111 protein-coding genes and 1 tRNA gene (2 of these 112 only partly in view) are annotated in these 113,767 nt (G+C 58.2%); 60 read left to right on the top strand and 52 right to left on the bottom strand.

Annotated features, from left to right (window positions below; translation table 11 throughout):
• Positions 1-305: the 3' portion of a hypothetical protein gene (locus ACP15F_RS14230; protein ID WP_424941481.1), read on the top strand. 2,191 nt of this gene lie to the left of the window's left edge; only the last 305 of its 2,496 coding nucleotides appear in the window; the start codon falls outside the window, past its left edge; the stop codon is at positions 303-305.
• A 173-nt stretch (positions 306-478) separates the two neighbouring features.
• Here ACP15F_RS14230 and ACP15F_RS14235 read toward each other — a convergent pair whose 3' ends face one another.
• Positions 479-772 (bottom strand): hypothetical protein, encoded by a 294-nt coding sequence (locus tag ACP15F_RS14235; RefSeq protein ID WP_424941482.1) that lies wholly within the window; start codon positions 770-772, stop codon positions 479-481.
• A 483-nt stretch (positions 773-1,255) separates the two neighbouring features.
• On the opposite strand from ACP15F_RS14235, the gene ACP15F_RS14240 reads away from it, so the two are divergent.
• Positions 1,256-1,654, top strand: coding sequence for a TadE/TadG family type IV pilus assembly protein (locus tag ACP15F_RS14240; protein ID WP_424941483.1), 399 nt, complete (start codon positions 1,256-1,258; stop codon positions 1,652-1,654).
• 1 nt (position 1,655) lies between these two features.
• Positions 1,656-2,990, top strand: coding sequence for a TadE/TadG family type IV pilus assembly protein (locus ACP15F_RS14245; protein ID WP_424941484.1), 1,335 nt, complete (start codon positions 1,656-1,658; stop codon positions 2,988-2,990).
• 49 nt (positions 2,991-3,039) lie between these two features.
• Here ACP15F_RS14245 and ACP15F_RS14250 read toward each other — a convergent pair whose 3' ends face one another.
• Together ACP15F_RS14250 and ACP15F_RS14255 are read right to left on the bottom strand one after the other, a co-directional pair.
• Entirely contained in the window at positions 3,040-4,680 is a 1,641-nt protein-coding gene (locus tag ACP15F_RS14250; protein WP_424941485.1) for a sulfatase-like hydrolase/transferase, read from the bottom strand.
• Between the two features lie 63 nt (positions 4,681-4,743).
• A complete protein-coding gene (locus ACP15F_RS14255; RefSeq protein WP_424941486.1) occupies positions 4,744-6,006 on the bottom strand; it encodes an FAD-dependent monooxygenase in 1,263 nt (420 codons plus the stop codon).
• A 49-nt stretch (positions 6,007-6,055) separates the two neighbouring features.
• On the opposite strand from ACP15F_RS14255, the gene ACP15F_RS14260 reads away from it, so the two are divergent.
• From ACP15F_RS14260 to ACP15F_RS14280, 5 genes are all read left to right on the top strand, one after another.
• Positions 6,056-7,384 (top strand): amidase, encoded by a 1,329-nt coding sequence (locus tag ACP15F_RS14260; protein ID WP_424941487.1) that lies wholly within the window; start codon positions 6,056-6,058, stop codon positions 7,382-7,384.
• Between the two features lie 131 nt (positions 7,385-7,515).
• Positions 7,516-8,697 carry an aminotransferase class I/II-fold pyridoxal phosphate-dependent enzyme gene (locus ACP15F_RS14265; protein WP_424941488.1) on the top strand — a complete coding sequence of 394 codons (1,182 nt, stop codon included), beginning with the start codon at positions 7,516-7,518 and terminating at the stop codon, positions 8,695-8,697.
• Positions 8,698-8,709: 12 nt separating this feature from the next.
• Positions 8,710-11,676: a DNA translocase FtsK gene (locus tag ACP15F_RS14270; protein WP_424941489.1), complete on the top strand. Its 2,967-nt coding sequence runs from the start codon at positions 8,710-8,712 to the stop codon at positions 11,674-11,676.
• Positions 11,677-11,759: 83 nt separating this feature from the next.
• Positions 11,760-12,107 (top strand): RidA family protein, encoded by a 348-nt coding sequence (locus tag ACP15F_RS14275; RefSeq protein ID WP_424941490.1) that lies wholly within the window; start codon positions 11,760-11,762, stop codon positions 12,105-12,107.
• Between the two features lie 104 nt (positions 12,108-12,211).
• Positions 12,212-12,817, top strand: a complete 606-nt coding sequence (locus ACP15F_RS14280) for a LolA family protein (RefSeq protein ID WP_424941491.1) — start codon at positions 12,212-12,214, stop codon at positions 12,815-12,817.
• 49 nt (positions 12,818-12,866) lie between these two features.
• Here ACP15F_RS14280 and ACP15F_RS14285 read toward each other — a convergent pair whose 3' ends face one another.
• Entirely contained in the window at positions 12,867-13,442 is a 576-nt protein-coding gene (locus ACP15F_RS14285; RefSeq protein WP_424941492.1) for a transglycosylase SLT domain-containing protein, read from the bottom strand.
• A 218-nt stretch (positions 13,443-13,660) separates the two neighbouring features.
• Here ACP15F_RS14285 and hspQ point away from each other — a divergent pair, with 218 nt between their 5' ends.
• A complete protein-coding gene (gene hspQ / locus ACP15F_RS14290) occupies positions 13,661-13,987 on the top strand; it encodes a heat shock protein HspQ (protein ID WP_108858147.1) in 327 nt (108 codons plus the stop codon).
• Between the two features lie 85 nt (positions 13,988-14,072).
• Here the strand turns inward: hspQ and ACP15F_RS14295 are convergent, their stop codons facing one another.
• Both ACP15F_RS14295 and ACP15F_RS14300 read right to left on the bottom strand, forming a co-directional pair.
• Positions 14,073-14,456, bottom strand: coding sequence for an ATP-binding protein (locus ACP15F_RS14295; RefSeq protein WP_424941644.1), 384 nt, complete (start codon positions 14,454-14,456; stop codon positions 14,073-14,075).
• A 99-nt stretch (positions 14,457-14,555) separates the two neighbouring features.
• Positions 14,556-14,903, bottom strand: a complete 348-nt coding sequence (locus tag ACP15F_RS14300) for an STAS domain-containing protein (protein ID WP_424941493.1) — start codon at positions 14,901-14,903, stop codon at positions 14,556-14,558.
• Positions 14,904-15,002: 99 nt separating this feature from the next.
• Between ACP15F_RS14300 and ACP15F_RS14305 the strand changes: the two genes are divergently transcribed.
• From ACP15F_RS14305 to ACP15F_RS14360, 12 genes are all read left to right on the top strand, one after another.
• Positions 15,003-16,181 (top strand): thiolase family protein, encoded by a 1,179-nt coding sequence (locus tag ACP15F_RS14305; RefSeq protein WP_424941494.1) that lies wholly within the window; start codon positions 15,003-15,005, stop codon positions 16,179-16,181.
• Between the two features lie 63 nt (positions 16,182-16,244).
• Entirely contained in the window at positions 16,245-16,697 is a 453-nt protein-coding gene (locus ACP15F_RS14310) for a GAF domain-containing protein (RefSeq protein ID WP_424941495.1), read from the top strand.
• A gap of 153 nt (positions 16,698-16,850) precedes the next feature.
• Positions 16,851-17,429 carry a helix-turn-helix domain-containing protein gene (locus tag ACP15F_RS14315; RefSeq protein WP_424941496.1) on the top strand — a complete coding sequence of 193 codons (579 nt, stop codon included), beginning with the start codon at positions 16,851-16,853 and terminating at the stop codon, positions 17,427-17,429.
• Between the two features lie 10 nt (positions 17,430-17,439).
• Positions 17,440-17,811 carry a GFA family protein gene (locus ACP15F_RS14320; RefSeq protein ID WP_424941497.1) on the top strand — a complete coding sequence of 124 codons (372 nt, stop codon included), beginning with the start codon at positions 17,440-17,442 and terminating at the stop codon, positions 17,809-17,811.
• A 3-nt stretch (positions 17,812-17,814) separates the two neighbouring features.
• Positions 17,815-18,438: a LysE family translocator gene (locus tag ACP15F_RS14325; RefSeq protein WP_424941498.1), complete on the top strand. Its 624-nt coding sequence runs from the start codon at positions 17,815-17,817 to the stop codon at positions 18,436-18,438.
• Between the two features lie 16 nt (positions 18,439-18,454).
• Complete coding sequence (locus ACP15F_RS14330) at positions 18,455-20,902, top strand: GcvT family protein (protein WP_424941499.1); 2,448 nt, start codon at positions 18,455-18,457, stop codon at positions 20,900-20,902.
• Between the two features lie 65 nt (positions 20,903-20,967).
• Complete coding sequence (locus tag ACP15F_RS14335; RefSeq protein WP_424941500.1) at positions 20,968-21,936, top strand: GlxA family transcriptional regulator; 969 nt, start codon at positions 20,968-20,970, stop codon at positions 21,934-21,936.
• 84 nt (positions 21,937-22,020) lie between these two features.
• The gene (locus ACP15F_RS14340) at positions 22,021-24,468 is read left to right on the top strand and encodes a GcvT family protein (RefSeq protein WP_424941501.1); all 2,448 of its coding nucleotides are present in this window, start codon (positions 22,021-22,023) and stop codon (positions 24,466-24,468) included.
• Between the two features lie 122 nt (positions 24,469-24,590).
• Positions 24,591-25,661 carry a GGDEF domain-containing protein gene (locus ACP15F_RS14345; protein ID WP_424941502.1) on the top strand — a complete coding sequence of 357 codons (1,071 nt, stop codon included), beginning with the start codon at positions 24,591-24,593 and terminating at the stop codon, positions 25,659-25,661.
• A gap of 73 nt (positions 25,662-25,734) precedes the next feature.
• Positions 25,735-26,637: an EamA family transporter RarD gene (gene rarD, locus ACP15F_RS14350; protein WP_424941503.1), complete on the top strand. Its 903-nt coding sequence runs from the start codon at positions 25,735-25,737 to the stop codon at positions 26,635-26,637.
• A gap of 36 nt (positions 26,638-26,673) precedes the next feature.
• A complete protein-coding gene (locus ACP15F_RS14355) occupies positions 26,674-27,321 on the top strand; it encodes an RluA family pseudouridine synthase (RefSeq protein ID WP_424941504.1) in 648 nt (215 codons plus the stop codon).
• Between the two features lie 78 nt (positions 27,322-27,399).
• On the top strand, positions 27,400-28,527 hold the full coding sequence (locus tag ACP15F_RS14360) for a beta-ketoacyl-ACP synthase III (protein WP_424941505.1): 1,128 nt from the start codon (positions 27,400-27,402) through the stop codon (positions 28,525-28,527).
• Positions 28,528-28,554: 27 nt separating this feature from the next.
• On the opposite strand, the gene ACP15F_RS14365 is transcribed toward ACP15F_RS14360, so the two are convergent.
• From ACP15F_RS14365 to ACP15F_RS14385, 5 genes are all read right to left on the bottom strand, one after another.
• Positions 28,555-29,658, bottom strand: coding sequence for a flagellar basal body P-ring protein FlgI (locus ACP15F_RS14365; RefSeq protein ID WP_424941506.1), 1,104 nt, complete (start codon positions 29,656-29,658; stop codon positions 28,555-28,557).
• Positions 29,655-30,665: a flagellin gene (locus ACP15F_RS14370; RefSeq protein WP_424941507.1), complete on the bottom strand. Its 1,011-nt coding sequence runs from the start codon at positions 30,663-30,665 to the stop codon at positions 29,655-29,657. Before ACP15F_RS14370 ends, ACP15F_RS14365 begins: the two co-directional genes overlap by 4 nt.
• Positions 30,666-30,674: 9 nt before the next feature.
• Positions 30,675-32,132, bottom strand: coding sequence for a flagellar hook-associated protein FlgK (flgK, locus tag ACP15F_RS14375; protein ID WP_424941508.1), 1,458 nt, complete (start codon positions 32,130-32,132; stop codon positions 30,675-30,677).
• 24 nt (positions 32,133-32,156) lie between these two features.
• Positions 32,157-33,464, bottom strand: a complete 1,308-nt coding sequence (locus tag ACP15F_RS14380) for a flagellar hook protein FlgE (RefSeq protein ID WP_424941509.1) — start codon at positions 33,462-33,464, stop codon at positions 32,157-32,159.
• 115 nt (positions 33,465-33,579) lie between these two features.
• A complete protein-coding gene (locus tag ACP15F_RS14385; protein WP_424941510.1) occupies positions 33,580-34,413 on the bottom strand; it encodes a flagellar motor protein MotB in 834 nt (277 codons plus the stop codon).
• Between the two features lie 190 nt (positions 34,414-34,603).
• Here ACP15F_RS14385 and hmgA point away from each other — a divergent pair, with 190 nt between their 5' ends.
• The 3 genes from hmgA to fahA are packed head-to-tail and all read left to right on the top strand — an operon-like array spanning position 34,604 to position 37,861.
• The gene (hmgA, locus tag ACP15F_RS14390) at positions 34,604-35,956 is read left to right on the top strand and encodes a homogentisate 1,2-dioxygenase (protein ID WP_424941511.1); all 1,353 of its coding nucleotides are present in this window, start codon (positions 34,604-34,606) and stop codon (positions 35,954-35,956) included.
• Positions 35,956-36,594, top strand: coding sequence for a maleylacetoacetate isomerase (gene maiA / locus ACP15F_RS14395; RefSeq protein ID WP_424941512.1), 639 nt, complete (start codon positions 35,956-35,958; stop codon positions 36,592-36,594). Before hmgA ends, maiA begins: the two co-directional genes overlap by 1 nt.
• Positions 36,595-36,601: 7 nt before the next feature.
• The gene (gene fahA / locus ACP15F_RS14400; protein ID WP_424941513.1) at positions 36,602-37,861 is read left to right on the top strand and encodes a fumarylacetoacetase; all 1,260 of its coding nucleotides are present in this window, start codon (positions 36,602-36,604) and stop codon (positions 37,859-37,861) included.
• 15 nt (positions 37,862-37,876) lie between these two features.
• Here the strand turns inward: fahA and ACP15F_RS14405 are convergent, their stop codons facing one another.
• A complete protein-coding gene (locus tag ACP15F_RS14405) occupies positions 37,877-38,443 on the bottom strand; it encodes a DUF2585 family protein (protein WP_424941514.1) in 567 nt (188 codons plus the stop codon).
• Between the two features lie 46 nt (positions 38,444-38,489).
• Between ACP15F_RS14405 and ACP15F_RS14410 the strand changes: the two genes are divergently transcribed.
• The 4 genes from ACP15F_RS14410 to ACP15F_RS14425 all read left to right on the top strand — a co-directional run bounded on the left by ACP15F_RS14410 (position 38,490) and on the right by ACP15F_RS14425 (position 41,855).
• Entirely contained in the window at positions 38,490-39,017 is a 528-nt protein-coding gene (locus ACP15F_RS14410) for a dihydrofolate reductase family protein (RefSeq protein WP_424941515.1), read from the top strand.
• A 4-nt stretch (positions 39,018-39,021) separates the two neighbouring features.
• Positions 39,022-39,972, top strand: a complete 951-nt coding sequence (locus ACP15F_RS14415; protein ID WP_424941516.1) for an MBL fold metallo-hydrolase — start codon at positions 39,022-39,024, stop codon at positions 39,970-39,972.
• A gap of 66 nt (positions 39,973-40,038) precedes the next feature.
• Complete coding sequence (locus ACP15F_RS14420; RefSeq protein ID WP_424941517.1) at positions 40,039-41,661, top strand: FAD-dependent oxidoreductase; 1,623 nt, start codon at positions 40,039-40,041, stop codon at positions 41,659-41,661.
• Positions 41,662-41,666: 5 nt separating this feature from the next.
• Positions 41,667-41,855 carry a DUF2783 domain-containing protein gene (locus ACP15F_RS14425; RefSeq protein WP_424941518.1) on the top strand — a complete coding sequence of 63 codons (189 nt, stop codon included), beginning with the start codon at positions 41,667-41,669 and terminating at the stop codon, positions 41,853-41,855.
• A 79-nt stretch (positions 41,856-41,934) separates the two neighbouring features.
• Here ACP15F_RS14425 and ACP15F_RS14430 read toward each other — a convergent pair whose 3' ends face one another.
• A complete protein-coding gene (locus tag ACP15F_RS14430) occupies positions 41,935-42,588 on the bottom strand; it encodes a peroxiredoxin (RefSeq protein WP_424941519.1) in 654 nt (217 codons plus the stop codon).
• Between the two features lie 193 nt (positions 42,589-42,781).
• On the opposite strand from ACP15F_RS14430, the gene ACP15F_RS14435 reads away from it, so the two are divergent.
• From ACP15F_RS14435 to ACP15F_RS14455, 5 genes are all read left to right on the top strand, one after another.
• Complete coding sequence (locus ACP15F_RS14435) at positions 42,782-44,221, top strand: aldehyde dehydrogenase family protein (RefSeq protein ID WP_424941520.1); 1,440 nt, start codon at positions 42,782-42,784, stop codon at positions 44,219-44,221.
• Positions 44,222-44,377: 156 nt separating this feature from the next.
• Positions 44,378-45,118, top strand: a complete 741-nt coding sequence (locus ACP15F_RS14440; protein WP_424941521.1) for a DUF1538 family protein — start codon at positions 44,378-44,380, stop codon at positions 45,116-45,118.
• Positions 45,115-45,912 (top strand): DUF1538 domain-containing protein, encoded by a 798-nt coding sequence (locus ACP15F_RS14445; RefSeq protein WP_424941522.1) that lies wholly within the window; start codon positions 45,115-45,117, stop codon positions 45,910-45,912. Before ACP15F_RS14440 ends, ACP15F_RS14445 begins: the two co-directional genes overlap by 4 nt.
• Positions 45,902-46,255: a P-II family nitrogen regulator gene (locus tag ACP15F_RS14450; RefSeq protein WP_424941523.1), complete on the top strand. Its 354-nt coding sequence runs from the start codon at positions 45,902-45,904 to the stop codon at positions 46,253-46,255. Before ACP15F_RS14445 ends, ACP15F_RS14450 begins: the two co-directional genes overlap by 11 nt.
• Positions 46,255-46,659 carry a CBS domain-containing protein gene (locus ACP15F_RS14455; RefSeq protein WP_424941524.1) on the top strand — a complete coding sequence of 135 codons (405 nt, stop codon included), beginning with the start codon at positions 46,255-46,257 and terminating at the stop codon, positions 46,657-46,659. The genes ACP15F_RS14450 and ACP15F_RS14455 overlap by 1 nt, the downstream gene beginning before the upstream one ends.
• Positions 46,660-46,762: 103 nt before the next feature.
• On the opposite strand, the gene ACP15F_RS14460 is transcribed toward ACP15F_RS14455, so the two are convergent.
• From ACP15F_RS14460 to ACP15F_RS14515, 12 genes are all read right to left on the bottom strand, one after another.
• On the bottom strand, positions 46,763-47,863 hold the full coding sequence (locus tag ACP15F_RS14460) for a peptidoglycan-binding protein LysM (RefSeq protein ID WP_424941525.1): 1,101 nt from the start codon (positions 47,861-47,863) through the stop codon (positions 46,763-46,765).
• 38 nt (positions 47,864-47,901) lie between these two features.
• Positions 47,902-49,131 carry a peptidoglycan-binding protein LysM gene (locus tag ACP15F_RS14465; RefSeq protein ID WP_424941526.1) on the bottom strand — a complete coding sequence of 410 codons (1,230 nt, stop codon included), beginning with the start codon at positions 49,129-49,131 and terminating at the stop codon, positions 47,902-47,904.
• Positions 49,132-49,164: 33 nt separating this feature from the next.
• On the bottom strand, positions 49,165-49,950 hold the full coding sequence (locus tag ACP15F_RS14470; RefSeq protein ID WP_424941527.1) for a PP2C family protein-serine/threonine phosphatase: 786 nt from the start codon (positions 49,948-49,950) through the stop codon (positions 49,165-49,167).
• A gap of 2 nt (positions 49,951-49,952) precedes the next feature.
• Positions 49,953-50,846, bottom strand: a complete 894-nt coding sequence (locus ACP15F_RS14475) for an FHA domain-containing protein (RefSeq protein WP_424941528.1) — start codon at positions 50,844-50,846, stop codon at positions 49,953-49,955.
• Positions 50,847-51,041: 195 nt separating this feature from the next.
• Positions 51,042-53,114, bottom strand: a complete 2,073-nt coding sequence (locus tag ACP15F_RS14480; RefSeq protein ID WP_424941529.1) for a protein kinase domain-containing protein — start codon at positions 53,112-53,114, stop codon at positions 51,042-51,044.
• A 336-nt stretch (positions 53,115-53,450) separates the two neighbouring features.
• Positions 53,451-54,734, bottom strand: coding sequence for a dynamin family protein (locus tag ACP15F_RS14485; protein ID WP_424941530.1), 1,284 nt, complete (start codon positions 54,732-54,734; stop codon positions 53,451-53,453).
• Complete coding sequence (locus ACP15F_RS14490; protein WP_424941531.1) at positions 54,731-56,770, bottom strand: dynamin family protein; 2,040 nt, start codon at positions 56,768-56,770, stop codon at positions 54,731-54,733. Before ACP15F_RS14490 ends, ACP15F_RS14485 begins: the two co-directional genes overlap by 4 nt.
• 76 nt (positions 56,771-56,846) lie before the next feature.
• Positions 56,847-57,701 (bottom strand): hypothetical protein, encoded by an 855-nt coding sequence (locus ACP15F_RS14495; protein WP_424941532.1) that lies wholly within the window; start codon positions 57,699-57,701, stop codon positions 56,847-56,849.
• 14 nt (positions 57,702-57,715) lie between these two features.
• Positions 57,716-58,144 (bottom strand): hypothetical protein, encoded by a 429-nt coding sequence (locus tag ACP15F_RS14500; RefSeq protein WP_424941533.1) that lies wholly within the window; start codon positions 58,142-58,144, stop codon positions 57,716-57,718.
• Between the two features lie 5 nt (positions 58,145-58,149).
• On the bottom strand, positions 58,150-59,763 hold the full coding sequence (locus tag ACP15F_RS14505) for a dynamin family protein (protein WP_424941534.1): 1,614 nt from the start codon (positions 59,761-59,763) through the stop codon (positions 58,150-58,152).
• Positions 59,764-59,768: 5 nt separating this feature from the next.
• Positions 59,769-61,781, bottom strand: a complete 2,013-nt coding sequence (locus ACP15F_RS14510) for a dynamin family protein (RefSeq protein WP_424941535.1) — start codon at positions 61,779-61,781, stop codon at positions 59,769-59,771.
• 3 nt (positions 61,782-61,784) lie between these two features.
• Positions 61,785-62,213 carry a hypothetical protein gene (locus ACP15F_RS14515; RefSeq protein ID WP_424941536.1) on the bottom strand — a complete coding sequence of 143 codons (429 nt, stop codon included), beginning with the start codon at positions 62,211-62,213 and terminating at the stop codon, positions 61,785-61,787.
• A gap of 595 nt (positions 62,214-62,808) precedes the next feature.
• Here ACP15F_RS14515 and ACP15F_RS14520 point away from each other — a divergent pair.
• Positions 62,809-63,252: a c-type cytochrome gene (locus tag ACP15F_RS14520; RefSeq protein ID WP_424941537.1), complete on the top strand. Its 444-nt coding sequence runs from the start codon at positions 62,809-62,811 to the stop codon at positions 63,250-63,252.
• Positions 63,253-63,316: 64 nt separating this feature from the next.
• Here the strand turns inward: ACP15F_RS14520 and ACP15F_RS14525 are convergent.
• Positions 63,317-63,393, bottom strand: a tRNA-Pro gene (locus ACP15F_RS14525).
• Positions 63,394-63,526: 133 nt separating this feature from the next.
• Between ACP15F_RS14525 and ACP15F_RS14530 the strand changes: the two genes are divergently transcribed.
• Positions 63,527-65,122: a Na/Pi cotransporter family protein gene (locus ACP15F_RS14530; protein WP_424941538.1), complete on the top strand. Its 1,596-nt coding sequence runs from the start codon at positions 63,527-63,529 to the stop codon at positions 65,120-65,122.
• On the opposite strand, the gene leuB is transcribed toward ACP15F_RS14530, so the two are convergent.
• From leuB to leuC, 6 genes are all read right to left on the bottom strand, one after another.
• Positions 65,119-66,222, bottom strand: a complete 1,104-nt coding sequence (gene leuB, locus ACP15F_RS14535) for a 3-isopropylmalate dehydrogenase (RefSeq protein WP_424941539.1) — start codon at positions 66,220-66,222, stop codon at positions 65,119-65,121. The genes ACP15F_RS14530 and leuB overlap by 4 nt on opposite strands.
• Before the next feature lie 75 nt (positions 66,223-66,297).
• On the bottom strand, positions 66,298-67,374 hold the full coding sequence (locus tag ACP15F_RS14540) for an endonuclease/exonuclease/phosphatase family protein (protein WP_424941540.1): 1,077 nt from the start codon (positions 67,372-67,374) through the stop codon (positions 66,298-66,300).
• Positions 67,371-68,105: a hypothetical protein gene (locus tag ACP15F_RS14545; RefSeq protein WP_424941541.1), complete on the bottom strand. Its 735-nt coding sequence runs from the start codon at positions 68,103-68,105 to the stop codon at positions 67,371-67,373. Before ACP15F_RS14545 ends, ACP15F_RS14540 begins: the two co-directional genes overlap by 4 nt.
• Positions 68,106-68,465: 360 nt before the next feature.
• Positions 68,466-69,071, bottom strand: a complete 606-nt coding sequence (gene leuD / locus ACP15F_RS14550; protein WP_424941542.1) for a 3-isopropylmalate dehydratase small subunit — start codon at positions 69,069-69,071, stop codon at positions 68,466-68,468.
• The gene (locus tag ACP15F_RS14555) at positions 69,058-69,522 is read right to left on the bottom strand and encodes a hypothetical protein (RefSeq protein WP_424941543.1); all 465 of its coding nucleotides are present in this window, start codon (positions 69,520-69,522) and stop codon (positions 69,058-69,060) included. The genes leuD and ACP15F_RS14555 overlap by 14 nt, the downstream gene beginning before the upstream one ends.
• Positions 69,523-69,543: 21 nt before the next feature.
• Positions 69,544-70,953, bottom strand: coding sequence for a 3-isopropylmalate dehydratase large subunit (gene leuC, locus ACP15F_RS14560; protein WP_424941544.1), 1,410 nt, complete (start codon positions 70,951-70,953; stop codon positions 69,544-69,546).
• Positions 70,954-71,217: 264 nt separating this feature from the next.
• Between leuC and ACP15F_RS14565 the strand changes: the two genes are divergently transcribed.
• The 10 genes from ACP15F_RS14565 (at position 71,218) to ACP15F_RS14610 (ending at position 80,637) form a co-directional block, all read left to right on the top strand.
• On the top strand, positions 71,218-72,576 hold the full coding sequence (locus tag ACP15F_RS14565) for a mechanosensitive ion channel family protein (protein WP_424941545.1): 1,359 nt from the start codon (positions 71,218-71,220) through the stop codon (positions 72,574-72,576).
• A 125-nt stretch (positions 72,577-72,701) separates the two neighbouring features.
• A complete protein-coding gene (gene rsfS, locus ACP15F_RS14570) occupies positions 72,702-73,118 on the top strand; it encodes a ribosome silencing factor (RefSeq protein ID WP_424941645.1) in 417 nt (138 codons plus the stop codon).
• 16 nt (positions 73,119-73,134) lie between these two features.
• The gene (gene rlmH, locus ACP15F_RS14575) at positions 73,135-73,605 is read left to right on the top strand and encodes a 23S rRNA (pseudouridine(1915)-N(3))-methyltransferase RlmH (protein WP_424941546.1); all 471 of its coding nucleotides are present in this window, start codon (positions 73,135-73,137) and stop codon (positions 73,603-73,605) included.
• Positions 73,606-73,677: 72 nt separating this feature from the next.
• The gene (gene gpmI / locus ACP15F_RS14580; RefSeq protein WP_424941547.1) at positions 73,678-75,198 is read left to right on the top strand and encodes a 2,3-bisphosphoglycerate-independent phosphoglycerate mutase; all 1,521 of its coding nucleotides are present in this window, start codon (positions 73,678-73,680) and stop codon (positions 75,196-75,198) included.
• Positions 75,195-76,361, top strand: coding sequence for a murein hydrolase activator EnvC family protein (locus tag ACP15F_RS14585; protein WP_424941548.1), 1,167 nt, complete (start codon positions 75,195-75,197; stop codon positions 76,359-76,361). The genes gpmI and ACP15F_RS14585 overlap by 4 nt, the downstream gene beginning before the upstream one ends.
• Positions 76,362-76,365: 4 nt before the next feature.
• A complete protein-coding gene (locus tag ACP15F_RS14590) occupies positions 76,366-77,700 on the top strand; it encodes a S41 family peptidase (protein ID WP_424941549.1) in 1,335 nt (444 codons plus the stop codon).
• Between the two features lie 91 nt (positions 77,701-77,791).
• Positions 77,792-78,286, top strand: a complete 495-nt coding sequence (locus ACP15F_RS14595; protein ID WP_424941550.1) for an RNA pyrophosphohydrolase — start codon at positions 77,792-77,794, stop codon at positions 78,284-78,286.
• Positions 78,286-78,777 carry a hypothetical protein gene (locus ACP15F_RS14600; RefSeq protein WP_424941551.1) on the top strand — a complete coding sequence of 164 codons (492 nt, stop codon included), beginning with the start codon at positions 78,286-78,288 and terminating at the stop codon, positions 78,775-78,777. The genes ACP15F_RS14595 and ACP15F_RS14600 overlap by 1 nt, the downstream gene beginning before the upstream one ends.
• Positions 78,778-78,855: 78 nt before the next feature.
• Positions 78,856-79,548, top strand: a complete 693-nt coding sequence (gene rpe, locus ACP15F_RS14605; protein WP_424941552.1) for a ribulose-phosphate 3-epimerase — start codon at positions 78,856-78,858, stop codon at positions 79,546-79,548.
• Positions 79,549-79,689: 141 nt separating this feature from the next.
• On the top strand, positions 79,690-80,637 hold the full coding sequence (locus tag ACP15F_RS14610; RefSeq protein WP_424941553.1) for an MBL fold metallo-hydrolase: 948 nt from the start codon (positions 79,690-79,692) through the stop codon (positions 80,635-80,637).
• 19 nt (positions 80,638-80,656) lie between these two features.
• Here the strand turns inward: ACP15F_RS14610 and ACP15F_RS14615 are convergent, their stop codons facing one another.
• From ACP15F_RS14615 to dapE, 3 genes are read right to left on the bottom strand one after another with little or no spacing between them, the layout of a single operon-like run.
• Positions 80,657-81,808 carry a lytic murein transglycosylase gene (locus tag ACP15F_RS14615; protein WP_424941554.1) on the bottom strand — a complete coding sequence of 384 codons (1,152 nt, stop codon included), beginning with the start codon at positions 81,806-81,808 and terminating at the stop codon, positions 80,657-80,659.
• Positions 81,809-81,834: 26 nt separating this feature from the next.
• Positions 81,835-84,090 (bottom strand): ribonuclease R, encoded by a 2,256-nt coding sequence (gene rnr, locus ACP15F_RS14620; protein WP_424941555.1) that lies wholly within the window; start codon positions 84,088-84,090, stop codon positions 81,835-81,837.
• Entirely contained in the window at positions 84,087-85,244 is a 1,158-nt protein-coding gene (gene dapE, locus ACP15F_RS14625; RefSeq protein ID WP_424941556.1) for a succinyl-diaminopimelate desuccinylase, read from the bottom strand. Before dapE ends, rnr begins: the two co-directional genes overlap by 4 nt.
• A gap of 163 nt (positions 85,245-85,407) precedes the next feature.
• Here dapE and ACP15F_RS14630 point away from each other — a divergent pair, with 163 nt between their 5' ends.
• Entirely contained in the window at positions 85,408-85,989 is a 582-nt protein-coding gene (locus tag ACP15F_RS14630; RefSeq protein ID WP_424941557.1) for a hypothetical protein, read from the top strand.
• Between the two features lie 4 nt (positions 85,990-85,993).
• On the opposite strand, the gene ACP15F_RS14635 is transcribed toward ACP15F_RS14630, so the two are convergent.
• Both ACP15F_RS14635 and ACP15F_RS14640 read right to left on the bottom strand, forming a co-directional pair.
• Complete coding sequence (locus ACP15F_RS14635) at positions 85,994-86,620, bottom strand: HAD hydrolase-like protein (RefSeq protein ID WP_424941558.1); 627 nt, start codon at positions 86,618-86,620, stop codon at positions 85,994-85,996.
• Positions 86,617-86,970 (bottom strand): hypothetical protein, encoded by a 354-nt coding sequence (locus ACP15F_RS14640; protein WP_108858316.1) that lies wholly within the window; start codon positions 86,968-86,970, stop codon positions 86,617-86,619. Before ACP15F_RS14640 ends, ACP15F_RS14635 begins: the two co-directional genes overlap by 4 nt.
• Positions 86,971-87,132: 162 nt before the next feature.
• On the opposite strand from ACP15F_RS14640, the gene ACP15F_RS14645 reads away from it, so the two are divergent.
• Positions 87,133-88,149, top strand: a complete 1,017-nt coding sequence (locus ACP15F_RS14645; protein ID WP_424941559.1) for a transporter substrate-binding domain-containing protein — start codon at positions 87,133-87,135, stop codon at positions 88,147-88,149.
• Between the two features lie 65 nt (positions 88,150-88,214).
• Here the strand turns inward: ACP15F_RS14645 and dapD are convergent, their stop codons facing one another.
• On the bottom strand, positions 88,215-89,042 hold the full coding sequence (gene dapD / locus ACP15F_RS14650) for a 2,3,4,5-tetrahydropyridine-2,6-dicarboxylate N-succinyltransferase (protein WP_424941560.1): 828 nt from the start codon (positions 89,040-89,042) through the stop codon (positions 88,215-88,217).
• A gap of 216 nt (positions 89,043-89,258) precedes the next feature.
• Here dapD and ACP15F_RS14655 point away from each other — a divergent pair, with 216 nt between their 5' ends.
• Together ACP15F_RS14655 and ACP15F_RS14660 are read left to right on the top strand one after the other, a co-directional pair.
• A complete protein-coding gene (locus ACP15F_RS14655) occupies positions 89,259-90,101 on the top strand; it encodes a TIGR00730 family Rossman fold protein (RefSeq protein WP_424941561.1) in 843 nt (280 codons plus the stop codon).
• Between the two features lie 65 nt (positions 90,102-90,166).
• Positions 90,167-90,841, top strand: coding sequence for a class I SAM-dependent methyltransferase (locus tag ACP15F_RS14660; RefSeq protein WP_424941562.1), 675 nt, complete (start codon positions 90,167-90,169; stop codon positions 90,839-90,841).
• 57 nt (positions 90,842-90,898) lie between these two features.
• Here the strand turns inward: ACP15F_RS14660 and ACP15F_RS14665 are convergent, their stop codons facing one another.
• From ACP15F_RS14665 to ACP15F_RS14675, 3 genes are all read right to left on the bottom strand, one after another.
• On the bottom strand, positions 90,899-91,849 hold the full coding sequence (locus tag ACP15F_RS14665) for a Hint domain-containing protein (protein WP_424941563.1): 951 nt from the start codon (positions 91,847-91,849) through the stop codon (positions 90,899-90,901).
• Between the two features lie 276 nt (positions 91,850-92,125).
• Positions 92,126-93,313, bottom strand: coding sequence for a 23S rRNA (adenine(2503)-C(2))-methyltransferase RlmN (gene rlmN / locus ACP15F_RS14670; protein ID WP_424941564.1), 1,188 nt, complete (start codon positions 93,311-93,313; stop codon positions 92,126-92,128).
• 118 nt (positions 93,314-93,431) lie between these two features.
• The gene (locus ACP15F_RS14675) at positions 93,432-93,959 is read right to left on the bottom strand and encodes an invasion associated locus B family protein (RefSeq protein WP_424941565.1); all 528 of its coding nucleotides are present in this window, start codon (positions 93,957-93,959) and stop codon (positions 93,432-93,434) included.
• 184 nt (positions 93,960-94,143) lie between these two features.
• Here ACP15F_RS14675 and ACP15F_RS14680 point away from each other — a divergent pair, with 184 nt between their 5' ends.
• Complete coding sequence (locus ACP15F_RS14680) at positions 94,144-95,148, top strand: asparaginase (protein WP_424941566.1); 1,005 nt, start codon at positions 94,144-94,146, stop codon at positions 95,146-95,148.
• Positions 95,149-95,155: 7 nt separating this feature from the next.
• Here ACP15F_RS14680 and ACP15F_RS14685 read toward each other — a convergent pair whose 3' ends face one another.
• The gene (locus tag ACP15F_RS14685; RefSeq protein WP_424941567.1) at positions 95,156-95,914 is read right to left on the bottom strand and encodes a TSUP family transporter; all 759 of its coding nucleotides are present in this window, start codon (positions 95,912-95,914) and stop codon (positions 95,156-95,158) included.
• On the bottom strand, positions 95,907-96,785 hold the full coding sequence (serB, locus tag ACP15F_RS14690) for a phosphoserine phosphatase SerB (protein WP_424941568.1): 879 nt from the start codon (positions 96,783-96,785) through the stop codon (positions 95,907-95,909). Before serB ends, ACP15F_RS14685 begins: the two co-directional genes overlap by 8 nt.
• Before the next feature lie 262 nt (positions 96,786-97,047).
• Here serB and ACP15F_RS14695 point away from each other — a divergent pair, with 262 nt between their 5' ends.
• The 4 genes from ACP15F_RS14695 (at position 97,048) to ACP15F_RS14710 (ending at position 101,748) form a co-directional block, all read left to right on the top strand.
• Positions 97,048-98,193 (top strand): phosphoserine transaminase, encoded by a 1,146-nt coding sequence (locus ACP15F_RS14695; RefSeq protein ID WP_424941569.1) that lies wholly within the window; start codon positions 97,048-97,050, stop codon positions 98,191-98,193.
• Between the two features lie 64 nt (positions 98,194-98,257).
• Complete coding sequence (gene serA, locus ACP15F_RS14700; RefSeq protein ID WP_424941570.1) at positions 98,258-99,850, top strand: phosphoglycerate dehydrogenase; 1,593 nt, start codon at positions 98,258-98,260, stop codon at positions 99,848-99,850.
• A gap of 94 nt (positions 99,851-99,944) precedes the next feature.
• The gene (locus tag ACP15F_RS14705; RefSeq protein WP_424941571.1) at positions 99,945-100,682 is read left to right on the top strand and encodes a metallophosphoesterase; all 738 of its coding nucleotides are present in this window, start codon (positions 99,945-99,947) and stop codon (positions 100,680-100,682) included.
• A 274-nt stretch (positions 100,683-100,956) separates the two neighbouring features.
• Positions 100,957-101,748, top strand: a complete 792-nt coding sequence (locus tag ACP15F_RS14710; RefSeq protein WP_424941572.1) for a tetratricopeptide repeat protein — start codon at positions 100,957-100,959, stop codon at positions 101,746-101,748.
• A gap of 79 nt (positions 101,749-101,827) precedes the next feature.
• Here the strand turns inward: ACP15F_RS14710 and ACP15F_RS14715 are convergent, their stop codons facing one another.
• From ACP15F_RS14715 to ACP15F_RS14725, 3 genes are all read right to left on the bottom strand, one after another.
• Positions 101,828-102,130, bottom strand: a complete 303-nt coding sequence (locus tag ACP15F_RS14715) for a hypothetical protein (protein WP_424941573.1) — start codon at positions 102,128-102,130, stop codon at positions 101,828-101,830.
• Between the two features lie 378 nt (positions 102,131-102,508).
• Positions 102,509-104,656 (bottom strand): polyribonucleotide nucleotidyltransferase, encoded by a 2,148-nt coding sequence (gene pnp, locus ACP15F_RS14720; RefSeq protein WP_424941574.1) that lies wholly within the window; start codon positions 104,654-104,656, stop codon positions 102,509-102,511.
• 178 nt (positions 104,657-104,834) lie between these two features.
• Positions 104,835-105,551, bottom strand: coding sequence for a sterol desaturase family protein (locus tag ACP15F_RS14725; protein WP_424941575.1), 717 nt, complete (start codon positions 105,549-105,551; stop codon positions 104,835-104,837).
• 215 nt (positions 105,552-105,766) lie between these two features.
• On the opposite strand from ACP15F_RS14725, the gene ACP15F_RS14730 reads away from it, so the two are divergent.
• Positions 105,767-106,453 (top strand): SGNH/GDSL hydrolase family protein, encoded by a 687-nt coding sequence (locus ACP15F_RS14730; protein WP_424941576.1) that lies wholly within the window; start codon positions 105,767-105,769, stop codon positions 106,451-106,453.
• An 11-nt stretch (positions 106,454-106,464) separates the two neighbouring features.
• Here the strand turns inward: ACP15F_RS14730 and ACP15F_RS14735 are convergent, their stop codons facing one another.
• The 3 genes from ACP15F_RS14735 to ACP15F_RS14745 form a co-directional block, all read right to left on the bottom strand.
• Positions 106,465-106,683 carry a DUF6552 family protein gene (locus ACP15F_RS14735; RefSeq protein ID WP_424941577.1) on the bottom strand — a complete coding sequence of 73 codons (219 nt, stop codon included), beginning with the start codon at positions 106,681-106,683 and terminating at the stop codon, positions 106,465-106,467.
• A 93-nt stretch (positions 106,684-106,776) separates the two neighbouring features.
• A complete protein-coding gene (gene rpsO / locus ACP15F_RS14740; protein ID WP_424941578.1) occupies positions 106,777-107,046 on the bottom strand; it encodes a 30S ribosomal protein S15 in 270 nt (89 codons plus the stop codon).
• Positions 107,047-107,176: 130 nt separating this feature from the next.
• A complete protein-coding gene (locus ACP15F_RS14745; protein WP_424941579.1) occupies positions 107,177-107,494 on the bottom strand; it encodes a DUF5665 domain-containing protein in 318 nt (105 codons plus the stop codon).
• 180 nt (positions 107,495-107,674) lie between these two features.
• Between ACP15F_RS14745 and ACP15F_RS14750 the strand changes: the two genes are divergently transcribed.
• On the top strand, positions 107,675-108,880 hold the full coding sequence (locus ACP15F_RS14750) for a calcium-binding protein (RefSeq protein ID WP_424941580.1): 1,206 nt from the start codon (positions 107,675-107,677) through the stop codon (positions 108,878-108,880).
• Between the two features lie 9 nt (positions 108,881-108,889).
• On the opposite strand, the gene ACP15F_RS14755 is transcribed toward ACP15F_RS14750, so the two are convergent.
• Entirely contained in the window at positions 108,890-109,396 is a 507-nt protein-coding gene (locus ACP15F_RS14755; RefSeq protein ID WP_424941581.1) for a DUF1643 domain-containing protein, read from the bottom strand.
• Between the two features lie 87 nt (positions 109,397-109,483).
• On the opposite strand from ACP15F_RS14755, the gene deoA reads away from it, so the two are divergent.
• Positions 109,484-110,791 (top strand): thymidine phosphorylase, encoded by a 1,308-nt coding sequence (gene deoA / locus ACP15F_RS14760; protein WP_424941582.1) that lies wholly within the window; start codon positions 109,484-109,486, stop codon positions 110,789-110,791.
• An 87-nt stretch (positions 110,792-110,878) separates the two neighbouring features.
• Here deoA and dapB read toward each other — a convergent pair whose 3' ends face one another.
• On the bottom strand, positions 110,879-111,688 hold the full coding sequence (gene dapB, locus ACP15F_RS14765) for a 4-hydroxy-tetrahydrodipicolinate reductase (protein WP_424941583.1): 810 nt from the start codon (positions 111,686-111,688) through the stop codon (positions 110,879-110,881).
• Between the two features lie 97 nt (positions 111,689-111,785).
• On the opposite strand from dapB, the gene rbfA reads away from it, so the two are divergent.
• Positions 111,786-112,214: a 30S ribosome-binding factor RbfA gene (gene rbfA / locus ACP15F_RS14770; RefSeq protein ID WP_424941646.1), complete on the top strand. Its 429-nt coding sequence runs from the start codon at positions 111,786-111,788 to the stop codon at positions 112,212-112,214.
• Complete coding sequence (truB, locus tag ACP15F_RS14775) at positions 112,214-113,119, top strand: tRNA pseudouridine(55) synthase TruB (protein WP_424941584.1); 906 nt, start codon at positions 112,214-112,216, stop codon at positions 113,117-113,119. The genes rbfA and truB overlap by 1 nt, the downstream gene beginning before the upstream one ends.
• 16 nt (positions 113,120-113,135) lie before the next feature.
• Here the strand turns inward: truB and ACP15F_RS14780 are convergent, their stop codons facing one another.
• Positions 113,136-113,363, bottom strand: a complete 228-nt coding sequence (locus ACP15F_RS14780; RefSeq protein WP_424941585.1) for a DUF1674 domain-containing protein — start codon at positions 113,361-113,363, stop codon at positions 113,136-113,138.
• Between the two features lie 68 nt (positions 113,364-113,431).
• Here ACP15F_RS14780 and ACP15F_RS14785 point away from each other — a divergent pair, with 68 nt between their 5' ends.
• A protein-coding gene (locus ACP15F_RS14785; protein ID WP_424941586.1) for an RsmB/NOP family class I SAM-dependent RNA methyltransferase crosses the window boundary here: on the top strand, positions 113,432-113,767 show its 5' end (the start). 924 nt of this gene lie beyond the right edge of the window; the window shows 336 of its 1,260 coding nt (coding positions 1-336); the start codon lies at positions 113,432-113,434; its stop codon lies beyond the right edge, outside the window.

Here is a 113,767-nt window from a genome sequence, read left to right on the forward strand (position 1 = left end):
GTTGCGCGGCGTCGCTTGTCATAATCATGCCAGCAGGAATTCTGTTGGGATATGGGTTCCCGACCGGTATGCGGCTGGTGAATGAAATCGATGCCACTCCGACCCCGTGGTTCTGGGCCGTGAATGGTGCCGCAGGCGTGCTGGCTTCCGGTGTGGCCGTCTTTGTCGGAACAACGTTCTCGATTAATACCAATTTCGTGATCGCGGCACTATGCTACGCCGCTATCGCGCCTTTGGCGATTGGTCTGAACAAGTTCCGCCCGGAGAGGGTCGGCGAAATCTCAGGCTCCGCTCAAGCAACCTGAGTGTTCACGTTTTAACCGAAGCTCTTGGCGGGTGACCTGCCCCGGTTGCTTTCGGTGATCTAATGTAGAGTTTGCCGGCCTTTTGAAGGCTCAAGCAAATGCGAAGGGGCCGTTTCACGGAATCCCAATTCATTGGGATGACCAAAGTACAGGATTTGTATCTAGCTCTAAGCTTACTGCTCAGAAATACATTGACCAAAAACTCCCGCAGCCCACTGGTGTGGGTCTTTCCACCAACCTACATTGGACATCGAGTTCTCAATTAACGCTGCATTCATAGTTGGCGATGCTTCTGCAAATCTAATTTCCTGAACCAAATAGTGCTCTGCAGCTGCTGAATCGCCAGTCTGTACAATCAGTGCCGCATTTTCAGTGGCGGTTGCCATCGCATCACAATCTGACGCAACCGCCGGGGCGCTCGATAAGATGGGCAGGCAGGCGCAATCCAAGAATTGGTATTTAAACATGATATTCGTCCGTTCGCATGGCGTGTGACCCAAATTCAGTCTTCGCCGTAGTAGGTTTTCCGCAATTCGGTAAAGCCCACTACTTCCGGCTCGGGCACACTCCACAACTCACTACGTTACGTGAAATTATCCTCTTACTATCTCTTCAATCAAACACTAGGCGTGTTGCGGATAACCTCCTCTAGGCACGATACCACTTCGGTAACACTATAATTTTCGACCCAGAGACTGGTCTCGAATCGACTGGCGACTCCCGGTGTTTTCTCGGGCAACTCGTACGGTTGATCGACCTCAGGTGCAAAAAATCGCTTGGCATGGAGTATAACCTTTAGTGTAGTAAGCGGATCGTTTTGCCACGGTTTGTACACAATCGGCTAATTTGCCTTATTTTGTGCACAGAATGAACGCTTATTTTCCTTTTTTGGCGCCACCCAACACGTTAAAGTTTATTGACGAAGGGTAAGCATACATCGAATAGGTGAAATGGACATTCAGACCAAAAAAAAGCTTATGAATGAAGATGGCACTGCGACTGTCGAGACCGTACTTTGGCTTCCCGTGCTTTTCATGATTTTTGTTCTGATCATCAACACGTCCTTCGTATTCTACAAACAATCGATCATTATGCGTGTGGTACAAGATGCGAACCGCGCTCTGTCGGTAAAGCGTCTCGATTCAGTAGATGACACACAGACCTATATCAAAACCCGTATCTCGCATCTCTCGAGCAATGGGACTGCTACAACCACCATCAATGAATCGACTGGGGTGATCACCTCGACTGCAGTGATTCCCGTGTCGGATTTGGTCTTCAACGGAAAATTTAACTTTCTCGAAGACTTCTCGGTCAGGGTGTCCTCTCAGCATTTCGTGGAGTATTGATGTGAACACACCGTCCCATACTTCCAACCACATCTGGCAGTTCACAAAGAACGACGAAGGCGCCATCACAATCTTCGGGATGTTCCTATTCGCTGCGATTGTTCTTGTTGGTGGCTTGGCCATAGACATGCACAACTTGATGAACGCCCGCACTCAGTTGCAGGTGTCGGCCGACATGACAGCTCATGCGGCGCTGTATCGGCGTGACTTTGAAAGCGATCCCGACAAGGCAAAGGCCCAGGCACTGGCGTTGGTTGAAGCGACGATGCCAAGTGCAGAATACGGGAAGGTTATCCAAGCTTCGGACATTACGTTTGGCAAGTATGATCGGGATACGGAGACTTTTACTCCCAATGCGAACTCGAAGGCGGCCGTGCACGTCTATTCGACGCGCCTAAATTCGAAATCGAATCCGGTGTCGACGTTTGTTCTGCGCATACTGGGCTTCGTTAACTATGACATGACGGTCCAGTCCGTGTTTACGACCTTCCGCCCCACCTGCTTTCTCGAAGGATTTGTTTCAGAAGGACGTATCGATATTCAGTCAAACAATGGGTTTAAAAATGGCTTCTGCCTACACTCGAACGACTATGTATCCTTGAACAGCAACAACACCTTCGAAACTGGCACCATCGTTTCTATGCCCGATACTGATGACTTGGACCTGCCCCGATCAGGTTGGAAAACCAACGACGGCTTGGATGCCGCGCTTCGGGAGGGGGCATATCGCCTGCGCACGGTGAACAAGCTGCCCGCGTACATTCAAGGTTTAAGAGATCGCGTTCCCGAATATTTGCCGGATAATATTCATACGTTGGATCCGGTTGAATATCTTACCCTTAAGAACAGCGATAAGCTTACCATGGCGGATCTGACGCCAAATCGGGTTCATGTTGTTGGGTGCGGTAAGAATGGCGTTTTGACGATTAACGAAGCGACGGCGATTTCCGATGTGGTTATTGTAACGGACTGCACAATTAAGTTTGGCCAAGCGCTGCGGATTGAAAATTCTATCATTGCGACCACCCACACCGATCCCAAATCCATGAACTCAAGTTCAAGCCTGACTTTGGGAAAGAATGACGGCTGCGCCGAAGGTGGTGGGTCTGTGCTGCTTACACTTGGCGGAATCCAATTTACGTCTAAGATCAACATTTATGGCAGCCGGATGATCGCGGCGGGGAATATCGAGTTCTCGGCGAACGCCGATGGGATTGAAGGTGCATCTCTTGTTGCAGGGGGTGAGATCAGCGGCACCTCGAACATGAATATGGGGTTCTGTGGGACCGGAATGCCGAACCTGTTCGAAGCCGAGTATTTCCGCCTAGCATACTAATCTGATGCGACAAATTCTGGGCTTGGCGCGGTAAACCTCGCCCAGCTATTCACGCCTTGGTGTGATTTTGGGGGGCTGGTCCACGATAGGCCTGCGTCAGCTCGTCCGCCACTTCGGACCCATCTTTCAGGAAGGGCAAGATCCCGCGGCGCATGGATCGGCCGCGCCCTGCTTCGATCTGGGTGTCGGATTTGGTGACGCGCTGGCTCATCCGTCGGCCCCACTGGCCGAGCATCTCGTATAGGCGGGCAATCTGATCCTGATGTGCGTTTCCGCGCGCCAGATCGTTCAGCTCGTCCGGGTCAGTTTTCAGATCAAACAACATCGGGCGCAGGCCGCCCTCGGCATGCATCAGTTTGTAGCGCCCGTCGAAGACCATGAACAGCCGCGCGTCGCGGGGGCTGACGCCGAGCTTTTCGCAGGCGGGGGTCGAGGAATAGTCGTACTCGCTGATGGCAAACTTGCGCCACTCCGGCGTCTCGCCGCGCAACCACGGCATCAAGCTGCGCCCTTCAAGGATGTGATCAGCGACGGTGCCGCTGGCCACTTCGACAAAGGTGGGGGCAAGGTCGATCGCTTCGACCAGCGCGTCACAGGTAGTGCCGCGGGTGGCATCCGCCGATGGGCGCGGGTCGGCGATGATCAGAGGCACTTTGACCGAGGGCTCGTGGAACAGATCCTTCTCGCCCAACCAATGATCACCCAGATAATCCCCATGGTCCGAGGTCAGCACGATCATCGTGTCATCTGCCTGCCCAGTGGCGTCGAGATGATCCAAAATGCGCCCCAAATGATCATCGCATTGCTTGATTAGACCCATATAGGCAGGGATCACTTTCTTGCGCACTTCATCCTGCTGGAAGGCGGCGGCGATCTTGTTGTGCATGAAGGCGTCAAACACGGGTTGCGCGTTCTGGCGCTCCTCATCGGACCGAACCGCCGGGGGCACATCATCCGGCCCGAACATGTCGTGATAGGGCGCGGGCACGATGTAGGGCCAGTGCGGCTTGATATAGCTGACATGCGCGCACCACGGCCCCTTGGCCTGATCCATGAAGCGCAGGGTTTCACTGGTCAGCCACGCGGTTTCGCTGTCTTCTTCGCGGATATTGGCGGGTTTGTCGGCATTGTCGAACATCCAGCCGCTGGCGATCTCGCCATCCTCGACGCCTGCATTGGCGTTCACCGACCACGGGTTCTCGGCTTCGTAACCCTTTGACTTCAGATAGGCGTTATAGGGCGAGTGCTTTTCGTCATAGAACCCATCCGGCCCCTCGGCCCACAGCCCGTCATCACGAACCCAGACATCAAATCCGCACTCTGCTTGCCGCGCACCGATGACGCTGTCGGGCGCAATGCCAAGGCGCTTCATGCCCTCGGCGTCCACCTTCATGTGGGTCTTGCCCAGCAGCCAGCAGTCCATCCCGACTGCGCGCAGGTGATCGCCCATCGTGTGTTCGCCCACGCGCAGCGGGAAGCCGTTCCACTGCGCCCCGTGAGACGAGGCATAGCGCCCAGTATAGGTGCTCATCCTGCTGGCACCACAGATTGGCGACTGCACATAGCAGTTGGTAAACCGCACGCCACGCGCTGCAACGCGGTCGAAATTGGGGGTCTTCAGCGACGGATGGCCCGCGCAGCTTAGGTAATCAAACCGAAGCTGGTCATACATGATGAAAAGAATGTTCATGGCTGCCCCTCCACCGGCGTTTTTCGCACGGTAGGGCAGGGGAGGCCGATCAGCAATGGGCGATCAGATCTGGCGGCCCTGCAGAAGACGTGGAAGGTCTCCGGTCAGGCCAGCGGCCTCGCGGATGAAGTTGCGGCGCAGGCCGGGCATGGCGTTCACTGCGCCTAACCCAATGTCACGAGCCACGCGCAAGATGGGATTGTCGTTGGAAAACAGCCGGTTGGTGGCTTCGGTCATCATGACCATCTGCGAGACATCCCAACGCCGCCATTGTTGATAGCGTTCCAGCACATCCAGACGGCCAATGTCTTCGCCACGACGGCGGGCGAGCGTTAGGACCTCGGCCAAAGCAGCCACGTCCTTCAGCCCTGCATTCAGACCCTGCCCGGCAATCGGGTGCATCCCGTGTGCGGCATCTCCCACCAGCGCCAAACGATCCGCGATAAAGCTGTTCGCCACGGTCAGGTTCAGCGGATATGTGAAGCGCTTTCCGGCCAGACTGATCTCGCCCAGGAACGAGCCAAAGCGCGGGCGAAGTTCCTCCAAATACCCTTCGTCATCCAGCGCATGAATGCGCGCGGCCTCGTCATGGGTTTCGGTCCAGACGATCGAGCATTGGTTGCCCGGCAGCGGCAGGATCGCCAAGGGGCCTGCAGGCATAAAGAACTGGTGCGCGACACCCTCATGCGGCAGCTCGTGATCAATCGCACAAACCAACGAGGTCTGCCCGTAGTCATGCCCATGCCGCTTGATGCCCGCGCGTTCGCCCGTGCCGGTTCTGCGTCCGTCGCAGCCGACGACCATCTGACCGGTCAGAGTTTTGCCCGAGGCCAGATTCAACGTGACCGAGGCCGGTTCAATGGTTTGATCCACCACCGTGTCCTGATCAATCAGCGTGACGTTCGGGTGTGCTTCGACCGCGTCTAGGAAGGCGCGGGACAGGAAGCGGTCCTCGACCATATAGCCCATCGGGCCTTCGTCGATCTCGGCATGGTCAAATTCCAACACAAACGGGCCGGGGCCTTCGCCGGGGCGACCGTCGGAAATGCGGATGTCTAAAAGCGGCTGCGCGTGTTCCGAGACTTGGGGCCAAACGCCAAGCGCCACCAGCAACCGTTGCGATGCCAAAGCCAGCGCATAGCCGCGCCCGTCAAAGTCATCGCCCCCACGCGCGCCCTTCGGCAGCGCGTCAATCATGGTCACCTTGAACCCGGTGTCCCCCAAGGCCAGCGCAAGGGCCGGGCCGTTCAGGCCTCCGCCCACGATCAGGATATCGGCATCATGTGTCATACCCTCTTTCTGCCCTCGCTGTTTGGGATTGTCCATGCGTCCTCCTGTCGTTACCGTCCTTCGGACAGGGAAAATGGAGGCAGGGATGAGCAACGCGTGGCTGACCATGAGCATGGCCGATCTGGGTCGGGGCATCGCCAAGGGTGACATTGACCCCGTTGACCTGACGCGCACCTATCTGGACGCCATCAAGGCCCATCCGTTCGGCGAGCGCATCTATGCCCGTCTGACCGAGGACCGCGCCATGTCCGAGGCCCGCGCGGCTTCGGAACGTGCGCGAGTTGGGCAGCGCTTGGGTCTTCTTGATGGCGTCCCGATCAGTTGGAAGGACTTGTTCGACGCGGCAGGTGCGGCAACCGAAGCCGGGTCTGCCCTTTTGAAAGGCCGCGTGCCGGATCAAGACGCTGAAGTTCTGCGCAACGCCACTGCCGCCGGGATGATCTGCCTTGGCAAGACCCATATGAGCGAGCTGGCGTTCTCGGGCCTTGGCCTGAACCCCGTCACCGCGACCAGCCCGTGTGTGAACGACCATGATGCCGTTTCGGGCGGAAGCTCGTCCGGGGCGGCGACCTCGGTCGCGTTTGGATTGGCCCCCTGCGGGATTGGGTCGGACACCGGGGGGTCGGTGCGGATCCCCTCGGCTTGGAACGATCTTGTCGGACTAAAGACGACCTCGGGCCGCGTGTCGTTGAAAGGCGTGGTGCCCTTGGTGGCCAGCTTTGACACGGTTGGCCCGCTGTGTCGCACAGTCGAAGACGCCGCCCTGATGCTGGCGACGCTTGAAGGCAGGGCGCCTGCAGATCTGCGCGGCGCTTCCCTGAAAGGCATACGTCTTCTGGTGCTGGAAAACGGGTTCGAGGGCTGTCGGGACGAACCGCTGGCCGGGTTCGACAGCGCGTTGGGCCGCATTATGGACGGTGGCGCGACGATCAGCCGTCAGCACCTACCGATCGTCGATGAAGCGCTCGCCATGTCCGGCGTTCTGTTCACCACAGAAGCCTATGCCACGTGGCGAGAAGCGATCGATGCGCAACCAGATTTGATGTTTGACGAAATTCGCGAACGGTTCATGGCGGGGGCGTCATTCTCGGGTGTGGATTTTGTGGCGGCGTGGCAGCGGCTGGAGGATATTCGTACTGAATTCCTGTCCGAAATGGCTGGGTTTGACGCAGTGGTTCTGCCAACTTCCCCCATCATGCCGCCCAATGTAGATCGTTTGATGTCGGATCATGACTATTACGTCGAAGAAAACCTTTGGGCGCTGCGGAATACGCGGATCGGCAACCTGCTGGGGCTGTGCGGTCTCAGCCTGCCGACGGGTCTTCCATCGACCGGGATCATGCTTTTGGGCGCACCGATGGGCGAAGAGCGCCTGCTGCGCCTTGGGGCCGCCTGCGAAGCCGTGTTGTCCTAAAAGCCACAACTGTACCCTCCAAGCGTCGATTTTCACGGCGAATTTCTGGACCAGCCGGGATTTGCAGGCTATCGTCGACCGTAACGGGGCGACATGACCCCGAAAACTGAGGCAGTATAAAGACGTTTCAAATGACGTTTCCCGAGCGGTATTCCGGCTTGCCAGAGTATGCATTCCCGCGATTGCGGACCCTTCTCGACGCTCATGCGCCGGGTGGTGAAATTATGCATATGACGATAGGCGAACCCAAGCACCCCTTTCCAAGCTGGGTGCCTGAAGTGTTGACCCAAGCCGTTGATGAATTTGGGAAATATCCGCCGAATGATGGTGCGCCCGAACTGCTGAATGCAATCTCGGGCTGGCTGGATCGGCGCTATGGGATCGACGTTCCCACGGATCAAATCATGGCTCTGAACGGCACCCGCGAAGGTCTGTTCAATGCGTTGATCGCACTTTGCCCCGAACAGACGTCGCGCGGCGAAAAGCCCGTCGTTCTGATCCCGAACCCGTTCTATCAGGTCTATGCGGTTGCTGCCGTAACTGTCGGTGCAGAACCAGTGTTCCTGCCCGCGACACCCGACAACAACTTCCTGCCGGACTATTCCCAGCTGTCTCCCGAGATCCTGAACCGGACCGAAGTGGCCTTCATTTGTTCGCCCACCAACCCGCAAGGCGCAGTGGCAGATCGTGATTACTGGGCCAACCTGATCGCGCTGGCCGAGAAATATGATTTCAAGATCTTCGCCGACGAATGCTATTCCGAGATCTATCGCGACACGCCGCCCCCCGGTGCGCTTGAGGTCGCTCGCGAAGGCGGCGCTGATCCGGAACGCGTGACGATCTTCCATTCGTTGTCGAAACGGTCAAACCTGCCCGGCTTGCGCTCGGGTTTTGTGGCCGGTGGCCCGGAAAGCATCAAACGAGTGCGCCAGCTGCGTGCCTATGCCGGTGCGCCTTTGCCACTGCCGCTGCAGCGCGTGGCCGAACGGGCGTGGACCGACGAAGAACATGTGATCGAGAACCGCCGACTGTACCAAGAGAAGTACGCCATTGCGGACGAGATTTTTGCAGGCGTTCCGGGGTACAGGCCCCCAGAAGCCGGCTTTTTCCTGTGGCTGCCCGTCGATGATGGCGAAGAGGCCGCAATGAAACTGTGGACCGAGACTGGCGTGCGGGTTCTGCCCGGCGCGTATCTGTCGCGGGATGTGAATGAAGAAAACCCCGGCAAGGGGTTCATCCGGGTCGCAATGGTGGCCCCAAAAGAAGACATGACGCGCGGGCTGATCCAGATCCGCGACGGTCTGTATAAGTAAGGACGAGGTGGCATGGCGTATCAGGCGAAACAACGAGATCCGATCTTTGACAGCACCACGCAAGCGGTGCTGGAACGACGCGGGAAAGAGCTTTTGGGCATCGGTCTGATTGCCCTTGGCATCGTGATCGCGCTGATCCTTGGCAGCTACTCGCCTGAGGATCCGGGTTGGATGTCGGCCACCGACACGCCTGCACAGAACGCTTTGGGCCGGCTTGGTGCTTTTATCGCGTCGCCCTTGTCGGTTATTGCCGGGCTGGGAGCGTGGGCGCTGCCGCTAATCCTTGTGGTCTGGGGCCTGCGCATGACGTTCCACTTCGGGGAAGAGCGTGCCGTTGGGCGACTGGTATTCGCCCCAATCGCCGTTGCTCTGTGTTCGGTCTATGCCTCGACCCTGGTTCCGGGTGCAGGCTGGACCCATTCCTTCGGGCTGGGCGGCTTGTTCGGAGATACCGTTCTGGGTGCGGTTTTGGCGGCCCTTCCGATCAGCGCAGGCGCTGGGTTGAAGGTTATGTCGGCGATCACAGCTGTTGCCGCCCTGATTGCCACGTTGTTCGTCCTAGGTCTGGATAAACCCGAGCTGAAGCGCATCGGTCATTTCTTGGTTGTCGGTGTCGTGATGACTTATGCAGGTCTAGTTTCCCTGCTGGGCAAAGGCGCGAAAGGCGCAGCCACCGGAGCTGCAGCCACCGCCCGCCATATGCAGGCACGCAATGTCGCCCGCAAGGAACAGGCGCAAGCTCAGGAAGAGTATCAAGAACTCTACGAAGAAGAGTTCTCGTCACCGCCGCCCCTGCGTACCGCACGCGTGTTGCGCCCTGAACCACCGATGCATGCCGAGCCCGAGGCCGTTCTGCACGAAGAACCCGCTCCGGCTCCGCAAAAGCAGGGCCTGTTGGCGTCGCTGATGCGTCGTAATGTCGAGCCTGAACCTGAACTGATCGAACCCGCTGTCTTCGAAGGGGATATCCCGGACGAGCTGGGTGGCGAAGATCGCATTCGCGCCAAGATCGCTTCGGCTTTGAAAAACCGTTCGCGCGAGATGCCAATCGCCAACCCGATGCGCGCCGAGCCCCCGCTAGAGCGCGCCGTGTCGCGTCACCGTCGCAGCCCGGATCCGATGATCCTAAATACCTCGATGCCCGCCGAGCCGGACATGGATGTGCCGATGGAAGATCCCTATGCGGATCCATACGCCGCGCCGATGGTCGAAGCGCCCATGGTTGAGGCTACCGCGCATGCTCCGATGATGGCCGAGCTGGCTGTAGATGATGATCTGATCGTCGAAGATCTGATGGCCCCCGAGGTCGAGCCCGAGGCACGCGTCTATACGCCTCAGCATTCGGGTTTCACCCAGCCCGCCAAGAAGGTTGTGCAGCATCCGCCGAAGAAGCCTGTCCAACCTTCGACCCGCGCAAAAGCTGAAACGCAGCCTGCGTTGAAATTCGATGACAGCCATCCGGGATACGAGCTTCCGCCGCTGAACCTGCTGGCCAACCCGACCTCGATTGAACGTCATGTTCTGTCGGATGAGGCGCTGGAAGAAAATGCGCGGATGTTGGAAACCGTTCTGGATGACTATGGCGTGAAGGGCGAAATCGTATCCGTGCGCCCCGGCCCCGTTGTCACGATGTACGAACTTGAACCGGCCCCCGGTCTGAAAGCCAGCCGTGTGATCGGTTTGGCCGACGATATCGCCCGCTCGATGTCGGCTTTGTCAGCCCGTGTTTCGACCGTGCCCGGTCGCTCGGTCATCGGGATCGAACTACCTAATGAGAAACGCGAGATGGTATCCTTCCGCGAGATCCTCTCGACCCGAGACTTCGGTGACGGCAACCACCGCCTGCCGTTGGCGCTGGGCAAGGATATTGGCGGCGAGCCTGTCGTGGCGAACCTTGCCAAGATGCCTCACTTGCTGATCGCAGGGACCACCGGTTCGGGTAAATCCGTAGCGATCAACACGATGATCATGTCGCTGCTCTACAAGCTGACGCCGGAAGAATGCCGGATGATCATGATTGATCCGAAGATGTTGGAACTGTCCGTTTATGACGGCATCCCGCATCTGCTGTCCCCCGTTGTGACCGATCCGAAAAAGGCTGTTGTTGCCCTGAAATGGGTCGTGGGCGAGATGGAAGAGCGCTATCGCAAGATGTCCAAAATGGGCGTGCGCAATATCGAAGGCTATAACAGCCGGGTGGCAGACACGCTGGCCAAAGGCGAGATGTTCGAACGTACCGTTCAGACGGGCTTTGACGATGACACCGGCGAACCGATCTTCGAGACCGAGGAATTCGCCCCCGAGAAACTGCCCTTCATCGTCGTTGTGGTCGACGAAATGGCAGACCTGATGATGGTCGCCGGTAAGGAAATCGAGGCCTGCATCCAGCGTCTTGCGCAGATGGCGCGTGCCTCGGGCATTCACATCATTATGGCCACGCAGCGCCCGTCGGTTGACGTGATCACCGGCACGATCAAGGCCAACTTCCCGACCCGGATTTCGTTCCAGGTGACCTCGAAAGTCGACAGCCGCACCATTCTGGGTGAACAGGGGGCCGAGCAACTTTTGGGCATGGGCGACATGCTTTACATGGCGGGCGGTTCGAAAATCACCCGCGTGCACGGCCCGTTTGTGTCGGACGAGGAAGTCGAAGAAATCGTCACCTATCTGAAAAGCTTTGGTCCGCCCGAATATGTAGGCGGCGTGTCCGATGGCCCGGCAGAAGACAAGGCCGACAACATCGACGCGGTTCTTGGGCTGAACACTGGTGGCAACACCAACGGCGAAGATGCGCTTTACGATCAGGCGGTGGGGATTGTGATCAAGGATCGCAAATGCTCGACATCCTACATCCAGCGCAAACTGGGTATCGGCTATAACAAAGCCGCGCGTCTGGTTGAGCAGATGGAAGATGAAGGGCTCGTTTCTGCATCAAATCATGTCGGAAAACGCGAAATCCTGATCCCCGAACAGCAGTAACAAGTCACCGGACAACGATCCGGACTGCGCCGACCCTTTCGGGTCGGCGTGTTTCCTAACGATAACAAAACTGAGGCAAGCAAATGATTCAACGTCGTCACACAACCGACCGAATGAGCCAAAGCGTCACCCATAAAAGTGTCGTCTATCTGGCCGGTCAGGTCGGCACCCCCGGCAACAGCGTGGCCGAGCAGACTCGCGAATGTCTGGAGCAGATCGAAAAACTTCTGGAAGAGGCCGGATCCTCGACCAAGCACATGCTGCAAGCGATCATCTGGATGGCTGACATGAAGGATTTCGCCGAGATGAACGAGGTCTGGGACGCTTGGGTGCCCAAGGGCCACGCGCCTGCCCGCGCGACCGGCTCGGCCGATCTGGCCACTCCGGATCACAAGGTCGAAGTGATCGTGACTGCCGCGGTCGCGGAATAACAACGCCCCTTGAAAGGCGCGTTATCGCCTATCACCTACTGTTCGGGCTTAAACTTCCCATATCAAACGGGATAGAGTAGGCCCGAGCAGTAAAGGTAGTATAGATGACCCCCTTGCGTATGACTTTCGCCGCCATGGTATTGGTGGCCACGGCGCTTCCGGCTCAGGCCGAGAAAATCAGCCTGAACGCGATTTCCAAGTATTTGAACGGTCTGACCACCGCCAAATCTCAGTTTACTCAAATCAATGATGACGGGACGATTTCGACCGGGACGATCTATTTGAAACGTCCGGGCCGAGCGCGGTTTGAATACAACCCGCCGACGGATGCACTGGTGGTGGCCGGGGGATCTCAGGTTGCGATCTTTGACGGAAAATCAAATGCTGGCCCGCAGCAGTATCCGTTGAAACGTACACCGTTGAACCTGATTCTTGAGCGGAATGTGAATCTGAATCGTGCGAAGATGGTGGTGGGTCACAAGTATGACGGCACTGCGACTACGGTTGTCGCACAAGACCCTGAAAACCCCGAAGTCGGAACGATCGAGCTGAAGTTTACATCGAACCCGGTCGAGCTGCGCCAGTGGATCATCACCGACAATGCGGGTTCGAAAACCACGGTTCTTCTGGGCGAACTGGAGAAGGGCGGATCACTTGGGTCGTCGCTGTTCTCGATCACCGCTGCGATCAAACAGCGCGTGCGAAACTAAGCGCTTCGTAAGAAAACCTGACCCGAGCTTTCCCGGGTCAGGTGCACTATTAACGGCAACGCGCCAGTTGTCGCTGATACATGGCCGAGCGTGATCCGACGTTGTCCGCCACACGCACCAGCCAGGATTTCGATTTATAGCTACCGCGCAGATACCCGGTGCGCCCTTCGTGATAAGCCAGATACTGGTTGCGGGCGTCATGCAGCGGAATGCCAGTCACATCACGCGTCTTGTTCATGTACCAACCCATGAAATCGGTGGCGTCACGAATGTCGGTGCGGCGCGCGCTGCGGCCGCCTTCGGACTTCTGGTATTCTTTCCACGTGCCGTCCAACGCCTGTGCATAGCCATATGCCGAGCTTTGACGCCCCATGGGCAACACGCCCAGCACATATTTTACAGGGGTTCGGGCATCCTTTACGAATTTCGATTCCTGATGGATGATCGCCATTTGAACGTGAACGGGTACATCCCATTTCCGTTCTGTTCGCTTCATCGCGCGCAACATCTTGGGTTGCTGCCGAACGATGCTGCATGCGTTGTCCAGATTGCGGGGCGCCTTTGACTTGCCACCACAGGACGCCACGAACGCCACGACCATGGTCGCGAGAATGAGTTTTTTCATCTGCCTACTGCTCGTTTGTTTTTTCAATATTCTAACGGATTTTCTGGCCTGTGGGAATCAGAAGATCTGCCTTTTTCGCACCCGTGGCGCATCTTTGCTGATTGGACGGAAACAGGGCCCGCCGATCCATTAATGCCCAAACTGTTTCCAAAATTTCCGACCAAGTCGCATGGACAATCAGAGGTGTTCGGCGTTAGTCATGGGACAAGGTTGGATTAATGTTGAAGACACACGCAAAATATCATCTAGGTCAGGTTGTCCGCCATCGGAAGCATCCCTTCCGGGGGGTGGTGTTTGATGTAGATGCGATATTCTCCAACACCGATGAATGGTACGATGCCATTCCAGAGGACAGCCGTCCGTCAAAGGATCAACCGTTTTATCATCTGCTGGCCGAGAATGACCAAAGCTACTATGTGGCGTATGTTTCCGAACAGAACTTGGTCGAAGACCAATCGGGTGAACCGATCGAACACCCTGATTTACATGATCTTTTTGGGGATTTCGAAGACGGACAGTACCCGCTACAGGTTCAGCTGAACTGAGCGGTCATTCGCATTTCGAAATTCAGTCGACCGGCCCGACTAATTCTCTCGTTGTCTCTGGGCACCATGGCGCGCGGGCGCAATTTCAGGCTTGTTTTGCCTCGGGATTGAGGATCCAGAACGACAAGATGTTCCGTCCATTGCGCCGTTCATAGTGTAATCCGTCAGTCAGCTCGCGCACCAAAAGCCAGCCGAATCCCCCTTCTGGCAGGTCACTGTTGTCGCAACTCAGATCATAGTCGACCGGCTTGTTGGGCAGATCTTCTGGCAATGGAAGTCCCTCGTCCTGCACCAAGACGCGGAACCCCGTATCCGAGTGTTCAACATATAAATCGATGCGGCCTGTCGGGTCTTCTTGATAGGCATGTTCGACTATGTTGTTCAAAACCTCGGCCAGAACAATTTCGACCACCGATTTTTCATCTGCTGACAAGGCTAAGGCAAGCACCTGTTCCAAGGCCTGTCGCACAGACAAGTTGTCGCTTGGTAGTTTCAGGTGGAGTTTCTGACCTGAGCGTGGCTTCGCCGCGTTATGCAAGTTCTGTGCACTCCTGCTAGGACAGTCTCGTCAGCTTGCGTTGGCAAGTCCGCCATCTAGGGCCGCGGCGACGTTGTCATGGATGGTGAATACCGTATCCATACGTGTCAGTGCAAAGACCTTGCCGACGGTTTTGGATAGGGCGGCCAGTTCAAAACTGCGTCCATCTGGTACTTGTTTCATGGCGGCTACAATCGCGCCAAGCCCGCTGGAGTCGATGAAGTCGACTTTCGTCATGTCCACGACAACACGTTGCGGGCCATCCGACGTCATGTCGCGCATTTGATCTTTGAATTTGATGGCGATGGCGGCGTCAATTCGACTGTTGTCTACGGTGATCACTCGGGCTTCGGGCCCATCTTGATAGGTAAGTTGCACGGGGTCGCTCCTTCCTCGCGGTTAGTAGAACTACAGTCTAGACGGCGATCCTTACCATTCGGTAAGCGAGTACAGGAAAAGCATTGGTTGGAGGCTATGATGAAAAACGTGGTTATCGCAGGGGCAGCGCGCACCCCAATGGGCGGGTTTCAGGGCGCATTCTCGGGTGTGACGGCTTCCGAGCTGGGCGGCGCGGCCATCAAGGCGGCGCTGGAAGATGCAGGTGCGGATGCCAGCCAGATCGAAGAGCTGCTGATGGGCTGCGTTTTGCCTGCCGGTCAGGGTCAGGCCCCGGCACGTCAGGCAGGTTTTGCAGGCGGGTTGGGCAAAGAGGTTCCGGCCACTACTCTGAACAAGATGTGTGGTTCGGGCATGAAGACCGCGATGATCGCCTATGATCAGGTGGCGCTGGGCGGCACCGATATCATGGTCGCTGGCGGCATGGAGAGCATGACCGAGTCCCCCTATATCCTGCCGAAAATGCGCGGCGGTGCCCGGATTGGGCATGGCGCGGTCGTGGACCACATGTTCCTTGACGGTTTGGAAGACGCCTATGACAAAGGTCGCTTGATGGGCACCTTCGCCGAGGATTGCGCTGAGAGCTTCCAGTTCACCCGCGAAGCTCAGGATGAATACGCGCTGAAGTCGCTGGCGAACTCGCTTGAAGCTCAGAAATCCGGCGCTTTTGAAGGCGAGATCGCCGCCGTCACGATCAAAACCCGCAAGGGCGATGTGGTCGTGGGTGAAGATGAACAGCCCGGCAACGCACGCCCCGACAAGATCCCGACCTTGAAGCCTGCCTTCCGCAAGGATGGCACGGTGACGCCTGCCAACAGCTCGTCCATTTCGGACGGCGCGGCGGCCTTGGTCGTGGCTTCGGAAGACGCGGCCAACGCTGCTGGTCTGAAAATCCGCGCGCGGATCATGGGTCACGCCAGCCACGCGCAGGAACCCAACCTGTTCACGACGGCACCCGTTCCCGCCGCGCAAAAACTGCTGGATCGTTTGGGCTGGACCAAAGACGACGTGGACCTTTGGGAAGTGAACGAGGCGTTCGCCGTCGTTCCTATGGCCTTCATGCATGAAATGGGCCTGTCGCGTGACATCGTGAACGTAAATGGCGGAGCCTGTGCGCTGGGTCACCCAATTGGTGCCTCGGGCACACGCATCATGGTGACGCTCTTGAACGCGCTTGAAAAGCGTGGTCTGAAACGCGGTGTGGCCGCGATCTGCATCGGCGGTGGCGAAGGTACTGCCATCGCGATCGAACGCGTGTAAGGTCACATCGACCTGCAAGATTAGGGGCGCGGGTTTCCGCGCCCTTTTCATTTGGAAATCACCATGAAGATCAACTACGCCGAAACCGCTCAGATCATTGCTTCGTTGACCGAGGGGGAAACGGACGAGGTCGCCCTGATGGCCACCGTCACCTGTGAACTGCATCACGCAGATGATCGGTTCGACTGGACTGGTTTTTATCGCGTGACGGAGCCCGAGATGCTGAAGATCGGACCGTATCAGGGCGGGCATGGCTGCTTGCAGATCCCGTTCTCGCGCGGGGTGTGCGGGGCAGCGGCGCGTACGGGCGAAGTGCAGTTGGTCGATGATGTCGACGCCTTTCCGGGCCATATCGCCTGCGCATCTTCGACCCGATCCGAGGTGGTTTTGCCGGTCTGCAACGCAGATGGCGTGCTGATTGCGGTGCTGGATATCGACAGCGATCAGCCTTCCGCTTTCACTCAAGATGACGCTGACGCGCTTGCGCAAATCCTGTCGGATACCTTTGCGCGCTAGGATTGTTTCCGATCGAATCCCTGCAAATTTGATCTGTTTCACAGCCTGAACACGACAATTTCCCGTCGCATTCAAGCTTGCCACGAATCACTTTTCTGCCCCAACATGAAAAAAATGGTGAAAATTTCACGATAACATTCATGCGGAGGTCACATGCTACACAGCGATCCACAGCACCTGCACAGAACCAGTCTGGGGGCGGATCTGCGGGCCTTGCGTAAATCGCGCGGCATGACGATCGCTGATTTGGCGGAAGCGTTGGATCGTTCTATCGGCTGGCTCAGCCAAGTCGAACGTGACAAATCCGAACCCTCGATTTCCGACCTGCGTGCGATTGCGGATGTGCTGGGCGTGCCCATGTCGCTTCTCTTCGCGCACAAATCCTCGCCTGCGGGGGAACAGGGGCGGATCGTGCGAGCAGGTAATCGCCGTCCCATGGGCGCAAGCCATGAAGGGCTGCGGGAAGAGCTTCTGTCCCCTGACCTGACCGATGATTTCGAAATGGTGCACTCTACCTTCGAGCCGCATTCAAAGATGCAGACCCCCGCCAGCCGCCCCACGCAAGAGGTCGGTTACATGGTCTCGGGCAAGCTGGACCTGACCATTGGCGGGCGCAGCTTTACCGTTCAGACCGGCGATAGTTTCCGCATCAAACACGAGACCTATGACTGGGCCAATCCCTATGACGAACCTGCTGTTGCGATCTGGGTGATCGCGCCGCCGGTTTATTAAGGAGGGGCCAATGATTAAGGGAAGCTGCCTGTGCGGCGCCATCACGTTTTCCACGGATGCGACCCCGGAAGGGGCCTCGATGTGCCATTGCAGCCAGTGCCGCAAGCAATCGGGCGGCATCTGGTCCTCGGCCTTTGTGCCGGAAGCCGATCTGACCATCACAGGCGACGTGTCGTGGTACGAAGCCAGCGACTCGGCAAAACGCGGATCCTGCCCGACCTGCGGGTCCTTCCTGTTCTGGAAAGCCCATGACGAGGACACGATCAGCTTCGCGCTGGGCGCGGTCGACGGACCCACCGGGCTGCGTTTGGAAAAGCACATCTTCACGGCGGACAAGGGCGATTACTACCAGATCGCCGATGGCCTACCGCAGAAGGATTGAGCCATGATCGAGACGCTTTTCCTCATGGACCCTTGGGTCATTGCCACCTTTATCGGTGCCTCGATCCTTCTGTATCTGACACCCGGCGCAGACATGATGTTCGTGATTGCCAGCGGCATTGCCGGTGGGCCGAAGTCGGGGCTGGCCGCCACCGCAGGCGTGATCCTTGGCGTGGCCTGTCAGGTCATCCTTGCTGCTGCCGGGCTGGCGCTGTTGATCGCGGCATCCCCCATCGCGCTGGATGTGATCCGCTATGTGGGCGCGGCCTATCTGGCGTGGCTTGCGTGGCATAGCTGGCGCGCTAGCGCTGCCCCCGACACGCGCAAAGGCCGGGCCGATCTGTGGCGTGCCTTCCGGCGCGGCCTTGTGACCAACCTTCTGAACCCCAAGGTGATCCTGTTCATCCTCGCCTTCCTGCCGCAATTCGTGGACCCCGCGATTGGCCCGGAATGGCAACAGATCCTGATCCTTGGAATCATCTTCGCAATTGGCGGCTTCATTGCCGACGGGCTGATCGGCATCTTCGCCGGTCTGGCCGCCGACAAGGTCCGCAAATCCACACACACCATGAACAAACTGTCCGCCGTGATCTTCGGAGCACTCGCCGCACGGCTGGCATGGAATTGACCAACAGGAGACCCAAATGTCCGACTTCCCCACCAAAGCACGCGTCGTCATCATCGGCGGCGGTGTTGTCGGCGCCTCGACGCTGTATCACCTTGGCCTGAAGGGCTGGACCGACTGCGTGTTGCTTGAAAAGAACGAGCTGACGGCAGGGTCCACCTGGCACGCGGCGGGCAACGTGCCGACCTTCTCGACCAGCTGGGCGATCATGAACATGCAGCGCTATTCGACCGAGCTGTATTCGCGTCTGGGCGAAGAGGTCGACTATCCGATGAACTACCACCAGACTGGCTCGATCCGTCTGGCCCACACCGAAGAGCGGATGCAGGAATTTGAACGCGCGTGCTCGATGGGCCGGTATCAGGGCATCGAGATGGAGATGTGGACGCCCGAGCAGGCGAAAGAGCGTTACCCGTTCCTTGAAACGCATGATCTGGCCGGTGTGCTGTGGGATCCGTCGGATGGCGACATCGACCCCGCTCAGGTCACCCAAGCGATGGCCAAGGGTGCACGCGATCTGGGTCAGAAGATTCTGCGTTTCACTCCTGCGACGGGCGTGACCCAGAAGGAAGACAAGACGTGGATCGTCCACACCGAAAAGGGTGACATCGAATGTGACTATGTGGTGAACGCCGCCGGGTACTATGCCCAGCGCGTGGGCGAGTGGTTCAAGCCTTATGGCGGTCGCACCGTGCCGATGATGGTGATGGAGCACCAGTATCTGCTGACCGAACAGATCCCCGAGATCGAGGCATGGTCTAAGGAACATGGCGGCAAGCTGCCCCTAATTCGTGACGTGGACGTGTCCTATTATCTGCGTCAGGAAAAGCACGGCTACAACCTTGGCCCGTACGAGCCAAACTGTAAGGCGCACTGGATCGGTGACGAGGACAAGATGCCCGACGATTTCAGCTTCCAGCTGTGGCAGGAAGATCTGGACCGGATCGAGGATATCGTCGTCGACGCCATGGCCCGCGTGCCGCTGATGGAGACCTCGGGTGTCTCCAGCGTGATCAACGGCCCGATCCCCTATGCCCCTGATGGGCTGCCCCTGATGGGTCCGATGCCCGGCGTTGAAAACGCGTTCGAGGCCTGTGTCTTTACCTTCGGCATCGCCCAAGGTGGTGGCGCCGGTAAGGTCATGGCCGAATGGATCGTCGATGGCGCGACCGAGTGGGATATGTGGGCGGTCGATCCGCGCCGCTATACCGACTACACCGATCAGGACTATTGCGACCAGAAAGGCATGGAGGTCTACGGCAACGAATACGCCATGCACTTCCCCCATCACGAATGGCCCGCCGCCCGCGACAAGAAATTGTCGCCCGTGCATGACCGGGTAATTGCCGCTGGTGGCGTCATGGGTGCCTATAACGGCTGGGAACGCGCCAACTGGTTTGCGCAGGACGGCGACGATACCTCGGAGGAAGGCACACACACTTGGGGCCGCTCTGGCCCGTGGGAGGCACGCATCAAAGAGGAATGCGAAGCCGTGCGTGACGGTGTGGGCGTTCTGGACCTGCCGGGCTTCTCGCGCTTCTTCGTCAAAGGCGAAGGTGCTGCTGAAGCGCTGCGTGGTCTGGTTACCGGCGGTCTGCCCAAGATCGGACGCATCAATCTGGTCTATATCGCAGACAACCGCGGCCGCATCCTGACCGAGATGTCGTGCATGCGTCTGGGCGAAGATGACTTCGTTATGATCACCGCCGCAACGGCGCAGTGGCATGACCGCGATATTCTGGTCCAAGCGATGCCCGCGACTGTCACGGTCGAGGATGTGACCACCACCCGCGACACGCTCATCGTGACCGGTCCCAAATCGCGCGATCTGCTGGCTGGCATGTCGGATGCGGACCTAAGCCTCGGTTGGCTGACCCATCAGGCGGCGACCGTCGCTGGCAAACCCGCGCATCTGGTGCGCGTGTCCTTCGCAGGCGAACTGGGCTGGGAGGTCCACGCGCTGAACGAAGACATGCCCGCGATCTATGACGCGATCGTCGCTGGTGGCGCCAAGCCGTTCGGCATGTACGCGCTGAACAGCCTGCGTTTGGAAAAAGGCTATCGCGCGTGGAAGGGCGATCTTTCGACGGACTACTCGCTGTTGGAAGGTGGTCTTGGTCGTTTCGTCAAGCTGGACAAGCCGCAGGACTTCCCGGGCAAGGCCGCAATCCAGAACGAAATGCAGCAGGGGGTGAAGAAGTCCTTCGTCACCCTGACGGTCGACGCTGGTGACGCAGATGCGCCCTATATGTCCTGCATTTGGTCGGGCGACGAGATCGTGGGCGAGACCACATCGGGCGGATGGGGCCATCGCGTGAACAAGTCGATCGCGCTGGGCATGGTTCGCGCCGAATTGGCCAAACCCGGCACCGAGCTTGAGGTCGAAATCTACGGCGAAAAATTCAAAGCCGTGGTGCAGGAAGACCAACCGCTTTGGGATCCGGCAAACGAACGTCTACGCGCCTGATCGCTAGAAGAATCAGCCCTGCGCGGAGCAGTTCGCGTGGGGCCACCAATTGGGAGGGAACAGAGATGAAGGATATGATCCAGCATCCGATTCAGGTCGACATTCTGATGTCGGACGGTTTCGTCCTGACAGAACTGTCCGCCATTCTTGAACTTCTGCGCATCGCCAACCGCGTCACGGCCCGTCAGGTGTTTCGCTGGCAAAACCTGTCGCGCCACGGGGGCGATATCCGCTGTCGCGCCGGGATCGACGTGGCGACCCAGCCCTTCCAACCCAAACCATCTGCGCATTACGTCTTTGTTCTGGGCAATTCCGACCCCGATGCAAAAGAACTGTCGCTGCAAAAAGAAATCAAAGCCTATCAATGGGCAGGCGCCCGCGTGATCCTGCTGTCCGAGGCCGCAAGCCGCCATATTGCCGAGACCGGCGAACAAACGATGAGCCACACCACCCATTGGGAAAACCGCGCTGTCCTGAATGAACGCGGTACGCCGGGCGTTGGGTCATATGCGCTGGTCGCTGACGACGGTCGCATCATTACGTCCGCTGGAATGGGATCGACCCATGACCTTATACTGGCGCTGTTGGGCAGCCACCTGTCCGCTGCTTCAGTCGCGACAGTTGCCGACATCATGCTGCATGAAAACATCCGCACCTTCGCGACCCTGCAACCCTTTGGTGGGAAAGAGCTTACCCTGACTGGGAACCGGGCGCTGGATCAATGTGTCGAGCTGATGCAGGCCAATCTTGAAGAACCGCTGCGCATCTCGGAGCTGGTCGCACTTCTGGGGATCTCTGAACGCTCACTGGAACGCCATTTCCGCGCGCATTTCCACACCACGCCCAATGCGTATTACCGCGAGCTGCGCCTGAACCACGCCAACACGTTACTGCTGAAAACCGCGATGAGCGTGCGCGATGTCGGGCTGGCCTGTGGCTTCCCCAACGGGTTCTCGTCGCTGTTCCGCCGCCATTTCGGCGTGACCCCCATGTCGCTGCGCAAGAACGGAAACTTGCCAGTCTACAATAACTGAATTCCGGCAATTTTGTCGGAAACACGATGTTTGGTCGCGACGCCTCGTGCCAGTTTCGACCCGAATCCATCAAGGAGTGATGCCATGTCCATGCCCACACAAGCCCGCGTTGTCATCATCGGTGGCGGCGTTATCGGCTGCTCTGTCGCCTATCACCTGACCAAGCTTGGCTGGAAAGACGTCGTGTTGCTTGAACGCAAGCAGCTGACATCCGGTACCACATGGCATGCTGCCGGTCTGATCGCCCAGCTGCGGGCGACAGCAAACATGACGAAGCTGGCGAAGTACTCGCAGGAGCTTTACGGCGATCTGGAAACGGAAACCGGCGTGGCCACTGGGTTCAAGCGCAATGGCTCGATCAGCGTGGCTCTGACCACCGAACGGATGGAAGAACTGGCCCGTCAGGCCGCCATGGCCCGCGCGTTTGGTGTCGACGTGGAAGAGATCACCGCCGAAGAGGCCCTGTCGCGCTATGAACATCTGAACATCGATGGCGTGGTCGGTGGTGTGTGGCTGCCGAAAGACGGGCAGGGCGACCCGGCCAACATCGCTCTGGCACTGGCCAAAGGTGCACGGCAGAAAGGTGCGATCGTCAAAGAGCGCACCAAAGTCACAGGCATCCAGCGCGACGGTCGCAAGGTGACGGGAGTAGACTGGGCCTCGGACGACGGTAAGGAACAGGGTCACATTGCCTGCGACATGATCGTGAACTGCGCGGGCATGTGGGGCCACGAAGTTGGCCGCATGGCAGGCGTGAACGTGCCACTTCACGCGTGTGAGCACTTCTATATCGTGACCGAAGCCATTCCGAACCTGACCCAGATGCCGGTGCTGCGCGTGCCGGACGAATGTGCCTATTACAAGGAAGATGCGGGAAAAATGCTGCTGGGTGCGTTTGAACCAAACGCCAAGCCGTGGGGCATGAGCGGCATCGCCGATACGTTCGAGTTTGACCAACTTCCCGAGGATTTCGATCACTTCGAACCGATCTTGGAAAACGCCTGTAACCGCATGCCCATGCTGGCCGAGGCTGGTATTCACACCTTCTTCAACGGCCCGGAAAGCTTTACGCCCGACGACGCCTATCACCTTGGCCTCGCGCCCGAGATGGACAATGTCTGGGTCGCTGCGGGCTTTAACTCGATCGGCATTCAGTCGGCAGGCGGCGCAGGTATGGCATTGGCGCAATGGATGGAGGATGGCGACAAGCCCTTCGATCTGGGTGACGTGGACATCAGCCGGATGCAACCTTTCCAAGGAAACAAACACTACCTTTATGAACGCTCGAAAGAGACGCTGGGCTTGCTCTATGCCGACCACTTCCCCTTCCGCCAGAAAGCCACCGCACGCGGAGTGCGCCGCACGCCCTTCCATCACCACCTGAAGGAACAGGGTGCCGTGTTTGGCGAGCTTGCCGGGTGGGAACGCGCCAACTGGTTCGCGAATGAAGGCCAAAAAGCCGAGTACGAATACACCTGGGGTCGTCCCAACTGGTTCAACAACGCCGCCGCTGAACACAAGGCGGTGCGCGAGAATTTGGGCATGTACGACATGACCTCGTTCGGTAAAATCCGCGTCGAAGGTCCGGATGCTGAGGCGTTCATGAATTATGTGGGCGGCGGCGATTACTCGGTGCCGAATGGCAAGATCGTCTATACCCAATTCCTGAACCGTCGCGGCGGGATCGAGGCCGACGTGACCGTCACTCGGCTGACCGAGACCTCGTATCTGGTCGTCACCCCTGCTGCCACCCGACTGGCTGATCAGACATGGATGCAGCGCCACGTGGGCGACTTCCGCGTGGTGATCACCGATGTAACCGCTGGCGAAGGCGTTTTGGCCGTCATGGGTCCGAATGCCCGTAAACTGCTGGAAAAAGTCAGCCCGAACGACTTCACCAATGCGACCAACCCCTTCGGCACCGCACAGGATATCGAGATCGGCATGGGCTTGGCCCGCGCACACCGCGTGACCTATGTCGGCGAGCTGGGGTGGGAGATCTATGCCTCGGCCGATATGGCGGGCCATGTGTTCGAAACGCTTTTCGACGCCGGGCAGGACATGGGCCTAAAGCTTTGCGGCATGCACATGATGGACAGCTGCCGGATCGAAAAGGGCTTCCGCCACTTTGGCCATGACATCACCTGCGAGGATCACGTGCTGGAAGCTGGGCTTGGCTTTGCGGTGAAAACCGACAAGCCGGACTTCATCGGCCGCGAGGCCGTGCTGGCCAAGAAGGAAAGCGGGCTGGAAAATCGTATGGTCCAGTTCAAACTGACGGATCCCGAGCCGCTGCTCTATCACAACGAACCCGTCATTCGGGATGGCGAGATTGTGGGCTACCTCAGCTCGGGTTCTTATGGACACCATCTGGGTGCCGCCATGGGCATGGGCTATGTCCCGTGCAAAGGCGAAACCGCTGCGGATGTTTTGGCCTCGACCTATGAAATCGACGTGGCTGGGACACGAGTGAAGGCTGAAGCGTCGCTGAAGCCGATGTACGATCCGAAAGGGGAACGTGCGAAAGCATGACCAAGTTAACCAAAGATTAACCGAAGCCCCCTAGCGTAAATTGAACTCAATCAAGCGCGCTAGGGGTAAGGATGATTGCACAGAGGTATGTCGGACGGACAGAACAGACATTGGCGCAGCATATGCGTATCACGGACCGTGATATTGCCTCACGCAAACGGTTGCTTGGGCTGACGTCGGATCTGGAATCTCTTCTGGGCAAATATGACTCCGCAGCGAAAGAGTTTTCGCGAAAAGTCGTGGATGACTTCTATCTACAGCAAACTGCGATCCCTCAGATCCAGAACATCATCGGCGATTCTGACACGCTTAAACGGTTAAAGAACGCGATGGCCGGCTATGTTGAATCGCTGTTTCGCGGGCAGTATGGGGCGGGCTATGTGAACTCGCGTCTGCGCATCGGCAAAGTGCACGCCCAGATCGGGGTGCCACCGAAACTCTATGTTTCTTCGATGCATCGGCTTGAAGGCAAAATCGAGGAAGTTTTGGTAAGAGAGCACGGGTATGACATGTCCTCGGATGCACTGAAGAAGCTTATGCTGTTCGATCTTCAGCTTGTATTCGACACCTACATTCAAGGCCTCGTAAGTGAGGTCAAGCTCGCTCGGGACGAAGTAATCTCGTATTCGGAAACGCTTGAACAGATGGTGGCCGAGCGCACGGCCGAGGTTGAACGATTGGCCAGCCGCGATGATCTGACAGGTTTGCTTAACCGTCGGAAATTCATGGAGGACGCGGAGGCAATGCTCGAAGAGGCGCGGTCCTCTGCCGGGTGTCTGTCATTGGTTTTCATGGATATTAACAGCTTCAAGAGCGTGAACGATCAGATCGGACATCACGCAGGTGACATGGTGCTGTCCGAAGTTGGGGCCGCCATTCGATCGCAACTGAAAGACGGTGACTTGGCCGCACGGTATGGCGGCGATGAATTCTGTATTCTGTTACACGGCGTGGAACAGAACAGTGCGCGCGACTTCTGCCGGCGTCTGTCGGAAACACTGCCCGTGACTGAAATCGGACGGATTGTTGGAAGCTATGGAACGGCGACAGCTCAGGATGGGCACTGGCCGCAACTAGATGCGTTGATCGCGCAGGCGGACCGTTCGATGTACGAATCCCGGGCGGAACGGGCGGGGCCTCGTGGAAATGTTATTCCTGTCGTGAACCTGACCGAGGTTAACGACGTATCGTGATGATAGTCATCAAGAAATAGCGCTGTCCATTCCTGCACAGAGCCTGTCATACAGGCCGGGTGAGGAGCGCGCGATGACGAACACAGCCAGACCTGAGAATGTAGACACACCGCAAGGGCTTGCCTTTGCGATTACCGCCTACGTGTTGTGGGGGTTTTTGCCGCTTTACCTGAAGCTTCTGACCCATATGCACGCAACCGAGGTGCTGGCCCACCGCGTGATCTGGTCCGTTCCCGTTGCCGGAGCTGTATTGGTTGCAACAGGCCGTACGCGGGATCTTAAATCGGTTCTGACGAACCGGCATAGCTTGATGTTGGCTCTGGTCACGGCCACCCTAATCTCGGTTAATTGGGGTATTTATATCTGGGCGATTGGTGCCGAGCAGACCGTCGAGGCCGCGTTGGGATATTACATCAATCCGCTGTTCTCGATCCTGATGGGCGCCATGCTTCTGGGGGAGCGTCTTTCGCGTGCACAATGGGTTGCGGTGCTGCTGGCAGCTTTGGCTGTGATCGTTCTAACCGTCGAGACGGGCCGCCTGCCAATGGTCGCGCTCAGCCTGATGTTGACCTGGGGTTTCTATGCATACTTCAAAAAATCACTGCCCATCGGCCCCAATCAAGGTTTCCTTCTTGAGGTTCTGATCCTGACGCCGCCTGCATTGGCTTATGTCGTCTGGCTGGGTGCGACCGGACAGGGGCATCTCTTCACCTCGACCTGGGATACCGCGCTGTTGATGGGCTGCGGGGTGGTGACGGCTGTGCCTCTTATGGTCTACGCCAACGGGGCGAAGCTTCTGCGTCTGTCGACCATCGGCATCCTGCAATACATTGCGCCGACGATGATCTTTCTGGTCGCGGTTTTTGTCTTCCGCGAGCCCTTTGGTGGGGCCAAACTGATCGCATTCCCGCTGATCTGGCTGGCCTTGATCGTCTATACGACCTCGATGTTTCGGCAGATGCGCCGCAAGCGGTGACTTGCGGCGTGTAGCCTCAGCCGCTATCCCGCGCTCATGTCATCTGAATACAATCCGCCAAATGATCCCTTAGTGATCCTGCATCACGATCACGAGCTTTTGCTGGTCGACAAGCCGTCCGGCTTGTTGTCAGTGCCGGGCAAGGGCGAACATCTGGCCGATTGCCTGATTGCCCGTATTCAGGCGGTGTTTCCCGAGGCACTTCTGGTACATCGATTGGATCGTGACACCTCGGGCGTGATGGTCTTTGCGCTGACGCCCCATGCGCAGCGTCATTTGGGCCTGCAATTTGAAAAGCGGCAGATGAAAAAGACGTATATCGCGCGAGTGTTCGGGCAGGTTGAGGGAACCGAGGGCACAGTGGACCTTCCTTTGATCGTGGATTGGCCCAACCGTCCCAAGCAACACGTAGATCTCGAGAACGGCAAGCCTGCCGTGACCGATTGGAAGGTGCTGAAACGTGAAGAGAATGCCACACGAATGCGGCTTTTTCCACAGACAGGGCGCAGTCACCAGTTGCGCGTGCATATGCTGGAACTGGGTCATCCAATTCTGGGCGATCCCTTTTATGCGACAGGCGAAGCCCGCGACGCACCGCGCTTGATGCTGCATGCCGAAAGCCTGCGTTTGCGGCATCCGGATGGTGGAAAAGGAATGACCTTCAAGGCAAAGTGTCCCTTTTAACCACTTGACCTTGGGGCAGCGCCACTTGCCCGACGGCAACGATCCTGATTGATTAGAATGATCAGCGAGGAGCCAATCATGCATCAACCTGTCATCTCTGGAACCGGCGTTTTTACTCCGTCAGAAACCATTTCTAACGCTGAGCTTGTGGTTGCGTTCAATGCCTACGCGGACAAGATGAACGCCGCAAATGCAGACCAAATCGCCGCGGGCGAGGCCGAGCCGATAGGCCATTCGTCCGAGGATTTCATCGTCTCAGCATCTGGTATTCATCAGCGTTACGTAATGGACAAATCGGGCGTTCTGGACCCCGACGTGATGCACCCTTCTTTGCGCGAGAGGGCCGACGACGAACCAAGCATCATGACCGAGATGGGCGTCGATGCGTGCAAGAAAGCTCTGGCCCAAGCTGGGCGCGAGGCAAGCGATGTTGACTTGGTCATTTGTGCTGCCTCGAACCACGAACGCGCCTATCCTGCCATTGCTATCGAAATTCAGCAGGCGCTGGGCGCCGGCGGATTTGCGTTCGACATGAATGTTGCCTGTTCTTCCGCGACGTTTGGCATTCAGGCCGCCGCTGACATGATCCGTTCGGGGTCGGTGAAGTGTGCACTTGTGGTGAACCCCGAGATCTGCTCGGCCCATTTGGAATGGCGTGACCGGGATTGCCACTTCATTTTTGGAGATGTCGCAACCGCGACACTGATCGAGCGCAAGGAAGATGTCGAAGGCGATCATTTCGAGATCCTGTCGACGCGCTGTTTGACCCAATTCTCGAACAATATTCGCAACAACAACGGTTTCTTGCGCCGCACGCACGAAGAGACTGCCGATCTACCTGATCGGCGCGACATGCAGTTTATGCAGAATGGTCGCAAAGTGTTTAAAGAGGTGCTGCCGATCGTGTCGAGACACATCTTGGGGCACATCAGCGATATCGGAGTAGGGCAAGATGACTTGAAGCGGCTCTGGTTGCACCAAGCCAACAAATCCATGAATGACTTCATCGGGAAAAAGGTGCTCGGGCGCACACCCGAAGGTGGCGAACAGCCCAACATTCTTCAGGATTACGCAAACACGTCATCCGCGGGGTCGATCATCGCGTTTTCAAAGTATTCGGACGATCTTGCACCCGGTGACACGGGCGTGATCTGTTCCTTCGGGGCGGGTTATTCAGTGGGATCTGTTGTGGTGCGCCGAGCTTGAGGCAGGCCCTTTCTGGGGCCAGTGGCGCTAGCGCACGATGAACTCTGCATGAAGCGCCCCGGCGGCTTTTATACTTTTTAGAATGTCGATCATGTCGCGTGGGGCGACACCAAGTGCGTTTAACCCGGCAACAAGTTCAGACAAGGACGCTCCGCCGCTGACTTCGGCCAGGCCAATGCCGGGCTCTTCCTCGATCGCGGCATTGGTGCGCGGGACGACAATCGCCTCGCCGTCCGAGAACGGGTTGGGCTGCACCACAATGGGCTGTTCCTGAATGCGCAAAGTAAGATTGCCCTGGGACACAGCCACCCGGCTGATCCGCACATCTTCACCCATTACGATGGTTCCTGATCGTTGATCGACAACCACCTTGGCGCGTCGCTCTGGTTCCACACCGATATTTTCAATCGTGCCCAAGGCGTGCGCAGGCGAGATTGCGCGCGTTGCGGTGATGTCGACGACAACGGTACCGCTGTCCAGCATGCGTGAAACGACGCGGCCATACTTTCCATTGATAGCCCGTTCGATCCGTTCGGCTGTGGTGAAATCAGGCGTGCGCAAAGCCAGTCGGATAGACTTCAGCTTAGTGAAATCAAAGTCGATCTCGCGCTCAACCCGCGCACCGCTGGGGATCACACCGCTGGTCGGAACGCCCTTCGTTACGGTGGCGCCATCGCCTTCAGCGCTTGCGCCACCCGCGATGATCGTGCCCTGCCCAACAGCATAGATTTCGCCATCAGCGGCGTTCAGGGGCGTCATGATCAACGTTCCACCCAGCAGGCTCTTCGCGTCCCCGATGGCAGAAACCGTTACGTCGATCCGCGATCCCGCGCGCGCAAAGGGTGGAAGTGACGCTGTGACAAATACAGCCGCCACGTTTTTGGGGCGGAACTGTTCGCCGGTGATGTTCACACCCAGTCGCTCTAGGATGTTCGACATGATGTCTTCGGTGAAGGGCGCATTTCGGATGCCGTCGCCGGTACCATTCAATCCGACAACCAGCCCGTACCCCACAAGATCATTCCCGCGCACCCCATCAAATTCGACTAGATCCTTGATGCGGATCGAGTTCGCGTGGACTGCGGTGGTCAGGGCAAATAGCGCCATCAGGCAGGCATACAGGTGTTTCATCGCATATAGTCCGTGAAGCTGAGTTTCGATAGGCGCGCGGTAGTGATGTAAAGAGCCTCCATCTGGCTATATAGCTCCTCTAGCCGGGTGGCCGTTTCGTAAGGATCCACGGCGGTAAGCTTGTTGTAGGAAAGTTCCAAGGCTTGTTGCTCGGCCGCGTTATGCGCCGAGGCATTTTCAATCCGCGCTTCGACGGCACCCACCTGTGCTTGCAGCATCGTTGTCTGATCAACAGCAGTCAGCAGCCCGTTTGACGACATCTCGGCAAGTGATTTTTGTTCTTCCAGATTGCCAGACAGCGCGCCCTCGGCCAGCACCACTGTTTTAGCGATCGCAGACAGAAGGTTTCGGATCTCGGGATCATTGGCGCGCACAGGTAAGGTGGCGGTCTCTCCGTTGCCCAGCCGGATTGGGCCATAGTTCTCATCTGCGCCCAAGTAACCGAGGGTTTCAAAGCCGCTGCCTGGCATGCTGAACCAATCGTCGATTGCGGTCGATACGCCCGCCGCCGTGTTCTCGCCTGCAATTGCTGCCATCAATTCTGTGATGATCGTATCGGCATCGGCGAGGGCGGGTTGGTCCGTGGCCGCACCTGAGAAAAGGGACCGGCCTCCGGCATCTGTGTTCAGTTTTGATATGATCGAGGCGAACTTCTGTTCGGCGTCCATCGCTGTTGTTTGCAGCAAAGTCGTATTGTTTGAGCTGCGCGCTGCGATCAGGGCGTTTGACAGGTCCTGCGTTTGTGTTTGGATCGTGGATAACGCGACCTGGGTTGTGTCCGCCATCAACCGCGCTTCGTTTGTGGCTTGCATGTGGGCGGACAAAAGCTTCAGGCTGTGTTCCAGACCAGCCACTGCACCAAAACCTCCTGTCGCGTTTGCACCCAGATCAGACTTGCGACCCGTTGACAGTTCGGTACCTAACCGTGTCATTTCCTGTCGGAGTTGAGTGTTTTGTCGATGGGTCATGAAGGTGCTGGCCATGTCGCCAAATGTCGAAATGCTCATCCAGCCTCCTTACATGCCTAACAAAAGTTGCATCATTTCATCAGCGGCCGTGACCACTTGGGCGTTGGCGGCGAAGGCCTGTTCGATGATCAACAGTTTTTGCATTTCGGCGTCTGTGTCGACACCTTGCGCCAACTCCATCTGGCGCAGACTTGTATTCTGAGCTGTATCAAAGCTGAGCTTTGCTTCGATCTGGTTAAGGTTTGTCGAGACGACATTCAAAAGGTCGGTGGCAAGGCCCGATGCGGACCGGGCTGTGCTTGAGAAGCCACCAGAAGCGGCCACAACTGGGGTAGATAGTGTGTCGATCATTTCACCGAGCAGAGTTGCGTTGCCGACGTTTCCCGGCGAAGCCGCCCCAAGCCCGTCTCGCAGGCGCCAAAGTGCGCCGCCCTGTTCGGGATCAACGGCCGCATTCAGGGAAAGGCGGGTACTAAGGCCGACTTCGTCGACAGGGTCGAACGCCATACCCGCATCTGTGAACAAGCCAGGGGCCCCCGGAGCACGGGTTGCGTCAAGTGCCGGATCCTGAAACCTCTCGACCAAATTGCGCGCAAAAGCGTCGACGTGTTCCTGAGCGGTGACGGCTAGCTCGTCCCGGACCTGAAAATGTGCAGCTAAGGATCCGCCTGAGATCGCGCCGCGGTCAGCCCCAGTCTCGATTGGCTGATTGTTGATCGTCAGACCGGATAGGGCACCACCGCTCTGTGTCATCTCGGGTACGATCATGTTCACAGTCGAGAAATCCAGTTGCGCGGGCCGTCCGTCCAGAAGGATTGCCCCACCGCTAGAGATCAGAGCGACCTGTCCCCCATCCCGCGGAATCTGCTTGATCGGTATGATTGACGATAGCGCGTCGATGGCCTGTTGCCTTTGATCCATTAATCCGGATGGATCGGCTCCGCGTGCGCTAGCAACCCCAATTTTAATGTTCAGGTTTTGCACGTCTTGCAGGCCCTGATTGAGCTGCGCAATCTCTTGGGCGATGGCGCCATCCGCACTCAGGCGCGCGGCTTGAATGTCATCGGATGTGGCTTTCAGATGTGAGACGATGTTGCGTGCCGCGTTGATGCTGGAATTTAGGGCTGCCTCGCTGTCTGGGCGGGCTGCGGCTTCGGTCAGGGCGGCTTCGAATTGGGCCATACGACCCGAAAGAGAGCCGGGTTGATCAGGTGTGCCGAGCGCCTTGGTCAGATCTGCCAGAAAGCCAGAGCGGGTACTCTCGTGACCCATCGCCGCATCCGACATGCGTCGGTCGCTTAATAGCCGTTCGTCTACATGGCGGCGAACTCCTTCGACCACGACGCCTGATGGCACGCCGCCCAGCGTGCGCGAAGACAGTTCGAGCGATCGCGCCCCATAGCCTTCTGTCGTTGCGTTGGCGACATTGGACGACACCACTTGGGCTGCGCGCGCATTGGCGCTCAGGCCGGACAGTGCATTGTGAAGAGCGCTGTTGAGGGTCATGGTAAGCTATTCTGCGATACTGGATCAGCGTTTGATATTGGTTGTTTCCTGCAGCATTTCATCCACTGTCTGGATGACCTTGGCGTTCGAGCTATAGGCGCGCTGGGTCTGGATCAGGTTTGTGAGTTCGCCCGCGACATCTGTTGTCGATCCTTCGCGCGCGAAGCCCACGACTTCGCCCGTTGGACCATCGCCGGCATCCCACATGAAGAAAGATCCGCTTTCAGGCGAAACTTGATACGCTTGGTTCGAGATCGACATTAGACCGTTTGGATTCGAGACATCCACGAGCGGCACTTGATAGATTGTGCGGATGAACCCGGTATCATAGGTCGCTTTGATGAAGCCGTGTTTATCAACTTCGACCGCGGTCAGGTTGCCCACAGGTGAACCGTTTTTCGTGATCGCAACAGGTGCGAAGCTGTCGGACAGCTGCGTCAGGCCATTGGGGTCGCTGATCCCACCGATGGTTAATGACAGGGGGCCACCGGCGACAGTCAGGTCCAATGTGCCGTCTGCCGCATTATAGGCGCCGCCGGACACGACAGTCACCGAAGCCAGTGTGCCGCCATCGGCGCGGCTGTCATCAAAGACCAGCGTGTATTCGCCAATCACCGCGCCACCCGAAGCACTGTCGGAGACCTGCATGGTCCAGGTGTTCGATGATCCAGTACCGGGCACGGTAGGAGTAAAGATGAAATCCAGAGTTTCGGATGTGCCCAGGTTGCCAAAATACTCCACCGAAAGCGGAAGCGGCGTGCCCGCGGATCCGGCACCGGTTTCGACGGCGGGCAGGTTGACGCCCAGCTTCATATTGGTCGTCGGATCACCCGCTGTTTGGTTGGCGTTGATGACAACGGGCTCCAGGCCGACACCGGTGTCGCGTGGGAAGGTGGCTACATTGCCGTCTGCGTCGGCAGGCCAGCCCAGCAATACAAGTCCGGTTTCGGTTTTCAGGACGCCTTCGGAATCGGTACGGAATGATCCCGTTGTGGTCATCATCATCGGGCGTTCGCCGGGGTTCGCGTCGGCATAGACCTCTTGCGTGACGGGCAACATCCCGCGTCCGCCAACGGCGATATCCATTGGGTTTGACGTCGGGATCAAGGGGCCGTGTTCGTCAATCAGACGGGTCGTCGTCGTACGCACGCCGCCGGCGGAATAGGTGCCGGATCCGGCTTGCCCACCGATCACAAGGCTTTGAAAGTCGGCGGTAGCCCGTTTGTATCCGAACGTCGAAGAGTTTGCGATGTTGTCTGAAATCGTTGCCAATTTCGTTGCATGCGCATTCAGCCCGGACACGCCGGCACTTAGTGAGGAGGAAATCGTCATGGTGCGCCTTTCTGCTGCATCTACCTCTGGTCCGGGTCAGAGTGGACCGGGTGTCCTTAACAGCCGCCTAATGGGCGCAGGATCCGCGACGATTTCCGATTAGTATTTGATTTTATTATCTTTTCGATCTTAGAAGGATAAGCTCGATCCGATTGTTGCGAGCCGCCATTGCGTTCGTAGTTGCTGGTTCACGATCCGCATGTCCCGTGACGCGCTGAATTTTCCCTGGTGTTTCATCGAGTGATTCGAACAGCGTGCGTACCGTGTCTGCGCGACCTGATGAAAGCTGCCATGCGGTGTTTTTCGCAATTACAACCGGCTGGGTCGCCACATGACCTTCGATTGCAACACCGTTTTTCGCGAGGCTAAAGACCTCGGTCACCGTTGCCAGAATTTCTTCCAGGATCGGGGCCGGTGTGTTGGTGCCAGCGTGGAACAGTGGCGCGTGCTCTAGTGCGAAAACCTCGACCAACAGGCCTTCATCGGTGATCTTGGTTACAATGTGACGCTGGAGCTGATCGCTGACCATGCTTTCGCCAGAGCGGCCAAGAAGCATCTCTTCCATTTCCTTCAGCCTAGCGGTTTCTTTTCCACCTTCTGGCCCCGAGCCATCGGCTTGCTTCCCGCCCTTATCGCTGGCCGGATCACGCGGTTGCCCACCCGTGCCGGTCTGTGACAGGCTTTCTTCGCTCAGAACGCTGTCCCCGCCAAACGAGCCACTGCCGCCGCCCGACACACGGGTAATCGGGATTGTGGGATTGAAATAGTCTGCAATGCCCTTGCGCTGTTTTTCGGTTGTGGCGTTCAGAAGCCACATCAGCAGGAAGAAGGCCATCATCGCAGTCACGAAATCCGCATAGGCGACTTTCCATGCGCCGCCGTGGTGGCCATCGCCGCCACCTTTTTTGATCTTCTTGATAATTATCGGAGCTTGTTCATTCGAACGCATCCTACCACCTCATTTTTCACCCGAGGTCAGGGATATCAGAGCCGAGTTTCCATCAGTTTAACTATTCAAATTGTTGCCATTTCATTACTTCGCATGTGAAGCTTCCCTTTTTCTTGACTTCATTTCACATGCAACGATATCATTGCCGCGCAACAGGACGGCCCGATTGGGCATTGAAACGGATGGAATCATGAACAAGCACAGCCCTTCGCGCGATATGAATCGCGCGGTGTCAGCCGTTGGCACCGAAACCCATTATATGCCCGGTTGGGCGAATGATTTCGAAACCGAGGCTCTGCCCGGCGCGCTGCCGCAAGGCATGAACAGCCCGCAGAAATGCGAATATGGCCTGTATGGCGAGCAGCTGTCTGGCACCGCCTTCACCGCCAACCCGCCCGAGCGCACATGGTGTTACCGCATCCGTCCGTCGGTGAAGCACTCGGCGCGTTATACCAAGATCGACGTGCCGTACTGGAAGTCCGCGCCCTGCGTGGATCCGGATGTGATCTCGCTGGGCCAGTACCGTTGGGATCCCGTGCCCACTGCTGAAGGTCTGAACTGGGTCACTGGCATGCGCACCATGACTACGGCTGGGGATGTGAACACCCAAGTCGGCATGGCAACCCACGTCTATCTGGTCACCGAGTCGATGGTGGACGACTATTTCTTCTCGGCTGACAGCGAGCTTTTGGTCGTGCCGCAGGAAGGTAAGCTGCGTTTCTATACAGAACTCGGCATCATCGACCTTGCCCCGCAAGAGATCGGCATCATCCCACGCGGTTTGGTGTACCGGGTGGAACTTCTGGAAGGCCCGGCACGCGGTTTTGTTTGCGAGAACTACGGTCAGAAATTCGAGCTTCCGGGCCGCGGTCCGATCGGTGCGAACTGCATGGCCAACCCGCGTGACTTCAAAGCCCCTGTTGCGGCGTATGAAGACCGCGAAGTGCCGTCGACCATCACCATCAAGTGGTGTGGTCAGTTCCACAAAACGGAAATCGGCCAGTCGCCGCTGGACGTCGTCGCATGGCACGGCAACTACGCGCCTTACAAGTATGACCTGACCACCTATTGCCCGGTTGGCGCGATTCTGTTTGATCACCCGGACCCCTCGATCTTCACCGTGCTGACGGCGCCCTCGGGCCAGCCCGGCACCGCGAATATCGACTTCGTTCTGTTCCGCGAGCGCTGGATGGTGGCCGAGAACACCTTCCGTCCGCCGTGGTATCACAAGAACATTATGTCCGAGCTGATGGGCAACATTTACGGTCAGTATGACGCCAAGCCGCAGGGCTTTGTTCCCGGTGGTGTGTCTTTGCACAACATGATGCTGCCGCACGGGCCGGACCGCGATGCGTTCGAGGGTGCCTCGAACTCGAACCTCGGCCCTGAAAAGCTGGATAACACCATGTCCTTCATGTTCGAGACCCGCTTCCCGCAGCACCTGACAGCCTTCGCGGCCAATGAAGCGCCGCTTCAGGACGAATATATCGACTGCTGGGAAAGCCTTGAGAAGAAGTTCGACGGGACGCCGGGTAAGAAGTGATGACGCTTTACGGATACTGGCGGTCCACTGCGGCCTATCGCGTGCGCATTGCGCTGAACCTGAAGGGGATCAGTGCAGAGCATGTGTCTGTCCATCTTGTAAAAGATGGCGGGCAACAGCATGCGGAAGATTACGTGGCCAAGAACCCGACCCATCTGGTGCCCTCGCTGGAACTGGAGGACGGGACCGTTCTGACCCAGTCGCTGGCGATCATCGACTATCTTGAGGCCGTGCAGCCAGAGCCTGCTCTTCTGCCTGCCGATCCGGTCGCCCGCGCCAAGGTTCTGGCCGCCGCCCATGTCATCGCGATGGACATTCATCCGGTGAACAACCTGCGCGTGGCCAAGCATCTGGGCGATACGTTCGGCGCGGATGCCGAGGCCAAGCGCCAATGGATGGTCCACTGGATGGACACGGGCTTTGCCGCCCTTGAGCAGATGGTCGACAAGGGCACCAAGTTTGCCTTTGGCGAAACGCCGACACTGGCAGACATCTGCCTTGTCGCACAGTACTATAACGCACGGCGCTGGGGGGTGGATCTGTCCGCCTATCCGCGTCTGACCGAAATCGAAGAAACCTGTCTGGCCCTGCCCGCCTTCGCCGATGCGCGACCCGAGGCACAGCCGGATGCCGAGTGAGGATCACATGAGCCAACTGAAAAAGTCATGGGTGGACAGCGCGAACTCCGCCGAGACCCCCTTTCCGCTGAACAACCTGCCTTACGGCGTGTTCTCGACCGCTGACACCGAGCCGCGTTGTGGTGTGGCCATCGGGGATATGATCCTTGATGTGCAGGCCGCTGAAGAAGCTGGCCTGATTGAGATCGGTGATGAACCCGTCTTTGATGTCCCGTTCTGGAACGAGCTGATGGAACTGGGCTCGGACGCTTGGGCCGCTCTGCGCGCTCGTCTTGGACAGCTGCTGGGCGAAGGCTCGACCGAGCGTGACGCCGTTGAGCCTCTGCTGGTTGCACAAGCCGACGCGGAACTGCACATGCCGTTCCTTGTGTCCGAATACACCGACTTCTACGCCGGTCGTCAGCACGCCGCGAACATGGGCGCGATCCTGCGTGGTTCGCCCGATCTGCCGGCTAACTGGCTGCACATTCCGATCGGCTATAACGGTCGTGCGTCGTCCGTCGTGATCTCGGGCACCCCGATCCACCGCCCGAACGGTCAGCGCAAAGCCCCCGACGCCGAGATGCCCAGCTTTGGCCCCTCGATGCGCCTGGATATCGAGCTGGAAATGGGTGCCATCGTTGGCAAACCGTCCGCGTTCGGCCAACCGATCACCGTGGACGAGGCTGACGACATGATCTTTGGCTATGTGCTGCTGAACGACTGGTCCGCGCGCGACATCCAAGGTTGGGAATACCAGCCGCTCGGCCCGTTCCAGGGCAAGGCGTTTGGCACCTCGATCAGCCCGTGGATCGTGACCGCCGCCGCGCTGGAAGAGTTCCGCGCCCCGACGCCCGAGCGCGAGAAAGAGCTGCTGCCTTACCTAGATGGTTCCAAGGACGGCCTTTATGACATCGAACTTCAGGTGCTGATGCAGCCTGAAGGTGGCGCCAATGCCAGCGTCGTTGGCGAAACCAACTACACCCGCATGTATTACTCGGCTGCTGAACAGCTGTGCCACCACGCGATTGGCGGTTGCGCGATGAATGTGGGCGACCTGCTGGGCTCGGGCACGATCTCGGGTCCGACCAAGACCGAATACGGCTCGTTGATGGAAATGAGCTGGGCGGGCCGCGAGCCCTTCACGCTCGACACCGGCGAAACCCGCACCTTCATTGAGGACGGCGACACCCTGACCCTGCGCGGTGCTGCTAAGGGTGACGGTTTCCAGATCGGCTTTGGCGATTGCGTTGGGCAGATCCTGCCCGCCGTCAACTGGCCGAAGTAAATGACTGGTTGGGCATCATCCCCCTGCGCTTTGCCATTCGAGGATCGCCTCGGATGGCGCCAGCAGCATGATGATGTTCAAGGCCAGTCCATCGCGGATCAGGAAGGTGGTCAGCACTTCAAAGCCCACGATGATCAGGATGCTGATCCAGACGGGCAGGCGAAGTGCCAGCCAGAAGCCAAGGAACATGGCCGCGAGGTCTGCGGCCGAGTTCACTACGCTGTCGCCCCAGTATTCGCCGGACACGGTGAATTCGCGATAGCGGTTGATGACGGCTTCGGTGTTTTCGGCCACCTCCCACGCGCCTTCGACGATGGTGGAGACCAACAGCCGCCAGCCAAGCGCGAAGCGGCGCATCAGAAGGAAGGTCGCGCCATAAAACAGGAAGCCGTGGATCAGGTGGCTGGGGGAATACCAGTCCAGCAAATGCTGCGACCCCTGACCGCTGTCATCGCCTGCATACCACAGCAAGGTGTACCCGCAGGGGCATGAGAAATTACGACCCATCGCCAACAGCGTGACAAGCGTGGCGATGGACACAAACAGAACGCCCCAATAGGGCAGAAATCGACGATCAAACATGCGCTTAGGGAATCACTATCCCGCGCCCGTGTCTAGTAAGGTGAACATGACCCAGTACGTTGGATACATCGCTACAAGCCTTGATGGCTACATCGCCACACCGGACGGTGGCGTGGAATGGCTTGATCCGTTCAATGAAGCCGTTGCGGCCGGTGGTGGCGACGGTGGCTATGGTGACTTCATCGCGGATGTGGATGCGTTGATCACTGGACGAGAAACCCATGAACAGGTGCTTGGTTGGGGCTGGCCCTACGAGGATCGCGCCAGCTATGTCCTGACCCATCAGGCGGACTATACAGCCGATCACGTCACCGCTGCTGGAGACATCCAGACCCTTCGCAAAGCCATCGAAAAGGCCGGGCACAAGAAGGTCTGGGTCATGGGCGGCGGCGCAACCCAGCGCGCCGCGCTTGACGCGGGCATGTTTGACACCCTGCGCGTCTTCGTGATGCCGACCATTCTTGGCGGCGGGCGGAAGCTGTTCACGGACGGACCACAACACAACCTCACATTTGTCTCCAGCCAATCTCATGGCGGTGGCATGCTTCAAATCGACTATCGCATAAAGGACTAACCCCATGGCAAAGGCATTCGCGTCGCAAGGCGACATGACCGAAAAGAAAATCACCTTCGACCAGATCGGCGAGGGGCTTTATGCCTTCACCGCCGAGGGCGACCCGAACTCGGGCGTGATCATTGGCGACGACAGCGTTATGATCGTTGAAGCTCAGGCGACCCCGCGTCTGGCCAACAAAGTGATCGAATGCGTGCGCTCGGTGACCGATAAGCCGATCAGCCACGTGGTTCTGACCCACTATCACGCCGTGCGCGTGCTGGGCGCGTCGGCCTATGGCGCAGATCAGATCATCATGGGCGACCAGGCCCGTGCGATGGTTGTAGAACGCGGTCAGGAAGACTGGGACAGCGAATTCCAGCGCTTCCCGCGTCTGTTCGAAGGCCACGAATCGATCCCCGGCCTGACCTATCCGACCACCACATTCTCGGACGATATGACCGTCTATCTGGGCAACCGTCGCATCGACCTGATGCATCTGGGTCGCGCCCACACGTCGGGCGACATCGTGATCCACGTGCCGGACCAGAACGTCATGTTCACCGGCGACATCGTGGAAGATCACTCGGCCTGCTATTGCGGCGACGGTCACTTCTCGGATTGGGGTGATACGCTGGACAACATCGCGTCGTTCGACGTGGACGCGATCGCGCCCGGTCGTGGCGGAGCCCTGATCGGCAAAGAAGCCGTTGAACGCGCCATCGAAAGCACCCGTGACTTCGTTTACAGCACCTACGCCCCGGCCGCCAAAGTGGCTGCACGTGGTGGTTCGTTGAAAGAAGCATGGGACGCCGTCCGCGCCGAATGTGACCCGAAATTCGCAGACTATGCCATCTACGAGCACTGCCTGCCGTTCAACGTCGCCCGCGCATATGACGAAGCGCGCGGCATCGACACCCCTCGTATCTGGACCGCTCAGCGCGATCTGGACATGTGGGCCGCCCTGCAGGGCTAAGACCTTCGGGGTTCGGCCATGAGGGCCGGACCCCACACGAAACGCGCGCAGCCGGAGGAGAACCCGATGTTCGACGATAGATACACGCTTGCGTACAAGCGCTATCCCTACAAGAAATCTGCCGATCAGGATGCGGCGTCGCCCGTGCGCCATCCGGTCGTGGTGATGGGTGGAGGACCCATCGGCGTAGCGACCGCGCTGGACCTTGGTCGCCAAGGTATTCCAACGCTGGTTCTGGACGACCACGAAGGCGTCGGCATGGGCTCGCGCGCGATTTGTTTCGCCAAGCGCTGCCTTGAAGTTGCAGGCCGCTATGGCTGCGGCAAGCCGATGGTCGACAAAGGCGTCGTGTGGAACATCGGTAAGGTGTTCAACAAGGACGATCAGGTCTTTGAATTTAACCTTCTGCCCGAAGAAGGCCACGAATACCCTGCCTTCATCAACATGCAGCAGCCCTATTACGAAAGCTTCCAGCTGGACCGCTTTGAAGAGCTGCAGAAGGAAGGCGCTCCAATTGAAATCCGCGGCAAGAACCGCATCGATAACGTCGAAGTTCATGACGACTATGTCACGCTTGAGATCATGACACCGGACGGCCCCTATACGCTGGAAGCTGAATGGCTGATCGGCTGTGACGGTGCCGCGTCGCCCTTGCGCACGATGCTGGATCTGGACTTCACCGGGAAGGTCTTCCAAGACAGCTTCCTGATCGCCGACATCAAGATGAAGAACGACGATTTCCCGACCGAGCGTTGGTTCTGGTTTGAACCGACCCACGGTGGCGGCGCGTCGACCCTTCTGCACAAGCAGCCCGATGATGTCTGGCGCGTTGACTTCCAGATCGGCTGGGACGTCGACCGTAAGGAAGAGATGAAAGAGGAAAACATCCGCCGTCGTCTGGACGCCTTCCTTGGTGAGGGTGTGGAATATGACATGGTCTGGTCCTCTATTTACACCTTCCAGTGCAAACGCATGGACAGCTTCCGCCATGGTCGCATCTTCTTTGCCGGTGACGCCGCGCACCAAGTGTCGCCCTTCGGCGCACGCGGTGCGAACTCGGGCATGCAGGACGTGGACAACCTGGGTTGGAAACTGGGCATGGTCATGCGCGGTGAAGCGCCTGAAAGCCTGTTGGACAGCTATAATGACGAACGGATCCATGGTGCGGATGAGAACATCATGAACTCGACTCGCTCGACTGATTTCATCACTCCGAAATCGGAAATGAGCCGTGTCCTGCGTGATGCCGTTCTGGACCTGTCCGAGAAGCACGAGTTTGCACGCCCGATGGTGAACTCGGGTCGTTTGTCGGTGCCTTGCACCTATGATGGCTCGCCGCTGAATTCGTCCGATGCGTTGGACGGCCCCGCCCGTGCGCGCCCCGGTTCGGTTTGCCCGGATGCGCCGCTTGGCGATGACTTCCTGCTGAACAAGCTGGGCGACAAGTTCATCCTGCTGACCATCGACGCCGACGCCCCCGATATGATCGAGGAAGCCGGCATTCAGGTCGAACGTTTGGCCCTGTCGACCGCTGACGACAAGACCGGCGCCTTGCGTGAACGCTATCTGGGTGACAATGACAAAGCCGTCTATCTGATCCGCCCGGATCAGCACGTGGCCGCCCGTCGCCCCAGCTTTGATGAAAACCAGATCCGCGCCGCAATCCGTCGCGCCATCGGTAAGGAGTAAGCCCCATGACTGATCTGATCCTGACCCCGAACATCGACGGTGTGGATGATTTCTATGCCGAGCTTCTGGCCGCACATGAAGGTCTGTCGAAAGAAGACAGCGACGCGCTGAACGCACGCCTTGTGCTGGTTTTGGCCAACCATGTTGGTGATCGCGAAGTGCTGAGCCAAGCGTTGAAAGCTGCTGAGAAGTAAGACTGAACTTACAGTCGTTAGAAACAAAAGGGCCCGCGCTGAACTGCGCGGGCCCTTCTATTTTGGAGTTGCGTCAACTTCAGCTGGGGTCAGCGGTCGTGCGCAGATACGGCAGCTTGATGTCAACTTCACCAAACTTGGCTTTCGCCTCGTCATCGCTTAGCGACAGGGCAACGATCACGTCCTGACCCTTGACCCAGTTCGCCGGGGTGGCGATGGGCGTGTTGAACGTGGCTTGCAGGCCGTCCAGCGCACGCAGGACTTCGGCAAAGTTGCGGCCCACCGACATCGGATAGGTCATGATCAACTGCACCTTCTTGTCGGGCGAGATGATGAAGACCGAACGGACTGATGCTGAATCGGCGGCGGTGCGTCCATCGGGCAGGTAGGCTTCGGCGGGCAGCATATCGAACAGCTTCGACACGGCCAGGTCTTCGTCCGCAATGATCGGGAAGCCAGCTTTCGCGCCGGAATAACCCTCGATGTCGGATTTCCACGACACGTGCTCTTCTGCGCTGTCGACCGACAAGCCTATCACTTTGGTGCCACGCTTCGCCCATTCATCGGCAAGTTGCGCGACGGCACCAAATTCGGTCGTGCAAACGGGTGTATAGTCTTTTGGGTGCGAGAAAAGGATGGCCCAGCTGTCGCCAATCCAGTCATGGAAGCTGATCGTACCTTGATCCGTTTCAGCGGTGAAGTTCGGCACGATATCGTTAATGCGCAGTCCCATTTGGTGCTCTCCTATGAGTTATAAATCTGTTCACTGAGCAGGTAAGAATCTTGGCCCAGAATGAAAGTCCTGTGCGACAGTTTGTTCCAACTTGATTTCCTCTGAATAATTTGATCAAATTACAATTCCACGGGTTGCGCTACCAGCGCCACGGTGCCACAGTGCCCGCAAACCCGTCCAAGGAGTCAGGAATATGATCGAGAAACGCGACTTTTATATCAACGGCAAATGGGTCGCCCCGGCTGCCGCTAACGATTGCAATGTGATTGACCCCTCGACCGAAGAGGTATGTGCGGTCATTTCGCTTGGTGATCAGGCCGACACTGATGCCGCCGTTGCTGCCGCCAAGGAAGCCTTCAAGACTTGGGGCTTTTCCTCCAAGGCCGAGCGTCTGGAACTGATCGAGAGCATTTTCGAGATCTACAACCGCCGTGCCGAAGATCTGGCCCAAGCCATGAGCCTTGAAATGGGCGCGCCGATTGACCTGTCGCGTAGCTCGCAGGTGGGTGCAGGCAGCTGGCACATCAAGAATTTCATCCGTGCCTTCAAGGATTTCGAATTCGACAAGATGCTGAGCGATCGTGCGCCCAATGACCGTCTGCTGTACGAACCCGTTGGCGTGACCGCTCTGATCACCCCTTGGAACTGGCCGATGAACCAAGTGACACTGAAAGTTGTAGCAGCGGCTGCCGCTGGCTGTACCATGGTTCTGAAACCGTCCGAGGTCGCACCGCTGTCTTCAATCGTCTGGTCCGAAATCATGGACGAAGCTGGCACACCCGCTGGTGTCTATAACATGGTCAACGGTGACGGCGTGGGCGTTGGCAGCCAGCTGACGTCACACCCCGATGTGGACATGGTCAGCTTCACCGGCTCGACCCGTGCAGGCATCGCCATCTCGAAAGCGGCCGCCGACACGATCAAGCGCGTGGCGCTGGAGCTGGGCGGCAAGGGTGCAAACATCCTGTTTGAAGATGCGGACGAGAAAGCTGTAAAGCGTGGCGTCCTGCACATGATGCAGAACACCGGCCAAAGCTGTAACGCACCCTCGCGTATGCTGGTCCAAAGCTCGATCTATGATCGCGTGGTGGAAGAAGCTGCCGAAGTGGCTGGCAAAGTGCAGGTTGGCCCCGCATCCGAGGAAGGCCGCCACGTCGGTCCCGTTGTGAACGAACTTCAGTGGAACAAGATCCAAGATCTGATCCAGAAGGGCATCGACGAAGGCGCACGCCTTGTGGCGGGTGGCACCGGGCGCCCTGACGGCCTGAATAAAGGCTATTACGTGAAGCCCACCGTCTTTGCCGACGTGACCAATGACATGACCATCGGACGCGAGGAAATCTTCGGACCGGTTCTGTCGATCATGAAGTTCGACACCGAGGAAGAAGCCGTCGAGATCGCCAATGACACTGTCTATGGCCTGACCAACTACATCCAGACCCAAGACGGCGCCCGCGCCAACCGTGTAGCCCGCCAGATGCGGTCAGGCATGGTCGAGATGAACGGCACGTCGCGTGCTGCTGGGTCGCCTTTCGGTGGCTATAAGCAGTCGGGTAACGGTCGCGAAGGTGGCATTATGGGGATCGAGGACTTCCTTGAGGTCAAAGCCGTATCGGGCTGGTCGAACGACTGATCCGAACCACGGACTGAACACATACACCCCCGGCTTGTCCGGGGGTGTTTTTTTGCCCAAGTGGTTTGATTTCAATCATGGCTCGCGCCGCCGCCACGTGGCTGTTACATCCATGGTATGAACACGAAACTCGTGATGTAACGCAGGAAGGGGCACATGACCGATACGCTTGGAAAGCTGTTCGGCTATTTGGGCGGCACTGCCCGTGACCTTGCCCCGATCCTTCTGATCGTGGGCTTCTTCCAGCTTGTTGTGTTGCAGCAACCCATCGACAATCTGGGACAGTTCGCGCTGGGGTTTCTATTTGTCCTACTGGGCCTGACGGTGTTTATCCGCGGCCTCGATATGGCGCTGTTTCCACTGGGCGAGGCGCTGGCGAATGCGCTGGCCTTGCGCGGCTCACTTCCCTTGCTTGTCCTGTTTGCCTTCAGCCTTGGCTTTGGCACTACCGTTGCCGAACCCGCCCTGATCGCCGTTGGGGCCGAGGCCGCGACCGTCATGTCCGAGGCGGGCGTGATTGGCCAAAGCGAGGCCGAGCTGAAATTCATGGCGACCGCCCTGCGCTATACCGTGGCTGCGTCCGTCGGCGCGTCTTTGGTCTTGGGCGTCTTCCGCATCCTGATGGGCTGGCCGATCCAATGGTTGATCATCGGAGGCTACATCATGGTGGTCGCCCTGACCCCCATCGCACCGCGCGAGATCATCGGCATCGCCTATGACAGCGGGGGCGTCACGACCTCTACCATAACTGTACCTCTAGTGACGGCGCTGGGCGTTGGTCTGGCCTCGGTCATCAAGGGGCGTAACCCGATGATCGACGGGTTCGGGTTGATCGCCTTTGCGTCCCTGATGCCGATCATCTTCGTGCTGCTGTTCGGATTGGTGGTGGCGACATGATCACGATCCTGACTGACCTTCTGTGGACCTTCCTGAGCGTCGTGCGCGACGTGCTGCCCATCGCGGCGGTGCTTCTGCTGTTCCAGCTTGTGATCCTGCGCAAACCCATTCCCCACCCCAAGAAGGTGGCGGTGGGCATGTTCTATGTGCTGTTGGGACTAGCGCTTTTCCTGTCGGGGCTGGAAATTGCCCTGTTCCCTCTGGGCCGGGAAATGGCCGCCCAGCTGACCGATCCCGCCTTCCTTGGGATCGAGCCCGGCGCGGCGGTCGAATGGCTGGATTACTACTGGGTCTATATCTTTGCCTTCGCTATTGGCTTTGCCACGACCATCGCAGAGCCGTCCCTGATCGCTGTCGCTCTGAAAGCGCAAGAAGCATCAGGGGGCGGGGTGAAAGCCAACGGGCTGCGTATCGCCGTTGCATTTGGGGTGGCGATCAGCCTTGCGGTAGGGACGTTCCGCATCGTGACGGGCACGCCGCTTTATCAATATATGATCGTGGGCTATGTGATCGTCGTGATCCAGACCCTCATGGCCCCACGCATGATCATTCCGCTGGCCTATGACAGCGGCGGGGTGACGACCTCGACCGTAACTGTACCTCTGGTGGCGGCCCTTGGGTTGGGCCTTGCCAGCACCGTACCGGGGCGCAGTCCCCTTCTGGACGGGTTCGGCCTGATCGCTCTGGCCAGCCTATTTCCCATGATTACCGTGATGGGCTATGCCCAAATCAGCAACTGGCTGTCGCGCCGCAAGGCAGACAATGACAGCCAAGGAGAGAACCATGAAGTTTAAACTGATCATTGTGATGACACAGGATGAACTGACGGACACCGCCATCGAGGCCGCCCGCGAAAAGGGCGCAACCGGGTGTACCGTCATCACCTCGGCGCGGGGCGAAGGGCTGACGCCTGCCAAGACCTTCTTTGGCCTGACCGTGGGTGGTCAGCGCGATGTGATCCTGTTTCTGGTCGAAGAACACCATAGCCGCCTGATCCTTGAAAGCATCGGCGCGGCCTGTCGATTTGACGAAGATCCCGGCACCGGGGTCGCCTTCCAACTGGATATCGAAGACGCAATCGGCTTGTCCGGTCAGATTGCGTCGATCCAAGAGGAAATCAGCAAGGAGGACTTGTGATGGAAGACAACACGATGAAAGTTCGCGACGTGATGCAAGACACGATCTATATGATCAGCGGTTTGGCGACTGTTCGTGATGCGGTCAACGAAATGGGCGCGAAAGGGGTCACCGCTCTGGTGATCGAACGCCGTCACGAGGATGATGAATACGGCATCATCTCGATCGACATGATTGCCGAGCGGGCGATTGCGCTGAACAAGTCCTTGGACCGCACCAATGTCTACGAGGTGATGGATAAACCTGCTTTGACTGTCGCCGATCACATGGCCGTCAAATATGCCGTGCGTCTTCTGTCACGGCTGGATCATCGCCGCGCTTTGGTGATCGAAGACGGTACCGCCTGCGGGCTGGTCACCTTGCGCGACATGGTGCTGAGCTATGCCATCGAGCCTAAGGACTAGCGCTACAGTCTTTGGGTAGCCCCTGGATCCTGAGAAGCCCCAGAAATGAAAATGGCCGGCGTATTCGCCGGCCATTTCTGTATCTCACTTAAGCTGTATCGGCTTAGTTCGAATTCATACGGTCGTTATGTTCACGCAGTGTGTCCGAGATAATGGCGTACCATTCACCCGATTCACGCATCTCGTTTAGACCTTTGTTCATCATCGCGACGTACTGACGTCCAAACGGGTTGGTGCGGTGCACAAGGAACGCAAGCGACGACAGGGTCGAAACGAACGGGTTTTCAACCAGATCGTTCTGGGTCAGACCCATTTCGCTCATCGTGTCAGCTGCCAGCTGAACTTCGAACGAAGCGGCGTCGGCAGTGCCGTTCAGAACGGCGTCTAGACATTCACGTGCGGATTTGGGGCGAACTACTGTCACGTTGGATTCGTTCAGTCCCTGTTCCTCAAGGTCGATCATGCTCCAACCATCCATACGGCAGACCGTTGCACCTTCGAATTCCGCGAAAGTGGTCGCATTGACGAACGCACTTTCTGGCAAGGTGTAGAAGCCACGAACCGTGTCATAGACGGGTACGGTTGCGTAGAACTGTGTGCAGCGCGTGGTTGTCTCTTCCGACCACTCGTACGAACGGTTGGTACAGTCAGGCATCGTCCATGCAACCGACACGTCAAATGCGCCAAGCGGCAGTAGCGTGCTGAGGTGTGCACCCCAGTCATCCACAAAGCTAACCGAGTAATCGCGCGAGTTACCGGCACGATGAAGGCTGGTGGTGGCAATACGCGTCATGAAACCGCCGCCATTCAGCGATTCATCAGTGAAGGGCGCCCAGCCGTTGCCGGTAACCAGACGGATCGGGGGTTCATAAGCGTTAGACCGGCGGGTGTTCTCGAAACGGCTTTCCTCGGCCGCGATCACTTCCTGTGCCGAACGACCGTCGGGCAGGCTGCCATCCTCACAGGGCAGGGCCAGAACAAGACCCGCCTCGAGCGCGTTGGGGTTGCTTACGATGTTGCGGTTCGCGTTGAAGATCTGCTGATAGTTCGACGTGCCATAGGCCACGATCGCAATGGTTGCCAGCGTGTCGCCATCCGACACGGTATAATTTGTACAGGCCTGCTGGGCGCTTGCAGCCCCCGCAGAAAGCGCAAGCGCAGCGGTTGTCGCAATCGCCAGCTTCTTCGCAGTGAATTTGAACATTTCCTATCCTCCAGATTTCATCGTGGCCGGGACGGGCCTTAGCTGTTTTCCATTTGATGACGCAGGGCGGTCGAGACGATGTCGCGCCATTCGCCAGATTGTTGCATGATGTCCAGACCCCGGTTCAGGATCTCAAGAACGGCTTCGCCGTCCGGGTTGTTTACGTGGGTCATCACGTTCAGGCCTTTGATTGCGGCCAAGTTGGGGTTCTCGATAATTTCGTCCCCGTAGCCCAAGCGACTGATGGCTTCGACCGCCAGGTGGGCCTCGATCGCGACAATGTCGACTGTGCCGTTGGCAACGGCGTCGAAACAGGTGTCAGGCTCGATCGGCCGGAACAGAGTGATGGCCGGTTCATACAGGCCAACAGCGTCCATATGGGTTAGCGACCAGCCTTCGGGGCGGCAAATCGTGGCGCCCGCAAAGTCTGCATGGCTCATCGCTTCTTCATAGCCTGATCCGTTCCGCGCGAAATAGGTATCCACCACCTCGTAGAAGGGGTTCGAGAAGTTATAGGTCTCGCAGCGGTTGCGGTCGCTTTCCGACAGTGCCTCGGCTTCTTCGCAATGAGGTCGTGACCACGGGAACGTTCCGTCGAAGGCCAGGGTCGGCATCAGCAAATCCAGATGCGAGCTCCAGTCGTTCACGAATTGAATTTTATATGCCTGCTCGGGTGCGGCGCGCAGAAATGCGGTTTCCACCAGCTTTGTATAAAGCCCGCGATTGGGCAGGGCTTCGTCGGTGAAGGGGGCATAGTTGCCACCAGTGATCAGCAGGATCTGACGTTCGTCCACCGGCGAGGTGCCGGGTTTGGCCGCGCTGCGGATCAGGGCAGCACCCTCGGCGCGGGCAGCTTCGATGGCGGCGGCGGCATCGGCATTCGCCGCGGCCACTGCTTCGGCGCTGGCTTTCCGGGCTTCCGCGATGGCGGCTTCGGCGCGAGCTTCGGCTGCGGCAATCAGTTCTGCCGACATCTCGCGTGCCATTTTCTCGGCTTCAGACGTAGCCACCGTGATTTGTTCGGTCGCTGCCGTAGGACAAGGGATCGACAGTGTCATGCCAAGGCGAATGATGTTCGGGTCCTTGCCGATCGCTTCCTTATTCGCGTTGTAAATTGTCCGGAAATCCGCGCTGCCAAACACGCGCAGCGAGATCTCGCGCAGGCTGTCGCCGCGCTTGACCACATAGTCCGAGCAAGCCTCTTGGGCGAAAGCGGAACCTGTCATTGCAGTTACGGCCAGACTGGATGCGAAGAAGAGGTTTCTCATGTTTCCTGGGGTTCCTTGGTTGGAGGAGTGGTTTCAGACATTCAGGGGTTTGATCACAGCAATCGTGATGTTGTCCTGATCGGGGTCAGCCTTGGCCCGAAGCGCTTGCACAAGCGCGACGGCAAGGTCACGAGCGGGCTGGTCTTTGTAAGCGTTGGCAAGGGTCTGAATCTGGTCGTCGTCCAGATATTGGAGCCCGTCACTGGCCGCCAAAAGCACATCACCCTTGGCCAGCTCGACCGACGCTTGCGGGCAGTCTAGCTTGGGCACCTGTGCGCCCATGATGACAGAGGTCAGCTGATTGCGATCTGGATGGGCGCGGGCTGCTTCCTCGGTCAACGTGCCATCGGAAACCTGAGCGTCGATCATTGGAGCCATCGAGTGGTCTTCGTTAATCCGCATCATGAACCCGTTGCGGCACAGATAGAGCGGCGAATCCCCGACAGATACCCAGTTCAGCCACTTGCCGCGCAGAAGCACTCCCAATAGGGTTGATCCCATCCGAAGGTCAGAGCCGTGCTCTTCCAAATAGTTGGCAACGGCGTTATTGGCGCGCAACGCAATCTGCGTCAGGCACGCAGTGACCTGATCAGCCTTGCAGTTCCCATTTTTCAGAAACCCGTCCAGCTCTGTCTGCCATGTGGTTTTCACAAGTTCCGAGGCAACGTCCCCGGCATCATGCCCGCCCATGCCGTCGGCCACAACGACATACCCTGTATCCAAGGCATCAAAGAAGCGCGCCGCGATGGCGTCTTCCTGCGTGTCCCGCTTGCCTTGATCGGCCACAAGGGCGATGTCATATGCCGGGTTGGCCAACATGGTTAGCTGTCCTGCCAGTCAAAACGGTCGTCGCAGAATGCGACGAAGCGCAAGTTCGTATCGCTGATACGGATCATGTCGCCGTTCGATAGGGGAACGGTGCTGAGAACCGGGCCACCGTTCAGGCGCACCAAATTGGCTTTGCCGCCGTGTCCCAGATAGCAGGTGCGATCTTCCGCGTTATAGGCAACCACCGCGTGACCTGCGCGCGAAATGCCGTTGTCACCAAAGTCCAGCTGAACTGCCTGATCATCATTGCGGCCAATTTGGGCCAGACCTTCGATCAGCGGGAAGCTAGTGCCGCGCCCCGGTCCTTCGGTGATGACCAGCCAGCCAACAGGAAAGCTGGCCTGTGCCACCATCGGTTTCGAGATCGGATCAGCTTCCATGCTGTCCTGCACATGCGCGTCGGGGCGCTCGAAGCCTAGGAACGTGGTCTTCACACGTTCGCTACGGTCCGCGTCGGGCGCAGCGGCTGCGACCTCGGGGGTAGGGGCTTCTGCCAGCTCAGGCGCTTCGAGCGGCTCAATGCTTGCTGTTCTTCCGGGAAGGTCCTCGGCCAAGATCGTGTTCACAATCTCATCCGCATCCGTTTCCTCATCCCACGCGTTTTCGTCAGCAACCGGTAGCTCTTCGACCTCAAGCGACGCACTGCTTTCGACCGGCACTTCGTCGACCTGCGTGTCGGTTACAGCTGGCTCTTCGGTGCTCTCGTCCGCATCTGCATCCGCTTCAGTGGTCTGATTGCCACCAGCCAGAACCTGACGAAGGGCATGCAGATCGGCAATCGGCTCGTCGTCGGCATCGTCGTGCTCTTCGACGTGGGACTTGTCCTTATTCGCGTGTTTGGAGCTACCTTCAAGCAGCCGGCTGAGCGGGCTTTTGTATTTGAACATGGCAACTTCACCTTTCACTCTCTGACCGAGGTAATGACCCCGGCACATGACCGATCATTCCAACTGGGCAGACCGCCCAGGCAGAGTTTGATGTGGATACTCGGTTACTTGCTATACACTGCGGCGGGTCCAACATCCGCCGGGCCGTTCTGGCCCCCAGAGAACACATTCTGGCAGTCAGTTTGATGGATGGAGTCAGGATCCCCCGGCAAGATGCATGGTGACCTGAACCTCGTCGCTGTTACGTAAGACGGTCAGGCGTGCTTGGGACACACCATCAGAGACGAGGGTTTCAAGAATACGATCAATACTTTCAGCCGCATCGACAGGCTGGCCGGTTGTGGCTTCGGACAACAGTATGTCGCCTACACGTAAGCCGCCGATATGTTCATCAGGAACGCGAGTAACACGAACGGCCCAGTTTCCGTTATCTGGTTTGCGCGCGGTCAGACCAATGCCGTTTTCAAGTCCAAAGATCCGCACTGCGGGCAGGGCCAACAGACCGTTCAACGGGCGGGCGCTTCCGTTCGGGCGATAGCGTGCACCGGCGCGAATATAGCCGTCCTGATCAACCTTCACGTTGTCCAGAATGCGGGCTGCAAAGCTGGCACTGTCGCTGACAGGGTGGCCATTGATGGTATAGATCACAGCCCCACGAGAGACCCAGTCACCGATGACCGACATATTGCGATTGGGATCAATGCCCGTGATCGCAACTGCGCTTCCGGTGGACAAGCGGCGCGTAGTGATGGCGAAGGGAATTTCCACATCCCAGTGCCCGAAGGCGACTTGTTGTTCCAACAGATCCTCGGCGGCCACAGGGGCCGGTGCGGGCGCTGCGGTGGTCTCGGGCTCGGCAGATACCGTTTCGCTGTCATCTGTGGTGGCTTCAGCAGGTGCCACTGGGACAACTTCTACTTCGGCCTCTGCCGCCAATTCTTCAGTAGGCGCGGCCACGGCGACGGGCTCGGAATCTGCTTCGCTTGCGGGTGCTGACGCAAAAGGCGCTGGTGTGACAGCTGCCAATTCGATCGTTTCACTGTCGTCAGAGCCGCTAAGTGCGAAGTATCCACCAGCTGCAAGCAGCAAAAGGGCAGCCACGCCGGCGATGGCTTTGCTGCCTCCACCCGAGCTGCTTTTGACAACCGTCACGGATGGAGCGCTTTCAGGCGTAGGTTGAGTAAGCCCTTCGGATTGAGCCGCTGTTGTTACGTCGTCATCGCTGGCCAAAAGGGCGGTGACGATGGCTTCAGCATTCTCTGATTTGGCCTTGGGTTCTTCCGGGCGCTCAAGGGCCACGATGACTGAACTGGGGCGATAGCCGAATTCTTCGAATACAACCGCTGGTCCGCGGAACATACGAAGCCATTCAAGCGCTGATTGCACGCGGCTAACGATGTGCACTTCCATCGCCTTGTCTAGCGCCTCAAGGAACCCATCGGGATAGCCTTCAAAGCGTCCGGCAAGCGGAACATAGGGGTCTTCGGTGCCTGCATTGAACGCATCCAGACGCGATTTCCCGTCGATGGGACGTTCGCCGCTGATAGCGTGGTACAGAGTCGCCGCAAGCACATACAGATCACTTGTGGTGTCCTGATCCGCGCCTCGGGCATAGAACTCATGCGGAGAATATCCGTCTTTGATCACCCGCAGCGTCAGTAACGCTGCCGAGCGGTTCGCGGCTTGTTCGCGCGCAGCCCCAAAGTCGATCAGGATCGGCTCGCCGTTCTCGTCGATCAGGATATTATCGGGTGAGATGTCGCGGTGTAGCATCCCGTTGTCATGGATGAATGACAGCGCAGATAGCATCTTCTCTGTGACCATGACGAAGAAGTCAGGGGTCACTGTGTTCCGTTTATCTTGAACATAATCAAGCAGATCACCGCCGTTGATCAGGTCCATCGCGATATAGGCGGTTTGGTTGTCTTCAAAAACCTGGTGCACGTTTACGATGTTCGGGTGCACCAGCCGCGCATGGTTGCGGGCTTCTTGAATGAACAGCCCGATGATAGACCGCAGATCCTCTGAGTATGCGGGATCTGCTGCCTCGACTTGGCTTCCCGCACGGCGGCACAATGCGCCGGGAAAGCATTCTTTGATGACGACATTTCGGTTGAGGCTGTCACGCGCCAGATAGGTGATGCCAAAGCCACCATTGTTCAGAAAACGAAGAATCTCGTATTGCCCGCGCAGCAGTTGTTCACCGGGCTGCAAGGCTGCAATCTGGGGATTGTCAATTTCCTGTCCCGAGGCCTGATTCTGGCTCATCTCGTTTTACCTGCGTCCTTCATTCTGGCAGAGAAATTCCCAACCTATGGCCAAATTTATCAAGGCGAATTCAACCACGGATGCCTCTGAAAGTTAGACTTAGGAATTTAGACCAAACTGTGGCGGCTACATGGCTTAGCTATGACTCGGAGAGACAAAATAGGTGGTGGAGCCGCTTTGTTGCTCAAACGAAGAAGATACACGTGTTGCCGCTTAAACCACGCGCGTTGAATCAGTCGTCGGAACGCAGTTCCCCAAGGCCGGTACTGCGCGGGAAACTAGGTGATTCTGCCTTCGGTTGATGCGATTCTGTGAATATGTCGGCGAAGTTCGCGTTCACGCATCCTCGGCCTGAGTGCCCGCCCAAGACAAGTTGTCACTGAGCTGGGTCAGGATGTTCAGAACAGTTTCCGAAGCCTTCGGGGTGTCTTCGAATTGCATCAAAGTCAGCAAGTCCGAGGCGTTCTCAAACTCGCCGACGATCCAGTCAGCCGAGGCGTCAATGCTGCGGCCCGGTTCCAGCCGCTCAGCAAACGCATCGACCAGTTCTTGGCACAAGCGCAGCAGCTCGGTGGGATCAAGATCGGGATTCTCGCGCAGATCAGAAATCAAAGCGCGCAGTCCAGATTTCCAATCCTCCAGAACAGGGTTTTTCAAATCGGTTGCGTCGATTTCATCTGCCGGTTCTGGGGTTGGGTCTGACACGGATGTCGTGGCTTCGGACGGCGATGGGTTTTCTGCTACACCCAAGGCGGCCAGCGCTGGGGTTAGCGTCGTCTCAAGATCCGTCTTGGCTTTTTCAAGGTCCCGCGTTCTGCGTGTTGCCGCCAGGTCCAGCACCCGTTGTGCCAGATACTCGCCACCACAGTCGGCCCAGAGTTCTAGATCCGGCTCGGGTTCGTGTGCCATCGCCTGCACGGCGACGGGCGTGCCGATGGGAACCACGGCCTGGAACAGGCCCGCGCTGTCGCTTTCCAGCTTGGACGCCAACTGTGGCAGAGTTTCCTGTACCGTCGCCAAATCCGTATGTGTCACGGCAAGCAAGCTGTTCTCCTGAAGCTCTTCCGAGACATGTGACCAAAGGAACCGTTCTGTTTCGCGCCAGGCGTTGGCGCCGTTCGTGCACCAGATTGCGCAATCGACGAACTTCAGAAGCTTCAGTGTTTGCTTATAGCTTTCATCCAAAGCGCCCGAGCCGGGAAGGTCGAACAGTACCAGTTCTTGTAGTGCTTCTGACGGCAAACCGATCGAGATGAAATCAGGTGCTTGCTCGGCCGCTGTTTCCAGATCGATCCCGTCGAGTGTGACCGGGGTCTTGTCCCACCATCCCACCGTGGTCTCGGGGTCGGCGGCGTATTTCATGATAACCAACGGCAGCTTCAAATGCTGCGGGCCCGTGGGCAAGATGTCGGTGCCAGCCAGCATGTTGGCCAGACTGGATTTCCCTGCCCCGAATTCGCCTGCGAAACCGATGGTGACGGCGCTGGTCAACTGGTCGATATGGCTTTGCGCCAGCGTCCGCATGGTATCCAGTGGCGCCGAGGTCGGCGCAGAGCTGGTCTTGGACAGGAAGGCTTTCAGCTGCTCAAGGACTGCATCTGTTTCCGGAAAGTAGATCACGTTGCCGCCTCGAGTCGCTGCTGTTCAGGTTCGCTTCTTTCTTCGAACAACTCTTCGAGCTCATTTGCAAGTCTCTTGGCGTTTTCCAATGCCGCATGTGCATCCGGACGCGATGCCGGCTGGGCCTTGTCGAGCTCTTCAAAACGGATTGCCAGAACCGCCAGATGATGGTTCATCACCGTGTCCAATCGCCCAGCCAAATCAGACTCGAAACGGTCAGCGAGATCGGATGCGATGGAGTGAAACTCGCGCGTGATCATCTGTTCGGCGCGGGTGACGACGGATTGCTTTTTCAGCAGACGCGCCAGCCATGACACACGCAGCTCGACCGTGATGCCACGGGACAGGGCGCTGGTGTCCGGGCGATACCAACGCAGCGCGCTGGCATCTACTTTCGGTGGGTTGCCGATGTCGTCGCCGCTACGGTCCGCCAGCACCGTATTTGACTGCATATCAAGCGCATAAAGCTTGTTCAGCATGCCTTGGCGCTGGTCATGGGCGGCGTCCAGAACCTGATTTCGCATGATTTGACGAAGCTCACCGAAGTCCAGTTCGGTTGCGCTGCTGGGATCCAGCAGTGGTGATACGCCATCGCGGCCCCGGACAACACCCGGCACCAACATCTGGACGGTGCTGTCAAGTTTCTGGCGTAGTTCTGCGACGCCTGCCTCTGCCTCGGTCGCCAACCGGTCTTTGGTTTCAAGCACCATCTGGCTTAGCTGCGATCGGGTCTCGTCTTCGACCTGTGCGAAATGGGCGTCGGCGGTGTCGTTGTCCACAACTTTCAGATGCACGCGGCGGCGTTCCAGTTCGCTTGCGGCAAAGTTTCGCAGATGCTGAGCGGCAATCTGAATGCGTTCCGTGCGCGGGCCGTCGGACACTTCGCGGATTACATGGCTGCGCAGATCGGGCAGGCCCGAGGCGATCATGGCCGCCAGCCTCAAGGCGCTTTCAGACGCTCCTTCGGGCTGGTTCTGTTTCAGGTAGGCAATACCTTCGAGGAAGCGTTGCAGTTTCTTTGGATGGGCCTTTAGCCACGCCAAAATCTGATTGTGATCAATACCCGTCGCGTCCCCGGTCAGCGCGTAATGCGCCCATTGAGCGCTGCCCATGATTACAGTCATCCGGGCACTGTCCAGCGCACGCTCAAGCCCGGCGCGTACATCGGCATGGACTTGGGCAGCGTCTTCGACGCCACGGTTCAGTTCGTCGACACGGTTGATGAAAACCACCATCTGTCCAAGCTCAAGCGCTTGCATCAGGCGAAACAGTTTAAGATCCGCTTGTGACAGCGCTTGATGAGCAGACAGGACAACAACAAAGAAATCTGCGTTGCGCAAATACTGATGCGAGATCTCTTCCCGGATCAGCAGTGGATCGTTGATGCCGGGCGTGTCGGTGACCGTCAGAGGGAAAGGAAACAGACCCTGTTCGAAATAGACCTCTGCCTTGCGGGTTAGATCGCTGTAATAGGGGGCCGTTTCAGTATCAGGATGATCTTCCTGATCCTTGGGGTCGGCGCCGGCACTGACATAGCGGGCCAGATCTTCATGCGTCAGCTCTTCCAGATCGTGGGATGTCCCCAACAGATCTTCATAGCGCGCACCAAGACGGGCTTTGGCCCGCGTCTTCATTGCTTCGATCTGTTCTTCGATGATCTTGCGTTTGTAGCCGTCTTCGGCATCTGGCAGCAGTTCGCGAATTTCGTCGCCTTCTGACAGAAGCGTCTGCCATTGAGCGTTGTCGAAGAAATGGAATTCGCCGCCTGTTGAGCGTCCGGACTGGTGCCCAAAATGCATGTCGGTCACAACCGTGGTCCAAGGGTTCACATCAGATGGCAGGAAGCTCGCCTGCCCTGTAAATCCGTTGATCAGGCGGGACTTTCCCGCCTTGATCTGGCCAACGAACGCAATGCCGGGTTTCAGCGCTTTCAGGTCCGTCAGGATGTGCGAAATGAACGGCTGCGCTTCGTCGCTGGCCGTTTGCACCATCTGTTCGGCAATCCGAATTAGTTCCTTTCGATGGACCTCATCCATTAGTTGATTTCCAACTCATTATTCAAAAGCATTTGCTGACCCGGAGACCAACATTCGTACCGGGCTTTGACAGCATTCAGCTAAAATTTTCTTGCGCCGTCAATGATTTCCATAATTGAACGACAGAACCCAACCTACGCGTGTGGTGTGCGGTCATCGAGGTCGCTTCAGTATCACGACAAATGGTCAAACTTGGCATGTCCTGGTCTTGCGCACGCAGTATGACCAACTGGGGACCCGAATCTTGACCGTCGCTGTCGGCCTCCCATGCGGACAGGTCATCCATCAACTGCTGCACGGCATCGATGTTCTGTGTCAGAACGCTGTCCGGACCAGCGACTGCAGACCCTTTGTGCCTGATCAATACCCGCTGATCACTGATCCGCTGCGCCCCTTCGAAAAAGCGCGTGGCCATGCCGAATTCGGAAGCGTCACTTCCCTGCAAGACAGGTTCTGGCACATGGGGCTCTGCCTCGGGGATTTCAGGCTCTGCAGCCTCAGGGGATGGATGCACGGGTTGAAGTGTGCCGAGGGCGGCATCAATCTCGGATATTTGCAGGCCGGTTGCTGCGATGTCGTCATTATCCTCAGGCGGAGTGCTGAGGACCCGAAGCCCCGTGCCCGAGCAAACCATGGCCAAGATCTGCGCCACATGATCGGCAGTTGTGTTGGGCAGGGTCGCTTGCACCCCATCCATCACGATGTCCGTCATGTCGGCCACGCGGCCATTGGCGACGGCCAAGGTGATAGCGTCTTCCTGATCATTGGTGATCTGTATAATCCGGGGCAGGATCGTTGAACGCATCGTGCAAAGGGCCGCACTGCTGCGTGCTTCGACGGTCTCTTGAGCAAGCATAAAGCTCTGGCCGCGCCGGGGTTTTGTGTCTTCTACGACCTGTTCGAGCTGTCCAAGGATATCGACGTGTTTCACAAGTTGTCCCCTGCCTATACCGCAGTCGAAATCATGTTCATGTTGGCCGCAGATTTGGCTAGGGCCAGCCCGACATTCGTATGATCGTCCGACACAAAGCAGATCACATGATTAGGCTGATCCGGCCGTCTGAGAAGCAGATACAGACGGTTGCCCGAATAAATCGCGATCTCTCCAAATCCTGCGCCCTCGGCAGTGCCGCTGTCCGACAAGAGCTGTTCGAAAGCACGTACGCCGCGTCCCAGAATCAGATTGGCAATTGATGTCGACATGGCCTCGAGCGCGGCCATGCTGTCAGGGTCACGCCCCTGAAGGCCCAGAAGAAACCCTGTCTGCATGTCGACATAACCCGCAGCAACACAGTTCGGAACAGTCTGCATGCCCGCCGAAAGCGCATCATCAAGCGATAGCGTCGCCTCGGTCAGGGTGCTGGGTTGTGCCATCTGCATCACAAGACGTGCCAGACGGTGCCGCTGTCCGCCGCGGTGTCACTTAAGGATTGCAGAGCGCTTTCGGACTGCTGCGCATGGTGTTCGCGGGCGCGGTCATCAAAGCGTTTCAGGAAGTCCTGAAATTCTTCGATTAACGCAACCGGGTCAGAGGTATCCTCAAGGCTCGCCAGATGCTCGGTCCAAGCGTCCGATGCGCTTAGCGGGGCGGTGTCGGGCATGCTGTATACGGGCGGATTTTCGGCCAGCGGGATCGGCTCAGAGGCGGGCAGGGCGGTGTGCTCATCCGCGTCGTGCTTGGTGACAGTGTCTTCACCCTTGTCTGAGACAAGCTCGGTCACTGATGCGATCAGATGATCTGCATCCTCATCTGCCGACGCGTCTTCCAGCGCATCTGTTTGATCCTCAAGCGTCTCGGATACTTCGGTCTCATCGTCGATGGGGAAAAGATCGACGTCAGTGTCATCCAGCGCATCGACAGCATCATCAACCAGAACCAGTGAATCGGCCGTGTCGTCGTGCAGATCCGCCTCTGTGCTGTCTGACACGTGGAACACAGACTTCAGTTCTTGCGCTTCTTGGTCTTCACGGCTGTCCTGATGCACCTGCGCACGCAGCCTGTCTGCCTCGTGGGCATCGATGCGCTGCCGGCGTTGCGACGTTTCGCGCGCCCGGTCTTCACGGCGTGGGCGGGCGGGACGGATATGCACAACATTCCTGTCGCTATCTTCTGCGGCGTCCGGCTTGGCGTCATCTGCCACGGATAGGACGGGCGGATTCCAGACACGGGTCGAGGTCTCTCCCCCAAGCTGGAGCGCGTCAGAATCGGTCTCGATGTCGGCGCCGTCTTTCTGATACCGCGCCAGTAAAGTGGCGCGGGTTTCCATAATGTCCGACGTGATGGTTAGGAAGTTGTTCACCAACTTGCCGCCACCGCTTCCGGCCCAAAGCTCTGCATGTTCTTCGTTGTCGCGCGCAAGGATCGCATCACGGGCCGAGATCATGATCGTGCGGCGGAACATGTCGCCGGTTTCACGGTTGATGCGGCGCAGCACCTTGGCTTGATCCGTTTCGCTCAAGGCATCCGACCGCGTAACCAGAAGAAGCGAGTTCTTGCGAAGACGCTCAGGCAGCGAGGCCCACGTGGCGCGCTCGGTCTCGCGCCAGGCTTGTGTCGAATGGGTGCACCACAGAACACCGTTGGCCTGACCCACGGCGCGTTGCCACACATCTGCAGAGATCTTCGGGTCCGAGATGCCGGGCGTGTCGATCAGATCGACTGCTTCCAGAATGTCAGCCTCAAGATAGACACGTACGAAATGCGCACCTTGCACGCCGACTTCGCCGATCTGATCCAGCTCGATATGTTCGCGGCTGCCGTCCAGATTCTGCACATAGGCGGGTTTATTGCCCCAAGAAAACCAGATCGGCGGTAACTGGGTGGCCGTAACCTGCGTAGGCAGTGTGTCTTTCTTCAGAAGAAAGTTCAGAAGCGTGGACTTGCCCGCGCTGAACTCGCCCATCAGGGCGAAGACGGGCTTACGGTGCGACCAGCGCTTCAGGCGCTTCCATTGTTCTGCAGTGACGATGCGTGGTGTGTCTTGTTCAGTCATTCGTTTCAGGCCGCCTCGGTGCCTAGGTCTTTCAGTATGTCGCCCAGAACTTCGTCAGGCGTTTTAGCCGTTTGCAGACCCGCTGCTTTCATGGCGTCCTCATCCAGCTGCGCCTGAGCGGATTCCGAAATTCCCAGCAGCGTTTCTTGCTGCTCGATCATAAACTCTGCCAAAGCCGCGCGGACGTTCTCGAGCACGGCAGCAATCTGGTTCTCTTCGATATCCTTGGTGATCGAGGCCGCCTCGGAGGCTACCAACCGCGTGTAGTCGGCAGCATAAGAGGCCACACCCCTGCGGCGTTGCCACCAACGGCGCCACCATGTGCTTTGCAGGTCCAGCGCAATCGTACGGCCAATGGCAAGCGGCGGCGGGACATTCGGTACGATCGGGGGTTCGATCGTGAACTCGCCCAATTGCTGGCCCAAAAGCTTGCGATACACCGTCTCGATGTCATGTGCGGCAGAGGTGTACAGCGTCTCGACCTCTTTGCGCATCGCGCGGGCAAAGTTGAAATAGGCAGATTTCTGAAGCGCGCGGAACCCGGCAGGGTCGTATTGCCACGTGCCGTTTTCACCATTCTTTTCCAGATGTTCGATCAGCGACGCGGTCGCGCGCTTGATGAAGTTTTCTTCCGTTCGGGCCAGTCGTTTCACGACCGAGTCGCGCAAGGCTGCCGTCAAATCGGCTGCGCGGGTTTCATAGTCGGCTGCAACGGTACGGATGGCGTCTTCAGGCGTCTTGCCGTCCAGATCGTAAACCATCGTGCCCGTATCGGTCAGCGTCTTGGCAACCGAGGTCGCGCGGATCTGGCTGGCCATGTTGCGCGCGCGGTTGCGAACCTTGTTGCACAAACGTGCGCCTGCACCTTCGGCAATACGCTCGTTGATGGACAGCAGTAGATCTGGCAGGCCCGACAAGGCCCAGATCTTTTCAAGCGAGACCTCTTCGTCGCCAAATCCAGCGGCGTCATACAGCTTGTTCAGCGATTGTGCCGCGTCGTCTGTCAGCAGGTTAGAGTTTCCGGTCAACGCGGCCTCGGCCCAGATGGCGCTGCCGAAGATGACACAAGCCTCAGTTCCGATGCTGCTTTGCTTCAGCATTTCATTCACACGGTCGCGAATCTCGGGGACTTCGTTCACCGGGTCGTTCAATTCGTCGATGCGGTTGATGAACAGAATGATCTGGCGGTTTTCGAACTGCGAGATCATGCGCATCAGCGCCAGATCCATTGTGGTCAGGGCTTGGCTGGCCGCCATCACCACCACACAGACTTCGGATCCGCGCAGGCTGCGCAAGGTGATCTGCTCGCGCACCATGAACGTGTCGTTCACGCCGGGCGTGTCGCCTAGGTTCATCGAGATCGGGTATTGAGGGATGTCCAGATACAGCTCGGCCGTTTTGGTCACATCTGCGAAACGGCCGCTGTCGGCGCTGATATCCGGGTCGTCTTCGTCCCCCATGCAGACATAGCGCTGCACAAGGCTCTCGTCGAAATAGTCATACGAGTGGCTTTGGCCCATGATCAGGTCGAAATGCTTGCCCAACCGCTCTTCGGACCGGGCTTTCATGTCCTCGACTTGGCGGCGGATGTCGTCCATTTCGTCATCTGCACCAGCGCGATGGGCCAACTCACCCAGCCGTCCACCACCGGCTGTTAGGTTCTCCCATTCGTCATGATCGAAAAAGGTAAACTTGGCTTTGGTGTCACCCGGCGTGCGCGTGTTCACATGCAGGGTTGTTGCGACAGATGTCCACGGGTTCACATCAGATGGCAGCAGCCCCGGACGTCCTGCCATGATATTCACAAGCGACGACTTGCCGGCCTTCACCTGACCCACAAAGGTCACGTGGGCGGTAAATTCTTCCATCCGTGTCTTCAGCTTGGCCAGTCGTGTCGAGCTGCGCGCGTCTGCAATAGCGGTCAACTGGTCAATAGTTGCGTTCAACCCGCTAAACGCATCGTTCAGCGGGTCCAAGGCTTCGTTCCCAGTGGCCAAAAGATGTATGTTGCGCACCATGGCTTAACCCTCGGTGCCGTTCATTACGTGGCTCAGATCCATTTCGGAGTGCAGTTTCCGGACCGACTTGGCCGAAGGCGTGTCGATCAGCTCGATCAATTCGATGGCATCAAGGATCAGCTCCATTTCGGGCACGTTCTGACGAATGGCCTCGTCTGGGACGTCTGCAAAGACGCAGATGGATTTGAAACGCTCGCCGTTCTCGAACTTGGCGATTTGTTCGCCCTTCGGAAAACCATCTGCCTTATCGGCGGGCAGAGCCATCTGGGGATTGGCCAGCATGTAATGGTCCCCGCGCAAGGTGACCAGCGACACACCAAAGCCGACTTGCGGGTATTGAGCGCTGAGATACTGCAACCTATCGCTGAGCCCTCTGCGCATGATGAAGGCAGCATTGGTTTGAATATCAATTACGTTGGATGAAGCGTACACGATTTGATCCTTGGCTTTAGGTAGAGTGGATACCAGGCAGACCTCGGAAAACGAGAGATCGGGAACTAATTAACGTACAGATAAAGGAGCTTGGCCCAGAAGGGGGCGTAATTGAGACGCAAATGGGGGTTCTTTGTGCCGCAAATAGGGCGCAATTAAGGCGGGCGAAAAATGCCTTTATTTCCACTGTTAAGAGAAATCAGAATTCTTTGAGGAAACTTAAAAAAATTTTCCACTTCCGTACGTCGACGATCAAGATTTCGGGAATCTATCTCCAAAACGATCGGATGAGGGGAGCCGGACTCTGCACGCTGAAACGATTCGCAGTTAAGGAAATTAGAAGATCTTCACGCTAAAGATCGCGGCTTTCTGCGGTGTGAGATCTGAGGAAGATTCTTGCCTATGGTCGACCGTACTGGACAATAGAACGTTCAGGTAAGTCCATCTGATTAATGGGATTTAACACTTTGGGAGTAGTTCAAGTTTGAGCGAAACAACTGCAAGATGAAAAATATTTCTTGATTTGATTTGTGACAAACTCCACTTCCCCAACGTCAGGTAGGAAGCAGGGAAATCTACTTTAAGAGGCTCCCGTATGACAAAGATGTTCCCCGTTCTTGCAGCACTGCTTCTTGCCCCCGGACTGGCAATTGCAGAAGGCGATCCAGCCAAAGGCGAGAAGATGTACAACCGCTGTTCGTCCTGTCACGCCATCATCAGCCCTGAAGGCGAGATACTGGTCAAGGGTGGTATCACCGGACCGAACCTGTATGGCGTCGTGGGTCGCGTGGCCGGAACTGAAGGCGACTATCGCAATGGCAGCGAACGGCTTCCGGTTGGTATGTTCACCGACGACATGATCCTAGCTGGTGAACAGGGTTTGATCTGGACCACCGAAAACCTGATCGAGTACACGGCGGATCCCATCGGGTTTATTCGCACGTTCTTGAACGATCCGAAGGCGCGACCGAACATGTCGGTTAAGCTTCGCAAAGGGGCGGACGATATTGTTGCCTATGTCGCGACGTTCTCGGAATAAGGTTCGTCCGGTTAGTACGGGAGGCCCGAAAACAACAAAAGGCCCCATGAGGGGCCTTTGTAAGTGGTCGGGCTGAGAGGATTCGAACCTCCGACCCCCTGCTCCCGAAGCAGGTGCGCTACCAGGCTGCGCTACAGCCCGACCGTGGCGGGTGGAGTATACCCCGTCGGGCTGTTTTGCAAGCGCCTTTTCCCGTAATCCAACGCTTTCTCCGATTGCTTGTGAAGCCTTGCTGATTGCGACAGACTAAGCCAAATCGCAAAAGGGGCGAAGCTTGCAGATCTACTATGCAATCGGTGGCGTGGGCATGTTTCTGGTCGGGATGGAGATCCTGACCAACGCACTGCGCGATGCGGCCGGATCCAATCTGCGCCGCATGCTGGGACGGTTCACCACCACTCCTTTGCGCGGAGTGCTGACTGGGGCCTTGGGCACCGCTGTCATCCAATCCTCAAGCGCCACAACCGTGCTGACCGTGGGTTTCGTTGGGGCTGGGCTTCTGACGATGGTGCAGGCGCTGGGCATCATTTACGGCGCCAATATCGGCACGACGGCGACCGGCTGGTTGGTGTCTTTGGTCGGGTTCAAGCTTGATCTGGATATCGCCGCAATGGCGCTGCTTTTGCCCGCCAGCCTTCTGGATCTTCTGGGTAAGGGCATGTGGAAGCGGATCGGGCGGGGCTTTGCTGGGCTTTGCTTGCTGATCATCGGGCTTGAGATGATGCAGACGGGTCTTGGTGGGTTCAAGGACTCGGTGACGCCCGACATCCTGCCCGGCAGCGGGATCGGAGGGCTGTTGTTCTTGGTCGGCATCGGTCTGATCATGACCATCGTTATGCAATCCTCAAGCGCTGCGATGGCCTTGGCTTTGGTGCTGCTTCAAGGCGGCGCGATCGAGCTGGTGCAGGCCGCAGCCCTTGTGATCGGCATGAATATCGGCACCACCTTCACGGCCATTCTGGCGTCGGTCGGGGGATCACTTCCGATGCGGCAAACAGCGATTGCCAACCTGATCTTCAATTGCGTGACGGCCGGGTTCGCCTTCCCCCTGCTTCTGCTGATCCTCCCGCTGCTCAGCGTTTTGGCGCAGAGCTTTGACAACCTTACGGCACTTCTGGTGTTCCACACTGGCTTCAACCTCATCGGCGCGGCGGCGTTCCTGCCTGTGACGTCCAGATTTGCAGCGATGGTTGCGCGGTTGGTGCCGGAGAAAGAGGAAGGCAAACTGATCTCGCTGGACCGCAGCCTGTTGAAAGACACGGACGCGGCGCTGGTGGCCGCGCAGGGCGCAAGTGAAAAGATCGCCAACCGGCTGTTTGGCGCATTGGGTCAGGCGATGGATACGCCGCCGGATTATCGCGGCATCTCGGCCCTTGCTCCGTTTCAGGGCGCGCTGGAGGAACTGTCCGAATTTCTGTCACACATCCATCCGGAACGGGACAATCCTGTCGAAGAGGAAACCTATTCAGCGCTTCTGCACCAGACAGACCACATGTCGCGCCTGATCAACCGGGCCAGTAAGACCACACATGTAAGCGAGCTGCTCGAGGATCAAGTTCTGCGCCGTCCAACCTTGGCGCTTGGGGCGACGTTGCGGCGGTTCTCGGACGTCGCGTTTGATCAGCGCGAGGCTGCACGCCTATCCCGGCTTCACGACATCATCAAGCATCGCAAAAACAAGCATCGCCGCGGGCTTTTGCTGGGCGAGCATGCGGGGATCTATGATCTTCAGGAAGTGTTTGCACATACGGATGCGATGCGCTGGCTAGACCGAAGCCTGCACCATGCCGAACGTGTTGCCCATTATCAGGCCATCGCGCGGCGGGGGTTCCCCTCGGCCCCAGTTGAGGCCGAAGGGAAAGATACCTAGAGGCTGGCGTCCAGCGCTGCGATCACGGCATCGCCCATTTCGCTGGTCGATACCGGCTTTACGCCTTCTTCGTTCAGCAGGTCACCGGTGCGTACACCATCGGCCAGAACTTTCTCGACCGCGGCTTCCAGACGATCGGCTTCTGCGCCCATGTCAAAGCTGTAACGCAGCGCCATCGCGAAGCTCAGGATACAAGCACAGGGGTTAGCTTTGCCCTGGCCCATGATATCCGGTGCTGACCCGTGGACGGGTTCGTACATGGCTTTCGGGCGGCCGTTCTCCATCGGCGCACCAAGTGAGGCCGAGGGCAGCATGCCCAGCGAGCCGGTCAGCATGGCCGCACAATCCGACAGGATGTCGCCGAACAGGTTGTCGGTGTAGATCACGTCAAACTGCTTGGGTGCGCGGACCAGCTGCATGGCGCCGTTGTCGGCGTACATGTGGCTCAGCTCGACCTCGGGATAGTCTTTCGACACCTCGGTCACGACGTCGCGCCACAGGATGCCCGATTCCATCACGTTGGCTTTTTCCATCGAGCAGAGTTTCTTGTCCCGCTTCATGGCAAGTTCAAAGGCAGCACGTGCGCCGCGTTCGATCTCGGCTTCGGTGTAGCGCTGGGTGTTCACGCCCACACGCTGACCGTCGACTTCCGAGATGCCGCGTGGCTCTCCGAAGTATACGCCCGAGGTCAGCTCGCGCACGATCATGATGTCCAGACCCGATACGAGGTCTTTTTTCAGAGACGAGAAATCGGCCAGCGCGTCAAAGCACTGCGCGGGGCGCAGGTTGGCGAACAGGTCCATCTCTTTACGCAGACGCAGAAGGCCGCGCTCGGGCTTCACCGAGAAGTCCAGATCGTCATAGGCCGGGCCACCCACGGCACCCAGCAGAACGGCGTCAACTTCTTGCGCCTTCGCCATGGTTTCGTCGGCCAGCGGCACGCCATGTTTGTCATAGGCGGCACCGCCCACCAGATCCTCGCTGACGTCGAAGGTCACGCCGCGTTTCGCGCCGATCCAATCGATCACCTTGCGCACTTCAGCCATTACTTCCTGACCGATGCCGTCGCCGGGCAGAATAAGCAGAGAGGGGTTCGTCATGGGGGCATTCCTTGCACTGAATTCGTCGCAGATGGGCCTAGCCTGCCCGGCCCGCAGGGTCAAGAAAACAACGGCTCAAAACGCGATATCGACCCAGACAAGCCGGTGACGGGACGCGGTTTCGACCGTTTGCGCAAACGGATCATCGGGCGCAGGCCAGACCACACCGCTGCCCACTACGTGCAGGCTGGTGTCGGGCAAAACATAGCTGACCCGCAGGTTGCCCGGCTTCTGGTCTGGCCAGTCTGCCGTATCAAGCGCCGGGTCAGCCTTGTGGTCTGCATCTGCAGCGGCTGCTCCCCCAGCGCTTTGCGGACGGGGGTCTTGCAGCTGCTTGTGGCTTAGAAGCGCTTGGATTGCTTCGTGTCGCCCATCCCCGTCCATCACATCTAGATTGGCGTTGCCGGCGATCACCACAGAGGTATCAGAGGCCGGGAAGGGCAGGGCGCCGTCCAGATACTTGGCCCAGAACGTGACCTCGTCATGGTTGCGGCGTCCGTTGCGGTCCTCGGGGCCGTCAAAAACCGGCGTGTTCGCGTGGAAGGTCAGCAGGTGGAACGCAGGGGCGTTTTCGGGACGTAGTTCGACATCCCAATGGGCCACGCTGCTAAGGCGTTGGACCGTCAGGGCTTCGGGCGTGGGGAAAGGGATCTCATCCTCGCCGGGCAAAAGTGCGCCGGGCAGGTCCTTCCACAGAAGATCCGAGAAATCGCGCACCTCGCCAATTGGAACACGCGACAGAACCGCCATTCCGCCTTGTCCGGTGTAACGGCCAAAGCTCTGCGCGTCTTCGGGTTCGGCCAAGCGTCCGTCACCATCTAGGTCGAATCCGGTGGCGATCCCGGTATTAGGTGCGGCGGCGAAACTGTGAGGCATCTCGTAGCCGACTTGTGCCAACTGCGCTTGAAACGCGGCTAACGCGTGCCCTTCAAGATCGTAGTCAAACCCCTGAAGCGCCAAAACATCTGGCTTCGCATAGGAGATCACCTGCGCCAGAGCCATGATCTGCGGATCTTCTTTCAGGATGTCCCGCAGCAAAAGCCCCGGCCCTTTCTTGCGAATGTCCGTGTGGTAGGTCGCAATACGCAGGGTCTCGGCCAAAGCAGTGCAGGGAACAAGCGCCAGCCAAAGCGCCAGAAGGGATCGTCTCATGCGGTTACAAGCTGTCCATTGCGGGCCGGAGATCCGTTGCGCTTGCGTTCATCACTGATCATGCCAGCGACGCGTTGCATGGCGATTCCGCGCATGAACAGGCTGGCGGGCAGGAAGGCCCACGCGGTGACGGTCCAGATCATGGTCTGGGTCTCGATCACTTCGAACGAGTCAAACAGGGATGCTGTTTCAACCACCAGCATCGGAGTTAGGAACGGCAGTGCGAAGCCAAGGGCAATGTTCCAGCGCGCATCTCGCTTCAGGCGGCGCACGATATCGCCGCCGCTGGTTGGGTTGAAGGTGGGCAGGTTCACCCAGACGTTAAAGGTCTCTTGCCGATAGAACGGCCAATTGCTCAGGCGTAAAGCGATCAGGAAAACCGCGATGGACAGAAGCGAAATCAGATAACTCATTCCGGCAAAGGCGCGCAGCTGGACCAGATCCTCGAACGGGGCATTCGCGGGCAGGATCGACACCACCGCGTGAACAGGGCTGTAGGGAAAATCAATCGCCTGTCCGATCAGAATACCGATCGAGGTCAGAAACTCGACTGTGATCGACGGGTCGGTTTGGGATCGCGCAATGGTCGACAGACATAGAACCGAGGCAAACAGCGCCATAAACCGGATACGGTTGAAGGGGCGGGCATCCCGAAATTCGACAATACTGGGATAGGTCGAGGCATATTCGAACGTAGTCAGCGCTGCTGCGGCCAAGGCAAGAATAGCCACAACCTGACCACCCTCGGCGCTTACTCCTGGAACCAGGACCGAAGGTGTTGCGATCAACGTCACCATAAGACAAGCGCGCACAATGGCGCCTATCAATCGTCTAACCAATGCCTCTTCCTCCGCTATACGGACGGTGCGATACGTGCCGCAACCTTATTCCGTCGCTTGCCCCTCGCAGGTGCAAACCAGGGTGGTTGCGGCAAGAATGCGCGCGAAACGGAAGTGCTGCAAGGGTCAGGCAAGGGTTCTGTTAGAGAAACGCCCCAGATACGGCAACAATGGTGCTGGAATGCACCAAATTGGCATAAAAAAGGGGCCAATCGTCGCGATTGGCCCCTTTGTTTGTCTATCTATGGGCGATCAGACCCAAGGGCGGGCTGCAGATGCCTTGGCTTCGAAAGCGTCGATCGACGCTTTCTTTTCCATGGTCAGTCCGATGTCATCCAGCCCTTCAAGCAGGCAGTGTTTCTTGAATGCGTCTACTTCGAAACCGATGGTCTCACCTTCCGAGGTAGTGATTTCCTGCGCTTCCAGATCCACAGTCATACGTGCGTTGGCGCCCTTTTCTGCGTCAGCCATCAGCGTGTCGACCTGTTCTTGCGGCAGGACGATCGGCAGGATGCCGTTCTTGAAGCAGTTGTTGAAGAAGATGTCGGCAAAGCTGGTCGAAACCACGCATTTGATGCCGAAATCAGCAATCGCCCACGGTGCGTGTTCGCGCGACGAGCCACAGCCGAAGTTGTCGCCAGCGATCAGGATCTCGGCGTCGCGGTACTGCGGCTTGTTCAGCACGAAATCTTCGATCTCGGTGCCGTCGCGGTTGTAGCGCATTTCGTCAAACAGGTTCTTGCCGAAGCCTGTGCGTTGGATCGACTTCAGGAACACTTTCGGAATGATCATGTCCGTGTCGATGTTTACCAGCGGCATAGGGGCCGCGATCCCGTGCAGTTTTTCAAACTTTTCCATTTTCGGTCTCCTGCGTCGCCCCTTCGGGCGCGCTTTGAATTTCTGTCACCTCTTGCGGGGGCTGTTCACCCTCGCAGTCTGTCAGAGTGTCGCGCATCATTTGGCCCGCCTTGGTCGCCAGCCGCTCGGTGATCGAGCGTGGGTCGGCGCTGTTTGGGCTGATCGCCCGCATGGCACCGGCTGCCGAGTTCAAAACGGGCGCAATGATGCCCGAGGATTTCATTTCCGCCATCATCGCTTCGGCCGTAGCGCCGGTCACGTTCAAGCGGGACATCAGATCAGCGACCCCCAAGGAAGCGCGGGTGCGGGCGTGAAAGACCGCTAGCCCGTATTGATACCGGTTGTAGCCAACGGCTGCCGCAGGGGCTGCCGATAAAGCGCGGGCCGGAATCAAGGGCGCCGTTGCAGCGGCCCCCAGCATCGTCAGGAAATTGCGTCGCTTGATCGTCATGAAAACCTCTTCACTCTCTACTTAAATCAGCTCCCGAACATCGGTCAGCTTGCCGGTCAGCGCGGCAGCGGCGGCCATGGCAGGTGACACAAGGTGTGTGCGGCCCTTATAGCCCTGACGCCCTTCGAAGTTACGGTTCGAGGTCGAGGCGCAGCGCTCGTTCTCGGACAGCTGGTCGGGGTTCATCGCCAGACACATCGAGCAGCCAGCCAGACGCCATTCGAAACCGGCCTCTTTGAAGATGTCGGCCAGACCTTCTTCTTCTGCCTGTGCGCGGACCAGACCCGAACCGGGAACGACCATTGCGCGCATGCCGTCTTTGATCTTTTTGCCTTTGACCACATCGGCCACGGCGCGAAGGTCTTCGATGCGACCATTGGTGCACGAGCCGATGAATACGGTGTCGATCTCGATATCGGTCAGTTTCTGACCCGGTGTCAGACCCATATAGTCAAGCGAGCGTGCAGCCGCGTCGACCTTGCCGCCTTCGAAGTCCGACGGGCTGGGAACAACAGCCGAAATCGGCAGAACGTCCTCGGGCGAGGTGCCCCAGGTCACAACCGGCTCGATCTCTTCGCCTTTCAGCGTGACGACCTTGTCGAAATGCGCGCCTTCATCGGTGAAGAGCGTTTTCCAATAGTCCAATGCCTGCTCGAACTGGGCACCTTTCGGGGCGTGCGGGCGGCCTTTGACATATTCAAAGGTGGTTTCGTCCGGGGCAATCAGGCCAGCGCGGGCGCCGCCTTCGATGGCCATGTTGCAGACGGTCATGCGGCCTTCCATCGACAGATCGCGGATCGCTTCACCACAATACTCGATGACATAGCCGGTACCGCCGCCGGTGCCGGTCTCGCCGATGACGGCCAGCGTGATGTCTTTGGCGGTCACACCCGGCTTCAGTTTGCCGGTGATCTCGACCTTCATGTTCTTGGACTTTTTCTGGATCAGCGTTTGCGTCGCCAGAACGTGCTCGACTTCCGAGGTGCCGATGCCGTGGGCCAGTGCGCCGAACGCACCGTGGGTCGCGGTGTGGCTGTCGCCGCACACAACGGTCATGCCGGGCAGGGTCCAGCCTTGTTCCGGGCCAACGATGTGCACGATGCCCTGACGGACGTCGTTCATCGGGTAATAGTTGATGCCGAACTCTTTGGCGTTCGTGTCCAGAGCAGCCACCTGAATGCGGCTTTCCTCGGTCATCTGCGAGGGGTCTTCGCGACCAGCGGTGGTCGGCACGTTGTGGTCCGGCACGGCAATGGTCTTGTCGGGTGCGTGCACCTGACGGCCGGCCATACGCAGGCCTTCGAACGCCTGCGGGCTGGTCACTTCGTGGACCAGATGGCGGTCAATATACAGAAGGCAGGTGCCGTCATCAGCTTCGTGGGCTACGTGGGCATCCCAGATTTTATCATAGAGTGTCTTCGGGGCGGTCATATCGCTCTCCGTGGATATCGTGTGGATTGTGATTGGGTAAAGTGACAGGGATTGCTCGCCCGCTGAAACGGGCGACAAAGTCTTATAGGCAGGCAAGCACCGCGTTCTGGGCGCCGAAGAAGCGCCACGGCAAGAACGCGTGGTCATCCATGTCAAAAATCCGAGTCATGCTGGTCAGATAACCCTTCCCGCCCTTCAGGGCAAGGGGAGAGGCTCTGGACCTTCCATATGGGACCATGCCATGCTGCCAAAAAAGGAGGGGGAATGGAGCAGGATCCCACAGCCGAAGTCAAACCGGGCGTGCCCCCAGAACCGTCCGGGCCGTCCCTGACCGAACAGCTCTGGTCGTTGTGGGAAGACGGCGGCGATTTCGTCGTCAGTCTTGGACAGACATGGCGGCTTAACCAGATTCTGATCATGCTGGGGCTTGCTGTAAGCGCCTTTGTCATTTCCCAGTTCCTGCGACCGAGAGTCGAAACTTGGCTGCGTGCCCAAGAAGGCTGGTCCAAACGCAAACTGCGCTTTGCCATCCACCTTCGCAATCGTATCGCCATGATGATCTACATATTGCTCTCGTGGGGTACTGTGTCCGTGATGCGCGAGGTTACTTGGCCATCGCGCAGCTATCTGATTGCGCTTGTTGCCACGATGGTGACTGCGTGGCTGCTGGTCGGACTGGCGGCCTTCGTCATCGAAAACCGACCCCTACGGCGCATGGCGATGTGGGGCATGTGGATCTATGTGACGCTCTATTTCCTTGGCATCACCGAAGAGACCGCCAGTGTTCTGGACAACCTCGCGCTCGAGGTCGGGGACTTCCGCATCTCCCTATGGACGGTCCTTCGTGTTGTCGTGATCCTTGGCGTTCTGTTTGCACTGGCCCGCATGGCCAGCCGTGGAACCGCCAATCGCATTCAGGAAAACGAGGATATCTCGCCTTCGATGAAGGTGCTGGCCGTTAAATTCCTTCAGATGGGCCTGTATGGCGCGGCCTTCTTTATCGCACTGAAAGCAGTGGGTGTGGATCTGACCGGTCTTGCTTTCCTGTCTGGTGCCATTGGTCTGGGTCTTGGTTTCGGTCTGCAAAAGGTCGTGTCGAACCTTGTGTCGGGGGTGATCATCCTTCTGGACAAGTCGATCAAGCCCGGCGACGTGATCAGCCTTGGTGATACGTTCGGTTGGATCGAGCAGCTTGGCGCCCGCTATGTGTCCGTGGTCACGCGGGATGGGCGCGAATACCTGATCCCGAACGAAGACCTGATCACCGGGCAGGTGGTCAACTGGTCCCATACCAACGCCTTTGTGCGTTTGGATATCTTCTTTGGCACCGCTTATGGCGATGATCCCCATCAAGTGCGCAAGATCGCGATTGATGCGGCCCGCAGCGTGGATCGCGTGCTCAGCTTTCGCCCGCCCGTCTGTCATATCGTCGGGTTTGGCGACAGTTCGGTCGACTATATCCTGCGCTTCTGGATCGACGACCCGTCCGGCGGGCTGACCAACATTCGCGGCAATGTCTATCTGGCGCTGTGGGATGCGTTCCACGAGCATGGCATTTCAATACCATTCCCGCAGCGCGAGGTTCGGATGTTGGAAGATGCGGGCCCCAAAATCGACCCGTGACCTGTTTACACACCCTTCACGCCAGCTTGAAATAGTGTGGATTGAGCTTACGTGCTGGCGGTGTTACGATTCTTGCATGCCCAGCACCGGGGCGGAACGGTGTGTAATGTTAGGAGGACAATGTCCTGTCTTTGCAAACAGAGGCTGCATCAGGCGCAGCCGCAGGGGATCCCGAAATGACGGCTAACCCCGGAAAAACCGCCAGCGAGCAGATGCTGGCCCTAGTCCTGAAGTCCCTTGAAGATGACAAAGCCGAAGACGTTGTGGTGATTAGCCTCAGCGGCAAGTCGCAGATGGCCGATAACATGGTTGTGTGCTCGGGCCGCTCGACACGTCAGGTTGGTGCCATTTCTGAAAAGCTGGCAGATAAGCTGAAGCAGGAAATGGGCGTCTTCTCGAAGATCGAAGGTAAGGGTCAGGGCGACTGGGTTCTGATCGACGGGGGCGACGTGATCGTCCACGTGTTCCGTCCGGAAGTGCGCGAGTTCTATCAGCTTGAAAAGATGTGGATGGAACCCGGCGCGGCAGACGCCGCGACCTGATCAAGGGGGCGATAGGATGCGCGTGCATGTCTGCGCGGTCGGACGGCTGCGCAAATCGCCCGAGCTTGAGCTGATCGACGACTACGCCACCCGGTTCGACCGGACCGGGCGGGCGCTGGGCCTCGGACCTCTTTCAATCCACGAAGTCGAAGACAAGAAGGGCGGCGGCATGTCTGCCGAGGCACCCTTGTTGGAGCGTGCCATCCCGAAAGGCGCGCTGATCTGCACGATGGATGAGCGCGGCAAGGTCATGTCCTCGCCTGAGTTCGCCAACCTTTTGGGCCGCTGGCGGGATGAGGGTCGCGGAGACGTGGCCTTTGTCATTGGTGGTGCAGACGGGATCGACCCGTCCCTGCGCGCCAAGGCCGACGCCAGCCTGTCCTTTGGCAAAATGGTCTGGCCCCACATGCTTGTCCGTGTGATGCTGTCTGAACAGCTGTATCGTACCGCTAGCATATTGGCAGGCAGTCCATATCACCGAGTCTAGATCGAGACCTCAACCGTTGCACACTCCCCTCTGACCCCATAGATAGAAGGCGAGCAGCCAGAGGATCCCACCATGACCACCCCGAAACCCGTTGTTTTGTGCATTCTGGACGGATGGGGTCTGCGTGAAGACACAGCACATAACGCGCCTGCGCTGGCCAAGACGCCGAATTTCGATCGGCTTATGGCGACCTGCCCCAACAATACCCTGATCACCCACGGCCCCGATGTGGGTCTGCCCACCGGCCAGATGGGCAACTCCGAGGTCGGCCACACCAATATCGGCGCGGGCCGCGTGGTGGCGATGGATCTGGGCCAGATTGATCTGGCGATCGAAGACGGCTCGTTCTTCCAAAACGACTCCCTTTTGGACTTTGCTGCCAAGGTCAAAGCCGCGGGCGGCACCGCCCATATCGCAGGTCTTGTCAGCCCCGGTGGCGTGCACAGCCATCAGGATCACCTTGTGGCCGCCGCCAAAGCGCTGACCGATGCGGGTTTGACAGTCGCCATCCACGCCATCACGGATGGCCGCGACGTCGCCCCTCAATCCGCCCGCGAACAGCTGGCCGCGTTTCAGGCCGACCTGCCCGACGGTGCGCGGATCGTCACTCTGTCGGGTCGCTATTTTGCAATGGACCGTGACAACCGGTGGGAGCGTGTTTCGCTTGCGTACGAGGCGATTGCGCATGGAACCGGAAAAATCTTCAGCTCGGTCGATGCGGCAATTTCCTCGGCGTACAACAACGAGACGACCGACGAATTCATCCGCCCTGTGATCATCGACGAACATGCGGGCCTGCAAGATGGCGATGGCCTCTTCTTTATCAATTTCCGCGCCGACCGCGCCCGCGAAATCCTGCGCGCCATCGGCGAGCCGGCTTTTGATGAATTTGACGTTGGTACTCGCCCAACCCTGTCCGCTTTGCTGGGCATGGTCGAATACTCCGACGCCCATAGTGCCTATATGACCACCTGTTTCCCCAAGCGCGACATCGTGAATACGCTGGCCGAATGGGTCGCCAAGCACGGCAAAACTCAGTTCCATACCGCCGAGACCGAGAAATACCCCCATGTCACCTTCTTTTTGAATGGCGGTAAAGAAGACCCGGTCGAGGGCGAGACCCGCTATATGGCGGCGTCGCCCAAAGTTGCGACTTATGACCTTCAGCCCGAGATGTCGGCCCCCGACGTGACCGAGCATTTCGTTCAGGCCATCCATGACGGTTTTGACCTGATCGTCACCAATTTCGCCAACCCCGACATGGTCGGCCATACCGGAGACCTCGACGCGGCCATCGCGGCCTGTGAGGCGGTGGACGAAGGTTTGGGGCAAGTGATTGCCGCGCTGGAAGAGGTCGGCGGTGCAATGATTGTCACGGCCGATCACGGCAACTGCGAAACCATGTGGGACGAGGCGACGAATGGCCCTCACACCGCGCACACCACGAACCCCGTACCGGTGGTTCTGATGGGTGGACCTGATGGGATCACCTTGGCACATGGGCGGCTGGCCGATCTTGCCCCCACGCTGCTTGAGCTGATGGACCTTCCGAAACCCGCCGAGATGACCGGCGAAAGCCTGATCCACCGGTGATCCGACGCCGTGCCCTCCAGCCCCTTTTGGCGGGCCTTGCCTTGGCGTTGGCCGCTGGGCCGCTGTCGGCGCAAACCGATCCGACCCAGACTGCCAGCGCCGCGATGAGCCAGCTTGAAGCCGCGACGCAGGCCCTGCAAGAGGCGCAGAAATCCGGCGACCGCATTGCGGCTCTGACACAGACTGTTCAGGCCTATGAAGAAGGGCTTTCTGCGCTCCGCGACGGATTGCGGCGTATCAACCTGCGCGAAGCGGCGTTGCAAGCGGCCTTTGATGCAGAAAGCGACCGTCTGGGCCAGCTTCTTGGCGTGTTGCAAACCATCGGCAAAGCGCCTGAGCCTGCGCTTTTGATCCACCCCTCGGGCCCCATCGGCACCGCGCGATCAGGCATGATTCTGTCCGACGTCACCCCCGCCTTGCAAGCTCAGGCTGAGGATCTACGCGCCCGGTTGGAAGAGCAACGCACCCTGCGTGCGCTTCAGGAGAACGCAGTGGACACACTGCAATCAGGCCTGACCGGCGTACAGGAGGCTCGCTTCGAACTCAGCCTTGCCATCGCGCGCCGCACTGAACTGCCTCGTCGATTTGTCGCCGATGATGCGCGGATGAAAACACTGCTCGAAAGTGCTGACACTCTGGCCAGCTTCGCCGAAGGTCTAATGTCAGACCCGAAAGCCAACGCTAGCGCGACCGCTCTGCCCGATTTCTCGTCGGTTCGCGGGCGACTGGCTATGCCGGTTTTGGGCCGCGTGCTGCGCGGATTTGGCGAGCGTGATGCAGCAGGCATTCAGCGCCCCGGCCTGATTGTTGCGACCCGCCCCTTGTCCATCGTCACAACCCCGTGGCCCGCCACGATCCGCTATCTCGGCCCGCTTCTGGACTATGGCAACGTCGCCATTCTGGAACCCGGAGACGGCTATCTTCTGGTCCTGGCCGGGCTGGGTCAGTTGTACGGAGACGTGGGCGAAGTGCTGGCCCAAGGCGCACCTGTGGGACTGATGGGAGGGGCCGATCCCTCGGAATTCTCCGGCGATGATCAAGCGTTTTTGATCGCTTCGGAGGAAGGAACTGGCGCAGAACGCTCGGAAACGCTTTATATAGAGCTTAGAAAAGACGGAAATCCCGTGGATCCCACCAATTGGTTCGCGGCAGGCAAGGATTGATGGAATGAAGAAACTCGTGATGGCCGCGCTGGGCGGAACCTTGGCAGGCGCCATTCTGACCACACAGGTTGCCGGACCCTTGGTCGCGCAAGACGCCAGCGAAAACGCAACGGTGTACGAGCAGCTTGACCTGTTTGGCGACATTTTCGAACGCATTCGTGCGCAGTATGTTGAAGAGGTTGAACCCGGCGATCTGATCGAGGCTGCCATTGACGGCATGCTGTCCTCGCTTGATCCGCATTCCAGCTATCTATCGCCCAAGGATGCCGCAGATATGCGCGTGCAGACCCGTGGATCGTTCGGCGGGCTGGGCATCGAAGTGACGCAGGAAGAAGGCTTTGTGCGCGTTGTGTCTCCGATGGACGGCACGCCTGCTGACGATGCGGGCATGGCCACCGGCGATTATATCACCCACGTGGATGGCGAAAGCCTGCTGGGTCTGACGCTGGACGAGGCCGTCAATAAACTGCGCGGTCCGGTCGGGTCCGAGATCATCATCACCGTCGTGCGTGAAGGTGTGGATGAACCCTTTGACGTCTCGATCATCCGCGACACAATCAAGCTGACCGCCGCCACCGCGCGCAGTGTTGGCAGCACCGTCGTGCTGCGCGTCACAACCTTCAACGACCAGACTTATGCCAACATGGCCGAAGGTCTGGCCCGCGAGGTCGAAGCCCTTGGCGGCTTCGAGAATGTCGACGGCTTTGTTTTGGATCTGCGCAACAACCCCGGCGGGCTGCTGACTCAAGCCATCACCGTATCCGACGCTTTCTTGAATAGTGGCGAGATCGTCTCGACCCGCGGTCGCAACCCGGAAGAAAGCGAGCGTGTGAACGCGCAAGAAGGCGATCTGGCTGAAGGCAAGCCCATCGTTGTGCTGATCAATGGTGGTTCTGCCTCGGCGTCCGAGATTGTGGCAGGTGCCCTTCAGGATCACCGTCGCGCCATCGTCGTGGGCACCAAAAGCTTCGGCAAAGGTTCGGTCCAGACGGTGATGCCAGTGGCGTCTGAAGGCGCCATGCGCCTGACCACCGCGCGTTATTACACGCCGTCGGGTCGTTCCATTCAGGCGCTGGGCGTGTCGCCCGACATCGTGGTGGAGCAGCCCCCGCGTCAGCCTGAAAGCGAAGACGAAGACGAGGATAACGGCCGCACGCGCAGCGAAGCCGACCTGCGCGGTAGCCTGAACAATGACAGCCTGTCGGAAGATGAACAGCGCCAGATTGAAGAAGAACGTGAAGCCGCCGAAGAGGCTGCCGAACTGCGCGACGAGGACTTCCAACTGTCCTATGCCGTCGATCTGATCAAGGGTCTGTCCACCATCGCGTTGGCGGACTGATCACAGTCAAATGCAGACAAAGGGCCGCCTTCGGGTGGCCCTTTTCCTTTGTTCCCTCGCCCGTTAGGGTCGCAAAAAAGGCGAGGCCCCCATGACCCCTGAACAGATCTCCAAACTTCCCTATCGCCCGTGTGTGGGCATCATGATCTTGAACGCGGACGGCAAAGCATTTGTCGGCCAGCGTCTGGATGCGCCGAAGCTTGGGACGCAGACTGCGTGGCAGATGCCGCAAGGTGGGGTGGATGATGGGGAAGATCCCCGCGACGCTGCCCTGCGCGAGCTGTGGGAGGAGACTGGCATCACTGCAGACCTTGTAACGATCGAGGCCGAGCTGGATAATTGGCTGCCCTATGATCTGCCCCATGACATCGTTCCCAAGATCTGGAAAGGGCGCTATCGCGGTCAGAAGCAGCGCTGGTTCCTGTTGCGGTTCCACGGCGATGACGCGCAGGTGAACATCGAAACGGATCACCCCGAGTTCAGCCGTTGGCAATGGATGGCCACAAGTGACGTCGTGGAAAATATCGTGCCGTTCAAACGTGAGATCTATGCCAAGGTGATGGAAGGATTTCAGGAGTATCTGTGATGCGTGCTTTTGTTTTGGCGGCGATGATTGCCTTACCCACGACAGCCTCGGCCCTGTCGTGTCGGCCCTATAACGCCATCGCTGCCTATCACGATGCGGCAGAATCGGAAGATGCCTATGTGGTGGCGCGCGGTACACTCCGCTTTGATGAAAGCAAATTGCCCAAGGTGGATTGGGACCATCAAGAGGATGTCAAACCCGACAACTTCCTAACCGGTCGGATCGACGGTCAAAGCCTGACCCGCGCCGGGTTCACGGCGCAATTCGTCCGCGACATCGACATCAACGTGCAATGCGCCGGGCCGTGGTGTTCGGGCCTGACTAACGGGGCGGACTATCTGGTTTATCTGAAGAAAGTCGGCGACGGCTATCTGCTGGAAACAAATCCGTGCGGAGGTTTTGCCTTCCAAGATCCTGACCAAGACACCCTATCCAAAGTCACGGCCTGCCTGAATGGCAAGCGCTGCGACCCAGATTTGCCTCGACGCTAGAACGCCCGCGCTTTCACCCTTCGCAAACGCGCGAAACTCTCTATAAGGGCGGCAAATCCATGCTGCCCGGAGACACCCATGTCCTTTGATCGTTCCATCAAGATCGCCCCGTCGATCCTGTCTGCTGACTTCGCCAATTTTGGCCAAGAAATCCAAGCCATCGAAGCGCAAGGCGCGGATTGGGTGCATGTGGATGTGATGGACGGCCATTTTGTGCCGAACCTGACCTTTGGCCCGCCCGCCGTGAAAGCCTTCCGTCCGCATGTGAAAACCTTCATGGATGTGCACCTGATGATCGCGCCGGTCGATCCCTACATTCAGGCCTATGCCGACGCCGGCGCCGACATGATCGTTGCACATTACGAGGCCGGTCCCCACCCGCACCGCACGCTTCAGGCCATCAAGGCCACCGGCGCCAAGGCGGGCATCAGCCTGAACCCCGGCACCCCTGCTTCGGTGATCGAACACCTTCTACCGCTGTGTGACATGGTTTTGGTGATGAGCGTGAACCCCGGCTTTGGTGGACAGAAATTCATCCCCTCCTCGGTCGAGAAGGTGCGTCAGGTTCGCGAGATGATCGGAGATCGCGACATCCACATCCAAGTGGACGGCGGCGTAGACCCCACCACCATCGGCCCGCTGGTTGAAGCCGGCGCTGACTGCTTCGTCGCGGGATCGGCGGTCTTCAAGGGCGGCTCGGTCGACACGCCCGAGGTCTATGGCGACAACATCAACGCCCTGCGCGCCGCTGCTGCAGCCGTGCAAGGCTAACCTTATTTTCTTACCAAAAATATCCCCGCCGGAGGCATAGGCTCGCGCAGCGAGCCACCCCTGGCCGGGTGCTTTCGCTTTCTGCTAGAACAACACATGCGAATGTGACAATCTATCCGGAACTGATTTCTGGAGGATCCCATGTTTCGCACCGCTACCGCCATCCTGACCTGTCTCGCCCTGCCTGTGCTGGCCGACGAAGACATTGCCGACCAGTACCCAGATTCGGCGCTTTACGAAAAACCGGTCGAGGTGATCCCGAACGTCTGGACTGCCATCGGCGCGACCGCGCCTCCGACCTATGAAAACGTAGGCCACAACAACAACCTGTCCTTCATCGTGACCAGTGACGGCGTGATCGTGGTGAACGCGGGCGCGAACTACAAACTGGCCGAGGCGCTCCACACCGAAATCAAAGCCATCACCGATCAGCCCGTAAAGCTTGTGATCAACGAGAACGGTCAGGGCCACGCGATGCTGGGCAATAACTATTGGATCAACCAAGGCGTCGAGGTGTTGGCCCACGTGGACGCCGCCCACGAGTTTGAAGAATACGCAGGCCAGCTTTTCGAGGGTATGAAGCGTTACGCGCAGGAAAACTGGGAAGGGACCGAGCCGATGGGCCCGACCCGTACCTTTGAGGAAAAAGAAGTCATTACGATGGGCGATACCACCATCGAGGTGCTCTATTCCGGCCCCGCCCACAGCCCGGGCGACATTCAGGTCTGGCTGCCCGAAGACAGCCTGATGATCGCGGGGGACATGGCCTTCCACAACCGCATCCCGCCCATTTTTGAAGACACCTGCACCAGCTGCTGGATCGAGACATGGGAAACCGTATTTGCGCCCATCGGCGCAACCTATGTGATTCCCGGCCACGGCTATCCAACGAACATGGCGCAGGTCGAAGATCACACGATCGGTTACCTCAAACATCTGCGCGGCGAGGTTGGCAAGCTATTGGAAGATGGCGGCACGCTGGACGAAGCCTATTATGTCGACCAGTCCCCTTTTGCCCATCACGACACATATGAAGAACTGGCCACCAAGAATGCGGGTCAGGTCTATGCTGAGATGGAATTCGAATAATCGACGTTGATTATGCGGCTCAGGCGTTCTGGAGCAATCCGTCCAGCAGTGCCTGAGTTGCGAACCCGTCGGGGATCAGGCCAACCTCGGTCTGATAAGCGCGCAGGGCTGTGCGGGTATTGGGTCCGGTGAACCCATCGGCCCCCTGCGTGTCAAATCCGGCCTTGGTCAGACGAGTCTGAAGCTCGGCCATTTGGCTACGCGTCAGCGGGGTTAGGTCCTCGGGGCAAGGGGTGATCTTGGCGCGAGATCCGGCCAGACGATCCGACAGGTGGCCGACCGCGATGCCATAGGCTTCGGCACGGTTATAGGTCAGGATCACGTGGAAATTATGATTGACCACGAAAGCTGGGCCAGTCGCACCTGACGGACACAGCACCGATGCGTCTCCGTAATCCGGAAGGATGGTATCTGCGATGGTGCGAACGCCCATGCTGTTCAGATCAGCAATGGTCAGGCGATGTTCGGGACCCGTCAAAGTGAATTCGAACCCAGCCGGAAGGACCACTTCAATGCCCCATGGCTGGCTTTCACGCCAGTCATGCTGAGCCAGATAACTCGCGATCGAGGCCAGCCCATCTGTAGGGTCGTTTGACCAGATGTCGCTTCTTCCATCTTCATCATGGTCCACGGCGAATTTCAGGAAGCTCGAGGGCATGAACTGCCCATGCCCCATCGCCCCCGCCCAAGATCCGACCATCGTCGAGGCATCCGCATCGCCCCGTTCAAGGATCGTCAAGGCGGCGGTCAACTCGTTCTCAAAAAACGCGGCGCGATGCCCGTCATGTGCCAAATTGGCCAGAGCCGTCAGTACCGAATTGTCTCCGCGGATAAGCCCATAGTTCGTTTCGATCCCCCAGATCGCCAGAATGGCTTGCGGGTCAACGCGATAGGTTTCAGCAATTTCGTTCAGGATCTGACGCTGGTTGCGGAACGTCGCGCGTCCTTTGCTGACGCGCGCGGCGGTGACGCTTCTATCAAGATACTGGGTAATGTTCAGCGCAAATTCAGCCTGATTGGACTGCTTTTCATGAATGCCGGGATCCAGAACCAGAAAAGGCATCGCCTGTTGAAGCGATTCTTGTGAAATACCTGCCTGCGATGCCTTTGGGATATAGCCGTCCAGCCACTGCCCAAAGCTATCTGTTGCGTCCCTGTGTGGTTCCGTCACAATCGACCTCAAGTCCCCATCCGGCGTTACCGCCGGGATCGTTTCACCTTTCGTTTAGTTTTGGCGTTCCGTTTGGCTTCGGTCATGGGTTTTCGGCGGCCAGATTTCCCCCCTTTTCGTGCTGACGTGCGGGGCAACTTGCGGCCTTCAACCTCAAGCAACTCCAACGCCAGCCCGCCGGTGGTGGGAATGGCTTCGGTCAGGCGCACGACAACGCGCTGGCCCAGGCCGAGGGTGAAATTCGAGCGTTCTCCGGTCAGGGTTTGCTCATCTGCATTGAAGCGGAAGTATTCGTTGCCCAGCGTGCTCAGCGGCACCAGTCCGTCCGCACCGCTTTCGTCCAGCTTTACAAACATGCCAAAGCGGGCGATGCCGGAAATGCGGCCCGTGAATTCTCCGCCGACGCGTTCTGACAGATAGGCCGCCAGATAGCGGTCGGTCGTGTCACGTTCCGCCAGCATCGAGCGGCGCTCGGTTTCCGAGATATGCTTCGCGGTCGATTCCAGTGTTTCCACATCCTGAGGCGACAGACCGTCGTCCCCCCAGCCATGCCCTGACACAAGCGCGCGGTGAACGATCAAGTCGGAATAGCGCCGGATGGGCGATGTGAAATGCGCGTAGGATTTTAAAGACAGTCCGAAATGCCCGAAGTTCTCGGGAAAGTAATAGGCCTGCGTCATCGACCGCAGGGTTGAGATGTTGATCAGCTCGTCAAACTCACTTCCTTCAGCCTGTGCCAGCAGGTTGTTCAGGTGGCGTGTCTGCAAAACCTGCCCCTTGGCCAGCGTAAAGCCTGACGCCTGTGCAACCTCGCGCAGAGCTTCCAGCTTTTCAGGGCTAGGTTCTTCGTGCACGCGGAACAGAAGCGGGCGTTTCAGGCGCATCAGTTCTTCCGCGGCTGCGACATTGGCAAGGATCATGAACTCTTCGATCAGCTTGTGCGCATCGAACCTTTCGGCAAAGTCGATCGACGCGACCTTGCCGTCCTCACCCAGCACGATCTTGCGTTCGGGCAGATCCAGATCAAGCGGTTGCCGTGCCTCGCGTCCCATCTTGGCAGACCGATAGGCGGCATAAAGGGGCGCAATTACGTCGTCCATCAAGGGCGCGCATTTTTCGTTCGGTTGACCGTCTTGTGCGGCCTGAACCTCGGCATAGTTCAGCGACGCATGTGACTGCATCAACCCGCGAATGAAGCTGTGACTTTTCTTGTTGCCCTGCGCGTCCAGCACCATGCGGACTGCCAGACAAGCGCGTGGGACGCCTTCGTGCAGGCTGCAAAGGTCGCCCGACAGGCGGTCGGGTAGCATCGGCACCACGCGGTCAGGGAAGTAGCTGGAGTTGCCGCGCTTACGCGCCTCGTTATCCAGCGCAGATCCGGGCGTTACGTAATGCGCCACATCGGCAATGGCGACCCAGACAACATGCCCGCCGGGGTTTCCGGGGGTATCATCTGCGTGCGCATAGACCGCGTCATCATGGTCGCGCGCATCTGATGGGTCGATGGTGATAAGCGGCAGGTGCCGCAGGTCTTCGCGGTTCTTCAGGCCTGCGGGTTTTTGTGCATCTGCTTCCTCGATCACCCTGTCGGGGAAGGCGTCGGGGATACCGTGTTGGTGGATGGCGATAAGACTGACCGCCCTGGGTGCGGTCGGGTCGCCGAGCCGTGCCACAATACGTGCGCGGGGCAGTCCCATGCGGGACTTTGGCCCGGACCTTTGTGCCTCGACCAGTTCACCATCTTTGGCGCCGTCATCTGCGCCGGGTTCGACGCGCCATTCCTTGTCCGCACCCTTGTCGATCGGAACGATCCGCCCGCCTTCCGAACCTTTTCGGAAAATGCCCAGAATGCGCTGGGGATTGGTGCCGATGCGCCGGATCAGGCGACCTTCATAGGCGTGGGTTTCGTCCTTCACCTCGGTCAGGCGGGCCAGAATGCGTTCGCCCTCGGCCAGGGCGGGGTCACCGTCTTTCGCCACCAGAAGCACGCGAGGAGCAGCGCCTTCGCCGGTCCATTCGGTCGGATAGGCAAATAGATCCCCATCCGCGTCTGGGCCTTTGACGCTCAGAACCGATACTGGGGGCAGTTTGTCCGGGTCGCGATAGGTCTTCTTGCGCTTTTGCAGATGACCATCGGCCTCAAGCTCTTTCAGGATGCGTTTCAGGTCGATCCGGGCCGCGCCTCGAATGCCAAAGGCCCGCGCAATATCGCGCTTTCCGGTCTGGGTCGGGTTCTCGGAAATCCAGTTCAGGATGTCTTTCTTGGTGGGCAGTTTGCTCATGCGAAGTAATCCTGAATGATGCGGGAGTAGATAGATTTGAGCTGCGGGATTAGGGCAACTTCGACCCGTTCATCCACCGCATGCATGGTTTTCCCGACTAGGCCGAATTCGACCACCGGGCAGTGATGTTGTACGAACCGCGCGTCTGACGTGCCGCCCGAGGTCGAGGCTTCCGGGACCAACCCCGTTTCCGCCTGAACGGCGTCTGAAATCAGTTGCGACAGAGGGCCGGGGGGTGTCACGAAGCTTTCGCCTGAGACTTTAACGACCATCTCGATATCTACACCTGTGTCGTTGCCAACGCGCTCAGCTTCCGCTTGCAGCCACTTGGTCAGGCTGTCCGAGCTGTGGGCGTCGTTGAAGCGGATATTCACCGTCGCACGGCTTTCGGCGGGGATCACGTTTGTGGCTGGGTTTCCAGTGTCGATGGTGGTCACGGCCAGCGTTGAGGCGTCAAAGTGATCGGTGCCTTGGTCCAGCTCGTGTGCGGCAAGATCGGCCATCAGGCGTGCCAGTGCGGGCACCGGGTTCAGGGCGCGATGCGGATAGGCCGCGTGGCCCTGCACACCGCGCGCGGTGAAATAGGCGGTCATCGACCCGCGTCGCCCGATTTTCATCATCTCGCCCATGTCATTGGGGCAGGTGGGTTCGCCGACGACGCAATCGGTCATCTTTTCGCCCTGCGCTTCCATCCAGTCCAGAATGGCAACCGTGCCGTCGGTGGCCGGGCCTTCTTCGTCGCCGGTGATGGTGATGACCAGCGAGGCATCCTCGGGCGCGTGGCGGGTGAAATCAACGGCTGCGGCCACCCATGCCGCCACGCCCGATTTCATGTCGGTCGCGCCCCGGCCATAAAGGTATCCGTCACGGATCTCTGCGCCAAAGGGGTCGACGCTCCATGCGTTTACATCGCCCACCGGCACCACATCGGTGTGGCCATTGAACCCCAGAGTGCGGGCGTTCTTTGATCCCCAACGGGCAAACAGGTTCGATACCTCGCCTCGGTCGATGCGGGTGCAGGTGAACCCGGCCCCGGTCAGGATGCCCTCAAGCAACGTCAGTGCGCCGCCTTCGTCCGGCGTGACCGACGCGCAGCGAACAAGTTTTTGGGTCAGGTCGACGGGATCCATCGGGGCAGGTTGGGTGTTCGTCATAGAAATCTCCATTCTCATCACCCTTAGCAGGTGGAGCGATCGGTGAAAACGGCCCTTCCCCGCGAAACATCGCGCATTGTTCGGCAGTGTTGCACCATGCTGGACCCTTCGCCCCGCTCCCGCTAACCTGCGGGTAAAATACAACTTCTGATCGGATCGCCCAATGCGTAAACTCCTGTTCCTTTTGTGCCTTTTACCCCTGACCGCTTGTATCGACGCAGATTTGAAGCTGAAGATCGAGGGCGATACAGCCACAGTGTCATCGGTCATCGTGATGGGTCCTGATGGCTATCAGATGATGGCGGCCAGTGGTGAAGATCTGTGTAAAGACGGCGTTGGCACGCAGCTTGGCGATGGCGGTTATAGATGCGAAGTTGAGCAGTCCGGCACGATTGACGAAATGATTGCCGAACTTGAGACCGCCAAAGACAACTCGGACGGTATGGCCCCCGACAACAGCGCCCAGATCGAGCGGTTGCCCGATGGCAACGTCCGTGTGTCGATGGATCTGGCTGAAATGAAAACTCAGATCGCGGAAGGTGGCATGGATCCCGCCATGATCGCCATGATGCAGCAGGCCTTTGTGGGCCGTCGAATCCTGATGGAGATCGAAGGCAACATCGTTGAGACCAACGGCGAGAAGGCTATGAATGGTCGAAAGGCGTCGATCACGATCCCTCTGGATAAGCTGCTGATGCAGGATCCGTCAGTGCCGGACAGTTTCGTGACGATTGTGATGCCCTAGTGCGTCACCCGATAAGAGAGCTTATGACGCCCGGCAATTCGTCGGGCGTTTCTATATGGGCGTCCGCATCTGACAGATCGTCCTGACCACCATAGCCCCAACCCACCGCGATGAACGCCATGTTGTTAGCGCGGGCGGCCTTCAGGTCATAATGGCGATCCCCGATCATCACGCAGCGTGTAGGGTCATCTCCGGTGATCGTTAGGGCGTGGGCCAAAAGCTCGGCCTTATCATTGCGGGTGCCGTCCAGCTCTGGGCCAAACTCGTGTGCCATATGCTGGGCCAGCCCGAAATGTGCGGTGATCTTGCGGGCATAGGCATGTGGTTTCGCGGTTGCGATGCTCATCCTATGTTGCGCGGCGAGGTCTTCTAGTACGCGCGGAATACCGTCATAAACGGTGCAGTCATACATGCCGCCGCCGGTGTAATGCGTGCGGTAAGCGTCCAATGCAGCTTCCGGATCCGGAGCGCCAAGTTCCTTAAAGCTCCAAAGCAGGGCAGGGCCGATCACCCATTCCAGATCATCTGCGCTGGGTGCAGGCAGGCCAAGATCATTCAGCGCCTTGATCACGCTGCCGGTGATGCCCGGCTTGGGATCTGTCAGCGTGCCGTCCAGATCCCAAAAGATCATTGCAGCGGCCGTTTCTCGTCGTCGAAGAAGGGGGTCATCTGGGCAACGATCACGCTGTTCTCGGCCAGTGCGCGACCCATCAGCTTACGCTCTTCTGCGGGGATGTCGTGACCCTCGGCCAGACGGTCATCCAGCGATCCGTATCCGCTTACATCCAGCGGCGCCAGATCAGCTTGCTTTAGAATCGCGACGGTCTCGCGGACCGCTTCGGCTTCGTCCACGCCAGAGGCATAGCATACAAGTGCAGCCCCCGTGGCGCCGTCGGGCAGGCCGTCATCATCCTTGCGGCCCACTTCGACCAGAAGTGTATAAACTTTATGAGGTTTTTTGGTTTTGGTCGTCTTAGTCATGAAAAAGGCGTGGCAGAACGTTAGGGAAAGCGCAAGAGGCAACCGCAAACAGTTGGCACTCACTGCCTGTCGGGGTATGTGGAATATATAGTTGTGGGGAATAACGCGATGATTGCACAAAGGCTGCGCCACCTGGCCGCTGTGTGTCTGGCAATGATTTGTATGACCGCCGTGTCATATGCTCAGACATCTGATCTTGAATTTGTAACGGTCGAACGGCCGCCTTTTGCCATTTCCGGTGAAGGTGAACCAACAGGGTTTGCCATCGACCTGATGACCGCCATCGCCGCAGAGATGGGCCAGACCGTCTCTTTCGAGGTCACGGAAAGCTTCCCCGAAATGTTGGGGCGTGTGGAAAACATCGCCGCGGACGGGGCGATTGCCAATATCTCGATCACGCGTGACCGCGAAGCGCGCATGGATTTCTCGCAACCAATCTATCATGGCGGCCTGCGCATCATGGTCCCGCGCGAGCAAGGCGGGGTCAGCATCTGGTCCACCTTGCTTAGTCTTGATCTAGCGCTGGCCATTCTGGCCGCCTTCGCGCTTCTTCTAGGTGGCGGCATGTTGATGTGGGTCTTTGAACGCGACAAGCAGCCCTATTTCGAAGGCACCGCCCGACAGGCCATGTTCCCTGCGTTCTGGTGGGCTCTTAATCTGGTCGTGAATGGCGGCTTTGAAGAACGTATGCCGCGTTCGCTTTTCGGGCGCCTTTTCGGCACCTTCCTTGTGATCTCAAGCCTGTTTGTCGTGTCCGTCTTCGTGGCCCACATCACCGCGTCCCTCACGGTCAGTGCGATCTCGGGGTCGATCCATTCGGTGTCAGATCTGGATGGCAAGCGCGTGGGCACGACCGAAGGCTCCACGGCAGCAACATTCCTGGAAGAACGCAGCATGGTTTATTCGGGCTATGACTCGCTTGATGCGTTGTTGGGGGATTTCGAACAGGGTGAGCTGGACGCCGTTATCTTCGACGGCCCCATTCTGGCGCACTACGCCCAGAATGAAGGTGCGCAATATGGCGAGGTGCTGGACAGCGTGTTTCGTCCCGAAAGCTACGGCATCGCACTTCCCACAGGTAGCCCCCTGCGTGAAGACATCAATGTCGCACTGCTGCGGTTGATCGAAACAGGCGTCTATTCTGATCTGTCGGTGAAGTGGTTCGGCGGCCCGCGGTAATCCCCGCATGACCGCCGAATAAAGGCTTCCGGCCCAGCGTGTCGCGGGCCGGAAGAAACGCAAACTTAGTCGCGCAGCAGCTCGTTGATGCCCGTTTTCGAACGGGTCTTCGCATCCACGCGTTTCACGATCACGGCGCAGTACAGGTTGATGCCGTTTTTCGACGGCATCGAGCCGGCGACAACAACCGAATAGGGCGGCACTTCGCCGTACATCACTTCGCCGGTTTCGCGGTCGACGATCTTGGTCGACTGGCCGATGAACACGCCCATACCCAGAACCGAGCCTTCGCGTACGATGCAGCCTTCGACGACTTCCGAGCGGGCGCCGATGAAGCAGTTGTCTTCGATGATGGTCGGGCCAGCCTGCATGGGCTCTAGCACGCCGCCGATGCCAACGCCGCCCGACAGGTGTACGTTCTTGCCGATCTGTGCGCAGGATCCAACAGTGGCCCAAGTATCAACCATGGTGCCTTCGTCCACGTGGGCGCCAAGGTTCACAAAGGACGGCATCAGAACTACGCCCGGTGCGATATAGGCCGATTTGCGGACAACTGCGTTCGGTACAGCGCGGAAGCCTGCGGCTTTCCACTGGTTGTCGCCCCAGCCCTTGAACTTGCTGTCGACCTTGTCCCACCAGCCGCCGCCTTGCGGGCCGCCAGATTGCTCTTCCATATCCTTGATGCGGAAGCCCAGCAGTACGGCTTTCTTGGCCCACTGGTTTACGTGCCAGTCACCATTGTCTTGGCGTTCGGCGACGCGCAGGCTGCCGCTGTCCAGTGCGTTCAGCGTGTCTTCGATGGCTTCGCGGGTTTCGCCGGTGGTGGCGGGGGTGATCGTGTCGCGCGCCTCCCAGGCGGCTTCGATGGCGGCTTCCAATTGGGCGTTCGACATGTCGGTATCTCCGTAGGCGCGTGAATGTTGCACAAGGGCTATAAGGCCCACGTCCCTTTTTCGCAACGACGATTGGGGCAGGTGCGCTCATCTGCGGCGACAGGTGCCCCCCAAACGACCTTTTCATCGCGGTAAGGTGAGCATGAGGCTCTGGCCCTTTAGCGCTAAAGCCGCTACGCCTTGGGGGAAAGACGCAAATGTAACAGGACCAGTGCCATGAAAGACGACCGTAACCATCCGCTTCGTGACAGCCATCAAGACCGCGAGGCTGCGCATCAGACGCCCGACACGCCGCAGACCCGCGCTCCGGCCTATAAGCTGGCCTATGATGATCTGGACTTCATGTGCCGGGATGAGCTGCGACCGGTGCGCCTTCAGCTGGAACTTCTGAAGCCCGAGCTGATGATGCAGGAATATGGCGTGGAAAGCACCGTCGTTCTGTTCGGCGGCGCGCGCATCCCCGAGCCGTCGAAAAAGGATGGTGCCCGCACCAAAACTCTGGCCGATCTGTCCAAGTTCTATGATGAAGCGCGCGAGTTCGCGCGGCTTCTCACCCTACGCTCGAAGGTGAACAGCCATCGTGAAAACGTTGTGGTGACAGGTGGTGGCCCCGGCGTGATGGAGGCCGGCAACCGTGGTGCCGAAGATGCAGGCGGTGTGTCCATCGGCCTGAATATCGTGCTGCCGCACGAACAAGCGCCGAATGAATACGTGACGCCCGATCTGTGCTTCAACTTCCACTATTTCGCAATCCGCAAGATGCACTTCCTGATGCGGGCCGAGGCGATCGCCATCTTCCCCGGGGGCTTCGGCACGCTGGACGAACTGTTCGAGGCGCTGACCTTGATCCAGACCGGCCGCATGAAGAAAGTCCCGATCCTGCTGTTCGGTCGCGAGTTCTGGACCAAGATCGTGAATTGGGAGGCCCTGTCCGACGCCGGTACCATCAGCGCTGAAGATCTGGACCTGTTCAAATTTGTTGAAACCGCGCAGGAAGCGGTGGATGCGATTGACAACTGGCCAAGTCGGGATGCGCGGAACGAACTGCCGGGGCGGTGAGCCGCGCCTGAGCGGGCAGTGCTTTGCCCGCTCCACTTCACTCTAGGTACGGATGCGAACACAGCATGCAAGACAAGCCTTCCAAGTCCCGCCCGCCCTTCTCGATCAACGAAGACCGCCCTTCGGACTGGTTTGAACCGCTTTATTCTGGGGCCAGCGAACACGGAGATGGTGTTCCGTGGGCCAACATGGAGACCCACCCGTCCTTTGCGAAATGGCTAAAGAGTAACCCGTTATCCGGGGAGGGGCAGACGGCTTTGGTTGTTGGCTGTGGCATGGGTGACGACGCGATCGAACTTGAGAACCTTGGTTTCGCGGTTACTGCGTTTGATGTCGCTGCATCAGCAATTGATTTCTGCAAGCAGCGATTTCCAGACACCAAAGTTGAGTTTTTGCAAGCGGACCTGCTGCAGGATCAGCCGGACTGGCATAGTGCATTCGATTATGTGCTCGAAATCTTCACGGTTCAGGCATTGCCGCCGAAATATGAATCTCAGCTTATCAAAAGCATCTCTGAATTTGTTGCCCCCGAAGGAACGCTTCTTGTTGTCGCCGAAGTAAGCGACGAACCGCGAGATTTTGCGAAAGGCCCGCCATGGGTGCTGACACCTGATCACGTTAGCGCGTTTGTCGCTGCTGGACTGGAATTGGTCGATACGACCGTCGAAGCTGCTGATGCGCATGTGGGTCAGGCGACTTATGTGAGTGCGTTCAAAAAGGGACCTGCTGGGGCAGGCTAGGCCTTAAGCTTATTCCACGGCTGCGCTTTCGATGCGTGTTCCGCCCGGGTGTTGAGATCAGCCGCTTATCAGCTCTTTGTTGTTCTTCCTGTGTCGCGCGAGCATGTGCTTTACCCTCTTGTTTGGCGGAACCGGCGCTGCCGGGCCTTGAAGGGAAATGCGTTCGAGGATCTCGGGAAACAGGGTCGAGATTTCCTCGACCGCCTCAGGCGACAGCGCTTTCAACGCTTCTGGGCCTGTAAACAGACTTTCCGCTGGTGCGCCATTGGCCAGCAGGATTTCATGTTCGTCGAGAAGGATGTGAAAGTATTCGATCGGTCGGGGTCGGTCGTCAATTTCGATGCCCGAACACTCAGTCAGCTTGATGGCCGGGATCAGGACCTCTTTCGTGCCAAACATGCGCTCGGCGACTTTGGACTTGATCAGGATCCTGTGCTGGCGGCTGACCAGAAGATCCCGCACGGGAAGCTGATTTCCCAAAGCCCCCGCACGGATGCGCACGGGGCAGAGCTTTGGGGCATGAAGCAATTCAAACGCGGATACCTCGCGGCGCCCAATCCAGCGTATCGTGTGGGCTTCACCTTTGGCTGTCAGAACCTTGTCACCCTCGCGCAAGGTTTCAATCAGCTGGTGGCCATCTGGCGTTGCGATCCTTGTTCCTTTGGCAAAGCAGATGATAGCCGAGACATCCGCCTCGAAGTGGTTCGACATATTGTGGCGAATGTCGGTGACATCCTGGCCGACTGTGAATGTCGTGACGCCATCCGTCGAATACAGAAAACCCGAGGTGCCACCCCCTTGATACAGGTACCCAGCATCGCCAATGTCATTGCCGTTCCCCGATACGGCAGCATCCCATTCGTCATCTGAAATCGTTCCGTCGTTGTCCGCATCATTGACGACGATGACCACTTCCGTCGTGTTGACGGAATCGACAATCCAGTCGCCATGCGACTTGGAAACCGCGGCCACGGAGCCCGGCGGAAATGTCAGCGTCAAAAGCGCCATGAGTACTGCTCTCGCTTTCACTCTCGCTGGGGTTGAGTTCACCTCTCCCCATTCATTAAGAAAGCGTTAATATTTAGCCATGTTGAGGCTGATCTGTCAATTTTCGCTACATTTTGGGCGTATGTGCAGTGGTTGGTGTTGCAGACCCACTGGCGCACACAAAAGGCTCGGATCAGCAGTCATCCAAACCAACAGGTCCTGTACGCAGCAAAAAAGCGCAGGGATTACCTGCGCTTAACTGATGCATGTCTGTGCTTTGAACAAGGCGCTATCGGGTCAGTTCAACCCGGCTTCAGCCTCGATCTGCTTGCGCGACTTGCGCGCGCGTTCCGTGGCTGACTTCAACTGACCACAGGCCGCCATGATGTCTTCGCCACGCGTTTTGCGGATCGGGCTGGCGTAGCCTGCCTGATAGATGATGTTGGCAAAGGCGCGGATGCGGTTGTTGGACGACCGTTTATAGGGCGCGCCGGGCCATTCGTTGAACGGGATCAGGTTGATCTTGGCGGGGATGTTGTGGCGCTTGATATGCTCGATCAAACGATGTGCATCTTCGTCGCTGTCATTCACGCCGTCCAACATCACGTATTCAAACGTGATCCGTTCGCTGTTCGAGACTTTGGGGTAAGCGGACAGCGCACCCAGCAGTTCTTCGATGTTCCAGCGCTTGTTGATCGGGACCAGCACGTCGCGGACATCGTCCGTGGTGGCGTGGAAGCTGATCGCCAGCAGACAGCCGATTTCCTCGGCGGTGCGGGCTATCTCTGGCACCACGCCGGAGGTCGATAGAGTAATCCGACGGCGTGACAGTTGGATGCCTTCTGCGTCCATCGCGATCTTCATCGCGTCACGCACGTTGTCAAAGTTGTACAAAGGCTCGCCCATGCCCATCAGAACGATGTTCGACAGCAGGCGGGTTTCTTCTTTCGGCGCACCGGGGACCGGCCATTCGTCCAGATCGTCACGTGCCATCATCACCTGACCGATGATTTCACCAGCGGTCAGGTTGCGCACCAATTTCTGTGTGCCCGTGTGGCAGAAGGAACAGGTCAGCGTGCAGCCCACTTGGCTGGAAATGCACAGAGTGCCGCGACCTTCCTCGGGAATGTACACGACTTCGACCTCGTGACCGCCGGCGATGCGGCACAGGTACTTACGTGTGCCGTCTTCTGACACCTGACGGGTCACGACCTCGGGGATCTCGATCACGAAATGCTCGGCCAATTGTGCGCGATAGGCTTTGGCCAAATTGGTCATGTCGGCAAAGTCGCGTTTGCCCCATTGATAGATCCACTGCCAAATCTGCCCCGTGCGCATCTTGGCTTGTTTTTCGGGCGTGCCTATCTCGATCAACGCATCGCGCATCTGATCACGCGTCAGCCCAACAAGGTTGCGCTTGCCACCTTCGTCGGTCTTGCGGGGGATGGTCATCACATCCTGAGTGATCGGGGCCTTGGGGTCCATGTCGCGTTCCTTACCGTGCAGAGCGGCAGCTTATAGGGAAACACATATAGCTTGTCACGCGAAGGTTTTCACCCCCGCGCGCACATAACCCAGTCGGTCAGGATTAAACCGATACGCTTTAGTTGGCGCAGCGCTTTCCAGCTTCGTCAACCGCAGCAGTGAACCCAAGCAGGCTGAAAGTATCCTGCGTTTTGGTTCCGCGCGCACTTTGTGCGTTGGCGACGGCTTTCGCGCCACCCTTCATTGCTGCAATGATTTTGGCGTCATCAGCCGGGCTTGCGGCCCATGCCCATTCACCATCGGTGAACAGCTGATAGCTTTTGCCGCCAATGGTCAGGTCCACGGTCGAGCCGGGCGCGAAGGGATAGCCACCCGTGAACGACACTTCGCCCTTCACGTTGTTACCGGGGCGATAGCTGACAAACAGCAGAATATCACTGCGCTTCACCGCTACGGCACGGCCGTTTTTGGTGTTCACGGTTTCCTTCGGGCTGGAGACGCTCCAGCACTCGGTCGGGTTCTTCTCGACGAAAACGCTCCAATCGGTGTTCGCTGCCACCCGGTTCGAGCTTTCTTGTGCCATGACACCTGTCGCTGCCACTGACAGGCCAAAGGCGCCAATTGCACCCAAGATCAAACGATTCATGTCTAATACAGCCTCCGCTGCCTCTGCCTCGGACCGTTGCGTTGCCCCCGGCCATCTTAAGTGGCCCTTGACCAGACCGCTCAGGTCGTTTCCATGTCTGCAAGCGCAGTTTAGCGTCAAAAGACAGGGTAATGAAAGCCCCGGTGGCGGATTTCCGCGTGTTTCCGGGCTGAAGGAGAGCGATATGGGCAAGGCAGAGCGGTTGGTCGAGGTTTGGCGCGGCGATATTCTGGAAAGCCAGCACCGTGGGCACGCTGTTGTCGTCGATAAATCCGGTCAGATTGTGCACGCTTGGGGCGACCCCGATCAGGTGATCCTGCCACGCTCCTCGGCCAAGATGCTGCAGGCGTTGCCGCTGGTGGAAAGCGGGGCTGCGGATGCGGCTGGGCTGACCACGGAACAGCTTGCCCTGTCCTGCGCCAGCCATCAGGGAGCAGCGATCCACACCGACCGCGTCTCGCGCTGGTTGGCGGATATGGGGCTGGGCAATGATGACCTGCGCTGCGGTCCACAATGGCCAGCCGACAAGCCCGCCAAGGTCGGTCTGATAAAGGCCGATGACAGCCCCTGCCGCATTCACAATAACTGCTCGGGAAAACATGCTGGCTTCCTGACACTCAGCCGCCATTTGGATGTGAAAGACCCAGAATATGTCGAGGTCGACCACCCCATTCAGGTGGCAATCAAGCAAGCGTTTGAGGAAGTCACGGACGAAGTTAGTCCCGGATTTGGTATCGACGGGTGTTCCGCCCCGAACCACGCCAGCACGCTGCTGGGCATGGGGCGTGCGATGGCTGGGTTTGCCGCGGCGACCGAAGGCGGCAACGCACGCCAGCGCGCCTCGGTCCGTCTGCGCGAAGCAATGATGCTGCATCCCGAGCTTGTGGCCGGTGAAACCCGCGCTTGTACCGAGTTGATGCGGTCCGCGCCGGGCAAGGTGGCCCTGAAAACCGGGGCCGAGGCGTTCTTTGTCGCGATCATCCCCGAGCTTGAGATGGGTGTGGCCCTGAAGATCGAGGACGGCTCAACCCGCGCATCCGAATGCGCGGTTGCTGCAATTTTGGTAAAGCTGGGCGTGTTGGACCCGGCGCATCCGGATGTGAAGAAGCGTCTGAACCCGGATGTGCTGAACTTTGCAGGGCTGAACACAGGCTTCATTCGCCCGTCCGAGGCAGTGTTGGCGGTTTAACTATCGCTCAAACCAAGTCGGTGATCAGCTTCAACGCCATGGCGGATGAGGCGATCACCAGCAGGGGTTTGATCAGGCGTGCGCCGATGCGTGACGCCAACGATGATCCGACATATGCGCCCGCCATCTGCGCCGCACCCATCGCCAGTCCGATGATCCAAAGGGGCGAGAGCACCAAGAGGAACCCGGCCAACCCGCCCACATTCGACGCGAAGTTCAGAAGTTTCGTGTGGGCCGTGGCTTTCAGGATGCCGTGGCCTGCCATTGCGACGAAGGCCAGCATGTAGAAGGCGCCTGCACCCGGGCCAAGTAGGCCGTCGTAAAAGCCGATCAGCGGAGCGAAGGTTAGTGCAAAGACAGCGGGCGTAAGCCGCTGGTGTCGATCAGAGTCATCGAGCCCCGGCTTCAGCGCAAAGAACAGCGCGATGGCGACCATCAGGATGGGCAGGATCCAGCGGATCAGCTCGGTCGGCAGCGCGTTGACGGACAGCGCGCCCAGAAGGGCTGCGACAAAGGACAGGGCCGCAGGTTTCACCTGTCGGCGCAGGTTCACATGGCCTTTGCGGGCATAGGTGATTGCTGCCATGCCCGCCCCGAACAACCCCTGCACCTTGTTGGTGGCCAGTGCTGTCACCGGCGGCACGCCCGCCAGCAAAAGGGCCGGGACCGTGATCAACCCGCCGCCGCCTGCAATGCTGTCGATAAACCCGGCCACGAACCCGGCGGCCAGTAGGAAAATCAGGATTTCCGTTGAAAACTCAGCCATTTACGAAGTCTGGCTTCGCATAGCCTTGGATATACAGAAGCGCGGTCAGATCGCCGTGGTTGATGCGGATATCGCATTCTGCCGCGACCGAGGGCTTGGCGTGGAGCGCCACGCCTGCGCCTGCCAGACCCAACATGCCAAGATCGTTGGCCCCGTCCCCCACGGCCATCACGTCATCATGGGACAGGCCAAGACGGGCGGTGATCTCTTTCAACGCTTGCACTTTGGCCTCGCGCCCCAGAATGGGCATGCCAACGGTACCGGTCAACGCGCCATCAGCCACGTTCAGCGTGTTGGCGCGGTTTTCGTCAAAGCCCAACGTGGCCGCGACATGGGCGGTGAAGGCGGTGAATCCGCCGGACACCAGCGCCGCGTAAGAGCCGTTCGCTTTCATCGTTGCCAACAAAGCCTTGCCGCCGGGCATCAAGGTGATGCGGTTGGCCAGCACGTCGCCAATGACACTTTCCGGCAGACCTTTCAGAAGCCCGACCCGTTCGGTCAGGGCACCTTCGAAATCCAGCTCTCCGTTCATCGCCCGGGCGGTGATATCTTTCACCCGCTCGCCGACGCCCGCCTCGTCCGCCAACTCGTCGATGCATTCCTGCTGGATCATGGTCGAATCCATATCCGCCAGCAGCATCTTCTTTTTGCGTCCCTCGGCGGGCAACACGATCAGATCGACGCCCAGCTTCTGCAGATCGCCCCACACGTCCCATCGATTGTCGGGCAGAGCCTCAAGCGAGAACTCGGCCGCTTCATCTGGGGCCAGCCAGTCCGCATCCCCTCCGCCCCACGCATTGCGCAGGTTCTCGACCAAAGCCGGTTCAAGATTGCGGGCAGAGGGCGAGGCGATCAGCGTGGCGATATACATGGGCGGGCCTTCAAGTGGTCGTTTCAACTGCCCGTTTCATGCGGCAGATCAGGCAAGGTTCACAAGCGCAAATCGGCGAAAGCTTTGCAAAAGCCGGGTTTCGAGCCGTGACGCAAGTTTCCGATAGTAGTCAAACAGCGTCTGTTTTCGACTCCTCAAACAACAGTTCCGACATTTTTTGCTTGTGCAGCACGGAAACGCCCCTTACTTCGGTCCGTGGGACACCCTTCCCCAACGAAGGGCACATATCTGCGAGGGTATCATGACTGATATTGCACAACCGGCAACGCGGCCGGCTAATCCGCGTTTTTCCTCTGGCCCCTGTGCCAAACCCCCCACATGGAATCTTGATGCCCTGGCCGACGCCGCCTTGGGTCGCTCGCACCGTGCCGCCATCGGCAAGGAGAAGCTGAAAGCAGCCATCGAAGGTACGCGCGACGTTCTGGGCATCCCCGCTGACTATAAAATCGGCATCGTTCCCGCGTCCGACACCGGTGCGGTTGAAATGGCCCTTTGGTCACTTCTGGGCGCTCGCAAGGTCGAGATGCTGGCATGGGAATCCTTCGGGTCTGGCTGGGTCACCGATGTGGTGAAGCAGCTGAAAATCGACGCCGTCGCAAAGACCGCCGATTACGGCCAACTGCCCGATCTGGCGTCCGTCGATTTCGCAAATGACGTTGTCTTCACTTGGAACGGCACCACCTCGGGCGTGCGCGTTCCGAACGGTGACTGGATTGCGGATGACCGCGAAGGTTTGACCATCTGTGACGCGACCTCGGCCGCGTTTGCGATGGACCTGCCGTGGGACAAGTTGGATGTGACCACCTTCTCGTGGCAGAAAGTGCTGGGCGGCGAAGCTGCACACGGCATTCTGATCCTGAGCCCCCGCGCTGTTGAGCGTCTGGAAAGCTATACCCCCGCATGGCCGCTGCCGAAAATCTTCCGCCTGACCAAAGGCGGCAAGCTGATCGAAGGCATCTTCACCGGTGCGACGATCAACACGCCGTCGATGCTGGCTGTCGAAGACTATCTGTTTGCTCTCGATTGGGCGCGTTCGGTTGGCGGGCTGGAAGGTCTGATCCACCGCGCAGATGCCAACACCAAAGCCGTCGCCGACTTCGTCGAGATGCGCGATTGGGTCGACTTCCTTGCTGAGGATGCGGCGACGCTGTCGAACACCTCGGTCTGTCTGAAGTTCACCGACGATCGCATCCAAGACGGTGCTGCCTTCGCCAAGGCCGTTGCCAAGCGGTTGGAGAACGAAGGCGTGGCCTTGGACATCGGCGCCTATCGCGACGCGCCAGCCGGTCTGCGCATCTGGTGTGGCGGCACGGTCGAAACATCGGACGTCGAGGCCCTGATGCCGTGGCTTGATTGGGCGTTCAACGCCGAAATCGCAGCACAATAAAGAATTTGCTCTGCGCAACAACGCGCAGAGCCTTCCCCATCATCTTTGAAGAAGGACCAACACCATGGCCCCCAAAGTTCTCGTATCCGACAAGCTTTCGGAAACCGCCGTACAGATTTTCCGCGACCGCGGCATCGAAGTCGACTTCGAACCCACGCTGGGAAAAGACAAGGACGCTCTGGCTGCCAAGATCGGAGACTATGACGGTCTGGCGATCCGCTCGGCCACCAAAGTGACCGACAAAATCCTTGAAGCCGCGACCAACCTTAAGGTTGTTGCCCGCGCCGGGATCGGTACCGACAACGTCGACAAAGTTGCTGCCTCGAAAGCCGGTGTGATCGTGATGAACACGCCGTTCGGCAACATGATCACCACCGCCGAGCACGCCATTGCGATGATGTTCGCTGTTGCCCGTCAGATCCCTGAAGCCTCGGCCTCGACCCATGCTGGAAAGTGGGAAAAGTCGAAGTTCATGGGTGTCGAGCTGACCAACAAGACGCTTGGCGTTATTGGCGCAGGCAACATTGGTGGCATCGTCTGCGACCGTGCGCTTGGCTTGAAGATGAAAGTGGTCGCCTATGACCCCTTCCTGTCGGAAGAGAAAGCCGACAGCATGGGCGTTGAAAAGGTCGAGCTGGACGAGCTGCTGGCCCGCGCCGATTTCATCACTCTGCACGTGCCGCTGATCGACGCGACCCGCAACATCCTGAGCCGTGAGAACCTGCTGAAAACCAAAGCCGGTGTGCGCATCATCAACTGTGCCCGCGGTGGTCTGGTGGATGAAGAGGCGCTGGCTGATCTGCTGAAATCGGGCCACGTGGCTGGCGCTGCCTTCGACGTGTTCGCCGAAGAGCCCGCAACCGAGAACCCGCTGTTCAACCTGCCCAACGTCGTTTGCACCCCGCACCTTGGTGCTGCAACAACCGAAGCACAGGAAAACGTGGCGCTGCAAGTTGCCGAGCAGATGTCGGACTACCTGCTGACAGGTGCCGTGCAGAACGCGCTGAACATGCCGTCGGTGACCGCTGAAGAAGCTAAAGTCATGGGCCCGTGGATCAAACTGGCCGAGCATCTGGGTGCTTTCGTGGGTCAGATGACCGACGAGCCGGTGAAGGCTGTGAACATCCTTTATGATGGTGTCGCGTCCGAAATGAACCTGAAGGCTCTGGACTGCGCTGTGATCGCTGGCCTGATGAAGCCGCAAACGCCTGACGTGAACATGGTGTCGGCCCCGGTTGTGGCGGCTGATCGCGGCATCAAGACCTCGACCACTACGCAAGCCAAGGGTGGCACATTTGATGGTTACATCAAGGTGACGGTTGTGACGGCAAACCGCGAGCGTTCGATTGCAGGTACTGTCTTCTCGGACGGCAAACCGCGCTTCATCCAGATCAAAGGCATCAACATCGATGCCGAGATCGGCAGCCACATGCTCTACACCACCAATGATGACGTACCGGGCATCATCGGTACGCTGGGTAAAACCATGGGCGAGAACGGCGTGAACATCGCGAACTTTACCCTGGGCCGTAAGGAAACCGGTGGTGACGCGATTGCACTGCTGTACGTGGACCATGGGATCTCGGACGACGTGCTGAACACGCTGCGCGACACCGGCCTGTTCAACTCGGTCAGCCCGCTTGAGTTCGACGTCTAAGCGTCAAACATACAACGGAAAGCCCCGGCCCTTCGCCGGGGCTTTTCTTTTTGGGCCATATGCTTAGGTTGTCCAAAGAAGAAGGAGCACCCCCATGCGCGCCTATGCGATCGGAGATATTCACGGCCATCTGGACAAGCTTGAAGCTGCCCATGCGCTGATCGCGGAAGATCGCGCGCGTTGTGGTGATATGGATGCGCCCGTGGTGCACATCGGAGACCTCGTGGACCGTGGTCCCGACTGCAAAAGCGTGATCCAATACCTGATCGACGGTCAGGCGCGTGGCGAAAACTGGGTGGTGCTGAAGGGCAATCACGACCGCATGATGGAGATGTTCCTGCGTGAACATCCCATGGTCGATACCCAGCTTTTGATCGACCACAACTGGCTGCATCCCCGGATTGGCGGGATCGAGACGCTCGCCAGCTATGGGGTCGAGGTGCCTGAGGGCATCCGCACGTATCAACTACATCCTGAGGCCCGCGCGGCGGTGCCAGAAAGTCATCGCGACTATCTGGCGAACTTGCCGTCCAGCTATCGGTTAGGAGATTTGTATTTCGCCCATGCAGGCATCCGTCCGGGCGTCCCTTTGGATCAACAGACCGAGGATGACCTGTGCTGGATCCGCAAGGAATTCCACCAATCCGACGCCAATCACGGCCCGCTGATCGTGCACGGCCACACTCCGGTGGATGAGGTCTCACATTATGGCAATCGTCTGAATATCGACATTGGCGCGGGGCATGGCAAAGGCTTGGCCGCCGTGGTGATCGAGGGGCGCGATGTTTGGCGGCTTGGCCCGGATGGGCGAGAAGCGGTTGCTAAATGTTGATTTAGGATCTGATTTTCGTGGAGGGTTTTGAGTGATTAATCAATTTCGGTTCGTCGTATTGGCGATTGTTTTCTTGGTGCTCATCGTAGCGCCTCCAGAAATTGTGCGAAAAAGAGAGCGAGCTATCGCAGCACATTATGTTTCAAAAGGTGATCTGGATACGGCATCCACGGTCTATGACTTTCTCCGCTTTCAGCGAGATCCGATTGGGAAAAATAACTTTCACGCGTTGAACTACTATCGTCAGTTCAACAAAAGCAAACAGGCGCGGAAAATGTCGTCGAAAGCTGCGTATCATGCTTGGAAAGAATTGGGTGCCGCTGGCGTGGGTGCATCTTTCTGGAACCTGGCAATGTTCAACATCAAGTATGGTCGAAGTGATGTTGAAGAAGACCAATGGACAACGCATTGGCTTAGATCCGCGTCGATTGTTGGCTTGCATGAAGCTGGTCAATTGCTGGCTGCTGGCGAAGAGGAGTACAGCAGGTTACTGGTGCTCGCTGAGTTGGGTGATCCGGGTGCAGCCATGACTGTGGCGTCTGCTGCGCATCACGCCGGAAACACATCCCAGAAGCTCTGGGCATTGAGCATCGCGGCGAATGCCGGAGATGTCTATGCCATGTCCAATTTGGGGTTAGAGCTGATCGGTGAAAACCAGGAAGGTGCAGAAAAATGGCTGACTTTGGCCGCAGATCAGGGAGAGATCGCAGCGGCGAATAGGCTTGGTGATTGCTACAATCGCAGCTTCTATTTTTGCGAGCAAAGGAACCTTGAACTGGCCGCGCATTACTATGAAATCGCGCTTGGGCCCGTTCCACCTTACGCGCCCCCTAAGATCTACATGGGTTCGGACTATGCGATCAGGTTGGGGACGACTGCCAGATGGATCAGCCGCCCACTTGGTCACGCCGAAAGCGCGGCATACGAACTTGGGAAGCTGTATATGAGTGGGACAGGTGTGCCGATTGATCTGGTGCGCGCAGAGGAGCTTTTCTTGCGCGCAGATGGGCGCCGAGATTCTGACGAAATTCTAGCGCAACTACGGGGCATGATCGCGGCCGAGTAACCTTATGCTAAGGTGGGTTGCCGTAAAGGGCCATTAACAGTTTTGCGGGTTTAGGATCGAGCGCTGCCCCCAGGACACCTCACTTCTGCGCTTTCGCCAGTTCGAGCTCGGCCTTCAGCTTCGCCACTTCTTTTTGCAGCTCAAGTGTATTGCTGTCCGTCGCTTCGTTCGCGGCCCGCACGGGGATCAGGGCGGGGATGTATTTCGGGCAGTTCCAATCCAAGGCGACCACATCAATGACCAGAAGACGTTCGGCGGGAACCCCCTCCAACGAGAACTGGGCGAGAATGTCTTGATCCGCCTCTTCAAGCAGAAGCAGGCTGGCCCGACCCTGAATTTTCAGGCGCGCGCGGTTCATGTAGTCCATCAGGAACAGCGGCATACGCGGGTCATCTGCACATGGCCCATTGTGATGAATTGCCGATTGCCGACGTAATCGAGACAGGCCAGCCTATTGGACCCAATAGCACGCAGAAACCCCGGCGGTTCTCCGCGATGCTGGACATAGGGCCATCCATCCGGACTGACGCTGGCGATCGAGCGCTATGTATTTGTCATGGCTGCCTCGTCTTTTTGCAGGTCCGCGACGTTGCCGCGAAACATCAGGTCTACATAGTCTTCCATCGCGCGTTTCTTCCATATCAAGAAAGCATAGAAAAACCGGCCAGCGCGTCGTGCCCGGAGTATCTACAGATACGGTAATGTGAACAAAAAAGCCCCGGCGTTTCCACCGGGGCTTTCTGTTTCGAGTGACTAAGATTTACTCTTCGTCTTTTTTCTTTTTCGGTTCAGGAGCGATCTCTTCACCGGTTTCCTGATCGACGATTTTCATCGACAGGCGAACCTTACCGCGGTCGTCGAAGCCAAGCAGTTTGACTTTAACTTCCTGGCCTTCTTTCAGAACGTCCGAAGGATGGTTCAGGCGACGGTTTTCGATCTGGCTGACGTGCACAAGGCCGTCGCGCTTGCCGAAGAAGTTCACGAAGGCGCCGAAGTCGACGATCTTCACAACTTTACCGGTGTAGATCGCGCCTTCTTCCGGCTCTGCAACGATCGAGTGGATCATCTCGTAAGCCTTGGCGATGGCGTCGCCGTTGGGCGATGCGATCTTGATCACGCCGTCGTCGTTGATGTCGACCTTAGCGCCCGACACTTCGACGATTTCGCGGATGACCTTACCGCCCGAACCGATCACTTCACGGATCTTGTCGGTCGGGATGTTCATGGTCTCGATGCGCGGTGCGTGTGCCGAGAACTCCTGACGACCTTCCGACAGTGCTTTGTTCATCTCGCTCAGGATATGAAGGCGACCCTCTTTGGCTTGTGCCAGGGCTTTCTCCATGATCTCGGGCGTGATGCCTGCGACCTTGATGTCCATCTGCAGCGACGTGATGCCGTCTTCGGTACCAGCCACTTTGAAGTCCATGTCACCCAGGTGATCTTCGTCACCCAGAATGTCGGTCAGAACAGCGTACGAACCGTCATCTTCCAGAATCAGACCCATGGCAACACCAGCAACCGGTGCTTTAAGCGGAACAGCCGCGTCCATCATGGACAGCGAACCACCACATACCGATGCCATCGAGGACGAGCCGTTCGACTCGGTGATCTCGGACACAACGCGGATGGTGTAGGGGAAGTCGGTGGCCGACGGCAGAACTGCCTGCAGCGCACGCCATGCCAGCTTACCGTGACCGATTTCACGACGACCGGTGAAACCAAAGCGGCCCACTTCGCCGACCGAGTAGGGCGGGAAGTTGTAGTGCAGCATGAAGTTCGACTTGTAGGTGCCGGTCAGCGCGTCGATCATCTGTTCGTCGTCGCCGGTGCCCAAAGTGGTCACAACCAGACCTTGGGTCTCGCCACGGGTGAACAGGGCCGAACCGTGCGTACGGGGCAGGATGCCTGCTTCCGATACGATCGGGCGCACGGTGTCCAGAGCACGACCGTCGATGCGCTTGCCGGTTTTCACGACGTCGCCGCGAACAACCGAGCTTTCCAGCTTCTTCAGGGCCGAACCAAGGTTCGCGTCTTCCTGCTGCTCTTCGGTCAGAGCGGCAACGATTTCCTCTTTGGCAACCGACAGGGCCGCAACGCGTTCCTGTTTGTCGGTGTTGCCGTATGCGGCGCGGATTTTATCTTCGCCAGCGGCTTTAACAGCTGTGTAGAGGTCCGAGTAATCAGCAGGCTGATAGTCAAACGGCTCTTTCGCGGCTTCTTCGGCCAGATCAATGATCAGGTCGATAACCGGCTGGATTTCTTGGTGTGCGAAGTTCACAGCGCCCAGCATCTCGGCTTCGGTCAGCTCGTAGGCTTCCGATTCCACCATCATCACGGCGTCTTTGGTACCAGCAACAACAAGGTCCAGACGCTGGTCTGGGTTGTTGCGCAGCTGGTGCATGTCGTCGCAAGTCGGGTTCAGAACGTATTCACCGTCTTCAAAACCAACACGTGCCGCAGCAATCGGACCCATGAAGGGCGCGCCCGAAATGGTCAGAGCAGCCGATGCAGCGATCATTGCAACGATGTCGGGATCGTTGACAAGGTCGTGGCTCAGCACGGTGCAGATTACCAGAACTTCGTTTTTGAAGCCGGGAACGAACAGCGGGCGGATCGGACGGTCGATCAGACGCGAGGTCAGCGTCTCTTTTTCGGTCGGACGCGCTTCGCGTTTGAAGAAGCCACCGGGGATTTTACCAGCGGCATAGTATTTTTCGTTATAGTGAACTGTCAGCGGGAAGAAGTCCTGACCGGGCTTCTGTGCCTTCGCGAAGGTCACGTTGGCCATTACGGAAGTTTCACCCAAAGTGGCGATCACAGTTCCGTCGGCCTGACGGGCAACTTTGCCCGTTTCCAGAGTGAGGGTTTCTTCGCCCCACTCCATCGATTTTTTAGTTACGTCAAACATCATGTTTTCCTAGTTGGAAGCACTCCCGGCCCTCCGGGTCTTCCGTTGTCATGGTGGCCCCATTGCCACCGACCCCTTTATCGTTTCATGCGCCGGGATCGAAGCGCACGTCTCAGATGCGTGCGCCTTACAGGAAAACAAGGGGTTTGGAAAGCAAAACCGTTAGCGCTGATGTGCCCTAGCTGTGGCGGCGACGTGGGTGCTTGGTGATGCCGAAAGCCTTGCGGGCAGTGACAAGGCGCAGATCCTCGGGGTCCATGCCCATGGACAGGATGGTTTCCCGGTCAAACCGCTGCCGCGCGACGTCGGGATCGTGCTTGGTGCCGAACAGCTTATCGATCCAGCCCATTCCGAAGCTAACGTGGAAGGTGGCTTCGTGATCCTGAAAGTGATGGGCCAGGTGCGAGCGGGTTATGCGCTGTCCAAACCAACCTTTCGGCACATTCACATGGGCCAGAGTGTGGCAGTATTCATAGAAAGTGAAGGCACTGACCGACCCGACGAACAGGGCCACATAGGCAAAGAGCGCGGCCGGTCCCAGCCCCAGAACGGGCCAGAGCACAAGCGTATGCGCGACAAAGGATATCGTACCGAACTTCAGCGCGTACCAATGATCCCCGCCCGTGAAAAACTCGGGATCATTGGGAAACTCGTGATGGCCGATATGGCTTCTGTAAAGCTCGTTGAACACACCCTGATCGGTGGGTGGCTCGCGGTGCAGAAGGAAACGGTGCATGGCATATTCGACGAAGAACTGTGCCAACACGCCATAGGCGATGGCCAGCAAAAGCCACGGGTTGAACCAGTTCACCAGCGCAACCAGCCCTAGAAACCAGAACGGAAACAGCCGGTGCAGGCTGCCCATATTCATCAAAACGCGAATTGCTTCTTTCATCGTCGTCTCCTCACCTTTGGACAGGCTGAGCGATGAACGCGGGTCATTTCAAGCCAAACCAAACGTCAAGTAGGGCGGGGTTTAGGGGGAGTGGCGTGGTTGAAATGCCCTCATTGGTTGACGATGCGCGTCTGATTGCTTCACAGTTGAACCAGTTATGCGGTTCCGTTTCATCGCCGTGAAGCGGATTGTCCCTGTTGTGTGGAAGTTTCCCTATGCTGCGATATCTGATCCTTGTGTTGTGCCTGTTTAGTCTGAGTTCCCCAGCGATGTCCGAGGGGCGCCAGCCAAAGATATTGGTGATCGGCGACAGCCTGATGGCGTGGCACAAAATGTCAAACCGGTCGATCGGGGACATGCTGGGCCGCTATCTGAAGGAACCCGTCGTCAATCGTTCGGTCGGCGGTGCACGTATCATGTATGAATTGCCGATATCGGGCAGCATGGGCATGAAAATCAGCCGTCAGTTTCGGGGCGAACACTGGGACTGGGTGATACTGAACGGAGGCGGAAACGACCTTTGGTTTGGGTGTGGGTGCAAGAGATGTGGCCGCAATATCAACCTGATGGTCACGATCAACGGGCAGTACGGCTATGTTCCAGATCTGATCAATCGGATACGAGCCACGGGCGCGAAGGTTATCGTGATCGGCTATTTGCGGACGCCGGGTGTGGATTCCTCGATCGAGCACTGCCGGGACGATGGCGATGCCTACGAAGCCCGGCTTCAGCTTATGGTCCGCCAGATGAAAGGGGTCTATTTCCTGTCGAACAAGGATCTGGTGCCGTACGGAGACAAGTCATTTCACACCGCAGATATGATCCACCCGTCGTTCAAGGGCAGCGCGGTGATCGCCAAGCGGTTGGCGGTTATGATCAGGAAACTGGATCGTGAAAGGTAGTATCTGGGCGTTTATGCAGCGTTCAGATAACCAGCAAACAGCGAAATAAAGGCGCCAACATGAACCACCATGATTGCCTTATCCTTCCACATCACACCAACGGCGAACCAAAGAAAAATGCCCACGAAGAAGGCATACACGTTCCAAGGGGTCATGTTCAGGCCAGTCATACCGTAGCCAACCAACTGAATTGCCGTAGCAATCCATTTCACGATATCGACTGTTTGCAATGCACTCTCCCGTAAAGCAGTAGACTGATAGTATTGTGAAGAAAAACGCCCGCCTTTTGCAAGACGGGCGTTTCTATTCAAACGGGGCAGGTCTTAGCGACGCAGACCCAGACGCTTAATCAGGTCCTGATAGCGCGCTTCGTCTTTACCGCGCACATAGTCCAGCAGCTTACGGCGCTGGGCAACCATCTTCAGAAGGCCACGGCGACCGTGGTTGTCTTTCTTGTGGGTTTTGAAGTGCTCGGTCAGGGTCGCGATGCGCGACGACAGGATGGCAACCTGAACTTCGGGCGAACCGGTGTCGCCTTCTTTGGTGCCAAAATCTTTGATCAGGCGGTTCTTTTCTTCAACAGTGATCGACATCGGGGTCTCCTTCATAGGTTAAAGTGGATGGCGCAGGCCGGGATGTCGTCCAGCAAGGCCCATGGAGATACCCGCCATTTTCAGACGGATGGGGGTGTCTAGAAGGATTCTACGTCAAACGCAAAGGAAATCATTGCTCAGAAGGGGTGACCTTAATTTCGTCGATAATCTGCGTGGCCCAGTCGCCCAGCACCGGGATGAAGTCGATCGAGCCCAGCATATAGATGACCCAAGAAACCAAGATTGTGGCACCCAGTACGGATCCCAAACCAAAGGCCAGCCCGCGATACAGCTGAAACATCCCTAGTTTGAACAGGCTGTCATGCAGACGAATGAAACGATGGTTGTTCATGCGTTCGACCTCGGCCCGAAGGGCGCGCACCTCCTGCGAGAGCTGCTCTTCGCGCTGAGCCAGCGGGTCGTTCGTTTCACTGTCAGAATCTGGCATCAGTCGATCCTCGTTTTGGCGGCGCGGGGATGTCGTTAACACTTTGTTAACTTTCGATTTGATTAAACTTGTCCGCATATTCAGGTCGAAGAATGCGTGGTGTTTCATACATTCGCAAGCGGTGATCGGCATCATCGACGCGATTGACGTGTTACCGGAACAATATGGGCGATGTACTAGATGCTTTTTGGGTTGTTGTTTCTAAGCCTTATGCCAGTTGCCTTAATGGCGGAAAGCTTCACGGACGAAGTGGGGAATGATTTTGACGGCAATGGGGGCGGATCTGGTGACCTTGATGGGACCGGTTCTCTGCCACCAAACACCAATGGGATCGGCGACATCTTGACCCCGAACAGTGGGGCCGGGGATGGGGACAGCCCGGAGAAGGATCAGACCCTGTTGGATCAGCTGTTGGGCAGCGAAACCGATTCGCACTATGGGCGTGAAGAACTGGATTACTTTGTTCCTGAAACAGATGAGCATGTTCTGACCAACGCAGACGATGATGTGACCCTTGATGGATCTGGGGCCGATGGTGATGCAGGGCAGATATCGACGTTCAAAGGTACGGCTGTCGTTGGGGGGGATGGGCCAATTGATGTGCTTGATGCAGGTGCAGGCAATGACACGATCCAGGCGGGTGACGAAGCGGCCTATTTGTTTGGCAATGAAGGCGATGACACGATCATAGCGGGCACTGGCGCATTGGCGGCCTTTGGCGGGCAGGGCGATGATCGCTTAGATGGTTCTGACAGTGTGGACAGCTATCTTGACGGCGGCAGCGGGGACGATGTGCTGACCGGTGGGGACGGCGATGATCAGCTGTTCGGCGGCAGCCACGAGGATGAGGTGCCCAGCGATCTGGATGCCACCGATAACGACATTCTGGATGGTGGTGATGGTGACGATATCCTGAAAGGCGGTCTTGGAGCGGATTGGCTTCTTGGCGGGGATGGCGATGATGTAATCGACCACTTCGGCCATGCGATGGAAGAAAGCGGAGCCGAACAGCACGAATATGACTGGCACAATGACGGAGCGTCAGATGTTTTGGATGGTGGCGCAGGCAACGACACGCTGATCTTCGGTGCGTCAGACGTGGCTACCGGAGGCGAAGGCAACGACGTGTTCTGGCTGTACTCTGATGGGAATTTTGAGGTGCCTGTGGCTCAGGTCATGGATTTTGAAGCCGGCCGTGATTTCCTGCGCGTCTCGCTGGATGAAGGCGAGGGGCACGCGGATCTGACCTGCGAAGTTTCCCCTTCGGACAATGGTGAGGATGGTGTGGTGACTGTTGGCGGTCAGATCGTTGCCATCCTAAAGGGCGCGCCAGATGCCACTGCGCGCGATGTATATGTTGAAGTTCGTCCCGAGGTTTTTGCCTAGGTTCGAAATCTAGAACCAGTTCTCGGGTTGCTGGGCGTAGGCGATATAAAGCGGATGCTTTGGGTGCCCTTCCTTGGTTAAGCCCAAGTGAAACGTCGGCTGATTTGCTTGGCGTAGAAGCTCTTCGACTTCTGGCCCGCGTGACAGATGAGCGCCGTGGGTGCCCCAGCCGCAGATGACCTGATCCGCCCAAGGACAACTTTCCAGAATGGCAGCATCATTCGCTGGACCCACCGGGTCGCTTGCCGCCCGCATCTTACGCGGATCTGTGTCACGCCACGCGAAGATATTTGTGACCCGAAATGCGCCAAATCCAAGGGTGCGGGCGCGCCGCTCGCAGCGTTCAACCGTGGGGTCGTTTTGAACTTCTGTCGCCGTTGATGGGTTCAACATAATGAACAGCGCCTTACGCCCGGCGGGCTCCCACACACGGGTCAGCGTATAGCGATACTTCTCGCAATCCGAATAAACTGCAGTTGAATGGGCATCGCCCTTTTGAAACTCACGTGTGATCATGACTGCTTTCTGCGCATTGACCCAAGTCTTGGCAACCCCTTGCGTTGCTGCGGGAATGATCGGAAGGTGAAGGAAACGGAGCAGATCATGCTGATATCCGAAGTCATCCGCAAGAAGCGCGATGGTCAAGTTCTGACTGGCGACGACATTACCGTGATGGTGGACGGCATCGCCAGAGGTGGCGCTAGTGATGCACAGGTCGCAGCATTTGCCATGGCCTCGTGGCTAAAGGGTTTGTCGCCGGATGAAACCGCCGCGCTAACCTTGGCGATGCGCGACAGTGGTGATGTGTTTAGCTGGCCAGACATGCCCGGCCCTGTGGTGGACAAGCATTCAACGGGCGGCGTCGGCGACAATGTCAGCCTGATGCTCGCACCCATTTTGGCCGCTTGCGGAGCCTATGTACCGATGATCTCGGGCCGCGGGCTGGGGCATACGGGCGGCACGCTCGACAAGATGGACGCAATTCCCGGTTATACCTCGCAGCCAGATAATGTTCTGTTCGACCGGGTCGTACGCGATGTGGGCTGCGCCATTATCGGCCAAACCGGAGACCTTGCCCCTGCCGACAAGCGCCTCTACGCGATCCGGGACGTGACGGCGACGGTCGAAAGCATCCCGCTGATCACCGCGTCGATTCTGTCGAAGAAGCTGGCGGCGGGGTTGGAATCGCTCGTGATGGATGTGAAATTCGGGAACGGCGCGTTTATGTCCAACTTCGAGGATGCGCGCGACTTGGCTGCGTCGATCCAGCGTGTGGCTCGATTGGCAGGGCTCAAATGCCATGCGTTGCTGACCGATATGAACGAGCCTTTGGCGGATGCAGCGGGCAACGCGGTCGAGACGATGAACGCGATAGAGTTTCTGACCGGCGCACGCCGTACCGAACGGCTAGAGGAGGTCGTGATCGCGCTTTGTGCTCAGATGCTGGTTGCGTCGGGCGCTGAATCTGAGGCGCACGCCGCAAGGAAACGCGTGGGTGACGCGCTTGAAAGTGGCCGTGCAGCCGAAAAGTTCGGGCAAATGGTGGCTGCGCTGGGTGGTCCGTCGGATATTCTCGAGAACGCTGAAGCTCATTTGGCCAGTGCCCCGGTTGTGACCGAACTCCGCGCGAGTGATGCTGGATATGTCAGCACCATCGACACCCGCGAGGTTGGGCTCTGTGTGGTCGAACTGGGCGGGGGGCGGCGCCGTGCAGCCGACAAGATCGACCCGGCTGTAGGTTTGACACGGCTTGCGCCGCTGGGAGCGAAACTGGAGAAAGGCGACCCAATTGCGGTGATCCATGCCGCTTCTGACGCGGATGCCGATGCGGCGAAGGCGCAACTGTCTGCGGCCTATCACATCGGGGAAGCACCGACGCCTGGACCTGTGGTCGCCGAGATTTTGACCTAGTTGCCCGCCCGTGCCGCAGGCACGGGCCACCCCCAACTAGCGCGGCCCGAAAGGGCCGGTGCTGGGCGGGAGTGTTACGCCAATTTCTTACAGGCCCAGCACGTCCAACATGTTGTATTCACCGGGTTTTTTGTCTTGCCCCCACAGGGCGGCCCTTACGGCCCCGCGCGCAAAGATGGCGCGGTCGGTGGCCAGATGGCGGAGAATGATGCGTTCGCCGGGGGCGGCAAACATCACGTCGTGTTCGCCCACGATGTCGCCACCGCGTACCGCATGAAAACCGATGTCGCCGCGTTTACGCGCGCCGGTGATGCCATCACGCCCCCGGTCCGAGACGTCGGCCAAATCAACTCCGCGCCCTTCGGCTGCGGCTTCGCCCAACATCAGCGCAGTACCAGAAGGCGCGTCCACCTTGTGGTGGTGGTGGGCTTCGACGATCTCGATATCGAAATCTTCGTCCAACGCAGCGGCGACCTGTTTGGTCAGCTGCACCAGCAGGTTCACACCAAGGCTCATATTGCCGGCGCGCACGATGGTGGCGTGACGTCCGGCCAATGCGATCTTTTCCAGATCCTCGTCGGTCAGACCGGTGGTGCCGATCACGTGGACGGCGCGGGCTTGGGCGGCGATCTCGGCCATGTCCACGGTTGCAGCGGGCGCGGTGAAGTCGATCACCGCCTGCGCCTTGGCCATGGTCTCCAACGCGTCATCCGTCACTGTGACGCCCACAGGCTGACCGCCCATGCATTCACCCACATCGCGTTCGACCCAGTCATGGCCGGGGCGTTCCAATGCACCCACAAGGCGCGCCTTGTCGTTGGCCAGCACCTCTTTGATCAGCATCTGACCCATTCGGCCCGAGGCCCCCATCACCACAATGCCCGGCAAATCGCTCATAACTGTCTCCGAATTTCGTTTGGGGTTGTCTAACCTGCGCGCGCCCAGTTGGCAAAGCCCTGTTGCGCACAAGCGCATCAAGGAATACATGGCGGATATGGCAAAGAACCGTTTTGAAGACCAACGTGGCCCCAACCAGCGACAGCTGCGCGTGGCTGAACTGATCCGCCGGACCCTGTCCGAAGCCCTTATGCGTGGCGATGTGCACGACCCTGACCTGTCGCGCATGTCCATCACCATTGGCGAAGTACGTCTGTCCGCAGACCTGTCGATTGCAACCGTCTATGCGCTGCCTTTGGGTGGCAAGGGCGGGACCGAGGCCGTGAAGGCTTTGGCCCGCAACAAAGGCGAGCTGCGTCGCATTGTAGGTCGCGCGATCAAGATCAAGCACACGCCCGAGCTGCGCTTCATGGTGGATGAGACCTTCGATCAGATGGATCACACCCACCGCCTGTTGCAGCAAGAAGATGTGCAGCGCGATCTGCGTAAACCGGACAGCGACACCGACGAGGCCGGAGAAGACTGATGGGACGCCGCAAGAAGGGGCGCGATATCCACGGCTGGCTGGTCGTGGACAAGCCCGCTGGTATCAGCTCGAATGCTGTTGTGAACAAGGTGCGCTGGGCGATGGACGCGAAGAAGGCGGGCCATGCGGGCACGCTTGATCCGGAAGCAACTGGCGTTTTGGCCGTGGCTTTGGGCGAGGCGACGAAGACCGTTCCCTATATCACCGACGCGCTGAAGGCTTACGAATTCACCGTGCGTCTGGGGCAGGCGACCAACACCGATGACGCCGAGGGCGAGGTGATTTTGGAAAGCGATGCCCGCCCCTCGGATGAGGAAATTCAGGCCGCTTTGGCGCAGTTCACCGGCGACATCATGCAGGTGCCGCCGAAGTTCTCGGCCGTGAAGATTGATGGCGAGCGTGCATATAAGCTGGCCCGCGATGGCGAGGATGTCGAGATCGCCGCCCGCCCGCTTTGGGTCGAGGAACTGGTGATGGTGTCCCGCCCGGACGCCGATCACGTCACGTTGGAAATGACTTGTGGCAAGGGTGGATACGTACGCTCAATCGCGCGTGATCTGGGCGAAGCGCTGGGCTGTCACGGCCATGTGCGCAATCTGCGCCGTATCTGGTCGGGACCGTTTGATGCGGAAGATGGTGTGACCATCGAGCTAATCGAAGAGCTGGCCAAAACCGGAGAGCTGGACGCCTATCTGCGCCCGCTCGAGGAAGGTTTGCAGGACCTGCCAGAACTGAAAGCCAGCGCCGAGGGCGCAACACGTTTGAAGCACGGCAATCCTGGCATGGTTCTGACGTCAGAGGTGGAATATGGCGACGAGGCTTGGGCGTCTTACGAGGGCAAGGCGGTTGCCGTCGGCAGATATCGTGCGGGCGAACTGCATCCCAGCCGGGTGTTCAACCAGTAAAACGCGCTGCCATCGATCAAAAGTCGATGGCGATGCCTTTTTTCTCCCAATCACCGAAGCGCACTGGTTCGGGCCCATCGCGGCCACCGAGTTCAGTGGGCAGAGATTTCGCGTCGGCCTCGGCCTTCTTGCGACGCTCTTCCGCTTCGGCAAGGGCGCGGATGGCGGCGGGGGGAAGCTCGCGTTTGGGAGTCTCGGGCGCGGCTTCTTTCGATTGGTCGGCCTTGGGGCTATCGTCTGACATGCGGCGCTCCTTGTTTCGGTGTTGGGGATGATATAGGGCGCAAAGCAGCGAAACGCAAAGGACGTAAGATGAGCAACCCGAAAGACGTGCGGCATGTGGTGGTGGACCTTCTGGATGATGTGACCGTTGAAAAGCGGCTCTTGTCCGAAGCATTGCCAAAACGTCTGGCAAAACTGCCCGCCGAAGATCGCGCCCGCGCGCAACGTCTGGTGCTGCAAACTTTGCGCGACATGGATCGTTGCGACCGGATGCTTGGTCCGTTCCTGCGTCAACGTCCTGTGCCGCGTGTTTTGAACATTTTGCGGCTGGGCGTGTCCGAGATCTGCAATGGCGGAGCCGCGCATGGGGTGGTGAATGCCTGTGTCGAGATCGCGAAGGCGCAGGCCGAGACCGAACATGCACGG

It is taken from the genome of Aliiroseovarius sp. S253, assembly GCF_049800855.1.
In the GTDB taxonomy this organism is placed as follows: Bacteria; Pseudomonadota; Alphaproteobacteria; order Rhodobacterales; family Rhodobacteraceae; genus Aliiroseovarius.

Excerpts from the sequence above, each read along its gene's own strand:
- ACP15F_RS14235 (WP_424941482.1), bottom strand. The coding sequence starts at position 772 with ATGTTTAAATACCAATTCTTGGATTGCGCCTGCCTGCCCATCTTATCG.
- ACP15F_RS14240 (WP_424941483.1), top strand. The coding sequence starts at position 1,256 with ATGGACATTCAGACCAAAAAAAAGCTTATGAATGAAGATGGCACTGCG.
- ACP15F_RS14250 (WP_424941485.1), bottom strand. The coding sequence starts at position 4,680 with ATGAACATTCTTTTCATCATGTATGACCAGCTTCGGTTTGATTACCTA.
- ACP15F_RS14255 (WP_424941486.1), bottom strand. The coding sequence starts at position 6,006 with ATGGACAATCCCAAACAGCGAGGGCAGAAAGAGGGTATGACACATGAT.
- ACP15F_RS14260 (WP_424941487.1), top strand. The coding sequence starts at position 6,056 with ATGAGCAACGCGTGGCTGACCATGAGCATGGCCGATCTGGGTCGGGGC.
- ACP15F_RS14265 (WP_424941488.1), top strand. The coding sequence starts at position 7,516 with ATGACGTTTCCCGAGCGGTATTCCGGCTTGCCAGAGTATGCATTCCCG.
- ACP15F_RS14270 (WP_424941489.1), top strand. The coding sequence starts at position 8,710 with ATGGCGTATCAGGCGAAACAACGAGATCCGATCTTTGACAGCACCACG.
- ACP15F_RS14275 (WP_424941490.1), top strand. The coding sequence starts at position 11,760 with ATGATTCAACGTCGTCACACAACCGACCGAATGAGCCAAAGCGTCACC.
- ACP15F_RS14280 (WP_424941491.1), top strand. The coding sequence starts at position 12,212 with ATGACCCCCTTGCGTATGACTTTCGCCGCCATGGTATTGGTGGCCACG.
- ACP15F_RS14285 (WP_424941492.1), bottom strand. The coding sequence starts at position 13,442 with ATGAAAAAACTCATTCTCGCGACCATGGTCGTGGCGTTCGTGGCGTCC.
- hspQ (WP_108858147.1), top strand. The coding sequence starts at position 13,661 with ATGTTGAAGACACACGCAAAATATCATCTAGGTCAGGTTGTCCGCCAT.
- ACP15F_RS14305 (WP_424941494.1), top strand. The coding sequence starts at position 15,003 with ATGAAAAACGTGGTTATCGCAGGGGCAGCGCGCACCCCAATGGGCGGG.
- ACP15F_RS14310 (WP_424941495.1), top strand. The coding sequence starts at position 16,245 with ATGAAGATCAACTACGCCGAAACCGCTCAGATCATTGCTTCGTTGACC.
- ACP15F_RS14315 (WP_424941496.1), top strand. The coding sequence starts at position 16,851 with ATGCTACACAGCGATCCACAGCACCTGCACAGAACCAGTCTGGGGGCG.
- ACP15F_RS14320 (WP_424941497.1), top strand. The coding sequence starts at position 17,440 with ATGATTAAGGGAAGCTGCCTGTGCGGCGCCATCACGTTTTCCACGGAT.
- ACP15F_RS14325 (WP_424941498.1), top strand. The coding sequence starts at position 17,815 with ATGATCGAGACGCTTTTCCTCATGGACCCTTGGGTCATTGCCACCTTT.
- ACP15F_RS14330 (WP_424941499.1), top strand. The coding sequence starts at position 18,455 with ATGTCCGACTTCCCCACCAAAGCACGCGTCGTCATCATCGGCGGCGGT.
- ACP15F_RS14335 (WP_424941500.1), top strand. The coding sequence starts at position 20,968 with ATGAAGGATATGATCCAGCATCCGATTCAGGTCGACATTCTGATGTCG.
- ACP15F_RS14340 (WP_424941501.1), top strand. The coding sequence starts at position 22,021 with ATGTCCATGCCCACACAAGCCCGCGTTGTCATCATCGGTGGCGGCGTT.
- ACP15F_RS14345 (WP_424941502.1), top strand. The coding sequence starts at position 24,591 with ATGCGTATCACGGACCGTGATATTGCCTCACGCAAACGGTTGCTTGGG.
- rarD (WP_424941503.1), top strand. The coding sequence starts at position 25,735 with ATGACGAACACAGCCAGACCTGAGAATGTAGACACACCGCAAGGGCTT.
- ACP15F_RS14355 (WP_424941504.1), top strand. The coding sequence starts at position 26,674 with ATGTCATCTGAATACAATCCGCCAAATGATCCCTTAGTGATCCTGCAT.
- ACP15F_RS14360 (WP_424941505.1), top strand. The coding sequence starts at position 27,400 with ATGCATCAACCTGTCATCTCTGGAACCGGCGTTTTTACTCCGTCAGAA.
- ACP15F_RS14365 (WP_424941506.1), bottom strand. The coding sequence starts at position 29,658 with ATGAAACACCTGTATGCCTGCCTGATGGCGCTATTTGCCCTGACCACC.
- ACP15F_RS14370 (WP_424941507.1), bottom strand. The coding sequence starts at position 30,665 with ATGAGCATTTCGACATTTGGCGACATGGCCAGCACCTTCATGACCCAT.
- flgK (WP_424941508.1), bottom strand. The coding sequence starts at position 32,132 with ATGACCCTCAACAGCGCTCTTCACAATGCACTGTCCGGCCTGAGCGCC.
- ACP15F_RS14380 (WP_424941509.1), bottom strand. The coding sequence starts at position 33,464 with ATGACGATTTCCTCCTCACTAAGTGCCGGCGTGTCCGGGCTGAATGCG.
- ACP15F_RS14385 (WP_424941510.1), bottom strand. The coding sequence starts at position 34,413 with ATGCGTTCGAATGAACAAGCTCCGATAATTATCAAGAAGATCAAAAAA.
- hmgA (WP_424941511.1), top strand. The coding sequence starts at position 34,604 with ATGAACAAGCACAGCCCTTCGCGCGATATGAATCGCGCGGTGTCAGCC.
- maiA (WP_424941512.1), top strand. The coding sequence starts at position 35,956 with ATGACGCTTTACGGATACTGGCGGTCCACTGCGGCCTATCGCGTGCGC.
- fahA (WP_424941513.1), top strand. The coding sequence starts at position 36,602 with ATGAGCCAACTGAAAAAGTCATGGGTGGACAGCGCGAACTCCGCCGAG.
- ACP15F_RS14405 (WP_424941514.1), bottom strand. The coding sequence starts at position 38,443 with ATGTTTGATCGTCGATTTCTGCCCTATTGGGGCGTTCTGTTTGTGTCC.
- ACP15F_RS14410 (WP_424941515.1), top strand. The coding sequence starts at position 38,490 with ATGACCCAGTACGTTGGATACATCGCTACAAGCCTTGATGGCTACATC.
- ACP15F_RS14415 (WP_424941516.1), top strand. The coding sequence starts at position 39,022 with ATGGCAAAGGCATTCGCGTCGCAAGGCGACATGACCGAAAAGAAAATC.
- ACP15F_RS14420 (WP_424941517.1), top strand. The coding sequence starts at position 40,039 with ATGTTCGACGATAGATACACGCTTGCGTACAAGCGCTATCCCTACAAG.
- ACP15F_RS14425 (WP_424941518.1), top strand. The coding sequence starts at position 41,667 with ATGACTGATCTGATCCTGACCCCGAACATCGACGGTGTGGATGATTTC.
- ACP15F_RS14430 (WP_424941519.1), bottom strand. The coding sequence starts at position 42,588 with ATGGGACTGCGCATTAACGATATCGTGCCGAACTTCACCGCTGAAACG.
- ACP15F_RS14435 (WP_424941520.1), top strand. The coding sequence starts at position 42,782 with ATGATCGAGAAACGCGACTTTTATATCAACGGCAAATGGGTCGCCCCG.
- ACP15F_RS14440 (WP_424941521.1), top strand. The coding sequence starts at position 44,378 with ATGACCGATACGCTTGGAAAGCTGTTCGGCTATTTGGGCGGCACTGCC.
- ACP15F_RS14445 (WP_424941522.1), top strand. The coding sequence starts at position 45,115 with ATGATCACGATCCTGACTGACCTTCTGTGGACCTTCCTGAGCGTCGTG.
- ACP15F_RS14450 (WP_424941523.1), top strand. The coding sequence starts at position 45,902 with ATGAAGTTTAAACTGATCATTGTGATGACACAGGATGAACTGACGGAC.
- ACP15F_RS14455 (WP_424941524.1), top strand. The coding sequence starts at position 46,255 with ATGGAAGACAACACGATGAAAGTTCGCGACGTGATGCAAGACACGATC.
- ACP15F_RS14460 (WP_424941525.1), bottom strand. The coding sequence starts at position 47,863 with ATGTTCAAATTCACTGCGAAGAAGCTGGCGATTGCGACAACCGCTGCG.
- ACP15F_RS14465 (WP_424941526.1), bottom strand. The coding sequence starts at position 49,131 with ATGAGAAACCTCTTCTTCGCATCCAGTCTGGCCGTAACTGCAATGACA.
- ACP15F_RS14470 (WP_424941527.1), bottom strand. The coding sequence starts at position 49,950 with ATGTTGGCCAACCCGGCATATGACATCGCCCTTGTGGCCGATCAAGGC.
- ACP15F_RS14475 (WP_424941528.1), bottom strand. The coding sequence starts at position 50,846 with ATGTTCAAATACAAAAGCCCGCTCAGCCGGCTGCTTGAAGGTAGCTCC.
- ACP15F_RS14480 (WP_424941529.1), bottom strand. The coding sequence starts at position 53,114 with ATGAGCCAGAATCAGGCCTCGGGACAGGAAATTGACAATCCCCAGATT.
- ACP15F_RS14490 (WP_424941531.1), bottom strand. The coding sequence starts at position 56,770 with ATGGATGAGGTCCATCGAAAGGAACTAATTCGGATTGCCGAACAGATG.
- ACP15F_RS14500 (WP_424941533.1), bottom strand. The coding sequence starts at position 58,144 with ATGGCACAACCCAGCACCCTGACCGAGGCGACGCTATCGCTTGATGAT.
- ACP15F_RS14505 (WP_424941534.1), bottom strand. The coding sequence starts at position 59,763 with ATGACTGAACAAGACACACCACGCATCGTCACTGCAGAACAATGGAAG.
- ACP15F_RS14510 (WP_424941535.1), bottom strand. The coding sequence starts at position 61,781 with ATGGTGCGCAACATACATCTTTTGGCCACTGGGAACGAAGCCTTGGAC.
- ACP15F_RS14520 (WP_424941537.1), top strand. The coding sequence starts at position 62,809 with ATGACAAAGATGTTCCCCGTTCTTGCAGCACTGCTTCTTGCCCCCGGA.
- leuB (WP_424941539.1), bottom strand. The coding sequence starts at position 66,222 with ATGACGAACCCCTCTCTGCTTATTCTGCCCGGCGACGGCATCGGTCAG.
- ACP15F_RS14540 (WP_424941540.1), bottom strand. The coding sequence starts at position 67,374 with ATGAGACGATCCCTTCTGGCGCTTTGGCTGGCGCTTGTTCCCTGCACT.
- leuD (WP_424941542.1), bottom strand. The coding sequence starts at position 69,071 with ATGGAAAAGTTTGAAAAACTGCACGGGATCGCGGCCCCTATGCCGCTG.
- ACP15F_RS14555 (WP_424941543.1), bottom strand. The coding sequence starts at position 69,522 with ATGACGATCAAGCGACGCAATTTCCTGACGATGCTGGGGGCCGCTGCA.
- leuC (WP_424941544.1), bottom strand. The coding sequence starts at position 70,953 with ATGACCGCCCCGAAGACACTCTATGATAAAATCTGGGATGCCCACGTA.
- ACP15F_RS14565 (WP_424941545.1), top strand. The coding sequence starts at position 71,218 with ATGGAGCAGGATCCCACAGCCGAAGTCAAACCGGGCGTGCCCCCAGAA.
- rlmH (WP_424941546.1), top strand. The coding sequence starts at position 73,135 with ATGCGCGTGCATGTCTGCGCGGTCGGACGGCTGCGCAAATCGCCCGAG.
- gpmI (WP_424941547.1), top strand. The coding sequence starts at position 73,678 with ATGACCACCCCGAAACCCGTTGTTTTGTGCATTCTGGACGGATGGGGT.
- ACP15F_RS14590 (WP_424941549.1), top strand. The coding sequence starts at position 76,366 with ATGAAGAAACTCGTGATGGCCGCGCTGGGCGGAACCTTGGCAGGCGCC.
- ACP15F_RS14595 (WP_424941550.1), top strand. The coding sequence starts at position 77,792 with ATGACCCCTGAACAGATCTCCAAACTTCCCTATCGCCCGTGTGTGGGC.
- ACP15F_RS14600 (WP_424941551.1), top strand. The coding sequence starts at position 78,286 with ATGCGTGCTTTTGTTTTGGCGGCGATGATTGCCTTACCCACGACAGCC.
- rpe (WP_424941552.1), top strand. The coding sequence starts at position 78,856 with ATGTCCTTTGATCGTTCCATCAAGATCGCCCCGTCGATCCTGTCTGCT.
- ACP15F_RS14610 (WP_424941553.1), top strand. The coding sequence starts at position 79,690 with ATGTTTCGCACCGCTACCGCCATCCTGACCTGTCTCGCCCTGCCTGTG.
- rnr (WP_424941555.1), bottom strand. The coding sequence starts at position 84,090 with ATGAGCAAACTGCCCACCAAGAAAGACATCCTGAACTGGATTTCCGAG.
- dapE (WP_424941556.1), bottom strand. The coding sequence starts at position 85,244 with ATGACGAACACCCAACCTGCCCCGATGGATCCCGTCGACCTGACCCAA.
- ACP15F_RS14630 (WP_424941557.1), top strand. The coding sequence starts at position 85,408 with ATGCGTAAACTCCTGTTCCTTTTGTGCCTTTTACCCCTGACCGCTTGT.
- ACP15F_RS14635 (WP_424941558.1), bottom strand. The coding sequence starts at position 86,620 with ATGATCTTTTGGGATCTGGACGGCACGCTGACAGATCCCAAGCCGGGC.
- ACP15F_RS14640 (WP_108858316.1), bottom strand. The coding sequence starts at position 86,970 with ATGACTAAGACGACCAAAACCAAAAAACCTCATAAAGTTTATACACTT.
- ACP15F_RS14645 (WP_424941559.1), top strand. The coding sequence starts at position 87,133 with ATGACCGCCGTGTCATATGCTCAGACATCTGATCTTGAATTTGTAACG.
- dapD (WP_424941560.1), bottom strand. The coding sequence starts at position 89,042 with ATGTCGAACGCCCAATTGGAAGCCGCCATCGAAGCCGCCTGGGAGGCG.
- ACP15F_RS14655 (WP_424941561.1), top strand. The coding sequence starts at position 89,259 with ATGAAAGACGACCGTAACCATCCGCTTCGTGACAGCCATCAAGACCGC.
- ACP15F_RS14660 (WP_424941562.1), top strand. The coding sequence starts at position 90,167 with ATGCAAGACAAGCCTTCCAAGTCCCGCCCGCCCTTCTCGATCAACGAA.
- ACP15F_RS14665 (WP_424941563.1), bottom strand. The coding sequence starts at position 91,849 with ATGGCGCTTTTGACGCTGACATTTCCGCCGGGCTCCGTGGCCGCGGTT.
- rlmN (WP_424941564.1), bottom strand. The coding sequence starts at position 93,313 with ATGGACCCCAAGGCCCCGATCACTCAGGATGTGATGACCATCCCCCGC.
- ACP15F_RS14675 (WP_424941565.1), bottom strand. The coding sequence starts at position 93,959 with ATGAATCGTTTGATCTTGGGTGCAATTGGCGCCTTTGGCCTGTCAGTG.
- ACP15F_RS14680 (WP_424941566.1), top strand. The coding sequence starts at position 94,144 with ATGGGCAAGGCAGAGCGGTTGGTCGAGGTTTGGCGCGGCGATATTCTG.
- ACP15F_RS14685 (WP_424941567.1), bottom strand. The coding sequence starts at position 95,914 with ATGGCTGAGTTTTCAACGGAAATCCTGATTTTCCTACTGGCCGCCGGG.
- serB (WP_424941568.1), bottom strand. The coding sequence starts at position 96,785 with ATGTATATCGCCACGCTGATCGCCTCGCCCTCTGCCCGCAATCTTGAA.
- ACP15F_RS14695 (WP_424941569.1), top strand. The coding sequence starts at position 97,048 with ATGACTGATATTGCACAACCGGCAACGCGGCCGGCTAATCCGCGTTTT.
- serA (WP_424941570.1), top strand. The coding sequence starts at position 98,258 with ATGGCCCCCAAAGTTCTCGTATCCGACAAGCTTTCGGAAACCGCCGTA.
- ACP15F_RS14705 (WP_424941571.1), top strand. The coding sequence starts at position 99,945 with ATGCGCGCCTATGCGATCGGAGATATTCACGGCCATCTGGACAAGCTT.
- ACP15F_RS14710 (WP_424941572.1), top strand. The coding sequence starts at position 100,957 with ATGTCGTCGAAAGCTGCGTATCATGCTTGGAAAGAATTGGGTGCCGCT.
- ACP15F_RS14715 (WP_424941573.1), bottom strand. The coding sequence starts at position 102,130 with ATGCCGCTGTTCCTGATGGACTACATGAACCGCGCGCGCCTGAAAATT.
- pnp (WP_424941574.1), bottom strand. The coding sequence starts at position 104,656 with ATGTTTGACGTAACTAAAAAATCGATGGAGTGGGGCGAAGAAACCCTC.
- ACP15F_RS14725 (WP_424941575.1), bottom strand. The coding sequence starts at position 105,551 with ATGAAAGAAGCAATTCGCGTTTTGATGAATATGGGCAGCCTGCACCGG.
- ACP15F_RS14730 (WP_424941576.1), top strand. The coding sequence starts at position 105,767 with ATGCTGCGATATCTGATCCTTGTGTTGTGCCTGTTTAGTCTGAGTTCC.
- rpsO (WP_424941578.1), bottom strand. The coding sequence starts at position 107,046 with ATGTCGATCACTGTTGAAGAAAAGAACCGCCTGATCAAAGATTTTGGC.
- ACP15F_RS14745 (WP_424941579.1), bottom strand. The coding sequence starts at position 107,494 with ATGCCAGATTCTGACAGTGAAACGAACGACCCGCTGGCTCAGCGCGAA.
- ACP15F_RS14750 (WP_424941580.1), top strand. The coding sequence starts at position 107,675 with ATGCTTTTTGGGTTGTTGTTTCTAAGCCTTATGCCAGTTGCCTTAATG.
- ACP15F_RS14755 (WP_424941581.1), bottom strand. The coding sequence starts at position 109,396 with ATGATCACACGTGAGTTTCAAAAGGGCGATGCCCATTCAACTGCAGTT.
- deoA (WP_424941582.1), top strand. The coding sequence starts at position 109,484 with ATGCTGATATCCGAAGTCATCCGCAAGAAGCGCGATGGTCAAGTTCTG.
- dapB (WP_424941583.1), bottom strand. The coding sequence starts at position 111,688 with ATGAGCGATTTGCCGGGCATTGTGGTGATGGGGGCCTCGGGCCGAATG.
- rbfA (WP_424941646.1), top strand. The coding sequence starts at position 111,786 with ATGGCAAAGAACCGTTTTGAAGACCAACGTGGCCCCAACCAGCGACAG.
- truB (WP_424941584.1), top strand. The coding sequence starts at position 112,214 with ATGGGACGCCGCAAGAAGGGGCGCGATATCCACGGCTGGCTGGTCGTG.
- ACP15F_RS14780 (WP_424941585.1), bottom strand. The coding sequence starts at position 113,363 with ATGTCAGACGATAGCCCCAAGGCCGACCAATCGAAAGAAGCCGCGCCC.